The 113519-nt window shown below is 58.9% G+C and carries 111 protein-coding genes, 4 tRNA genes and 1 other RNA gene (2 of these 116 cut by a window edge); 47 read left to right on the top strand and 69 right to left on the bottom strand.

Annotated elements, in window-relative coordinates:
* The 9 genes from rplB to rpsL all read right to left on the bottom strand — a co-directional run.
* Positions 1-257, bottom strand: the start of a protein-coding gene (gene rplB / locus NYR50_RS08215; RefSeq protein WP_003507771.1) for a 50S ribosomal protein L2. The gene continues 580 nt to the left of window position 1, outside the view; 257 of the gene's 837 nt are visible here — the first part of the coding sequence; it begins with the start codon at positions 255-257; its stop codon lies off the left edge, out of view.
* 43 nt (positions 258-300) lie between these two features.
* Complete coding sequence (locus NYR50_RS08220) at positions 301-594, bottom strand: 50S ribosomal protein L23 (protein ID WP_006313971.1); 294 nt, start codon at positions 592-594, stop codon at positions 301-303.
* On the bottom strand, positions 591-1211 hold the full coding sequence (gene rplD / locus NYR50_RS08225) for a 50S ribosomal protein L4 (protein WP_006313970.1): 621 nt from the start codon (positions 1209-1211) through the stop codon (positions 591-593). The genes NYR50_RS08220 and rplD overlap by 4 nt, the downstream gene beginning before the upstream one ends.
* Before the next feature lie 12 nt (positions 1212-1223).
* On the bottom strand, positions 1224-1865 hold the full coding sequence (gene rplC, locus NYR50_RS08230; RefSeq protein ID WP_174008783.1) for a 50S ribosomal protein L3: 642 nt from the start codon (positions 1863-1865) through the stop codon (positions 1224-1226).
* A 168-nt stretch (positions 1866-2033) separates the two neighbouring features.
* Positions 2034-2342, bottom strand: a complete 309-nt coding sequence (gene rpsJ, locus NYR50_RS08235; RefSeq protein WP_003495158.1) for a 30S ribosomal protein S10 — start codon at positions 2340-2342, stop codon at positions 2034-2036.
* A gap of 310 nt (positions 2343-2652) precedes the next feature.
* Entirely contained in the window at positions 2653-3828 is a 1176-nt protein-coding gene (gene tuf / locus NYR50_RS08240) for an elongation factor Tu (protein ID WP_174008784.1), read from the bottom strand.
* A gap of 64 nt (positions 3829-3892) precedes the next feature.
* On the bottom strand, positions 3893-5992 hold the full coding sequence (fusA, locus tag NYR50_RS08245; RefSeq protein ID WP_174008785.1) for an elongation factor G: 2100 nt from the start codon (positions 5990-5992) through the stop codon (positions 3893-3895).
* A gap of 34 nt (positions 5993-6026) precedes the next feature.
* Positions 6027-6497, bottom strand: coding sequence for a 30S ribosomal protein S7 (gene rpsG, locus NYR50_RS08250; protein ID WP_003507761.1), 471 nt, complete (start codon positions 6495-6497; stop codon positions 6027-6029).
* Positions 6498-6574: 77 nt separating this feature from the next.
* Entirely contained in the window at positions 6575-6946 is a 372-nt protein-coding gene (gene rpsL, locus NYR50_RS08255) for a 30S ribosomal protein S12 (RefSeq protein WP_003507760.1), read from the bottom strand.
* Positions 6947-7473: 527 nt separating this feature from the next.
* Between rpsL and NYR50_RS08260 the strand changes: the two genes are divergently transcribed.
* The 3 genes from NYR50_RS08260 to NYR50_RS08270 all read left to right on the top strand — a co-directional run bounded on the left by NYR50_RS08260 (position 7474) and on the right by NYR50_RS08270 (position 9313).
* Positions 7474-7767: a hypothetical protein gene (locus tag NYR50_RS08260; protein ID WP_003523731.1), complete on the top strand. Its 294-nt coding sequence runs from the start codon at positions 7474-7476 to the stop codon at positions 7765-7767.
* 11 nt (positions 7768-7778) lie between these two features.
* Positions 7779-8129, top strand: a complete 351-nt coding sequence (locus tag NYR50_RS08265) for a VOC family protein (protein WP_418135596.1) — start codon at positions 7779-7781, stop codon at positions 8127-8129.
* Positions 8130-8227: 98 nt separating this feature from the next.
* A complete protein-coding gene (locus tag NYR50_RS08270; protein ID WP_418135597.1) occupies positions 8228-9313 on the top strand; it encodes a helix-turn-helix transcriptional regulator in 1086 nt (361 codons plus the stop codon).
* A 118-nt stretch (positions 9314-9431) separates the two neighbouring features.
* Here NYR50_RS08270 and rpoC read toward each other — a convergent pair whose 3' ends face one another.
* The 11 genes from rpoC to tuf (NYR50_RS08325) all read right to left on the bottom strand — a co-directional run bounded on the left by rpoC (position 9432) and on the right by tuf (NYR50_RS08325) (position 24182).
* The gene (gene rpoC, locus NYR50_RS08275) at positions 9432-13640 is read right to left on the bottom strand and encodes a DNA-directed RNA polymerase subunit beta' (protein ID WP_418135598.1); all 4209 of its coding nucleotides are present in this window, start codon (positions 13638-13640) and stop codon (positions 9432-9434) included.
* A gap of 181 nt (positions 13641-13821) precedes the next feature.
* Positions 13822-17958: a DNA-directed RNA polymerase subunit beta gene (gene rpoB / locus NYR50_RS08280; RefSeq protein WP_418135599.1), complete on the bottom strand. Its 4137-nt coding sequence runs from the start codon at positions 17956-17958 to the stop codon at positions 13822-13824.
* A gap of 263 nt (positions 17959-18221) precedes the next feature.
* Entirely contained in the window at positions 18222-18599 is a 378-nt protein-coding gene (gene rplL / locus NYR50_RS08285; RefSeq protein WP_006316437.1) for a 50S ribosomal protein L7/L12, read from the bottom strand.
* 59 nt (positions 18600-18658) lie between these two features.
* Positions 18659-19177, bottom strand: a complete 519-nt coding sequence (gene rplJ / locus NYR50_RS08290; RefSeq protein ID WP_003507705.1) for a 50S ribosomal protein L10 — start codon at positions 19175-19177, stop codon at positions 18659-18661.
* A 356-nt stretch (positions 19178-19533) separates the two neighbouring features.
* On the bottom strand, positions 19534-20229 hold the full coding sequence (rplA, locus tag NYR50_RS08295; RefSeq protein ID WP_010971967.1) for a 50S ribosomal protein L1: 696 nt from the start codon (positions 20227-20229) through the stop codon (positions 19534-19536).
* Between the two features lie 2 nt (positions 20230-20231).
* The gene (gene rplK, locus NYR50_RS08300; RefSeq protein WP_006316435.1) at positions 20232-20663 is read right to left on the bottom strand and encodes a 50S ribosomal protein L11; all 432 of its coding nucleotides are present in this window, start codon (positions 20661-20663) and stop codon (positions 20232-20234) included.
* Between the two features lie 145 nt (positions 20664-20808).
* Complete coding sequence (gene nusG / locus NYR50_RS08305; protein WP_006316434.1) at positions 20809-21339, bottom strand: transcription termination/antitermination protein NusG; 531 nt, start codon at positions 21337-21339, stop codon at positions 20809-20811.
* A gap of 44 nt (positions 21340-21383) precedes the next feature.
* Positions 21384-21584: a preprotein translocase subunit SecE gene (gene secE, locus NYR50_RS08310; RefSeq protein WP_003523719.1), complete on the bottom strand. Its 201-nt coding sequence runs from the start codon at positions 21582-21584 to the stop codon at positions 21384-21386.
* Between the two features lie 182 nt (positions 21585-21766).
* Positions 21767-21842, bottom strand: a tRNA-Trp gene (locus tag NYR50_RS08315).
* A 127-nt stretch (positions 21843-21969) separates the two neighbouring features.
* Positions 21970-22863, bottom strand: a complete 894-nt coding sequence (locus NYR50_RS08320; protein WP_418135600.1) for an NAD-dependent epimerase/dehydratase family protein — start codon at positions 22861-22863, stop codon at positions 21970-21972.
* 143 nt (positions 22864-23006) lie between these two features.
* Positions 23007-24182: an elongation factor Tu gene (gene tuf / locus NYR50_RS08325; protein ID WP_418135601.1), complete on the bottom strand. Its 1176-nt coding sequence runs from the start codon at positions 24180-24182 to the stop codon at positions 23007-23009.
* Positions 24183-24585: 403 nt separating this feature from the next.
* On the opposite strand from tuf (NYR50_RS08325), the gene NYR50_RS08330 reads away from it, so the two are divergent.
* Positions 24586-25218: a TerC family protein gene (locus NYR50_RS08330; RefSeq protein WP_418135602.1), complete on the top strand. Its 633-nt coding sequence runs from the start codon at positions 24586-24588 to the stop codon at positions 25216-25218.
* Between the two features lie 466 nt (positions 25219-25684).
* Here the strand turns inward: NYR50_RS08330 and NYR50_RS08335 are convergent, their stop codons facing one another.
* Both NYR50_RS08335 and NYR50_RS08340 read right to left on the bottom strand, forming a co-directional pair.
* Positions 25685-26053 (bottom strand): MliC family protein, encoded by a 369-nt coding sequence (locus NYR50_RS08335; protein WP_174008789.1) that lies wholly within the window; start codon positions 26051-26053, stop codon positions 25685-25687.
* 622 nt (positions 26054-26675) lie between these two features.
* Positions 26676-27125, bottom strand: a complete 450-nt coding sequence (locus NYR50_RS08340; protein ID WP_174008790.1) for a hypothetical protein — start codon at positions 27123-27125, stop codon at positions 26676-26678.
* Between the two features lie 320 nt (positions 27126-27445).
* Here NYR50_RS08340 and NYR50_RS08345 point away from each other — a divergent pair, with 320 nt between their 5' ends.
* Together NYR50_RS08345 and NYR50_RS08350 are read left to right on the top strand one after the other, a co-directional pair.
* Entirely contained in the window at positions 27446-27772 is a 327-nt protein-coding gene (locus NYR50_RS08345; protein ID WP_418135603.1) for a BA14K family protein, read from the top strand.
* Between the two features lie 130 nt (positions 27773-27902).
* A complete protein-coding gene (locus NYR50_RS08350; RefSeq protein WP_418135604.1) occupies positions 27903-28097 on the top strand; it encodes a hypothetical protein in 195 nt (64 codons plus the stop codon).
* 50 nt (positions 28098-28147) lie between these two features.
* Here the strand turns inward: NYR50_RS08350 and NYR50_RS08355 are convergent, their stop codons facing one another.
* Positions 28148-29173, bottom strand: coding sequence for an SAM-dependent methyltransferase (locus NYR50_RS08355; RefSeq protein WP_418135605.1), 1026 nt, complete (start codon positions 29171-29173; stop codon positions 28148-28150).
* Positions 29170-29958: a DUF1295 domain-containing protein gene (locus NYR50_RS08360; protein WP_418135606.1), complete on the bottom strand. Its 789-nt coding sequence runs from the start codon at positions 29956-29958 to the stop codon at positions 29170-29172. The genes NYR50_RS08355 and NYR50_RS08360 overlap by 4 nt, the downstream gene beginning before the upstream one ends.
* 190 nt (positions 29959-30148) lie before the next feature.
* On the opposite strand from NYR50_RS08360, the gene NYR50_RS08365 reads away from it, so the two are divergent.
* The 7 genes from NYR50_RS08365 (at position 30149) to NYR50_RS08395 (ending at position 35835) form a co-directional block, all read left to right on the top strand.
* A complete protein-coding gene (locus tag NYR50_RS08365) occupies positions 30149-31522 on the top strand; it encodes an NAD(P)/FAD-dependent oxidoreductase (protein ID WP_418135607.1) in 1374 nt (457 codons plus the stop codon).
* Positions 31519-32337 carry a DUF1365 domain-containing protein gene (locus NYR50_RS08370; protein WP_418135608.1) on the top strand — a complete coding sequence of 273 codons (819 nt, stop codon included), beginning with the start codon at positions 31519-31521 and terminating at the stop codon, positions 32335-32337. Before NYR50_RS08365 ends, NYR50_RS08370 begins: the two co-directional genes overlap by 4 nt.
* Positions 32324-33556, top strand: coding sequence for a class I SAM-dependent methyltransferase (locus NYR50_RS08375; protein WP_418135609.1), 1233 nt, complete (start codon positions 32324-32326; stop codon positions 33554-33556). The genes NYR50_RS08370 and NYR50_RS08375 overlap by 14 nt, the downstream gene beginning before the upstream one ends.
* A 26-nt stretch (positions 33557-33582) precedes the next feature.
* Positions 33583-33960, top strand: coding sequence for a DUF2147 domain-containing protein (locus NYR50_RS08380; RefSeq protein WP_174008798.1), 378 nt, complete (start codon positions 33583-33585; stop codon positions 33958-33960).
* A 62-nt stretch (positions 33961-34022) separates the two neighbouring features.
* On the top strand, positions 34023-34454 hold the full coding sequence (locus tag NYR50_RS08385) for a DUF2177 family protein (RefSeq protein ID WP_174008799.1): 432 nt from the start codon (positions 34023-34025) through the stop codon (positions 34452-34454).
* Positions 34455-34585: 131 nt separating this feature from the next.
* On the top strand, positions 34586-35128 hold the full coding sequence (locus tag NYR50_RS08390) for a sigma-70 family RNA polymerase sigma factor (protein WP_174008800.1): 543 nt from the start codon (positions 34586-34588) through the stop codon (positions 35126-35128).
* A complete protein-coding gene (locus NYR50_RS08395) occupies positions 35125-35835 on the top strand; it encodes an anti-sigma factor (protein ID WP_418135610.1) in 711 nt (236 codons plus the stop codon). The genes NYR50_RS08390 and NYR50_RS08395 overlap by 4 nt, the downstream gene beginning before the upstream one ends.
* An 82-nt stretch (positions 35836-35917) precedes the next feature.
* Here NYR50_RS08395 and NYR50_RS08400 read toward each other — a convergent pair whose 3' ends face one another.
* Genes NYR50_RS08400 through NYR50_RS08410 form a run of 3 tightly spaced genes read right to left on the bottom strand, consistent with a single transcriptional unit; the run spans position 35918 to position 38848 of the window.
* A complete protein-coding gene (locus NYR50_RS08400) occupies positions 35918-36958 on the bottom strand; it encodes a sensor histidine kinase (RefSeq protein ID WP_418135611.1) in 1041 nt (346 codons plus the stop codon).
* A 4-nt stretch (positions 36959-36962) separates the two neighbouring features.
* A complete protein-coding gene (locus NYR50_RS08405; RefSeq protein WP_006316407.1) occupies positions 36963-37400 on the bottom strand; it encodes a response regulator in 438 nt (145 codons plus the stop codon).
* Positions 37397-38848, bottom strand: a complete 1452-nt coding sequence (locus NYR50_RS08410) for a sensor histidine kinase (protein ID WP_418135612.1) — start codon at positions 38846-38848, stop codon at positions 37397-37399. Before NYR50_RS08410 ends, NYR50_RS08405 begins: the two co-directional genes overlap by 4 nt.
* 209 nt (positions 38849-39057) lie before the next feature.
* Between NYR50_RS08410 and NYR50_RS08415 the strand changes: the two genes are divergently transcribed.
* Positions 39058-39432, top strand: coding sequence for a response regulator (locus NYR50_RS08415; protein WP_418135613.1), 375 nt, complete (start codon positions 39058-39060; stop codon positions 39430-39432).
* Between the two features lie 67 nt (positions 39433-39499).
* Here NYR50_RS08415 and NYR50_RS08420 read toward each other — a convergent pair whose 3' ends face one another.
* The 5 genes from NYR50_RS08420 to NYR50_RS08440 form a co-directional block, all read right to left on the bottom strand.
* Positions 39500-40516, bottom strand: a complete 1017-nt coding sequence (locus NYR50_RS08420; RefSeq protein ID WP_418135614.1) for a sensor histidine kinase — start codon at positions 40514-40516, stop codon at positions 39500-39502.
* Positions 40506-40961 (bottom strand): response regulator, encoded by a 456-nt coding sequence (locus NYR50_RS08425; RefSeq protein WP_121650967.1) that lies wholly within the window; start codon positions 40959-40961, stop codon positions 40506-40508. Before NYR50_RS08425 ends, NYR50_RS08420 begins: the two co-directional genes overlap by 11 nt.
* A complete protein-coding gene (locus NYR50_RS08430; RefSeq protein WP_418135615.1) occupies positions 40954-43164 on the bottom strand; it encodes an ATP-binding protein in 2211 nt (736 codons plus the stop codon). The genes NYR50_RS08425 and NYR50_RS08430 overlap by 8 nt, the downstream gene beginning before the upstream one ends.
* Before the next feature lie 273 nt (positions 43165-43437).
* Positions 43438-43511, bottom strand: a tRNA-Gly gene (locus tag NYR50_RS08435).
* 25 nt (positions 43512-43536) lie between these two features.
* A tRNA-Tyr gene (locus NYR50_RS08440) sits at positions 43537-43621 on the bottom strand.
* A 209-nt stretch (positions 43622-43830) separates the two neighbouring features.
* On the opposite strand from NYR50_RS08440, the gene rlmB reads away from it, so the two are divergent.
* The 5 genes from rlmB to NYR50_RS08465 all read left to right on the top strand — a co-directional run bounded on the left by rlmB (position 43831) and on the right by NYR50_RS08465 (position 47671).
* On the top strand, positions 43831-44718 hold the full coding sequence (gene rlmB / locus NYR50_RS08445; RefSeq protein WP_418135616.1) for a 23S rRNA (guanosine(2251)-2'-O)-methyltransferase RlmB: 888 nt from the start codon (positions 43831-43833) through the stop codon (positions 44716-44718).
* 76 nt (positions 44719-44794) lie between these two features.
* On the top strand, positions 44795-45187 hold the full coding sequence (locus tag NYR50_RS08450; RefSeq protein ID WP_418135617.1) for an acyl-CoA thioesterase: 393 nt from the start codon (positions 44795-44797) through the stop codon (positions 45185-45187).
* A gap of 5 nt (positions 45188-45192) precedes the next feature.
* The gene (locus tag NYR50_RS08455; RefSeq protein WP_418135618.1) at positions 45193-45786 is read left to right on the top strand and encodes a hypothetical protein; all 594 of its coding nucleotides are present in this window, start codon (positions 45193-45195) and stop codon (positions 45784-45786) included.
* Between the two features lie 70 nt (positions 45787-45856).
* Positions 45857-46261 carry a DUF2946 family protein gene (locus NYR50_RS08460; RefSeq protein WP_418135619.1) on the top strand — a complete coding sequence of 135 codons (405 nt, stop codon included), beginning with the start codon at positions 45857-45859 and terminating at the stop codon, positions 46259-46261.
* A gap of 45 nt (positions 46262-46306) precedes the next feature.
* Complete coding sequence (locus NYR50_RS08465) at positions 46307-47671, top strand: PepSY-associated TM helix domain-containing protein (RefSeq protein ID WP_418135620.1); 1365 nt, start codon at positions 46307-46309, stop codon at positions 47669-47671.
* Between the two features lie 70 nt (positions 47672-47741).
* On the opposite strand, the gene NYR50_RS08470 is transcribed toward NYR50_RS08465, so the two are convergent.
* Positions 47742-48218: a nuclear transport factor 2 family protein gene (locus tag NYR50_RS08470; protein ID WP_080808059.1), complete on the bottom strand. Its 477-nt coding sequence runs from the start codon at positions 48216-48218 to the stop codon at positions 47742-47744.
* 12 nt (positions 48219-48230) lie between these two features.
* Positions 48231-48842, bottom strand: a complete 612-nt coding sequence (locus NYR50_RS08475; RefSeq protein WP_418135621.1) for an NAD(P)-dependent oxidoreductase — start codon at positions 48840-48842, stop codon at positions 48231-48233.
* A gap of 155 nt (positions 48843-48997) precedes the next feature.
* Between NYR50_RS08475 and NYR50_RS08480 the strand changes: the two genes are divergently transcribed.
* The 3 genes from NYR50_RS08480 to NYR50_RS08490 all read left to right on the top strand — a co-directional run bounded on the left by NYR50_RS08480 (position 48998) and on the right by NYR50_RS08490 (position 53533).
* Entirely contained in the window at positions 48998-49381 is a 384-nt protein-coding gene (locus tag NYR50_RS08480; protein ID WP_418135622.1) for a winged helix-turn-helix transcriptional regulator, read from the top strand.
* Between the two features lie 126 nt (positions 49382-49507).
* Positions 49508-52486, top strand: a complete 2979-nt coding sequence (uvrB, locus tag NYR50_RS08485; protein ID WP_418135623.1) for an excinuclease ABC subunit UvrB — start codon at positions 49508-49510, stop codon at positions 52484-52486.
* Positions 52487-52564: 78 nt separating this feature from the next.
* Positions 52565-53533 (top strand): alpha/beta hydrolase, encoded by a 969-nt coding sequence (locus tag NYR50_RS08490; RefSeq protein ID WP_418135624.1) that lies wholly within the window; start codon positions 52565-52567, stop codon positions 53531-53533.
* 26 nt (positions 53534-53559) lie between these two features.
* Here NYR50_RS08490 and NYR50_RS08495 read toward each other — a convergent pair whose 3' ends face one another.
* Entirely contained in the window at positions 53560-53985 is a 426-nt protein-coding gene (locus NYR50_RS08495; protein WP_418135625.1) for a DUF1801 domain-containing protein, read from the bottom strand.
* A gap of 163 nt (positions 53986-54148) precedes the next feature.
* Between NYR50_RS08495 and NYR50_RS08500 the strand changes: the two genes are divergently transcribed.
* Entirely contained in the window at positions 54149-54604 is a 456-nt protein-coding gene (locus NYR50_RS08500) for a PRC-barrel domain-containing protein (protein WP_060723339.1), read from the top strand.
* 174 nt (positions 54605-54778) lie between these two features.
* On the top strand, positions 54779-55387 hold the full coding sequence (locus NYR50_RS08505; protein WP_418135626.1) for a DUF922 domain-containing Zn-dependent protease: 609 nt from the start codon (positions 54779-54781) through the stop codon (positions 55385-55387).
* Positions 55388-55397: 10 nt separating this feature from the next.
* Here NYR50_RS08505 and NYR50_RS08510 read toward each other — a convergent pair whose 3' ends face one another.
* Positions 55398-56000, bottom strand: coding sequence for a J domain-containing protein (locus NYR50_RS08510; protein WP_418135627.1), 603 nt, complete (start codon positions 55998-56000; stop codon positions 55398-55400).
* 166 nt (positions 56001-56166) lie between these two features.
* Between NYR50_RS08510 and NYR50_RS08515 the strand changes: the two genes are divergently transcribed.
* Together NYR50_RS08515 and NYR50_RS08520 are read left to right on the top strand one after the other, a co-directional pair.
* Positions 56167-56352, top strand: a complete 186-nt coding sequence (locus NYR50_RS08515) for a hypothetical protein (protein WP_418135628.1) — start codon at positions 56167-56169, stop codon at positions 56350-56352.
* A gap of 34 nt (positions 56353-56386) precedes the next feature.
* Positions 56387-56740, top strand: coding sequence for a nuclear transport factor 2 family protein (locus NYR50_RS08520; protein WP_006310625.1), 354 nt, complete (start codon positions 56387-56389; stop codon positions 56738-56740).
* A gap of 57 nt (positions 56741-56797) precedes the next feature.
* On the opposite strand, the gene NYR50_RS08525 is transcribed toward NYR50_RS08520, so the two are convergent.
* Positions 56798-56873: transfer RNA gene (locus NYR50_RS08525), tRNA-Thr, on the bottom strand.
* A gap of 215 nt (positions 56874-57088) precedes the next feature.
* On the opposite strand from NYR50_RS08525, the gene NYR50_RS08530 reads away from it, so the two are divergent.
* On the top strand, positions 57089-58828 hold the full coding sequence (locus NYR50_RS08530) for a GGDEF domain-containing protein (RefSeq protein ID WP_418135629.1): 1740 nt from the start codon (positions 57089-57091) through the stop codon (positions 58826-58828).
* A 32-nt stretch (positions 58829-58860) separates the two neighbouring features.
* On the opposite strand, the gene NYR50_RS08535 is transcribed toward NYR50_RS08530, so the two are convergent.
* The 5 genes from NYR50_RS08535 to NYR50_RS08555 form a co-directional block, all read right to left on the bottom strand.
* Positions 58861-59970 carry an endonuclease/exonuclease/phosphatase family protein gene (locus tag NYR50_RS08535; protein ID WP_418135630.1) on the bottom strand — a complete coding sequence of 370 codons (1110 nt, stop codon included), beginning with the start codon at positions 59968-59970 and terminating at the stop codon, positions 58861-58863.
* Between the two features lie 59 nt (positions 59971-60029).
* A complete protein-coding gene (locus NYR50_RS08540; RefSeq protein ID WP_418135631.1) occupies positions 60030-61058 on the bottom strand; it encodes an ABC transporter ATP-binding protein in 1029 nt (342 codons plus the stop codon).
* On the bottom strand, positions 61046-62740 hold the full coding sequence (locus NYR50_RS08545) for an ABC transporter permease (RefSeq protein WP_418135632.1): 1695 nt from the start codon (positions 62738-62740) through the stop codon (positions 61046-61048). The genes NYR50_RS08540 and NYR50_RS08545 overlap by 13 nt, the downstream gene beginning before the upstream one ends.
* Before the next feature lie 9 nt (positions 62741-62749).
* Positions 62750-63733, bottom strand: a complete 984-nt coding sequence (locus NYR50_RS08550) for an ABC transporter substrate-binding protein (protein ID WP_418135633.1) — start codon at positions 63731-63733, stop codon at positions 62750-62752.
* Between the two features lie 380 nt (positions 63734-64113).
* Positions 64114-65358, bottom strand: a complete 1245-nt coding sequence (locus tag NYR50_RS08555; RefSeq protein WP_418135634.1) for a PLP-dependent aminotransferase family protein — start codon at positions 65356-65358, stop codon at positions 64114-64116.
* Positions 65359-65632: 274 nt separating this feature from the next.
* Here NYR50_RS08555 and NYR50_RS08560 point away from each other — a divergent pair, with 274 nt between their 5' ends.
* Positions 65633-66082 (top strand): RbsD/FucU family protein, encoded by a 450-nt coding sequence (locus tag NYR50_RS08560; protein WP_418135635.1) that lies wholly within the window; start codon positions 65633-65635, stop codon positions 66080-66082.
* A gap of 4 nt (positions 66083-66086) precedes the next feature.
* On the opposite strand, the gene NYR50_RS08565 is transcribed toward NYR50_RS08560, so the two are convergent.
* The 5 genes from NYR50_RS08565 to NYR50_RS08585 form a co-directional block, all read right to left on the bottom strand.
* Positions 66087-66356, bottom strand: a complete 270-nt coding sequence (locus NYR50_RS08565; protein ID WP_174008824.1) for a Txe/YoeB family addiction module toxin — start codon at positions 66354-66356, stop codon at positions 66087-66089.
* Positions 66353-66607, bottom strand: coding sequence for a type II toxin-antitoxin system Phd/YefM family antitoxin (locus NYR50_RS08570; protein WP_174008825.1), 255 nt, complete (start codon positions 66605-66607; stop codon positions 66353-66355). Before NYR50_RS08570 ends, NYR50_RS08565 begins: the two co-directional genes overlap by 4 nt.
* Before the next feature lie 137 nt (positions 66608-66744).
* Positions 66745-67764, bottom strand: coding sequence for a ketol-acid reductoisomerase (ilvC, locus tag NYR50_RS08575; RefSeq protein WP_174008826.1), 1020 nt, complete (start codon positions 67762-67764; stop codon positions 66745-66747).
* Positions 67765-67811: 47 nt separating this feature from the next.
* Positions 67812-68465, bottom strand: a complete 654-nt coding sequence (locus NYR50_RS08580; protein ID WP_003513063.1) for a TetR/AcrR family transcriptional regulator — start codon at positions 68463-68465, stop codon at positions 67812-67814.
* Positions 68466-68867: 402 nt separating this feature from the next.
* Positions 68868-69773 carry an AraC family transcriptional regulator gene (locus NYR50_RS08585; protein WP_174008827.1) on the bottom strand — a complete coding sequence of 302 codons (906 nt, stop codon included), beginning with the start codon at positions 69771-69773 and terminating at the stop codon, positions 68868-68870.
* A gap of 189 nt (positions 69774-69962) precedes the next feature.
* On the opposite strand from NYR50_RS08585, the gene NYR50_RS08590 reads away from it, so the two are divergent.
* Positions 69963-71009, top strand: a complete 1047-nt coding sequence (locus NYR50_RS08590) for an NAD(P)-dependent alcohol dehydrogenase (RefSeq protein ID WP_418135636.1) — start codon at positions 69963-69965, stop codon at positions 71007-71009.
* A 68-nt stretch (positions 71010-71077) separates the two neighbouring features.
* On the opposite strand, the gene NYR50_RS08595 is transcribed toward NYR50_RS08590, so the two are convergent.
* Both NYR50_RS08595 and NYR50_RS08600 read right to left on the bottom strand, forming a co-directional pair.
* On the bottom strand, positions 71078-72343 hold the full coding sequence (locus tag NYR50_RS08595) for an NAD(P)/FAD-dependent oxidoreductase (RefSeq protein ID WP_418135637.1): 1266 nt from the start codon (positions 72341-72343) through the stop codon (positions 71078-71080).
* A 72-nt stretch (positions 72344-72415) separates the two neighbouring features.
* Positions 72416-73171, bottom strand: a complete 756-nt coding sequence (locus NYR50_RS08600; RefSeq protein ID WP_418135638.1) for a pyridoxine 5'-phosphate synthase — start codon at positions 73169-73171, stop codon at positions 72416-72418.
* 233 nt (positions 73172-73404) lie between these two features.
* Between NYR50_RS08600 and NYR50_RS08605 the strand changes: the two genes are divergently transcribed.
* On the top strand, positions 73405-74100 hold the full coding sequence (locus NYR50_RS08605; protein WP_418135639.1) for a MerR family transcriptional regulator: 696 nt from the start codon (positions 73405-73407) through the stop codon (positions 74098-74100).
* On the opposite strand, the gene NYR50_RS08610 is transcribed toward NYR50_RS08605, so the two are convergent.
* Positions 74101-75228: an ATP-dependent DNA helicase gene (locus tag NYR50_RS08610; RefSeq protein WP_418135640.1), complete on the bottom strand. Its 1128-nt coding sequence runs from the start codon at positions 75226-75228 to the stop codon at positions 74101-74103.
* Positions 75229-75352: 124 nt separating this feature from the next.
* Between NYR50_RS08610 and NYR50_RS08615 the strand changes: the two genes are divergently transcribed.
* Both NYR50_RS08615 and NYR50_RS08620 read left to right on the top strand, forming a co-directional pair.
* Complete coding sequence (locus NYR50_RS08615; RefSeq protein ID WP_418135641.1) at positions 75353-76639, top strand: SDR family oxidoreductase; 1287 nt, start codon at positions 75353-75355, stop codon at positions 76637-76639.
* On the top strand, positions 76639-77121 hold the full coding sequence (locus NYR50_RS08620) for a DUF2269 family protein (RefSeq protein WP_418135642.1): 483 nt from the start codon (positions 76639-76641) through the stop codon (positions 77119-77121). Before NYR50_RS08615 ends, NYR50_RS08620 begins: the two co-directional genes overlap by 1 nt.
* A 6-nt stretch (positions 77122-77127) precedes the next feature.
* On the opposite strand, the gene NYR50_RS08625 is transcribed toward NYR50_RS08620, so the two are convergent.
* Both NYR50_RS08625 and NYR50_RS08630 read right to left on the bottom strand, forming a co-directional pair.
* The gene (locus tag NYR50_RS08625) at positions 77128-77610 is read right to left on the bottom strand and encodes an SRPBCC family protein (protein WP_418135643.1); all 483 of its coding nucleotides are present in this window, start codon (positions 77608-77610) and stop codon (positions 77128-77130) included.
* Positions 77607-77966, bottom strand: coding sequence for an ArsR/SmtB family transcription factor (locus NYR50_RS08630; RefSeq protein ID WP_418135644.1), 360 nt, complete (start codon positions 77964-77966; stop codon positions 77607-77609). Before NYR50_RS08630 ends, NYR50_RS08625 begins: the two co-directional genes overlap by 4 nt.
* Before the next feature lie 134 nt (positions 77967-78100).
* Here NYR50_RS08630 and NYR50_RS08635 point away from each other — a divergent pair, with 134 nt between their 5' ends.
* The 4 genes from NYR50_RS08635 to NYR50_RS08650 all read left to right on the top strand — a co-directional run bounded on the left by NYR50_RS08635 (position 78101) and on the right by NYR50_RS08650 (position 80831).
* A complete protein-coding gene (locus NYR50_RS08635) occupies positions 78101-78481 on the top strand; it encodes a hypothetical protein (protein ID WP_418135645.1) in 381 nt (126 codons plus the stop codon).
* A complete protein-coding gene (locus tag NYR50_RS08640; RefSeq protein WP_418135646.1) occupies positions 78465-79022 on the top strand; it encodes an RNA polymerase sigma factor in 558 nt (185 codons plus the stop codon). The genes NYR50_RS08635 and NYR50_RS08640 overlap by 17 nt, the downstream gene beginning before the upstream one ends.
* Positions 79019-79807 carry an anti-sigma factor family protein gene (locus NYR50_RS08645; RefSeq protein ID WP_418135647.1) on the top strand — a complete coding sequence of 263 codons (789 nt, stop codon included), beginning with the start codon at positions 79019-79021 and terminating at the stop codon, positions 79805-79807. The genes NYR50_RS08640 and NYR50_RS08645 overlap by 4 nt, the downstream gene beginning before the upstream one ends.
* A gap of 178 nt (positions 79808-79985) precedes the next feature.
* A complete protein-coding gene (locus NYR50_RS08650; protein ID WP_418135648.1) occupies positions 79986-80831 on the top strand; it encodes an aldo/keto reductase in 846 nt (281 codons plus the stop codon).
* Between the two features lie 139 nt (positions 80832-80970).
* Here the strand turns inward: NYR50_RS08650 and NYR50_RS08655 are convergent, their stop codons facing one another.
* The 4 genes from NYR50_RS08655 to NYR50_RS08670 form a co-directional block, all read right to left on the bottom strand.
* Positions 80971-81504 (bottom strand): SRPBCC family protein, encoded by a 534-nt coding sequence (locus tag NYR50_RS08655; protein ID WP_418135649.1) that lies wholly within the window; start codon positions 81502-81504, stop codon positions 80971-80973.
* The gene (locus NYR50_RS08660) at positions 81497-81865 is read right to left on the bottom strand and encodes an ArsR/SmtB family transcription factor (protein WP_418135650.1); all 369 of its coding nucleotides are present in this window, start codon (positions 81863-81865) and stop codon (positions 81497-81499) included. The genes NYR50_RS08655 and NYR50_RS08660 overlap by 8 nt, the downstream gene beginning before the upstream one ends.
* Before the next feature lie 125 nt (positions 81866-81990).
* On the bottom strand, positions 81991-82563 hold the full coding sequence (ilvN, locus tag NYR50_RS08665; protein ID WP_003507555.1) for an acetolactate synthase small subunit: 573 nt from the start codon (positions 82561-82563) through the stop codon (positions 81991-81993).
* 19 nt (positions 82564-82582) lie between these two features.
* Complete coding sequence (locus NYR50_RS08670) at positions 82583-84376, bottom strand: acetolactate synthase 3 large subunit (RefSeq protein ID WP_418135652.1); 1794 nt, start codon at positions 84374-84376, stop codon at positions 82583-82585.
* A gap of 382 nt (positions 84377-84758) precedes the next feature.
* Between NYR50_RS08670 and NYR50_RS08675 the strand changes: the two genes are divergently transcribed.
* Positions 84759-86765 (top strand): ATP-binding protein, encoded by a 2007-nt coding sequence (locus tag NYR50_RS08675; protein WP_418135653.1) that lies wholly within the window; start codon positions 84759-84761, stop codon positions 86763-86765.
* A 7-nt stretch (positions 86766-86772) separates the two neighbouring features.
* Here the strand turns inward: NYR50_RS08675 and miaA are convergent, their stop codons facing one another.
* The gene (gene miaA, locus NYR50_RS08680) at positions 86773-87669 is read right to left on the bottom strand and encodes a tRNA (adenosine(37)-N6)-dimethylallyltransferase MiaA (protein WP_418135654.1); all 897 of its coding nucleotides are present in this window, start codon (positions 87667-87669) and stop codon (positions 86773-86775) included.
* Here miaA and serB point away from each other — a divergent pair.
* Together serB and NYR50_RS08690 are read left to right on the top strand one after the other, a co-directional pair.
* On the top strand, positions 87668-88558 hold the full coding sequence (gene serB / locus NYR50_RS08685; RefSeq protein WP_418135655.1) for a phosphoserine phosphatase SerB: 891 nt from the start codon (positions 87668-87670) through the stop codon (positions 88556-88558). The two genes, miaA and serB, sit on opposite strands and share 2 nt — an antisense overlap.
* A complete protein-coding gene (locus NYR50_RS08690; RefSeq protein WP_418135656.1) occupies positions 88555-89118 on the top strand; it encodes a GNAT family N-acetyltransferase in 564 nt (187 codons plus the stop codon). Before serB ends, NYR50_RS08690 begins: the two co-directional genes overlap by 4 nt.
* A gap of 25 nt (positions 89119-89143) precedes the next feature.
* Here NYR50_RS08690 and NYR50_RS08695 read toward each other — a convergent pair whose 3' ends face one another.
* From NYR50_RS08695 to NYR50_RS08725, 7 genes are all read right to left on the bottom strand, one after another.
* The gene (locus tag NYR50_RS08695) at positions 89144-89893 is read right to left on the bottom strand and encodes an SDR family oxidoreductase (protein WP_418135657.1); all 750 of its coding nucleotides are present in this window, start codon (positions 89891-89893) and stop codon (positions 89144-89146) included.
* An 89-nt stretch (positions 89894-89982) separates the two neighbouring features.
* Positions 89983-91527, bottom strand: coding sequence for a Do family serine endopeptidase (locus NYR50_RS08700; RefSeq protein WP_418135658.1), 1545 nt, complete (start codon positions 91525-91527; stop codon positions 89983-89985).
* Positions 91528-91719: 192 nt separating this feature from the next.
* Positions 91720-92643, bottom strand: a complete 924-nt coding sequence (gene hflC / locus NYR50_RS08705) for a protease modulator HflC (RefSeq protein WP_006311787.1) — start codon at positions 92641-92643, stop codon at positions 91720-91722.
* A gap of 1 nt (position 92644) precedes the next feature.
* Positions 92645-93763, bottom strand: coding sequence for an FtsH protease activity modulator HflK (hflK, locus tag NYR50_RS08710; protein WP_006311785.1), 1119 nt, complete (start codon positions 93761-93763; stop codon positions 92645-92647).
* A 143-nt stretch (positions 93764-93906) separates the two neighbouring features.
* Positions 93907-94434 carry a dihydrofolate reductase gene (locus NYR50_RS08715; RefSeq protein ID WP_010972020.1) on the bottom strand — a complete coding sequence of 176 codons (528 nt, stop codon included), beginning with the start codon at positions 94432-94434 and terminating at the stop codon, positions 93907-93909.
* The gene (locus tag NYR50_RS08720) at positions 94431-95225 is read right to left on the bottom strand and encodes a thymidylate synthase (RefSeq protein WP_006311777.1); all 795 of its coding nucleotides are present in this window, start codon (positions 95223-95225) and stop codon (positions 94431-94433) included. The genes NYR50_RS08715 and NYR50_RS08720 overlap by 4 nt, the downstream gene beginning before the upstream one ends.
* Before the next feature lie 92 nt (positions 95226-95317).
* Positions 95318-95626 (bottom strand): DUF2853 family protein, encoded by a 309-nt coding sequence (locus tag NYR50_RS08725; protein WP_006311776.1) that lies wholly within the window; start codon positions 95624-95626, stop codon positions 95318-95320.
* 141 nt (positions 95627-95767) lie between these two features.
* Between NYR50_RS08725 and ssrA the strand changes: the two genes are divergently transcribed.
* From ssrA to NYR50_RS08745, 4 genes are all read left to right on the top strand, one after another.
* Positions 95768-96138, top strand: a transfer-messenger RNA (tmRNA) gene (gene ssrA, locus NYR50_RS08730).
* Between the two features lie 229 nt (positions 96139-96367).
* Positions 96368-96874, top strand: coding sequence for an SspB family protein (locus NYR50_RS08735; protein WP_006311775.1), 507 nt, complete (start codon positions 96368-96370; stop codon positions 96872-96874).
* Positions 96875-96934: 60 nt separating this feature from the next.
* Complete coding sequence (locus NYR50_RS08740) at positions 96935-97138, top strand: DUF4169 family protein (RefSeq protein WP_006311774.1); 204 nt, start codon at positions 96935-96937, stop codon at positions 97136-97138.
* A gap of 112 nt (positions 97139-97250) precedes the next feature.
* Complete coding sequence (locus tag NYR50_RS08745) at positions 97251-97460, top strand: ribbon-helix-helix domain-containing protein (RefSeq protein WP_174008843.1); 210 nt, start codon at positions 97251-97253, stop codon at positions 97458-97460.
* 491 nt (positions 97461-97951) lie between these two features.
* Here NYR50_RS08745 and NYR50_RS08750 read toward each other — a convergent pair whose 3' ends face one another.
* The 4 genes from NYR50_RS08750 to NYR50_RS08765 all read right to left on the bottom strand — a co-directional run bounded on the left by NYR50_RS08750 (position 97952) and on the right by NYR50_RS08765 (position 107584).
* On the bottom strand, positions 97952-101656 hold the full coding sequence (locus NYR50_RS08750) for an AsmA-like C-terminal region-containing protein (RefSeq protein ID WP_418135659.1): 3705 nt from the start codon (positions 101654-101656) through the stop codon (positions 97952-97954).
* A gap of 91 nt (positions 101657-101747) precedes the next feature.
* On the bottom strand, positions 101748-103160 hold the full coding sequence (locus NYR50_RS08755; RefSeq protein ID WP_418135660.1) for an FAD-binding oxidoreductase: 1413 nt from the start codon (positions 103158-103160) through the stop codon (positions 101748-101750).
* A gap of 129 nt (positions 103161-103289) precedes the next feature.
* A complete protein-coding gene (locus tag NYR50_RS08760; protein ID WP_418135661.1) occupies positions 103290-106436 on the bottom strand; it encodes an efflux RND transporter permease subunit in 3147 nt (1048 codons plus the stop codon).
* The gene (locus tag NYR50_RS08765; protein WP_418135662.1) at positions 106433-107584 is read right to left on the bottom strand and encodes an efflux RND transporter periplasmic adaptor subunit; all 1152 of its coding nucleotides are present in this window, start codon (positions 107582-107584) and stop codon (positions 106433-106435) included. Before NYR50_RS08765 ends, NYR50_RS08760 begins: the two co-directional genes overlap by 4 nt.
* A 224-nt stretch (positions 107585-107808) precedes the next feature.
* On the opposite strand from NYR50_RS08765, the gene NYR50_RS08770 reads away from it, so the two are divergent.
* The 3 genes from NYR50_RS08770 to NYR50_RS08780 all read left to right on the top strand — a co-directional run bounded on the left by NYR50_RS08770 (position 107809) and on the right by NYR50_RS08780 (position 111713).
* Positions 107809-108219, top strand: coding sequence for a carboxymuconolactone decarboxylase family protein (locus tag NYR50_RS08770; RefSeq protein ID WP_010972025.1), 411 nt, complete (start codon positions 107809-107811; stop codon positions 108217-108219).
* Between the two features lie 102 nt (positions 108220-108321).
* Positions 108322-110796, top strand: coding sequence for an ATP-dependent helicase (locus tag NYR50_RS08775; protein WP_418135663.1), 2475 nt, complete (start codon positions 108322-108324; stop codon positions 110794-110796).
* Between the two features lie 104 nt (positions 110797-110900).
* A complete protein-coding gene (locus tag NYR50_RS08780) occupies positions 110901-111713 on the top strand; it encodes a glycosyltransferase family 25 protein (protein WP_418135664.1) in 813 nt (270 codons plus the stop codon).
* Positions 111714-111909: 196 nt separating this feature from the next.
* On the opposite strand, the gene betI is transcribed toward NYR50_RS08780, so the two are convergent.
* Positions 111910-112503 carry a choline-responsive transcriptional repressor BetI gene (gene betI / locus NYR50_RS08785; RefSeq protein WP_418135665.1) on the bottom strand — a complete coding sequence of 198 codons (594 nt, stop codon included), beginning with the start codon at positions 112501-112503 and terminating at the stop codon, positions 111910-111912.
* 98 nt (positions 112504-112601) lie between these two features.
* On the opposite strand from betI, the gene choX reads away from it, so the two are divergent.
* Positions 112602-113519, top strand: the 5' portion of a protein-coding gene (choX, locus tag NYR50_RS08790; protein ID WP_418135666.1) for a choline ABC transporter substrate-binding protein. It continues 21 nt past the right edge of the window; only the first 918 of its 939 coding nucleotides appear in the window; it begins with the start codon at positions 112602-112604; the stop codon falls past the right edge of the window.

The raw sequence follows: 113519 nt of genomic DNA on the forward strand, positions 1-113519 counted from the left end.
TTGGGGTCGTATTCCAGACGTTCAACGGTACCTTCAACGTCAAACTTGCGACGCTTGAAGTCTACCAGACGATAGGTCCGCTTGTGACCGCCACCCTGGAAACGGACGGTGATCCGGCCCTGGTTGTTGCGGCCACCCTTGGAGCTGAGGCCCTGGGTGAGAGCCTTTACCGGCTTGCCCTTGTAGAGCGAAGCGCGGTCCACGATAACCAGCTGACGCTGGCTCGGCGTGGTCGGATTGAAACTTTTCAATGCCATATTCTTGTTCCCTTTTGGGTCTTTGCCCGCTTGGGCCTAACCTTTAGAGTCCGGTGGACACGTCGATGGATTGACCTTCGGCGAGCGTAACGACGGCTTTCTTGACGTCCTTAAGCTTACCGGCGAACCCACGGAAACGACGGGTCTTACCCTTGCGGATAAGCGTGTTCACAGCCGTGACTTTGACACCGAAGAGAGCTTCCACGGCAGCCTTGATTTCAGGCTTGGAAGCAGTCTTGGCGACGTTGAATACGACCTGGTTCTGTTCGGATACCAGCGTCGACTTTTCCGTGATCGAAGGAGATACGATCACATCGTAGTGGCGAAGATCCGTCATTTGAACCGCTCCTCCAGAGCCTCTACAGCAGCCTTGGAAAGCACGAGCTTGCCACGACGCAGGATGTCGTAAACATTGATGCCCTGTACCGGCAGAACGTCCACATTCGGAATGTTCTGGGCTGCGAGCTTGAAGTTGCCATCAAGTTCAGCGCCACCGATAACGAGAGCGTTGGTCAGGCCAAGCGAAGCGAAGCTGCCCAGCAGAGCCTTGGTCTTTGCTTCGGACGCAACGAGCTGATCGATGATGATCAGTTCTTCAGCCTTCAGCTTTGCAGACAAAGCGTGACGCAGAGCGAGCGCACGAACCTTCTTGGGAAGGTCATGGGCGTGGCTGCGAACGACCGGGCCGTGGGCCTTGCCGCCGCCGCGGAACTGCGGTGCGCGAGCCGAATGGTGACGAGCGCGGCCCGTACCCTTCTGCTTGTACATCTTCGCACCGGTGCGGGAAACTTCCGACCGGTTCTTGGTTTTGTGGGTTCCCTGCTGCTTCTTTGCAAGCTGCCAGCGAACCATACGGGCCAGGATGTCCTGGCGGGGGTCGAGGCCGAAGATCTCATCCGACAGAGAAACCTTGCCGGCGTCTTTTCCCTCGAGGGTCTTGACGTTCAATTCCATGATAAGGCTCCCTTACTTCGCAGCCGACTTGACGGCGTCGCGGACGATGATCCAGGCGCCCTTGGAACCGGGAACCGCACCCTTTACCAGGATGAGGCCACGGTCTTCATCAGTCGAAACGACTTCAAGGTTCTGGGTCGTGACGCGTGTCTGGCCCATATGACCAGCCATGCGCTTGCCCTTCCAGACGCGGCCCGGATCCTGGTTGTTACCGGTCGAACCGTGTGCACGGTGCGATACGGAGTTACCGTGCGAAGCGCGGCCACCACCGAAGTTGTGACGCTTCATAGCACCGGCAAAACCTTTACCGATTGTGGTTCCAGTGACGTCGACCAGCTGGCCGGACTGAAAATGATTTGCGGTCAGTGTTGCACCGATGTCGATCAGGTTCTCGGGGGAAACCCGGAACTCGACGAGCTTGGCTTTCGGTTCGACATTGGCAGCGGCAAAATGGCCGCGAAGCGCCTTCGTCGTGTTCTTGACCTTGGACTGGCCGGCACCGAGCTGAACTGCGGTGTAGCCATTCTTGTCTTCCGTGCGCTGGGCAACGACTTGTACGTTATCCAGTCGCAATACTGTTACAGGGATATGTTCACCTGCGTCGTTATAGACGCGTGTCATACCCACTTTCTGTGCAATCACACCTGAACGCATTGGTTCATCCTCTTGCGAGCCTTGAAGGGAAAACCCTCTCTGGCCTTTGTTAAGGAGTGCCCTTCGACATCTCACGATGTTTCCGGTCTCCGATTTGGAAGACGTTGGATTGCTCCACGTACCTTCCTTGTTATTTCAGCCCTCACCTAGGATGGATCGGGCCGGGTCTTAGAGCTTGATTTCCACGTCAACGCCAGCAGCGAGGTCGAGCTTCATCAGAGCATCGACAGTCTGCGGGGTGGGGTCAACGATATCGAGAAGACGCTTGTGCGTCCGCATTTCGAACTGTTCACGGCTTTTCTTGTCAACGTGAGGAGAGCGGTTGACGGTAAACTTTTCGATGCGGGTGGGGAGCGGAACCGGGCCGCGAACGCTGGCGCCGGTGCGCTTTGCGGTCGACACGATTTCACGGGTAGAGGCATCGAGGATCCGGTGATCGAACGCCTTGAGGCGGATACGGATATTCTGGCCGGTCATTCGTCTTGTCCTTGTTCTTTGTTATTCGTTTCCGCACGCGGAAACACATGAACTTCTATTGATCGTGGCGCCGCAGATTTTCAAAAATCGAGAGGAATGCCCCTGCACTCCAATCATTTCAGTAGTCTGTATTGCTAAAACACCGCGCGCCGCAATTGCTTGCGAATCCAGCGGGTGAGTGTGAGTGCGCGTTTACGCGCTTTCACCGAATTTTTCAAGCACTAAAAATGCAACGCCGCCAGGCTTTTTATTAAAAGTCCGGCGGCGGTGTTCTTGACACCGCCGCCGGACTGAATTTTGAAAGTCGAAATTACTCGACGATCGAAGCAACGATGCCGGCGCCGACGGTACGGCCGCCTTCGCGGATAGCGAAGCGCAGCTTTTCTTCCATCGCGATCGGAACGATCAGCTCGACTTCAACAGTCACGTTGTCGCCAGGCATAACCATTTCCGTGCCTTCAGGAAGCGAAACGATACCGGTAACGTCAGTCGTACGGAAGTAGAACTGCGGACGGTAGTTCGTGAAGAACGGCGTATGACGGCCGCCTTCTTCCTTCGTCAGGATGTAGGCTTCTGCCATGAACTTCTTGTGCGGCTTGACCGAACCCGGCTTGCACAGGATCTGACCACGCTCAACGCCGTCACGGGTAACGCCGCGAACGAGTGCACCGATGTTGTCGCCAGCCTGGCCCTGGTCGAGCAGCTTGCGGAACATTTCAACGCCGGTAACAGTCGTCTTCGAGGTCGGACGAATGCCGACGATTTCGACTTCTTCACCAACCTTGACGATACCGCGCTCAACGCGACCCGTCACAACCGTACCACGACCCGAGATCGAGAACACGTCTTCGATCGGCATCAGGAACGGCTGGTCGATCGGACGCTCAGGCGTCGGGATGTAGGCGTCAACAGCAGCCATCAGCTCGCGGATCGCGTCTTCACCGATCTTCTTGTCGGAATCTTCAAGAGCAGCAAGAGCCGAACCCTTGATGATCGGAATGTCGTCGCCCGGGAAGTCGTAGGACGACAGAAGTTCGCGAACTTCCAGTTCGACGAGCTCGAGAAGCTCGGCGTCGTCAACCTGGTCGACCTTGTTGAGGAACACGACGATCGCCGGAACGCCAACCTGACGGGCAAGCAGGATGTGCTCGCGGGTCTGCGGCATCGGGCCGTCGGCAGCCGAGCAAACCAGGATCGCGCCGTCCATCTGGGCAGCACCGGTGATCATGTTCTTCACGTAGTCGGCGTGGCCGGGGCAGTCAACGTGGGCGTAGTGACGGTTTGGCGTCTCATACTCAACGTGGGCCGTCGAAATCGTGATACCACGAGCCTTTTCTTCAGGAGCGGCGTCGATTTGGTCATACGCCTTGAACTCGCCGAAATACTTCGTGATCGCAGCAGTCAACGACGTCTTGCCGTGGTCGACGTGACCGATCGTGCCAATGTTGACGTGCGGCTTATTGCGCTCAAACTTGCTCTTTGCCATTAGTGGCTCTCCATTCTTGTCCCTTGACGGGAATAATCTTCAAATCGTTTGGGGCGTACCCCGATCACTTCTGACCGGAGTACTTTGCCTGGATTTCCTGCGCCACGTTCGACGGAACCGGCGAATAGTGATCGAACGTCATCGAGTACTGCGCGCGACCCTGCGACATGGAGCGCAGGTTGTCGACGTACTTGAACATGTTCGCGAGCGGAACGTGTGCGCTGATCACGATGGTGATGCCACGCGATTCCTGGCCCTGGATCTGACCGCGACGCGAGTTCAGATCGCCGATCACGTCACCGACGTAATCTTCAGGGGTCACAACTTCGACCTTCATCATCGGCTCGAGAAGCTGTGCACCAGCCTTCTTTGCTGCTTCACGGAAGCAGGCACGCGATGCGATTTCGAAGGCGAGAACCGAGGAGTCGACGTCGTGGTATGCGCCGTCGATCAGGGTTGCCTTGACGCCCAGCATCGGGAAGCCAGCGAGCGGACCGGAAGACAGAACGCTTTCGATACCCTTCTGAACGCCCGGGATGTATTCCTTCGGAACAGCACCACCGACGATCTTGGATTCGAACTTGAATTCTTCACCTTCAGGGTTCGGTTCGAAGATGATCTTCACGCGAGCGAACTGACCGGTACCACCGGACTGCTTCTTGTGCGTGTAGTCTTCTTCGTGCTGACGCGTGATGGTTTCGCGGTAGGCAACCTGCGGAGCACCGACGGTTGCTTCAACCTTGAACTCGCGACGCATACGGTCAACGAGAATGTCGAGGTGAAGCTCGCCCATGCCTGCGATGATCGTCTGACCGGATTCTTCATCCGTCTTGACGCGGAACGAAGGATCTTCAGCAGCCAGACGGTTGAGCGCGAGACCCATCTTTTCCTGGTCGCCCTTGGTCTTCGGCTCGATCGCGATCTGGATGACCGGCTCGGGGAATTCCATACGCTCGAGGATAACCGGCTTCAGCGGATCGCAGAGCGTATCGCCAGTGGTGGTTTCCTTGAGGCCAGCCAGAGCAACGATGTCGCCGGCAAAGGCTTCTTCGATGTCTTCACGGCTGTTGGAATGCATCTGCAGCATACGGCCGACGCGCTCGCGCTTGTCCTTGACCGTGTTGATGACAGACGTACCCTTTTCGAGCTTGCCCGAGTAGATACGAGCAAAGGTCAGCGAACCGACGAAGGGGTCGTTCATGATCTTGAACGCGAGCATGGAAAGCGGCTCGCTGTCGTCGGCATGACGTTCGATTTCGGCTTCGGTCTTGAAGTCGATGCCCTTGATCGCCGGGATGTCCAGCGGAGAAGGCAGGTAGTCGACAACAGCGTCGAGAAGCGGCTGAACGCCCTTGTTCTTGAACGCGGTACCGCAGAACATCGGGTGGAACTTCACGTCGATGGTGCCGCGGCGAACGAGCGCACGGATCTTGTCGTTGTCGGGCATGATGCCGTTCAGGTAGTCTTCCATCGCTTCTTCGTCGATCTCGACAACGGTCTCGATCAGCTTTTCGCGATATTCGTCAGCCTTGGCCTTCATGTCATCAGGGATTTCGACGACGTCCCACTGAGCGCCGAGCGATTCGTCGCGCCAGATGAGTGCATTCATCTCGATCAAGTCGATAACGCCCTTGAACTCGGTCTCTGCGCCGATCGGCAGCTGCATGACAACGGCAGTTGCGCCGAGACGGGTCTTGATCATTTCTACCGAGCGGTAGAAGTCAGCACCGGTCTTGTCCATCTTGTTGCAGAAGATCATACGCGGAACGTTGTACTTCTCAGCCTGACGCCAGACGGTTTCCGTCTGCGGCTCTACACCGGCGTTGGCATCGAGAAGAGCAATGGCACCGTCGAGAACGCGCAGCGAACGCTCGACTTCAATGGTGAAGTCAACGTGGCCGGGGGTGTCGATGATGTTGAAGCGGCGCATCTTGCCGTCGCGACCCTTCCAGAAGGTCGTGGTGGCTGCGGAGGTGATGGTGATACCACGCTCCTGCTCCTGCTCCATCCAGTCCATCGTGGCAGCGCCATCATGAACTTCGCCGATCTTGTGCGACTTACCGGTGTAATAAAGAATACGCTCGGTGGTCGTGGTCTTGCCGGCGTCGATATGCGCCATGATACCGAAATTGCGGTAGTCTTCGATTTTATATTCGCGAGCCATAGTGGACTGCCTTTCGATATGCGACCGTTTAAGATTACCAGCGGTAATGCGAGAATGCGCGGTTAGCGTCGGCCATCTTGTGCGTGTCTTCACGCTTCTTGACGGCAGAACCGCGGTTGTTCGCAGCGTCCATGAGTTCGCCGGAAAGGCGATCGACCATGGTCGTTTCGTTACGCTTGCGAGCAGCAGTGATCAGCCAGCGGATGGCGAGAGCCTGACGGCGCTCGGGACGAACGTCGACCGGAACCTGATACGTAGCACCACCAACGCGGCGCGAACGCACTTCAACGTGCGGGGCAACGTTGTCGAGGGCGGAGTGGAACACGCCGAGCGGCTCCTGCTTCGTCTTGCCCTGAACGACGTCGAACGCGCCGTAAACGATGCTTTCTGCGACCGACTTCTTGCCGTGAAGCATGATGGCGTTCATGAACTTGGTGACGACCAGATCGCCGAACTTCGGGTCCGGATTGATCTCACGCTTTTCTGCACTATGGCGACGGGACATATTCTTTGTCTCTCAATGTTATTGACGCTTTACCACGCGGAGAACCTCGCGCAGCGCCGGAATTTGTTAAACCCGAATTACTTCGGACGCTTCGCACCGTACTTGGAGCGGCGCTGCTTGCGGTTCTTGACGCCCTGGGTATCGAGAACGCCACGGATGATGTGGTAACGCACGCCCGGCAAGTCCTTTACGCGGCCGCCGCGGATCATGACCACGGAGTGTTCCTGAAGGTTATGACCTTCGCCAGGAATGTAGCCGATGACTTCGAAGCCGTTGGTGAGGCGGATCTTGGCAACCTTACGCAGAGCCGAGTTCGGCTTCTTCGGGGTCGTCGTGTAAACGCGGGTGCAAACACCACGCTTCTGCGGGTTTTCCTGAAGAGCAGGAACCTTGTTGCGCTTTACCTGTGCCTGGCGAGGCTTGCGGATCAGCTGGTTTACGGTAGGCATATAACCATCCCTTGCAAAAACTACTTTAGCCACCCTCACGGGTGGCGGCTATGCCGTTTCCGGCGACGATGCACGCATATATCCTCATGCGCAAAACGTGGCCCGATCCGTTTTCACGGATGGACCACCAAGAGCAGAGGACGCCGGATGAGGCGTCTTGCGTGCAACATTCGTGTCTTCTACGTGCAATGAAGCTTCATTTGAGATGATGTTCGGGAAAAACGTTTCCGAACGGCCAGCACAGATAGAGGCTCCGATGGCGGGCGTACTACTGTTTTAGCCAGCTTTCGTCAAGGGTGAATCCACATTTTGCGCCGCCACCCATGGCCCCTAGGCCCGCGTCCGGGCCATTTCCAACGCGCTTTAACATAAGTCGGCGCAGAAGGCAGCGATTTTGACCTCCGCGCTTTGGCTTTTCACAAAATCCGTCTATTGATTCCCTCAGGGCGGGCCGGATCGGTTTCGCCGCCCGCGGGACCGATTCCATCGGCCCGCAAGAAAGCAACAAATGATCAAGGAACCGCGCCATGAGCACCCTCCCCGACAACGATAATGGACGCGACGAGCCGATGGTCTTCATCGTCATCGGCAAGGCTTACGAGACCGACAATTCCGAGGGCATCGACATCCACGTCATCCTCCGGGCGCCGGACGACGATACCGCCGTGCGCGAGACGCTGAACGCGCTTTCCGAGGAAGGCTTCATCGAGGCAGATCTCGACCAGATCGGCATGCTCACGGAGATCCCGGATGAAGAGCCGCACGCGTCCGCCTATCAGGGCGCGCTCGAAGGCGAAGTCGCCATCATCCGCTTCGCCTGAGGTAGAGCCCCATGGCGGTCAGACGTGTCGTCGCCAATATCGTAACGCCCGAGCCCGCGCGGGCGCAGGCGTTCTACGGCGATATTCTCGGCATGTCCGTCGCCATGGATCACGGGTGGATCGTCACCCATACCAGCCCGCTCGAAGCACACGCTCAGGTCAGTTTCGCAAGCGACGGCGGGTCCGGCACTGATCTGCCGGATCTCTCCATCGAGGTCGACAACTTCGAAGAGGTCCATGCCAGGATTCTGAAAGCCGGTTTGCCGATCGAATACGGCCCGGTGACCGAGGCGTGGGGCGTGCAACGGCTGTTTCTGCGCGACCCCTTCGGCAAGCTGATTAATATATTAAGTCACGCATAGATTATATACTTTGAATACAGTAGTATTATTACTTTATCCATTGAACAATACCGCAGGATGAGCTTTAGATAATCCCGACACAATATTCCGGTGACGGGTTGAATACTATATCGTCGGCAGACATTATCGATGACATTTACGAGGCAGCGCTTTTCCCCGATCGTTGGGCGAAAGTGATTGCCACCATCGGCCACCGGCTGGATTTCTGGGGTGGCGCCCTCACCTGGGGCAAGGGTGAGGAGGAATGCTGGCTTTATACGCCCAATCTTCAGGAGCTGATGCAGGCCTTCATGGAAGGCGGCTGGAACCGCCGCAATGAGCGCCTCACCCGCGCGATCCGTGAGGGACAATTTTCCTTCGTGCAGGATTTCGACGTTTTCACCCATGATGAATGGGCCGGGTTGCCGATCGTGCGTGATTTCCTGATGCCGCGCGGATTGGGATATGGTGTTGCCACCCAGATTGCGCCGCCCGACCATCCGGAAATGACGGTGCTTTTTGAACGCAAGCTGGAGAGCGGAGTCATCGGGCCGGAAACCATGGCGGCGCTCGCCGGGTTGAGGCCGCACATCGCCCGCAGCCTCACGCTCGCAACCCGGCTGCAACGGCAGAAGGCCGATGCCATGACACTCGGCCTCAACGTCATCGGTGCACCGGCCGCGGTGCTACAGGCAAGTGGCCGCATTCTCTCCGCCAACGACCTGTTTCTGTCGCTTCAGAAATCCATTTCCACCCGCGCCCGTGACAGGATCATCATATCCGACGAAAGAACAAACCGGCTGCTCTATAAGGCGCTCGCCGGGCACGCTGTCGGGTCTTTCCCCCTCCCCAGCGGTGAGGACGGGGCCTGCATCCTCCACGTCATCCCCCTGCGCAGGAATGCGCTGGACCTGTCACCCAATGGCAGCGCCATCGTGCTGATATCGCAGCCCATGGGCACCATCGCCGACGCAGGCACGCTGCTGAAAGGCCTCTACGACCTCACGAAGGGCGAAGCCCGCGTCGCGCTGGAAATCATGAAGGGGCTTTCGCTTCCCGCCGTTGCCAGGCAATTGCAAATCTCCCACGAAACGGTTCGCAGCAACGCCAAGTCGATCTATGCGAAAACCGGCAGCACCGGCCAGGCCGATCTCGTTCGACGGCTTTCCGTTCTGACACGCTACAACATCCGCGAACAGGGTTGACCCGCAGTACACCAAAAGGCACCGGCCGGTTTCTGCACAAACAAAAACGCCCGGATTGCTCGGGGCGTTTTTACTGAACCATGGCGGGGCTTCGTAAAGTCCCTGCCCTTGCCTGACCTTATTCGGCGGCAGGAACCTGGTCCGTCATGTCCTGCAGCATCTGGTTCGCAGAGCTTGCACCCGTACCCTTGCGGCGTTCCTCGAGAATGAGGTCGTCGCGCGAGGTGGCGATGCGGCGGATCTGCGTCATAGTGCCACCAGTACCGGCCGGGATGAGACGGCCGACGATGACGTTTTCCTTGAGGCCCTGCAGCGTGTCCGTCTTGCCGGCGATTGCAGCTTCCGTGAGAACCTTGGTGGTTTCCTGGAAGGATGCGGCCGAGATGAAGGACGGCGTCTGCAACGAAGCCTTGGTGATGCCGAGCAGAACCGGCTCGCCATAAGCAGGCTTCTTGCCCTCTTCGATGAGACGGTCGTTCATGTCTTCCATCTCGATGCGATCGACATTGTCGCCAACGATGTACTGGCTGTCACCAGCATCGGTGATCTCGACCTTCTGCAGCATCTGGCGAACGATCACCTCGATGTGCTTGTCGTTGATCACAACGCCCTGCAATCGGTAGACTTCCTGGATTTCGTTCACGAGGTAGGAAGCCAGAGCCTCTACACCCTTGATCGCCAGAATGTCGTGCGGTGCCGGGTTGCCGTCGAGAATGTATTCGCCCTTCTCGATGTAGTCGCCTTCCTGAAGATGGAAGGGCTTGCCCTTCGGGATCAGGTATTCGACCGGCTCGACACCGTCTTCCGCAGGCTCGATCTGAACGCGACGCTTGTTCTTGTAGTCGCGACCCAGCCGGATGGTACCGTCGATCTCTGCGATGACGGCGTGATCCTTCGGACGACGCGCTTCGAACAGTTCGGCAACGCGCGGCAGACCACCGGTGATGTCCTTCGTCTTGGCGCTTTCCAGCGGCGAACGTGCAAGCACATCACCCTGGGAGACCTTCGAACCAGGTTCGACCGAGAGGATCGCATCCACGGACAGATGGAAGCGGGCTTCGCCACCACGGGAAAGCTTCGCGACTGCGCCGGAAGCATCCTTGATGATGATAGCAGGCTTCAAATCCGAACCGCGCGGCGTCGAGCGCCAGTCAATGACCTGACGCTTGGTGATGCCGGTGGATTCGTCGGTGGCTTCCAGAACGGAGAGACCGTCGACGAGGTCCTCGAAGTGAACGGTACCTTCCACTTCCGTCATCATCGGACGGGTGTAAGGATCCCACTCTGCAAGACGCTGACCGCGCTTAACCTTGTCGCCATCGTCCACGAAGATCTTCGAACCGTAAGCGACACGCTGCGAGGAACGTTCGACGCCACGCTCATCAAGGATCGTAACCGACATGTTACGGCCCATGGCGATGAGAACGCCTTCGGAGTTCCGCAGGATGTTGCGGTTCTTGATCTGGATCGTACCTTCATACGACGCTTCCAGGAACGACTGGTCGACCACGTTTGCTGTACCGCCAAGGTGGAAGGTACGCATGGTGAGCTGCGTGCCCGGTTCACCGATCGACTGTGCGGCGATGACGCCAACGGCTTCGCCCATGTTCACGGGTGTGCCGCGTGCAAGGTCACGACCGTAGCAGACGCCGCAGACGCCGATCTGCACTTCGCAGGTCAGAGCCGAACGGATGCGAACGGACTGGATGCCAGCCTTCTCGATGATGGCAACGTCGGCTTCGTCGATCAGCGTGCCGGCCTTGACGATGTTCTCGCCAGTCACCGGGTTGTCGATGTCGTCGAGCGCCGTGCGGCCGAGGATACGGGCGCCAATCGAGGCCACGATCTGACCGGCATCGACGATGGCGGTCATGGTGAGGCCCTTGTCGGTGCCGCAATCCACGGAGTTGACGATGCAATCCTGCGCCACGTCGACGAGGCGACGGGTCAGGTAACCCGAGTTTGCGGTCTTCAGGGCGGTGTCTGCAAGACCCTTACGGGCACCGTGGGTCGAGTTGAAGTACTCGTTAACGGTCAGACCTTCCTTGAAGTTCGAGATGATCGGCGTCTCGATGATTTCGCCCGAAGGCTTGGCCATCAGGCCGCGCATGCCGCCCAGCTGACGCATCTGGTTCGGAGAACCACGAGCACCCGAGTGGGACATCATGTAGATGGAGTTCATCGGCTTCTGGCGGCCCGTTTCCGGATCGAACTCGACAGCCTTGATGCGCGCCATCATTTCTTCAGCGACCTTTTCGGTAGCCTTGCCCCAGGCGTCGACAACCTTGTTGTACTTTTCGCCCTGGGTGATGAGACCATCATTGTACTGCTGTTCGTATTCCTTCACCAAGGCTTCGGTGTCACCGACGATCTTCACCTTGCTGTCCGGAATGACCATGTCGTCCTTGCCGAACGAAATGCCGGCGCGGCAGGCATGGCTGAAGCCGAGCTGCATGATGCGGTCGCAGAAGATGACCGTGTCTTTCTGGCCGCAATGACGGTAGACCGTGTCGATCATCTTGGAGATGTTCTTCTTGGTCATTTCCTGGTTGCAGGTGTCGAAAGGCACGTTGACGTTCTTCGGCAGAAGTTCGCCGATAAGCATACGGCCAGGCGTCGTTTCATGGATCTTGGAAACCGGCTTGCCGTCGGCATCCACAGTCTTGAAGCGGCCACGGATCTTGGCATGCAGCGTCACGACCTTGTTTTCAAGCGCGTGATGCAATTCGCCGATATCCGAGAAAGCCATGCCTTCGCCGGGCTCGTTCTGGTTCATGATCGACAGGTAATACAGGCCGAGAACCATGTCCTGCGAAGGAACGATGATCGGGTGGCCGTTTGCCGGATGCAGGATGTTGTTGGTCGACATCATCAGCACGCGCGCTTCCAGCTGGGCTTCCAGCGAGAGCGGAACGTGAACAGCCATCTGGTCGCCGTCGAAGTCGGCGTTGAAGGCCGTGCAGACGAGCGGATGCAGCTGGATGGCCTTGCCTTCGACCAGCATGGGTTCGAAAGCCTGGATACCCAGACGGTGCAGCGTCGGTGCGCGGTTCAGAAGAACCGGATGTTCGCGGATAACCTCGTCGAGGATATCCCAGACCTCAGGCTTTTCCTTTTCAACCAGCTTCTTGGCCTGCTTGACGGTCGAGGAGTAACCCTTGGCGTCGAGACGGGCATAGATGAACGGCTTGAACAGTTCGAGCGCCATCTTCTTCGGCAGGCCGCACTGGTGCAGTTTCAGTTCCGGACCGGTCACGATAACCGAACGGCCGGAATAGTCGACGCGCTTGCCGAGAAGGTTCTGGCGGAAGCGGCCCTGCTTGCCCTTGAGCATGTCGGAGAGCGACTTCAGCGGACGCTTGTTGGCACCCGTGATGACGCGGCCGCGACGGCCGTTGTCGAACAGCGCATCGACGGATTCCTGCAACATACGCTTTTCATTGCGGATGATGATGCCAGGCGCACGAAGCTCGATCAGGCGCTTCAGACGGTTGTTACGGTTGATGACGCGGCGATAGAGATCGTTGAGGTCGGACGTCGCAAAACGGCCGCCATCCAGCGGAACCAGCGGACGCAGGTCCGGCGGAATGACCGGAACGACCTTCATGATCATCCATTCCGGACGGTTGCCGCTCTCCATGAAGTTCTCGACGATCTTCAGGCGCTTCATGAACTTCTTCTGCTTGAGGTCAGAAGTCGTTTCAGCAAGCTCGGCGCGCAGGTCGCCAGCGATCTTTTCGAGGTTCATCGAAGCCAGCATCTCATAGATGGCTTCAGCGCCGATCATGGCGGTGAACTGGTCTTCGCCGAACTCGTCGACGGCGATCATGTACTCTTCTTCAGACAGAAGCTGGTTCTGCTTGAGCGATGTGAGGCCAGGCTCGGTGACGATGTAGTTCTCGAAATAGAGAACGCGTTCGACATCCTTCAGCGTCATGTCGAGCAAGGTCGAGATACGCGAGGGAAGCGACTTCAGGAACCAGATATGGGCAACCGGCGCTGCGAGCTCGATATGGCCCATGCGCTCACGGCGAACGCGCGACAGCGTCACTTCGACGCCGCACTTTTCGCAGATGATGCCCTTGTACTTCATGCGCTTGTACTTGCCGCACAGGCATTCGTAGTCCTTGATCGGTCCAAAGATGCGCGCGCAGAAGAGACCGTCACGCTCAGGCTTGAACGTACGGTAGTTGATGGTTTCCGGCTTCTTGATCTCGCCGTAGGACCACGACAGGATTTTTTCCGGCGAAGCGATCGAAATCCGGATGGAATCGAAATGCTGCGCAGGCACCTGAGGATTGAAAAGATTCATGACCTCTTGGTTCATGCCTTGTCTCCTTGAGAGGCTAGCTGCTGCCCCTGTTTGCATCTGGACCGGCTTCTTCCCGGGTCACCGTCCAGAGCTTTAAATACGGATTTAACCGCACAATGCGGCGAAAGTGTCCCACGCCAGCCGGGCTGACGGGGAAACCGGCAGGCGCCCTGGAAGGCGCCCGCCTCTATCGTGTTTATTCCGCCGCGTCGGGCAGCTGGTCCTCGGACTGGTTCTCGATCTTCGAGTTCTCCAGTTCGACCGACAGACCGAGCGACCGCATTTCCTTGACGAGAACGTTGAAGCTCTCAGGGATACCGGCCTCGAAGGTGTCGTCGCCACGGACGATCGCTTCGTAGACCTTGGTGCGGCCGGCAACGTCGTCCGACTTGACGGTGAGCATTTCCTGCAGCGTGTAAGCCGCGCCGTATGCTTCCAGAGCCCAGACTTCCATTTCCCCGAAGCGCTGTCCGCCGAACTGCGCCTTGCCGCCCAGCGGCTGCTGGGTAACGAGCGAGTAAGGACCGATCGAGCGAGCGTGGATCTTGTCGTCGACAAGGTGGTTCAGCTTGATCATGTACATGTAGCCGACGGTGACCTTGCGGTCGAACGGCTCACCGGTACGGCCGTCATAAAGGACGGACTGACCGGATTCATGCAGACCTGCCTTCTTCAGCATCGCGGCGACGTCAGGCTCATGCGCACCGTCGAAAACCGGGGTCGCGATGGAAACACCGCGCTTGGCTTCTTCGGCAAGCTTCACCAGCGAGTCGTCATCGAAACGCTGAACCTCATCATTGGCTTCGGACGCGTAGATTTCCGTCAGCTCGCTGCGAAGCTCGCTGATGTCCATCGTCTTGCGATACTCTTCGAGCATCTCGCCGATCTTCTTGCCCATGCCTGCGCATGCCCATGCGAGGTGGGTTTCGAGGATCTGGCCGACGTTCATGCGCGAAGGCACGCCGAGCGGGTTCAAGCAGATGTCGACATGCGTGCCGTCTTCGAGGAACGGCATGTCCTCGACCGGAACGATACGCGAGACGACGCCCTTGTTACCGTGACGGCCGGCCATCTTGTCGCCCGGCTGGATCTTGCGCTTCACAGCGACGAAGACCTTGACCATCTTCATGACACCAGGAGGCATTTCATCGCCGCGCTGGACCTTTTCGACCTTGTCCATGAAGCGCTGTTCAAGACGCGACTTGGATTCGTCGTACTGGCCGCGAAGTGCTTCCAGTTCGGACTGGGCTTTCTCGTCCTCGACCGCGAACATCCACCACTGCGAGCGGGGATATTCGGAGACGACGGCGTTGGAAAGCTCGACGCCCTTCTTGAAGCCCTTCGGACCGGCGATGGAAACGTGGCCACGCAGCATGTCGATCAGGCGGCCGTAGACGTTACGGTCGAGAATTGCCTGTTCGTCGTCGCGGTCCTTCGCCAAGCGCTCGATCTCTTCGCGCTCGATAGCCATCGCGCGCTCGTCCTTCTCCACACCGTGACGGTTGAAGACGCGGACTTCCACGATCGTGCCGAACGTGCCCGGAGGCATGCGCATGGACGTGTCGCGGACGTCGGAAGCCTTTTCACCGAAGATGGCGCGCAGAAGTTTTTCTTCCGGCGTCATCGGGCTTTCGCCCTTCGGCGTGATCTTGCCGACGAGGATGTCGCCCGGCTGAACTTCCGCACCGATGTAGACGATGCCGGCTTCGTCGAGGTTCTTCAGTGCTTCTTCCGAAACGTTCGGAATGTCGCGCGTGATTTCTTCCGGACCAAGCTTCGTGTCACGCGCCATCACTTCGAATTCTTCGATATGGATGGAGGTGAACACGTCGTCGGAAACGATACGCTCCGACATCAGGATCGAGTCTTCGTAGTTGTAGCCGTTCCAGGGCATGAACGCGACGAGCGCGTTACGGCCAAGTGCCAGATCGCCGAGGTCGGTCGACGGACCGTCCGCGATGATGTCACCCTTGGAGATGGCGTCACCGACGGAAACCAGCGGACGCTGGTTGACGCAGGTGTTCTGGTTCGAACGCTGGAACTTCTGCAGACGGTAGATATCAACACCGGATTTGCCGGCATCGAGGTCTTCCGTAGCGCGGATAACGATACGGGTCGCATCCACCTGATCGACCACACCGCCACGACGGGCTGCAATGGCAGCGCCGGAGTCACGGGCAACGATCGGCTCCATGCCGGTACCGACGAACGGTGCCTCGGCGCGCAGAAGCGGAACGGCCTGACGCTGCATGTTCGAGCCCATGAGAGCGCGGTTGGCGTCGTCGTTTTCCAGGAACGGAATGAGAGCCGCTGCGACCGAAACGAGCTGCTTCGGCGAAACGTCCATCAGGTTGATGTTGTCGCGCGGTGCGAGCATAACTTCGCCCGAGTGACGGCAGACGACGAACTCTTCAGTGAAGGCGCCTTCGGCGTCAAGTTCGGCATTGGCCTGTGCAACGTAGTACTTGGCCTCTTCCATGGCGGAGAGGTAGATCACGTCGGTTGTCACCTTGCCGTCAATGATCTTGCGGTACGGGCTTTCGATAAAGCCGTACTTGTTCACACGGGCAAAGGTTGCAAGCGAGTTGATCAGACCGATGTTCGGGCCTTCAGGCGTTTCGATCGGGCAAATACGGCCGTAATGGGTCGGGTGAACGTCGCGGACTTCGAAGCCGGCGCGCTCACGGGTCAGACCACCCGGTCCAAGAGCCGAAAGACGACGCTTGTGGGTGATTTCCGAAAGCGGGTTCACCTGGTCCATGAACTGCGACAGCTGCGAGGAACCGAAGAATTCGCGAACGGCGGCAGCTGCCGGCTTCGCGTTGATCAGGTCCTGCGGCATCACGGTGTCGATTTCGATCGAGGACATACGTTCCTTGATCGCACGTTCCATGCGCAGAAGGCCCAGACGATACTGGTTTTCCATCAGCTCGCCGACAGAACGGACACGGCGGTTGCCGAGGTTGTCGATGTCGTCGATTTCGCCCTTGCCGTCACGCAGTTCGACCAGCATCTTCACGACCGCGAGGATGTCTTCCTTGCGCAGCGTGCGCACGGTGTCTTCCGCGTCGAGGTCGAGACGCATGTTCATCTTCACGCGGCCAACAGCCGAGAGATCGTAACGTTCGGCATCGAAGAACAGCGAGTTGAACATCGCTTCGGCCGAATCCATGGTCGGCGGCTCACCCGGACGCATGACGCGGTAGATGTCGAACAGCGCTTCCTGGCGGTTCTGGTTCTTGTCCGCAGACAGCGTGTTGCGGATATAGGCGCCAACATTGACGTGGTCGATGTTGAGAACCGGAATCTCGTCAAAGCCGGACTGCAGAATGAGGCCGAGCGTCTTCTCGTCGATTTCGTCGCCGGCTTCGAGATAGATCTCGCCCGTCGAGTAATTGACGATGTCTTCGGCCAGGTAGTTGCCGTAGAGATCTTCGTCGGTCGCCTTCAGTGCCTTCAGGCCCTTGTCGACGAGCTGGCGGATGAGGCGCGGGGTCAGCTTCTTGCCACCTTCGACAACGACTTCGCCGGTGTCGGCGTCGATCATGTCGGTGATGACCTTGGCATTCTTCAGCGCTTCAGGCTGGAACGGAATGCGCCAGCCATCGCCGGAGCGCTCATAGGTCGCCTTGGTGTAGAAGGTCGACAGGATTTCTTCGCCATCCATGCCAAGCGCCATCAGGAGCGAGGTCACGGGCAGCTTGCGGCGACGGTCGATACGCGCATAGACGATGTCCTTGGCGTCGAACTCGATGTCGAGCCAGGAACCGCGATACGGAATCACGCGGGCAGCGAAAAGCAGCTTGCCGGAAGAATGGCTCTTGCCCTTGTCGTGGTCGAAGAACACGCCCGGCGAACGGTGCATCTGCGAAACGATGACGCGCTCGGTGCCGTTGACGATGAACGTGCCGTTATTGGTCATGAGCGGCATGTCGCCCATGTAGACGGACTGTTCCTTGATGTCCTTGATGGACTTCGCGCCTGTATCCTCGTCGATATCGAACACGATGAGGCGCAGCGTCACCTTGAGCGGCGCTGCGTAGGTCAGATCGCGCTGACGGCATTCCTCGACGTCGAACTTCGGCGCTTCGAATTCGTAGGACACGAATTCGAGCATGGAGGCGCCGGAAAAATCGGTGATCGGGAATACGGATTTGAATACGGCATTCAATCCCTCGTCGGGACGGCCACCCTTGGGCTCGTCAACCATGAGAAACTGGTCATACGAAGCCTTCTGAACCTCGATGAGGTTCGGCATTTCCGCTACTTCTGGAATTTTGCCGAAAAACTTGCGTACGCGCCTGCGACCGTTAAACGAAAGGGTCTGAGCCATCGTCGCTCCTTTAAAAATTGCATCCGGGCCTGCAACGGACGGGAACCGATGGCCAGTCGATCCCGTCAAGCAATGGGTGTCATCAATCTCGTTCCACATCCCGGATCGATCAGGCCGGATTGCCTAGATGAGCCGGTTCGGAACCATTCTCTTGAAGAACCCATTACCCAAAAGCCATTTTCACGCGGCTTTTGGGTAATGAGTTTTAAAAACGATAACGACGGAAAGGGGCGTTAAGCCCCTTCCCGCCAGCAATCGCAAGATTACTTAACGTCGACCTTGGCGCCAGCGTCTTCAAGCTTCTTCTTGAGGTCAGCAGCTTCAGCCTTGGAAACAGCTTCCTTGACAGCCTTCGGAGCGCCTTCAACGAGGTCCTTGGCTTCCTTCAGGCCGAGACCCGTGATAGCGCGGACTTCCTTGATGACGTTGATCTTGTTGGCGCCAGCGTCAACCAGAACGACGTCGAATTCGGTCTTTTCTTCTTCAACAGCAGCAGCAGCGCCAGCACCGCCAGCAGCAGCAACAGCTACCGGAGCAGCAGCGGAAACGCCCCACTTTTCTTCAAGAAGCTTCGACAGTTCTGCAGCTTCCAGAACGGTCAGGGTGGAGAGGTCTTCTACGATCTTTGCGAGATCAGCCATTTTGATAGTTCCTTTTGTTCAGTTCGAACCAGTTTGAATAATTACAGCGAAAAACCGCCTTAAGCGGCTTCGTCCTTCTTGGCGTAAGCCGAGAACACGCGTGCAAGCTGGCTTGCAGGTGCTGCGACAACCGTAGCGACGCGAGTTGCCGGGGCGTTGAGTAGGCCCAGCAGCTTTGCGCGCAGCTCGTCCAGCGAAGGCAGGGTCGCAAGCGACTTGACTGCTTCGGCGTTGAGCGTGGTTGCGCCCATGGAACCGCCGAGAACAACGACTTTATCGTTGGTCTTTGCGAAGTCCATGACGACTTTCGGAGCGATCATCGGGTCGACGCTGTATGCAATCAGCGTCTGGCCCTTGAAGAGATTTGTCATCCCTTCCGACTCCGTGCCCTGAAGAGCGATCTTGGCCAGGCGGTTCTTCGCGACCTTGACGGTGCCTCCGGCAGCGCGCATCTTCGAACGGAAGTCGTTCATCTGCGCAACGGTGACACCAGCATAGTGGGCCACGACAACCGAACCGGAAGCCTTGAAGACTTCGTTCAGCTCCGTGACGAATTCGCGTTTTTCCGCTCTTTCCACTGTCTGTCTCCAGTAGACGGGACCACATTATGTGAACCCGTCGGGTTTGCCTTTGCCCCAAGGGACCTTTTTGCAAAGATCCCGAGCGACGCTCGAGGATCCTGTCCCCCGCTCTGTCGCCGCAAACGGCTTCAGGCACAGGCACACTAGGTTCGAACCGGACAGTCAGGCATCCTAAGATGCCTCAAATCCAGCCTCACCCGTCTCATGCAGGTTGAATGATTAAGGCCAAATCCCGAAAGACAAGGCCACCCACAATCTCGGACAGGAGTTCCGGGTTTCCCCGGAAATCTCCGGCTCCCTGAGAGCCGGAAATTCTTTTAGTCACGCTCCCCGATAGGAAGCGCGAGAATTGATTAAGCCGTAACCGACGACGGTTCGATCTTGACGCCCGGACCCATGGTCGAGGAAATCGCGACGCGCTTGACGTAGTTGCCCTTGGCACCCGTCGGCTTTGCCTTGATGACGGCGTCGGCGAAAGCCTTGATGTTTTCTTCAAGAGCCTTGGCGTCGAACGAAGCCTTGCCAATACCAGCGTGTACGATACCGGCCTTTTCGACGCGGAACTCGACAGCGCCGCCCTTGGACGCCTTGACGGCGCCGGCAACATCCATCGTCACGGTACCGACCTTCGGGTTCGGCATCATGCCACGCGGGCCGAGTACCTTGCCGAGACGGCCGACGAGCGGCATCATGTCCGGGGTCGCGATGCAACGATCGAAATCGATCTTGCCGCCCTGAACGATTTCAACCAGTTCTTCCGCGCCAACAACGTCAGCGCCGGCAGCCGTGGCTTCATCAGCCTTGACGCCACGGGCGAAAACGGCGACGCGAACGTCACGGCCGGTGCCGTTCGGCAGGTTGACAACGCCACGAACCATCTGGTCCGCATGGCGCGGGTCAACGCCGAGGTTCATCGAAACTTCAACGGTTTCGTCGAACTTGGCGACAGCACGTTCCTTGACCATCGAAATGGCGTCGGTGAGAACGTAAAGCTTGTTGGGATCCACGCCTTCGCGGATCTTCTGAATGCGCTTTGCTACCTTGGCCATGATCAACCTACCACTTCCAGGCCCATGGCGCGGGCGGAGCCCTCAACCATTGCCATTGCGCCTTCGATGTCGGCTGCGTTCAGATCCTTCATCTTGGCTTCTGCGATCGTCTTGACCTGAGCCTTGGTGATGGAGCCGACCTTGGCGCCCTTGCCAGGCGTCTTGGAACCGGAGGTGATCTTCGCTTCCTTCTTCAGCCAATAGGTCATCGGCGGCTGCTTCATCGCGAAGGTGAAGGACTTGTCCTGGTAATAGGTGATGACGACCGGGATCGGCATACCCTTTTCCATTTCCTGCGTGGCGGCATTGAACGCCTTGCAGAATTCCATGATGTTAATGCCACGCTGACCAAGTGCGGGACCGATCGGCGGGGACGGATTGGCCGACCCAGCCTTTACCTGCAACTTGAGCTGGCCTGCAACTTTCTTAGCCATATCTCTCTGCCTTTCAATTCAAACCGGTTACCCGGCTTCTCTTCGAGCCGGATCGCTCCGGCGGCTGCGGTTGCGTGGTGCGGCGCCCTGCCCCGGCTTAAAGAGCCAGTTAGCCTTCCACGCGTTCGGGGCTTCGCCCCTCCAATCAGACCTTCTCGACCTGATTGTATTCCAGCTCGACCGGCGTAGCGCGGCCGAAAATCGAAACTTCCACCTTCAGGCGCGAACGCTCTTCGTCGACATCCTGAACCACGCCGTTGAACGACGCGAACGGACCGTCGGAGACGCGAACCTGCTCGCCGATCTCGAACGAAACCGAAGACTTCGGACGCTCGACACCTTCCTGAACCTGACCGAGGATGCGGTCGGCTTCATAATCCGGGATCGGAACAGGCTTGCTGTCCGAACCGAGGAAACCGGTGACCTTCGGCGTATTCTTGATGAGGTGATAGGCCTCATCCGTCAGGTTGGCGCGCACCAGCACGTAACCCGGAAAGAACTTGCGCTCGCTATCGACCTTGCGGCCACGACGCACCTCGACCACCTTTTCGGTCGGCACGAGGATTTTCTCGAAAAGATGACTCAGACCCTTCTGACGGGCCTTTTCCTCGATCGACTCAGCGACCTTCTTTTCGAAATTCGAATATGCGTGAACGATGTACCAGCGCGCTGCCATTTTATTCTCCGTTCGATCCTTCTACCGGGCCTTTGACCGTGCCGTTACCGGCCGACGTTCAACACCAGGCTAAGCAGCCAGCCAATGAGCTGGTCCGCAGCAAAGAAGAACAGAGCCGCAAAAATGACCATCACCAGCACCATAGCCGTCGAAATCATGGTCTCGCGGCGCGACGGCCAAGTGATCTTTGACGCTTCGGCGCGAACCTGCTGCAGAAACGTAAACGGATTAGTTTTGGATGCCATTGACTGCCCACGCAATTACGGCGCGTAAAGCCGAACTAATCAGCCCCACGCACCGCGTGTCTGTTTTGACCTACATAAACACCGATTCCACTTTTAACAAGAGGAAATCGACATTCGGCGAAATTCGCCGGAAATCCGGCCCCATCTGCCATGCAGCGAAAACCGCGCTTGCGAATGGAAAGTGGCAGGGGCAGTAAGGCTCGAACTTACGACCTGCGGTTTTGGAGACCGCCGCTCTACCAACTGAGCTATACCCCTTAAACACCGGAACCGGCCGCGAAAATCGCTTGGCCAATTCGGTATGCGCTCCTTTAAGACGCCGGGAAAAGAATGGCAAGTGTGTTTTTTGTTTTTTCCACTCTGGTCCCCAAAAAGCCCTCACTTCTCAGGGTTTGACGTATTTGCGCCAGTCGTGCTCTTCCCTGAAACCCAGCACGTCGCGGATCTTGCGGTTCGAAATCAATCCCTCATGGCCTTCGATCTCGCGCCGGAAAACCACATTGGGGAAATAGGTCTGAGCAAGCACGCGTGTGGGAACAGTCGCCGTAGCCGTATCATTGACCGCGTTGAAGACCTGATAGCCCAGGCCGTTCTTTTCGATGCACAGATGGCAGATCTGGCCGAGGTCGCGTGCGTCGATGTAACCCCAGGCGTTGCGTTTGCGCGTCTCGGGACGGGCGAAAAAGCCCGGAAATTTCTCATATTCATGAGGTTCGATGACATTGCCGATTCGAAGCGCGTAAATGTCGCATCCGCTTCGTTCGGCAAACGCCCGCGCCGTCTTTTCATTCACCACCTTGGAGAGGCCGTAGGAATCCATCGGATCGACATCATAGTCCTCCTCAAGCGGGAAATGATGGAAATCCTTCTCACCCTCGGCAAAACAAACGCCGTAGGTGGTCTCGCTCGATGCAATCACGATCTTACGTATGCCAAGCTTCACCGCAGCCTCGATGACATTATAGGTGCCCATCGTATTGATGCGGAACGTCTCGTTGTCTGGCTTGATCAGGATGCGCGGAACCGCGGCAAAATGGATCACCGCATCGTAAGGCAACACACCCTTCCCGCTTTCAAGTTCCGAGAAGTCGCGATGCATGGACAGGGCGTTAAAGACCTGCCCGCTATCGGTGATATCGACGATGAGATTGGTAACGCCCGGCTTGTCGAGCGGGACAAGATCGATGTTGTGGACCTCGTAACCCTTGTCGATGAGCCACGGGATCACATGCCTGCCAGCCTTGCCGGAACCGCCGGTAAATAGAATGCGCTTTTTCATGATACTCCTCGTCATCTCCCCAGCCATGAAGTAGCAGCCCGGGCCGGAGAGCGAAAGTCACCCCCTCTCCCAAGACCCAATACAAAACAAAAAACCCCGCTGTTTCCAGCGGGGTTTCCTTCAAGCCTTTTCAGGCCCGAAAATTACTCGACGATCGAAGCAACGATGCCAGCGCCGACGGTACGGCCGCCTTCGCGGATAGCGAAGCGCAGCTTTTCTTCCATCGCGATCGGAACGATCAGCTCGACTTCAACAGTCACGTTGTCGCCAGGCATAACCATTTCCGTGCCTTCAGGAAGCGAAACGATACCGGTAACGTCAGTCGTACGGAAGTAGAACTGCGGACGGTAGTTCGTGAAGAACGGCGTATGACGGCCGCCTTCTTCCTTCGTCAGGATGTAGGCTTCTGCCATGAACTTCTTGTGCGGCTTGACCGAACCCGGCTTGCACAGGATCTGACCACGCTCAACGCCGTCACGGGTAACGCCGCGAACGAGTGCACCGATGTTGTCGCCAGCCTGGCCCTGGTCGAGCAGCTTGCGGAACATTTCAACGCCGGTAACAGTCGTCTTAGACGTTGGCTTGATACCGACGATCTCGACTTCTTCACCAACCTTGACGATACCGCGCTCAACGCGACCCGTCACAACCGTACCACGGCCAGAGATCGAGAACACGTCTTCGATCGGCATCAGGAACGGCTGGTCGATCGGACGCTCAGGCGTCGGGATGTAGGTGTCAACAGCGGCCATCAGCTCGCGGATCGCGTCTTCACCGATCTTCTTGTTCGAATCTTCAAGAGCGGCAAGAGCCGAACCCTTGATGACAGGAACATCGTCGCCCGGGAAGTCGTAGGACGACAGAAGTTCGCGAACTTCAAGCTCGACGAGCTCGAGAAGCTCTTCGTCGTCAACCTGGTCCACCTTGTTGAGGAACACGACCAGAGCCGGGACGCCAACCTGACGGGCAAGCAGGATGTGCTCGCGGGTCTGCGGCATCGGGCCGTCGGCAGCCGAGCAAACCAGGATCGCGCCGTCCATCTGGGCAGCACCGGTGATCATGTTCTTCACGTAGTCGGCGTGGCCGGGGCAGTCGACGTGTGCGTAGTGACGCGCAGGCGTCTCATACTCAACGTGTGCCGTCGAAATCGTGATACCACGAGCCTTTTCTTCAGGCGCGGCGTCGATCTGGTCATACGCCTTGTATTCGCCGAAATACTTCGTGATCGCAGCAGTCAACGACGTCTTGCCGTGGTCGACGTGACCGATCGTGCCAATGTTGACGTGCGGCTTATTGCGCTCAAACTTGCTCTTTGCCATGTGAATTGCTTCCTGTGAACGTGAAGTCGATTTCCCGGCGAACCGGTTTGGTGTCGCCGTTTAAGGCTTTGTAAGCGAATGCGCAAGACTTAATTGTGAAAGCGTCTTCGCGCGCGCTCCAAGCGTGCCCCGAGCCGCTTATATGGTATATGTTTAGCGACATTTAAACCCCTCAAGAGGGAGTGCCGGGGCAGGCCCGACGAGCCCTCTCCTCCTCCATTGCCGATCACTAATTGAGATATTTGCATCACAACTTCTTTACCGGCACCGGCATGATGGCTTAAGGACATTCCATCGCCGGGGGAGACAGGCGATTGGAACGAGACGCAGGTCACGCCGGCCGCGCTCTATATCGATCCTTCGCTTTCCCCCGTGTCCTTATTATCCGTTTCAGGACCATTCCATGGAAATCTTCACAGCCGCCGGTTTCACGGCATTCTTACAGGTCATTGCGATCGATCTCGTTCTGGCGGGCGACAATGCCATCGTCATCGGCCTTGCCGCCGCGGGTCTTCCCGCCCATCTTCGCCGCAAGGCCATTCTGGTCGGTATCATTGCCGCCACGGTTCTGCGCATCGGTTTTGCCGCAGTCACCGTGCAACTCCTCGCCATCGTCGGCCTGCAACTGTTCGGCGGCCTGTTGCTCGCCTGGGTGTGCTGGAAGATGTGGACGGAACTGCGCGAGGCCGCCGGTTCCATCGAAGATGAGGTGACGGACGACGAGGCCGATCTGACCAAGGGTCACAAGACTTTCTTCCAGGCCGCGACCCAGATCGTCATCGCCGACGTCTCGATGTCGCTGGACAATGTGCTTGCTGTCGCCGGCGCCGCGCAGGAACATGTGACGGTGCTGATCATCGGCCTCATCGTTTCGATTGCGCTGATGGGTCTCGCCGCCAACTTCGTCGCCAAGCTGCTGCACCGTTATCGCTGGATTTCCTATCTCGGCCTCATCGTCATTATCTATGTGGCGCTCAACATGCTGTATCACGGCACGCTTGAGGTTCTGCCCTATATCCAGGCCTATCTCGGCTGAGACAGACGGCAACAATTGGTTCTGACCAGGCCCGGAAACACCAGTTTCCGGGCCTTTTTTTTGCCGTGCACCCATCGCATCCGCACGTCCCGCCGCTGCGCTCACAAACGGCGGGAATCAATCGCAGCACGTGCTGCAACATCATGATCAGACAGGGAAATCGTGATTTCTCGCCGATGGATTCTGGCAATTGAGGTCAGCCACGAGCAAGCCTAGGGAGCTAGCAATAAGTCATAATAATAAAAAGAAAGGTAAAGCTGCCAATGGCTTATGACTGGAGCGGCGGTCGTACCCGCCGCCTTCGCAGGATGAAGCTGGGCTTCGTCGCCAGCTCTCTCATCCTGCTGGCGCTTCTAGCTTCGCTCGTTCTTGGCTGAACGCGCCCTACCCCCACGCTGACCGGCGGCATGGCAAGGTTTTCAGAAACCGCCCTGCCGCCGCTCCTCCAAGGGGATATCTCCGGCGATCAGGACTTCTTGACATCCACGCAGTGAACCGGCTTCTTCATGTCAGGATCTGCCATCAGATCATAAAGATCGGCTTCGTCACCCTTCGACCACCAGACATAAACGCCACCCTGATATTTGGCGCCCGACCCGGAAATGACATTTGCAGCGACGGTAACGCCATCCTTCAGCTCCAGCCGCACGAGGCTGACATCGCCGGCATTAAAATAGACAGCTTCCACCCGGTCGGCAGCACATTGGTAAGTGGTTTCCACCTTCTCAACCGCCGTGTCTTTCGGAAGCGGAATCACCAGATCTTCCGCGAGAGCGCCGGTAGCAATCGATAAAGCAAAGACTGCAAGGCATGGTGCGGCAACGGATTTTTTCATGACGGCCCTTTCCTGATTACACCCAATTATAAGGCATGGGTGCAGAGCCGAAATGAGGCGGCCGCCCGTCACAGGTCAAATTTTTGAGGATACGCGGCGGAGGTATTGTCCGGGCTCGTTACGGCATCCGTATCGCAGCAGTTTCAGCGCGGCCCGCACGCTGCGGCGCAATTATCGAAACAGCCAATAGACAACGCCGAGTATCACCATCCACATCAGCAGCGATATGGCCAGCACGGTGAGATAGTTTCGAAATCGTCTGGTCATCCGCCCACATTGCCGACCAGCCGCGATCGGACAGCCGCTGTCGTTTAAATTGCTGGATGCGGATCGAGCCGCAGGATCAACTCTTTCTATCAAGAGACTGAATCCTAAGCCATTCGCAGATTTTACCCGCCCGAAAACGGGGTTGCCCATGCCGTGATTTCCGGCACGCGAGAAACCCGCTCATCCGCGATCAGCCCCTGATTACGGATGAGCAAGATATCCTCATGCTCCGGCTATGCCGGCAAAGGCTCATGCGTGAATAATCGCAGCCGAATCGGCATATGCGTTAGCCAAGGCCGTTTCGGAAACGCAACGATGCCGGAGCAGCGAACATTGCTCGCCGCTCCCGCCCGTCTCAGCTCTTGAGAGCGGTATTGCAGAGGCTCCAGTAGCCGCCGCCCTTCTGGATCCATTTCAGATCACCGAGCGTGCCGTCATTCTTGTTCTTGTGATAGGAGTCGACGCAGGTTTTCAGGCGGGCCTTTCCGGGCGTCTCGCTTGAATATTTCTTATCGACAGCACTCGGAAAAGCGACGCCCTTCGGGGCCTTTATCGTCGCTTTTTCGGGTTCTTTTTCGGTGGTGGCCGCGACCTGCTTGTCATCGGCGGCATCTTCAGCGGCTGCGTCGCTGCCACAGAACTTCGCACGATAGTCGTTCCACTTGATATCCTTGGCAGACCCGTCGGTTTTCGCGGCCTGATATTTCACGCTGCACTCCTTCATGGTGAGTGCGGCTGCGGGGGAGACAAACGCCGCCGATGCCAGCAGCGCAAATGATGAGAGAATGACAACCCTGTTAAACATTGAAGACTCCCGGTTGCATGATTGCCGGCCGACTATCCGACCGGATTTTCCACTTGTCAACGAGCAGTGCGGTAAGGAAAAAGTCCGATTGATGGCAGACGACATGCGCTCATCTGGCGCGTCAGATTTATCAAGACGACGCCATCGCGCCGTCGCCATCAGCGCCGTGTGTCAGCCACCTGTGACAACACGCGTTCTGTCGTCGCGAGCACGATAGGCGCTCGCCTCGAGAATCACGTATTCGTGTGCGGTCAACCCTTCTTCGGAACGAATTTCCTAAGTTTTCGTTAGCATCTCGAACGATTAACGAGGATTTACCGATGTTGAGGATGCCGAAGACCATCTCCGCGCTCGCTCTTGGCGTCGCAATATCTACCGCCGCTACCGTGCCCGCCCATGCATTGAGCCTCATACAACCGGCCTATCAGCAGCAGGAACAGGCACCGGACACAAATGGCCGCGGTAACTCCGCATCCGCCTTTGCTGCGGGTAAAGGTGAAGAAGCCACCGCCAACGGTTATGCCCTGTCGCAGACAGAAATCAACCACGTCAAGTGGTGTGCAGCGCAGTACGCCTCATACCATCCCACCGATAATAGTTATATGGCAGCGGCAGGCGCGCGGGAGCAGTGTCGCTCCCCCCATTAATCGATTTGCCAAAAAACCGGTCGCGGCGTGCAGTGTCGCAGTCGATAGGATAAAATTTACCTTAAATTCTACTGAGTTGAACCTTTTTCCGCGAAGGCCGTTGAGAAGCATGCCAATGGGACATGCGAACATGCTGTGGAATATTGAAAAAATTGAACAGGAGCGCATCGATCTGATCGAGGTCATCGCAGCCCTGCGTCATCTGGAACGTGTGGCGACAGAGGATCGCTCGTCAATCTTCGAGAAGATCACGGCGCATATGGTGCGGCTGAGTGAACTCGATGCGGAAAAGCAACGGATACACTCAGCGCTCGAGATGGGCTGAAGCAGGTCGGAAACCCGGCCTGTTGGCGAGCCGTCCGTTCCCTTCACGGTTCAGGTTGGCGCGAGAAGGTAGTGCCCTACACCCCAGACCTCGCCACCCTGATGCCCAAACAGCCCGGCGGTTGCGAGGAAGAAAAGTCGCCAGCGACGTTCCCACAGTCGCGCGTCATTCCCATAAACGCGCTTCAAGATCGGCCGGATACGGTCAATCTCCCGGTCAAAATTCGCCAGCCAATCAAGAGCTGTCCGTCGGTAATGTAGACCGGACCATCGCCAGTCCTGTTCCACGGTGAAAATCTCCCCAAAACGATGAGGCAGATCGAAAGCGGGCATGATGCCGCCGGTAAAGAAATGCTGGGCGATCCAGTCGGCCGGATTATTGTGGTCAAAGCGGTAGGATCGGTCGCGGTGATTGAAGACGTGCAGGAAGAACCTGCCTTCCGGCTGCAGCCAGGAACGGACGCGCTCAAACAGGCTCTGCCAGTTCGACATGTGCTCGAACATTTCCACCGAGACAACACGATCGAAACGATTGCCGGTCGTGAAATCATTCATGTCGACGGTCACCACCGAAAGATTGGAGAAACCTCGCTCCCGGGCGCAGCCCATGATGTAGTCGCGCTGCGATGCGGAATTCGAAACCGACGTGATCCGCGCGTTGGGAAAACGGCCTGCCATATAGAGTGAGAGTGAACCCCACCCACAACCGAGTTCGAGAATATCCATGCCATCGAGCAGCCCGGCATGGGCCACGGTCTCGGAAAGCGCCGCGGTCTCGGCTTCATCGAGCGTCGTCGTGGCATCGGGATAATAACAGCAGGAATATTTGCGCTGCGCGCCGAGAGCCAGCGAAAAGAATTCGGCTGGGACTTCGTAGTGTTGTCTGTTTGCCTCGTCCGTATGGCTGGCGATGGGAAACTGCGCCATATCCTTCACAAAGGCCAATTCCGCATCAGGAGGGATAGTTGCAAGCCGCCGTTTCGTTCGTGCGCAGAGCATATCTATACCAGCCAGTGTGACCGCGTCATTGAGCGGTGCGCGTTCTGCGGCATTGATGGCGAAGGCAAGCATGTTCATGGCGTTTCCTCGTTCTTGCGCGGCCCCGGAAAGAAGGCGTTGACGCGGCGTTGCAGGGCGCGGAATTTCTCTCCGCGCGATTTCAGCATGTGCTCTTCAAGCGGCGGAATGCCGGAGACATGGACGAGCAGCCAGTACATCATCATAGGTGCGGCAAGCGACGCCCAGGACAAGACCTGTTCCTGAATGGCGAGCAGCGGGAAACTGCACCAGAAAAGCCATTCGAAGAAATAATTGGGGTGGCGGGAATAACGCCAGAGGCCGGTTTCACAGACGCCGGTTTTAGCCTCCGGCGTGTTTCGGAATTTTGAAAGCTGGGCATCCGAGAGCGCTTCACCGGCCAGCGCGGTCAAAGCGACCACCGTGGCGAAGACATCGATGATACGCGGAAAATCCTGACCGTTACTGGCAGCGAGATAAACCGCAAGAACGAGCACGAAAGCGGCAATGGCCTGTATCTGGAGGAAGATAAAAAGCCTGAGAGAGGCCGCGCTCCCCCACTCCTCGATCAGCTTGGCATAACGGGGATCCTCTCCGCCGCCTCGCGTGCGCATGCCGATGTGACCGGCAAGCCGCAACGACCAGACCACGACAAGGAAAAATACGACCGCACGCCGCCAGCCGTCTCCTTCCGCGAATAAAACAGCCAGAACGCCGCCTAGCCCGACACTAGCCGACCAGACGGTGTCGATCCAGCCGCTCGAACCAGTTGCTCTCTGCAGCGCCCACGCGCCTGCCATCAGGAGCGACATGAGAATGGCAAGCGTCAGGATCACAGACAACATCACTACTTCGCTCACCGTTTGAACAGATGGAGACCGGGTTTCGTGATGGCAAATACGACCGAACCGGCAAAAGAGTTTCAGGTTTCGGAAAAGATTCCAAAAAAACACCTGCCCCCTGAAACTTATCCGCCCCCTGCTTCGTATCTGCGCTGTCCCACGACAAATTTCTGTAATGCGATAGCGAGGATAGATGACCGACACGGAAGCGAGACAAAAAGATAGCCGGCGCCGCATCGCAATTGTCGGCACGGGCATTTCCGGTCTGTCGGCAGCCTGGCTTTTGTCGAAACGGCACGATGTGACGGTCTTCGAAGCGGCCGATCGCGTCGGCGGTCACAGCAACACGGTGTCATTCGATACGGATAATGGACCGGTTCCTGTCGATACCGGGTTTATCGTCTATAATGAGTGGACCTATCCCAATCTCACCGCGCTTTTCAAAACGCTCGACGTACCGACCGCGGCCTCGAACATGTCTTTCGCCGTCTCACTTGATAATGGCGGCTTTGAATATTCCGGCGGCACCGGTCTTGGCCTGCTGGCACAGAAGAGAAATCTGCTCAGACCACGTTTCTGGGCGATGCTGGCGGACCTCCTTCGGTTTTACCGCAATGCCCCCCGCGATCTGCATTTGATGGGCGACATATCGCTTGACGAATATCTCACGCGCAACGGGTATGGGGCGGCGTTCCGGGACGATCATCTTTACCCCATGGCGGCAGCCATATGGTCCACGCCGGCGATGGAGGTCGGTCGTTATCCGGCAGCACATTTCATCAAATTCTGCCGCAATCACGGTCTGCTATTGCTGCGCGACCGGCCGGTCTGGCGCACCGTCGCCGGGGGCTCGCGCGAATATGTCAAACGCATCACGGTGCCCTTTGCCGACCGAATTCGGCTGTCGACGCCGGTGACACGCATTCGCCGCCTGCCGGGCGGCGTCGAAATCACCACCGCTGACGACAACACTGCCCACTTCGATGACGTGGTGATCGCAACCCATGCCGATCAGTCGCTCAACATGCTGGTAGATGCCTCGCGCGCTGAACAGCGCATTCTGGGCGCATTCAGCTACACGAAAAACCGCGCCGTGCTTCACACCGACAGCAGTTTCATGCCGCATCGCCGCGCCGCCTGGTCAAGTTGGAACTATGTGGCCGACACAGGCATTGAAGCGGGTCAGCCCAGCATCACCTACTGGATGAACAGACTTCAGCCGCTGGGAAAAACCCCGGACACGTTCGTAACATTGAACCCTGTCCGGCAACCGGACGAAGGAACGATCATCGCCGAGGAAACCTATCACCATCCCGTTTTTGACGCCGGCACCGAACAGATGCGTCGGGAACTATGGGCTTTGCAGGGTCTGCGAAACACCTGGTTCTGCGGCGCTTATTTCGGATCAGGTTTTCACGAGGATGGACTTCAGGCGGGCCTTGCCGTCGCCGAGGATCTCGGCGGCGTGAAAAGGCCATGGAAGGTCGCCGACGATAGCGGCCGCATTGTTCGCCTGGATTTGCAAACCATTGCGACGGACGCTGAACTCATGGAGGCGACAGCATGACGCCTCCCCTCACCTCAGCGCTTTTTCCGGGTCATGTGACCCATGCGCGCTTGAAGCCCAAGACCCATAAACTTGCCTACCGGATCTATTCGCTGCTTCTCGATCTCGATGAGCTGGAGATGCTCGACCGGAAATTGCGGTTTTTCTCCGTGGACCGGTTCAACCTGTTTTCATTTCATCGCAGGGACCGCGGCGACGGCAGCGCGATTGGCTTGCGCCGGCAGATAGAGACGGCAATGGCCGCGGCGGGTATCGCCGTGGATGGAGGGCCCATTCGCCTGCTCACCATGCCGCGCCTGCTCGGCTGGGCTTTCAACCCTCTCAGCGTGTTCTTTTGTCATGGGCGCGACATGTCGCTGAAAGCCATCCTCTGGGAGGTGGATAACACCTTCGGGCAACGACATGCCTATCTGATCCCGGTTGAGGCCGGCGAAGGTCCGGAAATCGTCCAGCGTTGCGACAAAGCCTTTTATGTCTCGCCCTTCATGGACATGAATCTGCGCTATGTTTTCCGGGTCATCCCTCCAGGTGACAGACTGAAGATCGTCATCGATACGTTCGACGATGACGGTATCGTCCTCACCGCCCGGCACCTTGGCCGGCGTGTCGAACTGACCGATGGCGCGCTTTTGAAAGCCTTCGCCACGATCCCCTTCCTGACGCTGAAAGTCGTTCTCGGCATTCACTGGGAGGCCCTTAAAATCTGGCTGAAGGGCGTGCGGCTCAAAAAACGTCCGCTACCGCCTGCCGAGCCTGTCTCCTTCGTTCATCCTTCATCGTCGCAAATCGAGGCCAGAATTCATGACCCCGTTTGAAAATCTCTCGGAACTACCTGCGCAGAATACGAGCCTCAAGGGCCGCCGCGGCATCGGCCTGTGGCTGATTAACCGGCTGCTCAACAATATCGACCGTGGTCGGCTGCGCATCATTCTTCCCGACGGCGGAACGATCGAAAAAGCCGGCAGATCGGACGGTATCGAAGTCGTTCTGGTGCTGCATAACTGGCGCGCGATCCGCCGGGTGCTCGTTAACGGCGATATCGGCTTCGCCGAAGGTTTCATCGAGGAGGACTGGTCCACACCGGACCTGACGGCGCTCATCCGTTTCGCTGCGCAAAATCGTGAGGCATTTGACCGCTCCGTGCGCGGCAGCAAGCCGATGCGCCTGATCAACCGCATGGCGCATCTTCTGAACGCCAATACCAGACGCGGCAGTCGCCGAAACATCGAAGCGCATTACGATCTCGGCAATGAGTTTTATCGGCAGTGGCTTGATCCCTCCATGCTCTACTCCTCGGCAATTTTTGACGAGACGACCCCGACCCTCGAGGCCGCGCAGCTGAAAAAACTCGAGCGCATTACCGAAAAACTGCAATTGGGTGAAAATCGCGATGTGTTGGAGATCGGTTGCGGCTGGGGCGCACTCGCCGTCCACCTTGCCACACGGCAGAATGCCAAGGTGACCGGCATCACCCTGTCCCCCTCACAGCTGCGCTGGGCAAAAAATGCCGCTGAAAAGGAAGGCAAGGCCGACCGGATCGATCTGCGTCTGCAGGATTACCGCGACGTCAAAGGGCAATTCGACAGCATCGTTTCCGTGGAAATGTTCGAAGCGGTGGGCGAAGCCTATTGGCCGAGCTATTTCGAAACGCTGAAACGCTGCCTGAAACCCGGTGGCCGCGCGGTGCTGCAAATCATCTCCATCGAGGAAAGCCGCTTCGACACCTATAGGCGCAACGCGGACTTCATTCAGAAATACGTCTTTCCCGGCGGTTTTCTGCCGTCCAATTCTGCCCTCGAACAATCGGTTGGACGTGCTGGGCTGAAAGTGACCGAGACGGACCTATTCGGTCAGTCCTACGCGCTCACCCTCGCAGAATGGCGCCAGCGTTTCCATGCAAAATGGCAGACGATCTCCCTGCTCGGTTTCGATGACCGCTTCCGGCGGCTGTGGGACTATTACCTCTGCTATTGCGAAGCAGGTTTTGCCGAGGGAGCGATCAATGTCGGCCTGTACACGATAGAACACCGATAAGGCGGGACCAACAGTGGAGAAAAACCATGAAAGTCAATGCATTGGCAATCTCATCCGCCCTCTTCCCGATGCTGGTTGGGCTCAGCGCGACAGCAGCCGAGATCGACGGCAACTGGGCGCGTGGCGATGGTAACGCGAAAGTGGTGATCGCCCCCTGTGGTGAGAAAATATGCGCCACCAACACATGGATCAAACCCGGCACGCCGAAAGAAAAAACCGGCGATCGCCTGATCATGGATATCAAGCAAAGCGATGCAGGCAGCTATTCGGGTACAGCCTTCGACCCACAGCGGGATAAGTCATACAAGATAACGGTGACCGTGAACGGCGACAACATGACCACAAAAGGCTGCATCGTGGCCGGCCTGCTGTGCAAGGGCATTAGCTGGACCCGGCTCGACTAACGCATGAACGCGGCCATTGCAGCAGCACTCGCCATCTCTCCATGCCCATAAAGGAAATATCGATGAAGACCTATCTTGCCGCTTATTTCTTGACCCTCGTCGCCTTCCTGGTGATTGATTTTATCTGGTTGAGCACCATGGCGTCGCGTCTTTATCGGCCGGCCATCGGCGATCTTCTCGCGGACAATTTCCGACTGGCCCCGGCGATCATTTTTTATCTCATCTACGCGGCTGGTCTCACCTTTCTCGCGGTCCGTCCGGCTCTGATGTCAGGGGAATGGACAACGGCGCTGTTCTACGGCGCGGTTGTCGGTTTCATGGCCTACGCCACTTACGATCTGACCAATCAGGCAACCTTGAAAAACTGGTCCACCACCTTGACCGTTGCCGATCTTCTGTGGGGAACATTCGTCTCCGCGACAGCGGCCACCATCGGTTATCTCATAACGGTACGCCTCCTCGGCCCGCTTGAAAATTCGGCAGGTGCGCCATGACAACGCTTGTTTTTGCTGACGGCCTAAGTCCGAACCCCTTATCACTCGTATGGCGTGAACTTCCTCTCCTGCATGTCTTGTCTTCCTGCGAGAGACAACCCTATAAAGGAGGAAAAGCAAGGAAGGTTCGAATGCAGGGAACAGAGATCGCAACGCTTATCAACCGCGTCGGCATGGGTGATCGTTCAGCATTCGTCTCGCTTTATCAGGCGACAAGCCCGAAGCTTTTTGCGATCTGCCTGAAGATCCTGCGGGACAGGACGGAAGCCGAAGAGGCGCTGCAGGAAATCTATATCAAGGTCTGGCAGCGCGCCCGGACATTTGCGGTCAATGCCGGCAAACCGGCGACATGGCTCGCCACCATCGCCCGCAACCACGCGATAGACACGATCCGTGCGCGTAAACCCGCAGGCGATGACATCGACGAAGCTTATGATCTCACCGACGAGAATATTCGTGATCCCGAACAACAGGTCGTTCTGGCCGATGAAGGCCGCAGGATCGATAACTGCATGCGCGAACTGGAGACCGTGCATGCACAGGCCGTACGCCGTGCCTATGTCGAGGGTCTGAGCTATCTCGAACTCGCCGATGAATTGCGTGTGCCATTGAACACGGTCAGAACCTGGCTGCGGCGCAGTCTTCTCAAACTCAGAGAGTGCATGCAGCGATGACAACGGGCGACCACAGCGGCGGAATGTACTCGCGCGATGAAATCCTCGCCGGCGAATATGTGCTGGGCGTCCTGTCGCTTGAAAAGCGCCGTGATGTGGAACGACGCATCCAGGACGACAGGGCTTTCGCACTGTTGGTGCAGCGCTGGGAATCCGAGTTTTCCGACTTCAACGCCGATTATGAAGAGCAGACGCCGAGCGCCGTCGTGCTTGCCCGGATCGAAGAGCGCCTGTTCGGCGGCAAGGCGCTCAATACGAATGGCAGCCTGTGGAACTCCGCATCTTTCTGGCGCTGGATATCAGTGGCCACCAGCGCCGCCGCCGTCGCAGCCGTCGTTTATGCTGCCTTCCCAGACCAGAGGCAAGGCACCCCTCCGCTCGTGGCCGAACTCGCAACAACCGACAGCCAAGTCAATCTTCTTGCTTCCTATGATACGGAATCGGGGAGAATGCATATCGTGCCCGTCGCAACTGGAAAGACAGACGAAAAATCACTGGAATTGTGGCTCGTCATGGATGGCGGCAAGACACGCTCGCTTGGCGTTTTCCAGCCGGGCACGAATGGCGACCTCATCATTCCGGCCGACATGCGCGGCAACATATCGGATGGCACGACCTTCGCAATCAGCGTGGAACCCTTCGGGGGCTCGCCGACCGGTCAGGCAACCGGCCCGGTCATCGCTGTCGGCACTGCACGGCATCTGTGAGGTTTCACACCGGTTTTAGCACCGCTTGAGAGAAGCTTCTGCGCCGCTCATCCTGGCGCTGGTAAAGGCGGATAATCGCTCCTTACCGCTTCTCATGCCATATCATTGCAAAACGCGTTCCCTGCCTCAGCTCGGGATGTGTATGCGTCTGCTCGACACGGGCACCGATATTCTGCGCCATGGCCATGATCAGCTTGGTACCAAGGCCGGTGCCGCGGGGCGCCGACTCCGGCTGCACGCCCACGCCGTCATCCTCGACGACGAGGACAAATTGCCCGTTTTCTTCAGAGAGATTGACGCGAACCACGCCGGTCTGGTCGGGATAGGCATATTTCAGCGCATTGGTCAGAAGCTCGGTAATGATGACTCCAAGCGCAACGGCATGATCAGCCTTGAGATCGATTTCGCAAAGGGAAGTCTCAACCGTGACGGAAGAAGAGCCGGGCACCGCCTGAAACAGGTCGCTGATAATGGAGGTCAGATAGGAATTCAGAGATACGAGACCGACATTGGCAGTATTATAAAGACTGCGATGCACGCCGGCGATGGCCGAAATCCTGCTTTGCGTTTCCAACAAAGCGGTTTCTGCTTCCTGCGATTTCACGGTGTTTATTTGCAGACGGATCATGGCCGACACCAGCGACAGGCTGTTCGCGACACGATGGTTCATCTCCTTGACCATCATTTCCGCGTGCTCTTTGGCCTTTATCAGCAAGCGGTCGGCCTCTTCCTTGGTCTGGCGCAGGCGATGGTTTTCCAATGCCTGCTCGATGGCCGTGAGCAGAAGCGGAAAGAAGTCGTCCCCGACATTCTTGATGACGTAGTCGGCAGCACCCGCTTTCAGCGCGTCTATGGCGATCTGGGCCTCGTTGGACCCCGTCACATAGAGAACCGGCGCCCTTGCCGGTATCGTCTGGATCGCGGCGAGAAATTCCATGCCCGTCGCCGTCTGGAAATAATGGTCGAGAACGACGACATCGAACTGCCCGTTTTGAAAAAGCTCGAGGCCGGAAGCTACGGAGGTGGCGTGAACCACCTCCATACCGTGACGACCAAGAACGCGGCTGGAAAGCCGCGCCAGAGCCGGGTCGTCGTCGACATACAAAACGCGCAAAGCCATCATGCCTTCAAGGTATCTGAATTACGGAAAAGAACAGGCCGAGATTTTTGATGGCATTGGCAAAGCCCTCATAATCGACCGGCTTGGTTATATAAACATTCGCGCCGAGATCATAGCATTTCTGAATCTCAGTCTCATCATCGGTGGTTGTGAGAACAACCACGGGCAAACGGCGGGTATATTCATTGCTCTTGATCTGCTCGAGAATATTGAGGCCCGACATATCCGGGAGATTGAGATCGAGCAGGACGAGAAGATAACGGTCCTTGCTGACAAGCCCATCCCGACTTTCGCCTAATATAAAGTCCAGCGCCTTGGCGCCGAGCGTAAAAGGCACGATCTCGTTGTTCACGCCGGCACGCCGCACGTTTTTCTCGATCAGCCGGGCATGGCCTTCGTCGTCTTCGATCATCACGATCGTTACTTCCTGACCGGTCGCTTTCATTTGTCGCTTTCCTTCGTCACGCGTCTGAGGTCACTCGGCATCAGCAGGATAAATGTGCTGCCTTCGCCAAGTTTAGACTCGACTTTAATGTCACCTCCTAAATTTCTGATTAGCGAACGAACATGCGCGAGACCGATGCCCTCACCCGGCTGATCCTGACTGCCCGCCCGGCGGAAGAGCTCGAAAACCCGTTCAAGATCCTGTTCGCCGATACCGCGCCCGTTATCGGCGACTTCGATACAAATCGCACCCCGTCCGGCCGGATAGGCCCGGGCCTTCAGCCTCAGCGGACGACCAGGCATCTGGTATTTCACCGCATTGTCGAAGAGATTTCCGAGTATCTGATCCAGAGATATCCGGTCGGTCACGATCGTCAGCTTCGGCGTTTCGACTTCGATCTCGCCGCCATTGGCGTTGATCTGGTGGCGTACCGTCTCAGACAGCGACGAAAGCAACGTTTCGATATCGACCTTCTCCGGCTGCAGCTTTCGCTGGCCGTCACGGGATATTTTCAGGATGGCGTTGATCAGCTGATCCATTTTGCGGGTGGACGAGCGGATGAAGCCTATGGCCTCGGGAATATCCTCTTCAACCGCCAGCCGCGCCTCACGGATAACATCCTCCGGCAGCGATTGGCCATCTGAGAGAACATAACGCGTCACCGGCTTCAGCGACGTATCGAATTCGGACAGGAAGCCCATGATATTGACGAGCGGCGCGCGCAGGTCATGCGTCACGATATATGCGAAGCGCTGGATTTCCTGATTGGCGCTGCGAAGATCGCGCGTTCTTTCCTCGACACGTTCTTCAAGATGACGATTGAGTTCATCGACATCCTCCCGCGACCTTGTCAGGGCACGGATATAGGTGAAGACGAGGAAAATCGAGCCACCGACCACAATGAGGATGGCAAGCGCACCGCCGACAGTGACCCAGCGGAGTGTGTTGGCGGCCTCCAGTTGATCCGCAACGATGATGCGCAGCCGATCGTCGGTGTCCGATTGCAGATCAGACAGAATGGTCCTGATCTCGTTCATGAAGCGTTTGCCGTCATTGTTGCGAACGACTTCAACCGCCTCCGTTATACGGCCAGCGCGCTGCAAATCGATGGTTTCGCGCGTCTCCGCCAGCTTCGCGTCGATTGCCTGCCTCAAGCCCGAAAGGGACTGTTTGTATTGTTCGCCTTTCAGAAGATCGAAAAGTCTCGACTGACGTTGGGGCAAACCACGCATGGCGTCTTCGTAAGGCACCAGATAATCGTTATTATTGGTGAGCAGATATCCTCTCTGGCCGGTCTCGATGTCCTGCATCGTCGTCAGCACATCCAAAACAGCGGCACGAAAACGTCGGAGTTCCGCCGTTTCCTGGGAATAGCGGTTATTCACCTGCACCAGCCACAACGACATGGAGACCATGCCAATCAAAATCGCAACACCCACGGCAAGCATCAAAAGGCTTCGTTGGGCAAACGGTGAAAAACCAGTCACAGAACCAAATTCCCGGTAGGCACGAATTAATTGTGCAAACTAGAGTAGGACGACACCGGAGGCGACTGTTTTCTTTTTGTTTATGGAGGGAACCAGGAGGAGACTTAAGGGTTGTGCAAGGTTGACTGGACGTATCTGGGCTGAGCCAAAATGACGAGAATGCGGTAACGATGAGCTATAATTTTCAGGGAAAACAAATCCTCGTCTTGGAGGACGATGCGCTTCTGGCGATGGATATGGAGGATTTTCTTTCCGATCTGGGAGTTAACGTCGTCGGGCCGGTTTCGCACATTGGTGCGGCCCTGGAGAAAATAAACGCCACCGATCTGGATGGTGCCGTCATCGATCTGAATTTGCGAGGCGAATTGTCCTTACCCGTCATTGAGGAGCTCAAGGCGGCAAACATACCCTTCGTCATCTGCAGCGGATATGCGGAGATACCCGGGGTCCGCGCGAAACTCGACGGGCTGACAGTTGTCTCCAAACCCTGCGATTTCGACAATCTGTCGCGTATTCTGGCGAATGAGTTTTCACTGACCAATTAGGTCGGGACCAACCAGGACGGGGCCAATCTCGGTCTGGTGCCCCACCCGCTTCTTTCCGTCTCTCGACTTAGTCCAGGGGAAAGATAACCCGATATTGCAGGCCGTCGGGATCATAGCGAATTTCGCTTTCCGCCTGCAATTCGTATTGCACACCCCTTGTTATAAGGGTTGTTCCAAATCCGGTATCCTGCGGCAAGGAAACAGGGGGGCCGCCGCTCTCCTGCCACCGCAGGTCGATGCAGTCGTTGCCGTCTCCGTTGAGAATCTTTTTCCAGAAAACCTCGACCTTTCCGTTTGCACCGGAAAGAGAACCGTATTTCTGGGCGTTCGTTGCCAGCTCATGCAGGATCATTCCGAGCGCCAGCGCCGATTTTGGCGACACATTCACGCCGTCCGGACCATCGAGCTCAACCCTGCTCGCAAAGGTATTATGCGGCTCGATCGCACGCTTCACGACATCCCGCAGGTTCGTCTCGCCCCAGTTGCTCTGAAAAAGCAGGGCGTGGCTCTCCGCAAGAGCACTCACACGGGCAACCAGCCGTTCTTGGTAATCCTTGATGGAAGTGCTGCCTTTTGCCGTTCTGCGAATGATGGAAACGACCATTGCCATCGTGTTCTTGACACGGTGGCTGAGCTCGCGGACGAGCAGCTCCTTGTGCAGCTCCGCCCGTTTTCGCTCCTGTTTCTCACGAGCTTCCGCCAGTGCGCGCTCGACAGCGGATGGCAATCTCACAAGCCGCTGCTTGAGGACATAATCCGTCGCACCACGCCGGAATGCATCGATCGCCGCATCCTCACCCAAAATGCCGGACACGAAAATGAACGGCGTATCAGGTCTGGTCTGCATGACGAGATCAAGCGCCGACATGCCATCGAAGTCCGGCAAGGAGAAATCCGCAAGAACGATATCGAACTGCTGTTTTTCCAGCGCCTCGATGAACGATGCCTTGCCGACCGCCCTCGTCACCGCAGGCGGCGGCGACAGTCGTGAAAGCTGTTCCTCGATCAGTTCCGCATCCACCGAGCTGTCTTCGAGGAGAAGAAGCCTGCTTGCCTCCATTCGCAACACCGTCTCATCCGCCATTGCGATGTGCACCCGGTGGCGGTTCGTTCAGGAGGGCCCAGAAGACGCCAAGATCCTGTATCGCCTTGAAGAACTGGTTGAATTCCACAGGCTTGACGACAAATGCGTTCACGCCGAGTTCGTAGCTTTTGACGAGATCCTGCTCTTCTCGGGACGACGTCAGCATGACGACGGGAATGTGCCGCAAGTGATCGCTGCCCTTGACCGTCTGCAAAACTTCAAGCCCATCCACTTTCGGGAGTTTGAGATCGAGAAGGACCACGGCCGGATCACCACCTGGCCGGTTGTGATGGCTGCCGGTGACATTCAGATAGTCGAGTGCCTCGGTGCCGTCACGCGCCACGACCACCTCATTTGCCAGCTGGCATTTCTCAAGAGCGGTCAGCGTTAGTTCCAGATCGCGTGGATTATCTTCCACGAGCAGAATGGGTCTGAGTTCAGGCAATTTTTTCCTCTTCAACTTTCGTAACCGGCAATGTGAAGGAGAACGTGGCTCCCTCACCGACAGTTCCCTCGGCACCCACCAAACCGTGATGGCGCTCGACAATTCGTCGCACCAGCGCAAGTCCAATGCCCGTTCCCTCGAAATCCTCTACCCGCTGCAGCCTCTGGAACACGCCAAAAAGCTTGCTGTAATAGGCCATATCGAAGCCAACCCCGTTGTCTTCGACCAAGTAAGTGACATCATCCTCGGTTTCAACCGCAGAAATGGTGATGATCGACACCGGCTCCCGGGACGAATATTTGATGGCGTTTTCAATGAGATTGTACCAGACCTGCCGCAGCAGGGTCGGATCCCCGAATATCACCGGCAATTCTCCAATCCGCCACTCGATCTTGCGATCGGAAACCGCGTGTGAAAGAGAGCGGCGAACTTCGCTCACCACCTTTTGCATGTCCACCGGTTTCAGGGTGAGTTGCGTTCGGCCAAGCTGTGAAAAATTCAGGAGATCATCCACCAATCTGCCGGCACCCAGCGCCGCCTCCGATATCATTTGCAGATAATGCACGGATTTCTCGTCCAGGGCATCGCTGCGCTCCCGCAACAACTGCGCAAACCCGACAATATGACGGAACGGCGCGCGCAGGTCGTGCGAAACGGAATAGGAAAAAGCCTCCAGCTCCTTGTTGGTGCGCTGCAATTCCCGTGTCAGATCCGCCATTTCCTCGGCCTTGCGCAATACAATGCCGATGATCGCGCCGCGAAGCTCCCTCGCTGCCGCAAGTTCTGGCTCCGACCAGGCCGACGACGTGTTGCGCAATTGCTCCTTCCAGATTTCAAAGGACTTGCGCGGATGAATGCGCCCGCTCTCCTGCACCGTCTTATGCGGATCACCGCCCCAGCGCACCGTTTTTATGACTTCCGACCGAAACCAGATGAGCCATCTGCCGTGCAACTCCGAAACCCGCATCGCAATAATGCCGCTGGCAACGGAAGCATAAGCCGCGGCGGCGGGGTAGTCGCCGGCAAGATTGTCGGTCGCGAAGACATCGGCGATCTCCCGTTCGCCAAGCCACAGAATCAATTCTTCAACCTGCTGGCGTGAGGGCGTCTTGCCAACCAGCTCGTAGTCGTCGCCCAGGACAAGCGCTGCGCCATCCGCGCCCACCTGTTTCAGCAGGTCTTCTCTTTCATTTTCGCCTCCCAGCAAGCCATCAACCCATTTTTCGGCGGCGGCCATGCCTTTCAAGAGCCGCGCCTGAATGTGGCCAAGCTCCACCCGGCGGGATGCATCCTGGGAACTCTGCTCCATCGCAATCCGCATCGACAGGAGTTGCGCTGCAAAATCACAGGCTTCACGCACGGCAAGGGATACTGAATGGGGTGTCGCGTGGTGGCAGGCAATCAAGCCCCAGAGAGTGCCATTGACGATGATGGACACCGACATCGAAGCGGCCGTGCCCATATTGCGCATATATTCGAGATGAACCGGCGACACGCTGCGAAGCTGTGAAAAGCTCATATCGAGCACCGCTCCCGTTTCCGCATTCACCTGCGGTCTGATCGCCACGGGCTTGTAATCGACATCGGGAATCATCCGCAGGCGATTGATGGTATAGAGCTGCCGCGCCTGCGGTGGGATATCGCCCGCCGGAAAGCGAAGTCCGAGGTAAGACGGCAAAGCCCCGCTTCCGGCCTCCGCCACGACATGGCCGCTCCAGTCCAGTCCGAAATCATAGATCAGAGTACGATCATGACCGCTGATCGAGGACACCAGTTGCGCCGTCCGAAAAAGCGCGTCCTCCAGCGACGGCGCGCTGTTCAGATATTTCGCCAGACTGGTGAGTTCACCCATCAGCCTTTCAGCCGAATCGCCCTCTCCTGCCTTTTCCACTTCAAGAATAACCAAGGTCCCGGATCGATGCGCCGAAACATCGAGTTTCCTTTCGGCCCAGGCATATCGGAAATTGCTCTCCTCGCCGGAGTACCAGGCGGACAGTGAGGAGATGAACGGCAAGATTGCGTCGGTGACAACCGCCCCGATTGGCAGGTCCACACCAATATAGTCGGCGAGATTATCGCTCGCCTGCACCACTGATAATTCCCGCGCGGACAGAACCACCAGGGCTCCATGTTCCTGAACAGCACCGGGAATGTGGATGGGCTCTGCGCCGCAACTATCCAGTTTCGGCGTATGTGAACTCATAACTTTCTCCAGCCGCTCTCTTTGCAAGAACGTTCGACCTGCTCAAAAGATGCGGCCAACCTATTGATTATTACAGGGATGTAAACGCTGGTTCCAGCAAAAAGCCAAATGACACAAATCAAGGCGAGGGTGCGATTTCTGGTGTGGGCACAGCCATGCGTGATCAGCGCCGCCCTTTCGGACGATGCGGCGATAGGAGCCACAACGCGCAAAACAAAACACCGGGAAACCGGCGTTTGATGAGCGTGATTTATTTTTTGGAAGGACGATCGCTGGAGCGGGTAGCGGGAATCGAACCCGCGTATTCAGCTTGGAAGGCTGCTGCTCTACCATTGAGCTATACCCGCGGTGGTGATTTCGATCCGTGCAGAATGGTGGAGGGAGTTGGATTTGAACCAACGTAGGCGTAGCCAACGGATTTACAGTCCGTCCCCTTTAACCACTCGGGCATCCCTCCAGCTTTCTGCTAGGATCGAGCGACCAAGCTCTACAGATTTCGCTGCGGCGAAGCGCCGTTGCGTCGTCTGTGGCGCGTATATGACGGCCTCGTTCGTTTCTGTCAACACGCCGTTTCACGAATTTTCGGGAAAAAATTCAATCCGCTTTGCAGCCCTGTGGATTATCGCGGGGGCTGGTGTGCGTCGCGTCGCAGAGATATAAGGCGCCATGAGCAAAGACGATCCAAACGACAAATCCACCCGCGATACGCACTACGCCACCCTGCGCCGTGCCGTGCGCGATGCCAAACGCGAGCGCGGCGAAATTCCGACCCCGCAGCAGCCGAAGCGCCGCAACCGTGGCGCCGAAGACTGGAAGCCGCCGCAGCTTGCGCCGGATCAGGTCCATCTTTACGGCCTGCACACCGTGCGCGCGGCGCTTTCCAATCCCGAACGGCGGCTCATCAAGCTGTCGGTTACCCTCAATGCCTTTGCGCGGCTGGATATCGGCGAAGCCGAAGCCCAGCCCTTCCCGGTCGAGATTGTCTCGCCGCAGGAGATCGACAAGGTGCTCGGCCCCGAGGCGATCCATCAGGGCGTGATGCTGGAAACCAGGCCGCTTCCGGTCAAGAAGCTCGACGCCTTGAAGAAAAGCCCGCTGATCCTGGTGCTCGATCAGGTGACCGATCCCCACAATGTCGGCGCCATCATGCGCTCGGCGGTCGCGTTCAATGCCGGCGCCGTCATCACCACCATCCGCCACAGCCCGACGGAGTCAGGCGTGCTGGCGAAGTCCGCATCCGGCGCGCTGGAACTCATCCCCTATATCCAGATCACCAATCTGGCCGATACGCTGGGCGAGTTGCACAAGCTCGGCTTCTTCTCGGTCGGTCTGGATTCGGAAGGCCCTGCCCCCATCGAGCAAACCTTCGCCGGCGCAAAGATCGCGCTGGTCCTGGGAGCCGAAGGCAAGGGCTTGCGGCAGAAGACCCGCGAAACCGTCTCGGCGCTCGCCCGTCTCGACATGCCGGGCGAGATCAAATCGCTCAACGTGTCGAATGCGGCGGCCATCGCCCTTTATGCAACGCAGCAATTTCTGGGCAAAGCGTCGTCCTGACGCTTGCCCTTCCTTGCGAAATAACAAAGCGCAACGCATGCTGCGTCTTTAACATTCGCAAGGAGCAAATCCCGACATGACCGACCTGCCCATCAAACCGACTGGCGAGTTGACGCTGAGGACACTCGCCATGCCGGCCGACGCCAACCCGGCCGGTGATATTTTCGGTGGCTGGGTCATGTCCCAGATGGACTTGGCAAGCGGCATCCGCGCTGCGGAACGGTCCCGCTGTCGCGTCGTCACGGCAGCGGTCAAGGAGATGGCCTTCGAACTGCCGGTGAAGATCGGCGACACGCTGTCGATCTATACCGATATCGCCCGTCTCGGCCGCACCTCGATCACGCTGACGGTCGAAGCCTGGGCGCAGCGCTCGCGTTACAACAAGCTGGAAAAGGTCACCGCCGGCACCTTCATCATGGTGGCGATGGACGAAAACGGGCAGCCGACGCCCATTCCTCCGGCGGAGTGAACACGATGGAGGCCGCCGTCAACGCCGCAGAAGCCTATTCGCACATCCGTGCGGTCATGGGCATGGTGGTCGGCCTCAGCCTTGCGCGTCTGCTGACCGGCCTTGCCGGTTTCGTGCAGCATCCGAAGAAGGAGCGCATCTACCCGCTGCATATCGGCTGGGTGGCGTTCCTGTTTCTGATGCTGGTGCATTTCTGGTGGTGGGAGCATCGGCTTTCCGCCACTGGTCATGTGCTGGATTTCGGCGCCTTCCTTTTCCTCATCCTGTTCTGCTCGCTGTTCTATTTCCTCTGCGTGCTGCTGTTTCCCACTGATATGAAGGAATACAAGGGATACGAGGACTATTTCTTTTCCCGAAAAAGCTGGTTTTTCGGGTTTCTGGCCGCGCTTTTCGTCACTGACGTCGGCGACACGCTGCTGAAGGGACATGACTACCTCGCCTCGCTCGGGCCTGAATATCTCATCCGCACTGCTATTTACGTTGTCCTGTTCATAGCGGCCGCCTTCATCGACAATCGCCGCTTTCACAGGTTTCTGGTGATCTTCGCGCTGGTCTACCAGATCGCGTGGATTTTCCGCACCTACGACCTGCTGGCCTGAAGAACGCCCCCACCGTGTATCGTCATTGTGTCGCGGTGACATTTCGCCGCGAATATGACATTGCGATTGCATGGGATTCATTCGCAGGATCATGCAGGACAGGAGTTCGGCGGGCGCCATCGCCACGCTGGCGATTCTGCTTTTCCTGTTGCAGGGTCTCGCCAGTGGCCTGACCACCGGTAACATGGCAATGGCCGCGCTGGCGGCGGATGAAATCATCTGCTCCAGCCACATGCCGGAAGGCGGCGCGGGCAAGCAGGATCCGGCGGGCAAGATCGTCGGCGACTGCTGCGGCACGCTCTGCCGACTGGCATCGGCCACGATCGCTACTCTTCCGGTCACGCCCGTAGAACGCGCGGATCGGGTCATTGCGAGCGGTGAAGTCGCCTTTGTGAACTTCGACGCCGCATTGCCGCCTTCGCCACCCAATCTGGAATCGCGTCCACGCGCACCACCCACCTCTCCGCACGCTTGAGACCTCCCCGGCCCGCCGGAAATCCAATCTTTTGCGGAGACATTCATGTCCGTCACGACCTCTTTCGAGGGCGAGCGCGCACCTGCGCAGTCCTCATCCATCAATCTTTACCGCGCCGTTTGGCGCTGGCATTTTTATGCCGGTCTACTCGTCCTGCCCTTCATGATATCGCTTGCCGTCACCGGCGCGCTTTATCTCTTCCGGGACGAATTCGACAATCTCATCCATTCCGATCTGAAGCGGGTGGAGGTGGTGCAGAACGCACCGAAAGCGCTACCTTCCGAAATCGTCGCTGCGGCGTTGGCAGCCGTGCCCGGTACCGCCGTCAAATATACGACATCAGCCGATCCGGGTGCTTCCACGGAAATCACCGTCAATACGGACGACGGCAAGCGAGCGGTTTACGTCAATCCCTATACGGCTGAGGTTGCCGGTTCACTGCCCGATCGCGGTACTGTCATGTGGACAATCCGTTATCTCCACAGCCTGAAATATTTCGGCACTTATGCCCGTTATCTGATCGAGATCGCCGCGGGCTGGTCCATCCTTCTTGTTGCCACCGGCATCTATCTCTGGTGGCCGCGCAAGCAGACGGGCGGTGTCGTCACCGTGCGCGGCACGCCGAAGAAGCGCGTGTTCTGGCGCGATACCCATGCCGTCACCGGCATTTTCGTGGGCTTTTTCATCGTCCTCCTTGCGGTCACCGGCATGCCCTGGTCGGGCGTCTGGGGCGCGAAGGTCAATGAATGGGCGAATGGCAGCAATTTCGGATACCCGGCCGGCGTGCGCACCGATGTTCCGATGTCCGGCGAACATCTCGATCACATAGCCAAGACCAGCTGGTCGCTGGAACAGGCGAAGGTGCCGGAATCCACCGCATCCGCCACCGGGCAACCAATCGGAATAAATGCGGCCATCGCACGTTTCGACGGACTTGGTCTTGCCGCCGGTTATACCGTCGCGCTACCGACTAAACCCACCGGCGTCTATAGCGGCTCGGTCTATCCCGACGACCTTTCAAAGCAGCGTGTCGTCCATCTCGATCAATATAGCGGCGAGCCGCTGATCGACATGAGCTACACCGATTACGGTCCGCTTGGAAAGGCGCTGGAATGGGGGATCAACGTCCATATGGGCCAGCAATTCGGCGTCGCCAACCAGATCGTACTGCTGGCAGCGTGTTTCGGCATCGTCCTGCTTGCCGTTTCCGCCGGCATCATGTGGTGGAAACGCCGCCCCAGAGGTTCGCTCGGTGTGCCACCCTTGCCGCAGGATAAACGCGTCCTGCGCGGCCTACTCGCCATGCTTGCCATCGGCGGCATCCTGTTCCCCCTGGTTGGCGCAAGCCTGCTGATCATGCTTGTTCTGGATCAGATCGTACAGTCCCGCCAGAAGCAACGCGCAGCCTGAAAGAATACGGCCGGGAGAGTTTCCCCCGGCCGTATACTTCTGAATTGCGGGCGGTTTGGCAGAAGCTGGCCTAGAACATCGTATTGTTGTTTGCAGCCTTTTCCGGCACCGGCTGGATGACGTCCCAATGTTCCGTGATCTTGCCGTCGGTCACCCTGAAAATATCGACGATGGCGGCTCCGCGAGCACCCTCTTTATCCGTGGAATGGATATGCAGGTAAACCAGATCGCCATCCGTGGCGCTGCGCACGATCCGGGATTTTGCCTGCGGGTTTTCCTTGAAAAAGCCGGTGAAATAATCGACGAACGGCTTCTTGCCATCGGGTACCATGGGATTGTGCTGCTTGTAGCTGTCGACGATGACGGCGGCGCCCTTTGCGACTTCATGCTTGTTGAAGACGGTGTCGTAAAACTCGATCACCAGCTTGCGGTTGGCTTCTTCCTGGGCCAGATCGCGTTTGGCGGTTTCGGCCAGAACCGGAGCGGCCATCAGCGCGGGTGCGAGCGCAAGCGTGGCGATGGCGAGACGGCGTGTCACGAAATTCATGGCTGATACCTCTCAATAACCGACGGTGAAACGCTGGCGGGAATGCTGCGGCTTTTCGATTTCATCGACAAGGGCGATGGCGTAGTCCTCGAAAGAAATACGGCTGCCCTGGTCATTGCTGAGAAGGTTGTCCTTGCCGATCCGGAATTTCCCGGTTCTCTCGCCCGGCACGAATTCGGCTGATGGCGACAGGAAAGTCCAGTCGAGCTGCTTTTCCTGTTTCAGCTTGTCCAGGAATTCCGCACCCTTCGTTGCTTCGGCCTTATAGGCGGCGGGGAAATCCGGCAGGTCGACCACACGCTGGCCCGGCGCGATTTCAAGGCTGCCGGCGCCGCCGACCACGAGATAACGCTGAACGCCGGAGGCGCGCACCGCCTCGATCAGCGTTGCGGGATCGCTGGCGGTAAAGTGAACCGAACTGATCACGGCATCGTGACCCTTCAGCAGTTCCGAAAGCGCCGCCGGATCGAAAACATCGCCCTTCTTCGCCACCACATTTGGCAGGGCGGCGATCTTTTCGGGGTTGCGGGCGATCGCCGTGACCTGGTGTCCGCGATCGGAAAGTTCCTTCAGGATACGGGATCCGGCATTGCCGGAAGCGCCGATGAGTGCGATTTTAGCCATGGCTTGTTTCCTCTGCTGTTATCGTCATTAGTCTAAATAATAGACCGTAAAGCAAAGCTATGGTATCGCGAGGCTGGCCGCAAGAAGTCAGCCGCCGGTGATCTGGTCACATGGCGATGACCTTGAGGCGCTAAAATGGGCAAGGGGTAAGGACAATGCCGGATACACAGACCAATGAAATCTTCGCTTTCGAGCAGCCCTGCCCCATCCGCGACGTGCTGGACCGCATCGGCGATCAATGGAGCCTGCTGGTTCTCGAAGCCCTTCAGGGCGGAGTTCTGCGCTTCAACGAGCTGAACCGCAGGATCGACGATATTTCCAAGCAGATGTTGTCGCGCACGCTGAAACGGCTGGAAGAGGACGGCTTCATTCGCCGCACGCTTTATGCCGAGGTGCCGCCGCGCGTGGAATATGAGCTGACCAATCTCGGCCGTTCTTTTCTGGTGCCTATGCAATTGCTGGTGCAATGGGCCGATGAGAACCATGTCCGCATCTGCAAGGCACGCGTGGAATATTCGGAAAACGACAATCGCGGCTGAGGCACCTCTCCAGCCGCCGCGCAACGCATCCATCCGAATTTCGTTCCGCCGCTTCGTTTCCTTTTTGTACTCATTTTTTCACCGCCTCCCCTTTTCTTTGCGCGTGACTCCCTCCATATTTCGCCGATGGCCAGATCACCGAAAAACACCACCTCCTCGCGTCAGGGCTTCGAGGAAGCTCCGCAATCGTCATTCGAAGGCGCGCCGCTGAGCGGCAGCGTTGCCGACTGGGTAAAGCAGCTTGAGGCGGAAGCCGAGGCGGGCTCGGTGGAAACCCAGCGCGAAATCGCCTCGAAAGCCGGCAAGCACCGCAAGAAGATCGAGATCGAGGCGCGCAAGGAAGCGGAAAAAGCGGCCCCGAAGACGGCGAAGAACACCACAGCGTCCAAGACAGCGCGCGGCGTCTCCATCGGCGCGTCGAGCGATCCGAAAACCCGCGCCGCCGCCGGTCTCAATCCGGTAGCTGGGATGGACGTCTCTCTGGAGGAGGCGGCCAACCTCGCACCGGGTGCAGTCACCGCCACCGTCGAGGCGCTATCGGCGCTGATCGAGAGCGGCAATCCGCTGTTCAAGGACGGCAAGATGTGGACGCCGCATCGGCCGGCCCGTCCGCCCAAATCCGAAGGCGGCGTTACCATCCGCATGGACTCGGAGTACCAGCCGGCCGGCGACCAGCCGACGGCGATTGCCGATCTCGTGGAAGGCATCAATTCCGGCGAGCGCAGCCAGGTGCTGCTCGGCGTCACCGGTTCGGGCAAGACCTTCACCATGGCCAAGGTGATCGAGGCGACGCAACGCCCGGCCGTCATCCTTGCGCCGAACAAGACGCTGGCGGCGCAGCTCTATTCCGAATTCAAAAACTTCTTCCCCGACAATGCGGTGGAATATTTCGTCTCCTATTACGATTATTACCAGCCGGAAGCCTATGTGCCGCGCTCCGACACCTTCATCGAGAAGGAATCGTCGATCAACGAACAGATCGACCGGATGCGCCACTCCGCCACCCGCTCGCTGCTGGAACGCGATGACTGCATCATCGTCGCTTCGGTTTCCTGCATCTACGGTATCGGCTCGGTGGAAACCTACACCGCCATGACCTTCCAGATGCAGGTGGGCGACCGGCTGGACCAGCGCCAGCTACTGGCCGACCTCGTGGCCCAGCAATACAAACGCCGTGACATGGATTTTCAGCGCGGTTCGTTCCGCGTGCGCGGCGACACGATCGAAATCTTCCCCGCCCACCTTGAGGATGCCGCCTGGCGCATCTCGATGTTCGGCGACGAGATCGATTCCATCACCGAATTCGACCCGCTGACCGGCCAGAAGACCGGCGATCTGCAATCCGTCAAGATTTACGCCAATTCTCACTATGTCACCCCGCGCCCGACGCTGAATGGCGCGATCAAGTCGATCAAGGAAGAGCTGCGGGTCCGCCTCGCCGAACTGGAAAAGGCCGGACGCCTGCTGGAAGCCCAGCGGCTGGAGCAGCGCACCCGTTACGATATCGAAATGCTGGAAGCGACCGGCTCCTGCGCCGGCATCGAGAATTATTCGCGTTATCTCACCGGCCGCAATCCCGGCGAACCGCCGCCGACTTTGTTCGAATATATCCCTGACAACGCCCTGCTGTTCATCGACGAAAGCCACGTCTCCGTCAGCCAGATCGGCGGCATGTATCGTGGCGACTTCAGGCGCAAGGCGACGCTGGCGGAATACGGCTTCCGCCTGCCCTCCTGCATGGACAACCGCCCGCTGCGCTTCGAGGAATGGGACGCGATGCGCCCGCTCACCGTCGCGGTTTCGGCCACCCCCGGATCGTGGGAAATGGAACAGTCCGGCGGTGTCTTCGCCGAACAGGTCATCCGCCCCACCGGCCTCATCGATCCGCCGGTGGAGGTGCGTTCCGCCCGCAGCCAGGTGGACGACGTTCTCGGTGAAATCCGCGAGACCGCCGCCAAGGGTTATCGCACGCTCTGCACCGTACTGACAAAGCGCATGGCCGAGGACCTGACCGAATATCTGCATGAACAGGGCGTGCGCGTCCGTTACATGCACTCTGATATCGACACGCTGGAACGCATCGAGATCATCCGCGACCTGCGCCTTGGCGCCTTCGACGTGCTTGTTGGTATCAACCTGCTGCGCGAAGGTCTCGATATTCCCGAATGCGGTTTCGTGGCCATTCTCGATGCCGACAAGGAAGGTTTCCTCCGTTCGGAAACCTCGCTGATCCAGACCATCGGCCGCGCCGCCCGTAACGTCGACGGCAAGGTCATCCTTTATGCCGACAACATCACCGGCTCGATGAAGCGGGCGATGGAGGAAACCTCCCGCCGCCGCGAAAAGCAGATGGCCTACAACGCCGAACACGGCATCACGCCGGAATCGGTCAAGGCGAAGATTTCCGATATTCTTGATTCTGTTTATGAGCGCGACCACGTAAGGGCCGATATTTCAGGCGTTTCCGGCAAGGGCTTCGCCGATGGCGGCCATCTGGTCGGCAACAATCTGCAGGCCCATCTCAACGCACTCGAAAAATCCATGCGCGACGCCGCAGCCGACCTCGACTTCGAAAAAGCCGCCCGCCTGCGCGACGAGATCAAACGCCTCAAAGCCGCCGAACTCGCCACCATGGACGACCCCATGGCCAAGGAAGAGGCCAAATCGCTCGAGGGTGGCGGCAAGTCCCGGAAAAGCGGAACGAGCGCCCGCCACGCGTCGATCTCCCCCCTTGAGGGCGAGATGTCCGGCAGGACAGAGGGGGGTAACGCCGCGAACGAAAGCAGCAACTCCCTCTTCGCCAAACCCTCTCTGGACGAAATGGGCCCCGGCTCGGACGCCGGAAAGCCGCTATTCCGCAGAAACTCGCTGGACGAAATGACGGTGGGAAGAACCGAGAAGCCCGTGCGCGGCGCGGTGCCCGACAAGCCCGAAACAGAAGCCGGCAAACGGTTCTCACCGCTACTGGAAGGCCAGCCCGAGCGTGCCGCCGATGATCCGAGACCGCTGGTCCGCGGCAAGATCGGTGCGGGTTCCTACGAGGATGCGGGGGAGCAGAAGCGAAAAAGCCGGACGAAGGGCAAGACGGGACGGCCGGGGCGATAAGCCACTGGCTCCGGTCCCAACTCACCATCGCTGCGACCGTCGCTTGCATTTATAAAATGGCCAACAGGGAAACACGGCATGGTTCGAAAAAATCTGGCGGCCCTGTGTCTCTTCCTATCCTGCAAAGCAGCGCTTGCCGGGCAGATCGAAGACGCTACCTTCCACAGCCCAGCGCTGAACGCGCCGCTTCCCGTCAACATCTACCGCCCGGATGGCGCACCGCCCGAAAACGGCTGGCCGGTGCTTTATCTTCTGCACGGCCATGATGGAGACCAGAACAGCTGGCGCGATCTCGGCAATATCGAAAAGACGCTCGATACGCTCATCGCAGCCGGCGCCATCCGGCCGCTGGTTGTCGTCATGCCCGGTGTCAAGAATAGCTGGTACGTGGATTCCGCCGCTGTCGGCGGCCCCGGCGATTACGAAACCGCCTTGACCGGCGACCTGCGCCACCAGATCGAAAAAACCCTGCCGGTGCGCAAGGATCGTCAAGGCCGCGCCATCGCCGGCCTCTCCATGGGCGGTTTCGGCGCATTGCATCTGGCCTACGGTCACGAAGACCTCTATGGCGCCGTCGCCAGCCTGTCCGGCGCCATCTGGCAGAACGTCCCCGCCTCCGATCTCGACAAGACGCCCGCCGAACTGAAACTCATCCAGGACAGCGCCTTTTTCCATCAGGTCGACCGTACCACGATCACCAGCGGTATCGTGCTGCCTTCAACCGGCGATCATTTTTCCGGCGCCTTCGGCACGCCATTCGACGCCAGGCTCTTTAACGAAAAGAACGTCTTTACGCTCGTCGCCCAGCACGTCGCCGAAAGCGAGGACCTTCCCGCCACCTATCTGACCGTCGGCGACGATGATGGCTTCTTCCTCTGGCGCGGTGCCATCGCCCTGCACGAGACGCTGCAGGCCGACAAACGCAAATCCGAATTGCGGGTGACCGATGGTGATCATGTCTGGTCGGTATGGAAGGTTTCGATCATCGATGCGTTGAAGTTTGTGGATGGGGAATGGGATAAGGCAGTCGACATCGCCGGCGATTGAGGCATGGACCTCCCCAGACACACCGATCATTTTCCGGTTCCTTTCTTTGCGCTCTTTCCCGCAAGGTTCAACGCCACCGCAGCCCGGATCAGTGCCACCAGCGCCTCCTCATCCACGACATCCCCCTCGTGAAAATCAATCGCCCGCCGCGTATTGCCTTCCAGGCTGGAATTGAACAGGCCCATCGGGTCATCAAGCGAAGCGCCCTTCGCAAATGTCATCTTCACGGCGTTCTTGTAGGTTTCACCCGTGCAAAGGATACCGGCATGCGACCAGACCGGCACGCCGCGCCACTTCACCTCTTCAATCACCTCGGGATCGGCTTTCAGGATCACCGCGCGGATGCGTGCGAGCATATCACCGCGCCAATCGTCCAGCTCCGCGATTTTACGGTCGATGACCTCAGATGCTGCGGTCTCCTGCGCATCTTTTTCCGTAACCGTTTTTGCCATGATGCCCTCCCGATTTCGCCGCGCCGCCATTCCCGGCCTGCTGCGCATCTGTTCCTTCTTTCAGCATAGACCAAATTTTCCTCCCCTCCCATGCGGAACCAAATCCGCCTCCCGCCGTTTCCTCCCCGAACGCAATGTTCAGCATACAAAGGGAAGAAACATCATGAAAATCAATGTCATCGCTCTCGCTGCCGCAGCAGCGCTCTCCTCTTCCGTGGCCTTTGCCCAGACGGCAACCACGGCCCCTGCTGCCGGCGCGGACGCCACATTGTCGGGCCCCGGCATCACCATGGGCACCAAGGCCAGCGGCCCGCTGAAGTTCGTCAATGTCCAGAAGACCGATCTCACCGCCTCCCAGCTTGACGGCATGGACATCTATAACGCCCAGAACGAGAACATCGGCGAGATAGAGGATGTGGTGATTGGCGACGGCAAGTCGGTGATCGGTCTCGTCGCCAGCGTTGGCGGCTTCCTCGGCATCGACAAGAGCTATGTGGTGCTCGACCCGGCATCCGTAGCGGTTCACAACGACAACGGCACCTGGAAGGCCTATGTCGACACCACCAAGGACGCGCTGCAGAACGCCCCCAAGCTCGACTACGACAAGCTGGACGACTGATTACCCCTGTGGTTGTTCACTTGTTTCCCCCGCGCCGAGGCGCGGGGGTTTTCATATTGACCATTCCGCGCAGCAACCGGTTATTCTCTCCCGGCATCCCCTTGCCTGACAGACACTTGCCTAGGAGCCCGGCCCTCGCCTATCTTCGGCGCGCAAATCACCAAGGATCGATGCGTGCCCGCCCATAGTCTCTTTTCCCTTTCCGTCAGCGCCGCCCTGTTGCTGAGCGCCCTTCCGCTGTCAGCCCAGTCCACGGGCTGGAAACCCGCCGAACAGATCAAAACCTATGCCATCAGCGGCAATAGCGGCGGCGGGCTCTACCAGTCCATTGGCGAACGTGGCCCGACGGCCGGTGTGCAGGCGATTGCCCACACCACCTTCAAGCTGACATGGCGACGGGATTATCGTCCGCAGCCGGATGGCGCCTGCGTGCTGGCCACCGCAAAGCCCAATCTCACCATCATCTACACCTGGCCGAAAGCGCCGGCCAACCTGCCGCCCGCTGTCGCCGCCAGCTGGAAGACCTTCATTTCCGGCGTCGAAACCCATGAGCGCGTCCATGGCGAGCATATTCTCGATATGGTGAAGAAGATCGAAGCCTTCAGCACCGGGCTGAGAGCGGAGAACGATCCCAAATGCCAGAAGGTGCGTGTGGTTCTGCAGCAGCGTCTGGGCGAGCTTTCCAATGAGCAGCGCCAGCGCGGCCGCGATTTCGACCGCGACGAGCTTTCGCCGGGCGGGCGGGTGCACCAGCTCATCCTCGCGCTGGCCAACGGCCCCTGAGCGGCCGGGTTTATTCCGCCGCTTCGCCTTTCAAAAGAGGTTCGGTGAGCGTCACGGTCTCCAGCTCGTAGGAATAACCTTCCAGCATCGTATAGGCCTGCTCGATCGCCTCGATCTGGGTTTCGGCGTTGCGGATGGCTTCGGCTATGGACTGGCTGCGGGCACGCAGCATGGAGCTCAGCACATCCGTTTCCGGCTTGCGACCCAGACGATCCATGTGTTTGCGCACCCGCGTGCGGTGCCGCTCCAGCTCGAGAATATGGAAACGGCTTTTCAAAATATCGTCCGTCAGCTTGCGGCGCATGGCCGCGACGGGATCGAAACTGCCGGGTTCACGCTCATCCAGAATGAATTCATTGACCAGCGTTTCCAGCATCAGCAGGCCCTTGAGGTCCTTGGCGTCGGCAAGCTGCGGATCGTAACCCGTATCGTCGAACACCCTGCGGCGCACCGGATCCTTCAGAAGCTCATAAGCCGTTTGCAGGCGCGCAAATTGCTCGCCATCACCGCCGCTGTCGGGATGCGCGGCCTTGGCCACCTTGCGGTAGGCCGTCTTGATCGCCGCCTCGTCGGCATCGCGCTCCACGCCAAGCAAAACATAGGGATCGATCACAAAAACACCTTCAAACGCAAACTGTTACCCGCATGCCCGATGCCACGCTCCTGAGGCCTGCCGGCGGATCATAGGCCAATTCCACCCCGTGCGGCACCCCGTCCCGGCTTTTAAACCGGCAAAGCCCACACAAAGCTGCGCGGCACAACGCACGGGAAAGCCCTTGATGCCCAAATTTGTCGGACAGAAGGCGACTATAATGACGGGCGGGACAAAATTGTGGAAAGCGATGGCAAAACATGCCGCGTCATTCGGCACCCTCTCTGCCGCTGCCCACTGGAAAATATCTTTCAAGGGAGCATATCAGGCGCATTTTCAGGGCCTTATGGTGGAAAGCCGCCAACAGGTGTAAGCTCGGCTTTTGGATCTGAAGGGAGGACGATCCGATGCCGCAAACCATTACCCAGACCGTCACGGACTACGTCCATGCCATGGCCTATGCGGATGAGGGCCTGATGCGGGATGTATTCGATCCTCGCGCCAGCATCGTCGGCACCTTCGAAGGTGAAATCGAATGGCTGTCGCTTGAAGATTTCGTCGGCCAGATGCGCAAGAGCGAACGCGGGCTGCCCGGCCACGATCCCGCCTTCGAAATCATGGGCATCGACAAGGAGGGTGACAGTGCCTCGGTAAAGCTCACAACCCGCTTCGACGGCATGGATTTTTACGAATATCTGTCCCTGCTGGAACGCGACGGCAGCTGGTCGATCGTGCACAAGCTTTATCACATAAAGCCATAGGATCATCAAAACAGAGGTGAAAACGGGGAAAAGAAAAGGCTAAGCCTTTGAAAATACTGGTGCCCCCGACAAGGTTCGAACTCGTGACCCCCTGATTACAAATCAGGTGCTCTACCAACTGAGCTACAAGGGCAAGCCAGTGCCTTGCCAACTATCAGATTCTGACTTGGTGTAAAGCAAAAATTATCTGCGGCTCGTCGCGCAGGCCTCTTTTTTACACCGTAATCTCACGGACGTATCCGCCTGATCGCTATTAAAGCAAAAGGCTCATAAAATAAGCGAAGTATTTACGCGGCGAAGCTAACATGGCGACAGACCATAACCTTTCCAGCGAGAATAACGCACCCGATGCGCGCGAGCATACAGAAAATCCAGCTGACAGGCACAATCGTTATTGCCGTAAGCGCCGTCCTGCTGGCTACACTTGCCGCGCTGCCCAGCGTTTCCAACTATCTTCGTTATCGAACGAACGCACAGCAACTGAACCGCTTTGAAACCGCGCTGCAATCCGCATGGCTGGTCTCGGCCGAGCGCGGCCCGGCCAATAACCTGATGGCGGCCACTTCTGCGGATGCAAGCCTGATCGAGCGCCTGGCCGTTGCGCGCAAGGCGACAGACGACAAGCTGTCTCAGGTCGAGTCCTCCTTCGCCGAAGAAATCAAAACGCAACCCGGCTTGGCGAAGTCACTTGCGGAAACCCGTCAGAAACTCGCACAATCGCGAGAGGCGGTGGACGCGGTTGCCGCCCTTTCCCCGGAAGCGCGCAGCTACAGCGCCATGGCCAACGCCATTCAATCGATGTTCAAGGCGGCCGATAGCGTCAACCTGCTCCGCGGCAAGGCGGCGCGCGCCATCATCACGAAAACGCCCGATGTCGCGATCGATATCGCAATGACCGGCACCGCCGGTGTCATGCGCGACAGAATCGGTCGCCTCGGCTCTTACGTGGTGATGAGCCTGCAGGCAAACAGGCAGGACAGATTAAGTTATCGCGCGAAGTTCGACACCGAGATGCAGAGCGTCATGCTGGTGAAATCCTCGCTGTGGAACTACACCGCCGCCTATCTGTCGACACCGCGTCTCGACGCCGCGTTTCGCGATTTCGACACCTACTATTTCGGCCAGTCGCTTCGCTACGCGCAGAATACGATTGCCATCGTCGTACCCTCAGCACTTCCAAGCATCCGCGATTTTTCCGAAAACTACATTCAGGGCATGCGGTCATCAGATCAGCTGCGTGACCTTATCCTCGCCGAAACCCGCGCGCGAATCGAAAAGAACAAGCAACAGGCGCTTATCTATGGCCTGGCGTCGCTCTTTCTCGCCTTGATCGCCGTTCTGGTCCTGCTGCGCCTCACGTCGGTCTATAAAACGGCGCTGTTCCAGCCCATGCAGTCTGTCCTGGCGCAAATCTCCGCGATAGCGGCTGGCGATCTTTCGGAGGCTCAGCGCCAGACCGGCGTTGCCCCGGAAGTGACGAAGATGTTCAGGGAATTGGATTTCCTGCGCGAGCAGCTTCGGCAGAAGGGGGAAATGGAGGAACAGCAGCGCGCACTGTCAGAACAGCTCCGCACGCTTTCCGAAACCGATGCGCTGACCGGCGTCTTCAATCGCCGCGCGCTGGAAAAGTCCGTTCGGGCCATTTTGAGTGGTGATGAGCAATATCAGTCGCTTAGTGTCATGATTATCGATATCGATCACTTCAAGTCGATCAACGACCGCTATGGCCACGCCATGGGCGACCTTGCGCTGCAAAAGACGGCAAGCCTTTTAAAGGGCGCCTTGCGCAAGACCGATATTCTGGCCCGCTACGGCGGCGAGGAATTCGTCGTCGTATTGCAGGATGTCAGCCACGCCACGGCGACCGCCACCGCCGACCGCCTTCGCCGCCTGATAGAAGTTCAGACTTTCGATGAACAGACCGGCTTGTCACTGACGGCAAGTTTCGGCGTCGTCTGGCAGGAGGCGCGCGCCATCAACAGCTGGGACGAGTTGATCGCCATCGCCGACGATCGGCTTTACGAAGCCAAGCGTGCGGGCCGAAACCGGGTATGGGCAACCTATTTCCCGAAGGTTGCGAACGGCTAGGCGGCATCGCCGGTGACAAGTTCCACCGCGACCTAGATCAGATCCAGCGTCATCACAACGGGGCAATGGTCGGACGCCTTCGGGCGATCCCAGCCGGTGCGGGGGTAACGCTCCACCTCCTGCCCCGGTGGAAAAACCGTGCGGAAAGGTTGCCCGTTGCGGATGATTTCAGGAACATGGGTGGCGCTCATTTCCGCCAGGCGCGGGGAAAGCCAGACATAATCGAGCTGGCACAGATGCTGTTCCTGCGGCCCGCGCGAATGGTAGAGCGTCCAGCGATCCATGACGTCGCGGCGCGTCATCGGATTGACCACGAAACCATCAGCCGTGAAGATATCGAGCGCACTGCGCTCCTCCTTGACGGGCGTGAAACCGTAGCCGCTGCGCCTGTCGCCGGAAATCGCAACGCGCTCCTGATAGTCGTTCATATCGCCGCAGATCGCGAAATTCTTGTTGCGGGTATTGCCCACACCCCAGCGGTTTTCGATGATGCGGCGAACCGCCATGGCTTCCGCCTCGCGGATCGGCATGGTCGCGATCCGCGCATCCACCGCATCGCGGGCATTGGTCATGGATTTGAAATGTGTGACGTAAAGCGTCAGCGGCTTGCCGCCGATCCGGAGGTCAAGTTCCAGGCAATCCCGTTTGAAAATCTTGTCATCGATCTGGTTGGTCGCGGCGAGTGCGGGATTGAAGAGATCGAGGTTGCGATAGGTCAGCGCCGCATGGCTCTTGATGTCGACCACCTCGATCTTGTCACCGTCGCGCGTCTCTTCGCGCATGACGACGGCGACATCGATACCGCGGCTGTCATTGCCCTCGACCAGATATTTCTGCAGATAGCCATTGCCGACCATGCGATAGAGATAACCATATTCGAAGGCCTGCAGCGCCGCCATGTTGTCGACCTCCTGCAGGCAGAGAATATCGGCATCCGCATCGGCGATGGCGAGTGCCGAAAGCTGGCGGGTATCATCGGTGGAAGACACCATCCGCGCGCTTTCCAGCGCCTGATAGGTGGCCTCATCCCTGATATCGAAAAGCTGGATCGCCCTGTCGCGCCGCGTCTGGTTGCGAAAGCCGGTGAAATCGAAACGGGTAAGAAGATTTTCGATATTGAAGGTGGCGAGCCGAAGCGACATGTTTCATTCCTGTTGCTGGACGGAAAGCTTAGCCGCTCAAACCCTGCCTCGCCAATAGCCTAAAGCCGCCATGCCGCACGAATTGCAACCGGCAACCGATCGCCTATGGCCACGGCTTCCCGTGAATAGGCCCGGAGCGCCTGTCCATCCGGCAGATCGAGACGAAGGGCATACCGCTCCCCCTCATAAAGAACCGAGGTGACGGTGCAATCGATACCATCCGCATCCCGCACCACATCCTGCGGCCGCACGAGGATATCCGCCAGCGGTAATTGCGCGCCGCTCTCCATCACTAACCGAAGCCCGGCCCAGTCGAGATCGCGCGACGCCCCATCCGGCACCGGTAGGCGGAGGATAGCACCCTGCCCCACCAGCGAACCAACCAGCCTGCCCTCCGGGCGCGCATAGAGCTCCGCCGGCGCCGCGACCTGCAACAGCCTGCCCTGCGACATGACAGCGACATCGGTTGCCAGCGCCATGGCCTCGGCCTGATCGTGGGTGACATAGATCATCGTGGCGCCAGAACGGGCGTGGAAGTCGCGAAACGTCTCCTCCATCTCCTGCCGCAGATGCCGGTCGAGATTGGCGAGCGGCTCATCGAGCAGTACCACGTCAGGCTCGGTGACGAGGCAGCGGGCGAGCGCCACGCGCTGTCGCTGGCCACCGGAGAGTTCGGCGGGACGGCGATCTGCGAAGCTTTCGAGACGGACGGCGGCAAGCGCCTGACGGACCTTCTCGCGGTATTTCTCGCCGGAGATGCCGCGCACTTTGAGAGGATATCCAGCATTGTCGGCCACCGACATGTGTGGCCACAGCGCATAGGACTGGAAGACCATCGCCATGTTGCGCCGCTCCGGCGGCACCATGCTGCCGGCATCGGCCAGCACCCGCTCGCCAAGCACGATCGAACCATCGGTCGGCTGTTCGAAACCGGCGATCATGCGCAGCACCGTCGTCTTGCCGCAGCCGGAAGGCCCGAGCAGCGCCAGAAACCCGCCGTCACGCACCGTCAGCGATACGTCGTCCACGGCAGGTTTGGAACCGGCACCAAAGTTTTTCGACAGGCGGTTGAGGATCAGTTTCGCCAAGGGACGACTCCTTTCGGCAGATAGCGCCCCAGAATTTCGAGCAGCAGCATGAGGATAATGACCATGATGACGACAAGCACCGAAAGTGCGGAGGCAAGATCGAAACTGCCGCTGTCATCGAGATTGTAGATGAGAACGCCGAGCGTCTGCGTGCCGGCGGACCACAGGAGCGCCGAGACCGTCAACTCATTGCAGGCAATAAGGAAAACGAGAATGACGGAAGCGCCAGCCGCCGGCCCGACCAGCGGCAGGATGATATCCTTCAGCCGCCGCCAGAAACCGGCGCCGGAGAGCCGTGCGGCCTCTTCCAGCGATGGATCGAATTGCAGGAAGGCACTGACCATGGGTTTCAGGCTGACAGCGAAGAAGGAGGAGAAATAGGCGAGCAGAATGATCCAGATCGTGCCGTAGAGCGTCACTCCGAGCAGCGGAATGGGCGCCGCAAACAGCAGCACGAAGGAGACTGAAATCACCACACCCGGCAGAGCATAGGGAATATCCACCAGCGCCGAGAGCAGAAACATGAAACGGCTCTTGCCGCGCACCAGAAAGTAAGCCGTCAGCACCGTCACCGCCAGCAGGCAAAGCGAGGTCGCAGTCGCCAGAAACAGCGAATTGCGGAAGGCCGTGCGGGTGACGCTCTGCCGGTAAAGCAGTTCCTCATAGGCATGCAGCGTTGCGGTCTTGAGGCTGAGCGGCACGCCATAAGCGGGGGCGAGCGAACTTGCCACCAGTGCCGTCAGCGGCGCGACCAGCATGAAGAGCAGCACGAGCCAGAGGGCAAGCTCCGCCGGCACGCGCCACCGCCCCAGCCCGAAAGTCGCCGCCTTGCCGGAAAGTCCGATGATGCGATAATCCCTGCCCTTCATCGCCCGTTCCTGCAGTGCAAGCCCAGCCACGGAAATGATGGCAATCATGGTCGAGAGTATGGCGATATCGCCGAAGGTGCTGGTGCCGAAACTGGCGAAGCGGCTGTAGATCAGCGTCGGCAGGGTAAAGATCGAGGCCGGGATGCCGAGGATTGCCGGAATGCCGAAATTCCCGACATTGGACACGAAGGAGATCGCCGCACCCGCGATCAATCCAGGCGTGGAAAGCGGCAGGATGATATCGAACAGCACGCGGCGCGGCGAAGCGCCTGAAAGCTTGGCAGCCTCGATACCATCCTGCGGCAGCGCAAGCAGACCGGCGCGCAGCGACAGATAGACAAGCGGCGCATGCTGCACGCCGAGCAGCAGCGCGATGCCCACAATCGAATAAAGCGGCTGCGGCGATCCCATCGCTGGTGCAAGGCCGATCGCCTTCAGCAGCGTGCTCGACGGGCCGGTCATGCCGATCCACGACAGCGCCGTCACCTGCGGCGGGATCATCATCGGCAGCATGAACAGGAAGCTCAAAATCGACTTGCCACGAATGTCACAAAGCGTCAGCGAAAGCGCGAAGGCGCCGCCGATGCCGAGTGAAATCAGCATGCCAAAAAACGAGGTGGAGAGCGTGTTCAGCGCCGCATCCCAGAGAGCGGGATCGGCCAGAAGCCGCCATATGTCACCATTCAGTGACGAGACGATGCCGGTATAGGCCAGCCGCCCGAGCGGCAGGGCGCTCAGCGCAAAAACGACACTCACCACAAAAGGAAACAGCCAGCGCGGCTGGCTGCTTCCATAAGCCTTGGAACGGGTCATTCCCCTATATCAGCCCTTGGAGCCGAAGATATCGGAGAAGGTCTTCAGGTCCTGTTCGGAGTTCTTCAGCGCGTCAGCGGCGCTGAGCGGCAGAACCTTGATCTTGTCGCGAGCCGGAAAACCTTCCGGCATGCCGGCATCGGCGCGCACGGGGATGTAGCCGAGCTTGACGAAGCCCTGCTGGCCCTTTTCCGAAAGCACGTAGTCAACGAACTTCTTGGCCGCTTCCTCGTGCTTGGTACCCTTGATGATCGCGACCGGCTCGGTGACGGCTGAAACGCCTTCTTCCGGGAAGACGAACTCGACCGGTGCACCCTTGGCCTTTTCGCGGATCGGCATGTAATCAACGACGACGCCATAAGCCTTTTCGCCCGAAGCGACGGACTTCAGAACCGCACCGTTGCCGCCGCCGGCAATGGCTTCATTGGCCTTCAACTGCTTGTAATAATCCCAGCCGAGGTCGTTGGCAGCGGCGAGCGTCTGCGCGTGGATCAGCGCCGCACCCGAGGTGAGCGGGCTCGGCATGGTCACGAGACCCTTGGCTTCGGCCTTGGCCAGATCCTTCCAGCTCGTCGGCTTCATCGCGGCAGCGGTATTGTACATGATGCCGGTCGTGATGAGCTTGGTGGAGTAATAGAAGCCGTCCGCGTCATAAAGGGAGGCATCGATATTCTTGGCTTCGGCAGACTTGTGGGCCAGAAGCTGGCCAGCCTGCTTCATGCGCTCCAGCGTCACGGTGTCGGCGATCAACAGCACGTCGGCAACCGGATTGCCGGCGCTGATCTCGGCCATCAGCTTGGCCATGATCTTCGGCGTTCCGTCACGCACCCATTCGACTTCGATACCGGGATTGGCAGCCTTGAAGCCATCAACGGTCGCCTGCGCGTCCTCATTCGGCTGGCTGGTATAAAGCACCAGATCGGCGGCATTGGCGGCGGTGGCGATGAAGCCGAGCGATACGATGGCGGTGAAAGCGGAAAGCAGCGTTTTCATGGGTCCAGTCCCTGTTGTTCGGTGGGACCGCTAAAACATGATTGCATAACATGTATGTGACAGGCAGGATTTTAGGGGTGTGATCTTCCGCAGCGTAGGGCTGCAGGTGGACGAAGCTCTCCTTGGGTAGCGGCGTTAACCCACTGCGCCTGGTTCGTTCAATTTTTTGCGTTGCGGCGCGTGGTTTACCCCCCTCTGCCCTGCCGGGCATCTCCCCCACAAGGAGGGAGATCGGCAAGAAGCGCTACAGCCACTTCATTCTCTAACGTCGAGATGGGCGAAACCTCACCGCGTATCGATCTCCCTCCTTGTGGGGGAGATGCCCGGCAGGGCAGAGGGGGGTAAGCCACACCCTCCCATGCTGCAGTAACTTGTCTAAATCAAATCGCCGGCAGCACCTCACTCGTCTCCGCCTGCGCCGTCGCGATCAACCGGCCAAGCCGCTTCATACCCTCCTCGATCATCGCCTCGTTGGCGCAGGAGAAGCTGATGCGCAGCGTGTTCGTGCCAGAACCATCCGCAAAGAAAGCTCGACCCGGAACGAACGCCACCTTTTCCGTGGCGATGGATTTTGCCAGCAGTGCGGCACCATCCATGCCCTCAGGCAACGTCACCCAGATGAACATGCCGCCTTCCGGCTTCGTCCAGCTGGTGGTCTTCGGCATGTATTTCTCGAGCGCGGAGAGCATCGCGTCACGCCGTGCGCTATAGGCCGCCTTGATCTTGGCGACTTGGCTGTCGAAACCACGCGCGGCGACACGTTCGATGGCGATCTGGTTGATGGTCGAGGAATGCAGGTCTGCGGCCTGCTTCATCAGCACCAGCTTGCGGATGACAGGCGCGGAGGCGACGATGTAACCGACGCGAAGACCCGGCGCCAACGTCTTGGAGAAGCTGCCGCAATAAATGGTGCGGGTGTTTTCGATGCCACCCGAGCGGGCGATATCAAGCGCCATGATCGGCGGAACAGCCTCGCCATCGTAACGCAGCGACTGGTAGGCCGCATCTTCGATGACGGCGATGTCAAGCTCGTCAGCCAGCGCCAGAACCTTCTCGCGGCCGGCCAGATCGACGGTTTCACCGGTCGGATTGGAGAAATCGGCCGAGAGATAAGCGAACTTCACCGCGCCGCCGAGCTTGGCGGCCGTTTCGCGATAGGCCTCGGGCGTGCGGTTGCCACCGGGGTTCAGCTGGTCGTAATTCGGCTCATAGGCGTTGAAGGCGGAAAGCGCGCCGAGATAGGTCGGCCAGGTGACCAGCGCCGTATCCTTCGGCGACAGGAACAGCTTACCGAGATAATCGAGACCCTGCTGCGAACCGGAAACGATGAAGACATTGTCGGCCGTGCATTCGATGCCGATCTTGTCCATTTCGCCCGCCAGCCATTCGCGCAGCGGCTTGTAACCCTCGCTGACAGAATATTGCAGGGCGGCATTGACCTGCGCGCCGGAAAAAATTTCTGCGTAGGCCTGCTGGAACTCCTCTGCGGGGAAAAGAGCCGGATCCGGAATACCGCCGGCAAAGGAGATGATATCAGGCTGTTCGAGCAGCTTCAGCAGCTCGCGGATTTCAGACGCTTTCATGCGCGAAGAGCGCGTGGCGAAAATTTGTTCCCAATCAAGCATGGGTACGTTTCCTCTTGTGTCGTTTTTATGCGTGCATCTTTACAGAAATGTCGATATGTCAGCAATACTGACTTATCAGTTTTTCGAATTATTTCTGCCTCCCTGCACGGTGTCCGCCACAGCCCCGCACTCGCGGCCGTTTTTCCGGACAAAGCCAGATACACCCTCCGAGAAGGCTTAACAATCTTCCGTTTGCGATTGACGCCGCACGCTTTTCCGGCTGGATTGCGCGCCGGTGCCGCAGACGGCATGACCATGATGGGAGTTCGAAGACATGTTGAAAAATATCGACCCGGCGCTGAATGCCGATGTTCTGCACGCGCTGCGCGCCATGGGTCACGGCGATACGCTGGTGATATCGGACACCAACTTCCCGTCCGATTCGGTTGCCCGGCACACGACGGTCGGCAAGGTGCTGCATATCGACAATGTCTCGGCCGCCCGTGCCATGAAGGCCATCCTGTCAGTGCTGCCGCTCGACACGCCACTGCAGCCTTCGGTCGGCCGTATGGAAGTGATGGGCGCGCCCGATCAGCTGGAACCGGTGCAACTCGAAGTGCAGCAGGAAATCGACGCGGCCGAGGGAAAGTCCGCTCCCATGTATGGCATCGAACGTTTTGCCTTCTACGAAAAAGCCAAGCAGGCCTATTGCGTCATCACCACAGGCGAGACGCGGTTTTATGGATGCTTTCTGCTGACGAAGGGTGTCATCCCGCCAAAGTGAGCGGTTATTGGTAATGGAAGCGGCACTGAATGATTTCCAGCCGTTGCTCGCTTCCGGACCCGGATACACGGTAGACAAACCGATGCTCGGCGGTAATCCGCCGAGACCAATATCCTGCCATATCGCCCTTCAGAGGCTCCGGTTTCCCAAGCCCCGCAAAGGGCGTGCGTTTGGCATTTCGGATAAGATCGTTTATTTTCTCGACCATGCGAGCATCGGTTCTTTGCCAGAACTCATAGTCGTCCCATGAACTCAGCGTCCAGACCAGCTTCATTCTTCGGTCGGATCCCGCTCGATGGTGTCACCGCGCTCAAGTTCGCCCATGGACACGCGAAGCCGTGAGGCATTTGCCGGGTTGGACAGGAGATGCAGCGTTTCCTGCATGCTCTCATATTCCCCTTCGGCAAGCACCACGACCGCCTCTTTGCCTTGCCGCGTGACGAGCAATGGCGCGCGGGTTTCCAGAACCCGGTCGAAATGGGTCGCGAAGTTCTGCCTGAACTCGGTAAATCGCACATTCGCCATGAGAATTGCCCTTCCGCAATATGTACAGATTTATGTACGCTCCGAATGCCGAAAGTCAAGATACATCGGTGCGACCGATAACAAGAAAGGCCGGAGCTTTCGCCCCGGCCTCCATATCTTCCACCAAGCAATGAAGCTTAGTTGACGGCCTTGTCGACCAGCTTGTTCTTGCCGATCCAGGGCATCATGCCGCGCAGCTTGGCGCCGACTTCTTCGATCTGGTGGCTGTCGTTGTTGCGACGGATACCCTTGAAGCGAGCGCCGCCGGCCTTCCATTCCTGCATCCACTCGGTGGTGAACTTGCCGGTCTGGATGTCGTGCAGGACGCGCTTCATTTCAGCCTTCGTTTCGGCGGTGATGATGCGCGGACCGGTGACGTATTCGCCCCACTCTGCCGTGTTGGAGATCGAGTAGTTCATGTTGGCGATGCCGCCTTCATAAATCAGGTCGACGATCAGCTTCACTTCGTGCAGGCACTCGAAATAGGCCATTTCAGGCGCATAACCGCCTTCGACCAGCGTTTCGAAACCGGCGCGGATGAGTTCGACGAGACCGCCGCACAGAACGACCTGTTCGCCGAAGAGGTCGGTTTCGCACTCTTCCTTGAAGTTGGTTTCGATGATGCCCGAACGGCCGCCGCCAACGCCGCAGGCGTAGGAGAGAGCGAGTTCAAGCGCGTTGCCGGAAGCGTTCTGGTGAACGGCAACGAGGCAGGGAACGCCGCCGCCCTTCTGGTATTCGCCGCGAACCGTGTGGCCGGGGCCCTTCGGTGCGATCATGACGACGTCGAGCGATGCTTTCGGCTCGATGAGGCCGAAGTGAACGTTGAGGCCGTGTGCGAAAGCGATGGCTGCGCCATCACGGATGTTGCCGGCGATGTCGGCCTTGTAGATGTCGGCCTGCAATTCGTCAGGCGTCGCCATCATCAGGAGGTCGCCCCACTTGGCGGCTTCGGCAACGGTCATAACCTTGAAGCCGTCGGCTTCGGCCTTCTTGACGGTCGGCGAACCGGCCTTCAGGGCGATGACGACGTTCTTGGCGCCGGAATCCTTGAGGTTCAGCGCATGGGCGCGGCCCTGGGAGCCGTAACCGACGATGACGACATTCTTGGACTTGATGAGATTGAGATCCGCATCACGATCATAATAAACGCGCATTTTATGGTCCTTCCCTAATGCTTGTCTCTGTTGTCTTAACCGGAACCTTAAGCGACCTTGCCGCCCAGTTCCGAATGTACCTTTTCCGTGCCGTAGAGCGTCAGAAAGGCGACGACCGCCTTCTTTGCCCGGGCGGAAAAATCCTTGTCCGGCGCCTCGCCCAGCAGCATGCGCACATGCAGATCCGAAACGATGAGGCCGTAAAAACTGCGATACGCCTCTTCGGCGTCATCGAAACGCAGGTAGCCGGAACGGCGACCCGCTTCGATCAATCCACGGGCGCGGCGATCGATCTGGCGGCGGCCGCGTTCCAGCAACAGATCGCCGAGCTTCGACCCGTCCCGGCTCGCCTGGCCGATGGCAAGACGGTTGAGCGCCAGCGACACGTCGCCTGCCAGAACATCCAGCAGATCATGCGCGAAAACCTCGAGGTGATCGGCAAGCTGCGGCGCGGAAACACGGTCGCCCGCTTTCTCGAAGGTGCGAACCTTGCTCTGCTGGAAGGTAATCATCGCCGCCAGCAGACCGTCACGATCGCCGAACCACTTGTAGAGGCTTTCCTTCGAACAGTTGGCGGCGCGCGCCAGCCCGGATGTGGTGAGCGCTTTCTCGCCGCCCTCGACCAATAGACGCAATGCCTGGTCCAGAACGGCGTTCTGGCGCGGCGAAAATTCCTGCGCTGTGATCGGGTCGGAAGCCAAGTCTTTCCACTCCAGGGGCTCGATTAATGTACCGTACGGTACGGTTCGAGCGCCATTTAAGCGGAGGTGGCGACGGGGTCAAGCGGATTCTTTGGAGGGAGATAAGAATTGGTGCGGTGCGGCGTGAGATGAGTGTGGGTGTGCTAAGAGGTTGTGCGTCAGTAGTGGGTCGATGGTGCGTGGGGCTTACCCCCCTCTGCCCTGCTGGGCATCTCTCCCTCAAGGGGGGAGATCGGCAAGCGGCGCTACCGCCACTTCATTCGCGAAGGTTGAGATATGCGAGACCTCGCCGCATATCGATCTCCCCCCTTGAGGGGGAGATGCCCGGCAGGGCAGAGGGGGGGTAAAGCCGCACCCACCTGTGGTTAGCTCACCAACGCACAACCTTCCCAACGAACCAATCTACCCCGCCGCTATCTCACGCGAGGCATCAACATCCCGCGACGGCGACAATCCATAAAACCGGCTATATTCGCGACTGAACTGCGACGGGCTCTGATAACCGACGCGATGGCCGGCGGTGCCGGCATCCAGCCGCTCCAGCAGCATCAGCCGACGCGCCTCGTGCAGGCGAAGCTGCTTCTGATACTGCACCGGCGTCATGGCCGTGATCGTCTTGAAATGATGGTGGAAGGACGAAACGCTCATGCCGATCTGTTCGGCCAGTTCTTCGATCCGTAGCTGGCGCGCGAAATTCTCGCGCAGCCATGCGATGGCGCGGGCGATGCGATTGCCGTGGCTGCCGGCCGCGATGACGTTCATCAATTGCCCGCCGGCCGGTCCAGTCAGGATGCGATAGAGGATCTCCTGCTCGATCAGCGGCGCCATGGCGGCGATGTCGGCTGGACGATCGAGCAAGCGCAGAAGCCGTATGGCCGCATCGAGAAGCTCCGGTGTGGCCCTGTTGACGACGATGCCGCGCTGCGCATTCGCCGGCTCCGAAGATGGATCGATCGGTATGCGGCGCATGAGATCGAGCAGCTTTTCACTGTCGATGGCAAGGGCGATACAGAAATGCGGCACCTCCCTGCTCGCCTCCACTACCCGCCATGCAACAGGCAGATCGAGCGAAGTCAGAAGATAATCACCGGCACCGTAATTTATGGTGTCCGTACCCAGCTGAAGGCTTTTCGACCCCTGGACCACCAATGCGAGAGAGGGGCGGTAGCTGCCGTGGCATGGCGCGCTGGGGATCGTGCGGCGACTGATGCCGAGGGATTCGATCGCCGTCCGCACCTCACCGTCCTGGGTGGCGTGCCGCGCGGCGATGGCGGCGATCTCCTGATAGACATTGAACGGCAAGGACATGGGGGAAATCCCTTAACTGAAAGAAGAGATGTATTGGATGTTGCTTATCTAGAAAGCCGCCCGCCATCCGCAAAGAGCATGCGGGGTATTTTTTGCAGGATCGTGCAAAAAGCTCGGAGGATCGCTCTAACGCCCGCTTGCACTTCCATCGCATATTCCACCGTCCCCAACTCCCGAAAGGATATTCAGATGGCTATTGCAAGAGGTTATGCTGCGACCGACGCGTCGAAGCCGCTTACCCCGTTCACCTTCGAACGCCGCGAGCCGAATGATGACGACGTCGTCATCGATATCAAATATGCCGGCATCTGCCACTCGGACATCCACACCGTCCGCAACGAATGGAAGAACGCCGTCTATCCGATCGTTCCCGGCCACGAAATCGCCGGCGTCGTCCGCGCCGTCGGCTCCAAGGTCACGAAGTTCAAGGTCGGCGACCACGTCGGCGTCGGCTGTTTCGTCGATTCCTGCGTCGGCTGCGCCACGCGCGATCTCGACAACGAGCAATATATGCCCGGTCTCGTCGGAACCTATAACTCCGTCGATAGAGACGGCAAGACCGCGACCCAAGGCGGCTATTCCGACCATATCGTCGTCCGGGAAGACTACGTCCTGTCCATCCCGGAAAACCTTCCGCTGGATGCCTCCGCGCCGCTTCTCTGCGCCGGCATCACGCTCTATTCGCCGCTGCATCACTGGAATGCCGGCCCCGGCAAAAAGGTCGCCATCGTCGGCATGGGTGGTCTTGGCCATATGGGCGTGAAGATCGGTTCGGCCATGGGCGCTGATATCACCGTTCTCTCCCAGACGCTGTCGAAGAAGGAAGACGGCCTCAAGCTCGGCGCGAAGGAATATTACGCCACCAGCGACGCCTCGACCTTTGAGAAACTCGCCGGCACTTTCGACCTGATCCTGTGCACAGTCTCGGCCGAAATCGACTGGAACGCCTATCTCAACCTGCTCAAGGTCAATGGCACGATGGTTCTGCTCGGCGTGCCGGAAAATGCCATCCCGGTCCACGCATTCTCGGTCATTCCCGCCCGTCGTTCGCTCGCCGGCTCGATGATCGGCTCGATCAAGGAAACCCAGGAAATGCTGGACTTCTGCGGCAAGCACAACATTGTTTCCGAAATCGAAAAGATCGACATCAAAGACGTCAACGAAGCCTATGAGCGCGTGCTGAAAAGCGACGTGCGTTACCGCTTCGTCATCGACATGGCCTCGCTCGACGCTTGATACGCGTAGAGACGACCAAATAAACAAGGGCGGGAAGTCATACTTCCCGCCCTTGTTGTTTTTAGGCTTCAGGCCTCGTCTTTCAGCGTCTCTTTCTGGGTAATCAGCCGCGCACTGTGTTGGCCGCTCAGATAAATCCACAGCCAGCTCCAGGCCACGGCCAGCCGCGACCGCGTTCCGATCAGGAAGTAGATATGGGCAAGCCCCCATATCCACCATGCCAATACGCCCTTCAGCTTGAACCGACCGAAATCGATCACCGCCGCGCGTTTGCCGATGGTGGCGAGATTGCCCTGATGGCTGTAGCGGAAGGGTGCCGGCACCGGCTTGCCATCCAGCCGCGCCTTGATTACCTTTGCGACATAAGCGCCCTGCTGTTTTGCCGCGGGCGCGATGCCCGGCACCGGCTTGCCGTTTTCCTGATTGACCGCGGCCGTATCGCCGATAACGAAGATATCGGCATCATCTTGCAGATTGAGATGAGGTCCGACAATGGCCCGCCCCGCCCTGTCGGCCGCCGCCCCTAGCCACTTCGCGGCGGGAGACGCCTGCACGCCGGCGGCCCAGACAACCGTGCGGCAGGGATAATAGGTCTCACCCACCGTCACGCCCTCATCCGTGCAGGCCGTCACCGGCGTGCCGAGCAGAACCTCGACCCCGAGCTTCTCAAGCGCTTGCCTCGCATAGGTCGAAAGGTTTTCCGTAAAGACCGGCAGGACGCGCGGGCCGGCCTCGACAAGCAGAACACGGGCCTTCGTTGTATCGACATTGCGGAATTCCGCCGGCAGCGCCCTGTGGGCGAGTTCTGCGATCATGCCCGCCATTTCCACGCCGGTCGGGCCGGCCCCGATGATGACGAAGGTCAGCAGCGCCTGCCGTTCCTCTTCACTGGTGGCAAGTTCGGCCCTTTCGAAGGCCAGAAGCAGGCGGCGGCGGATTGTCGTTGCATCTTCCAGCGTCTTGAGGCCGGGGGCGGAACGCTCCCATTCATCGTGGCCGAAATAGGCGTGACGCGCGCCGGTGGCCAGCACCAGCGTATCAAAGCCTATGATCTGGCCCGAATTCAGCTGCACGGCGCGTGCCGCCCGGTCTACGCCCGTCACCTCCGCAAGCAGGGTCGTCACCTCCTTGCGGTCGCGGTAAAGATGGCGGATGGGCCAGGCGATTTCGGACGTCGCCAGCGCCGTCGTCGCAACCTGATACAGCAGGGGCTGGAACAGGTGGTGATTGCGACGGTCGATCAATGTAATGCGGACAGGGGCCCCCTCCAGCCCATGCACCAGTTGTAAACCGCCGAAGCCTCCACCCACGACGACAACATGATGTTCTTGCATATGTCTTTGCCTTCCAAAGCTCGCGCACGGAGCATGCGCAAGCCAAAGCATAGGCGAAAAAATTGACTTTGGTTATGAATTAGGCTGACCGCAGGCCTGACAAAAACGCCGGACTGTTTCCGCCATGCCATATTCCATGGCATCTGCCGTCAGCCCGTGGCCAATCGAAACCTCGGCGAGATTGGGGATGCGTTTCATCAGCTTGGGCAGGTTCGCAACCGTCAGATCATGGCCGGCATTGACGGCTAGCCCGAGTGCGGCGGCATGATCCGCCGTCTGCCCGAGCTTCTCGACAAGCGTGTCGGCCTTTTGCGGATCGTCAAAACAACCGCCATAAGGGCCGGTGTAAAGCTCGATGCGGGCAGCCCCCGTCTCGGCCGCCAGTTCCACGGGCTCGCGTTCCCCGTCACCATCGGCAAACAGCGAAACGCGCATGCCGCCGGCCTTCAGGCGCCCGACGACATCCTTCAGGAAAACGGCATGTTTGCGGAAATCCCAGCCATGGTCTGAGGTCGCCTGCGACGGGTCGTCGGGCACCAGCGTCACCTGTTCCGGCTGGGTCTTTTCACACAGAACGAGAAAATCCTCCGTCGGATACCCTTCGATGTTGAATTCGGCGCCGGGGAAGCGATCATCGATCAGCGCCCGCAGCACCGGCAGGTCCGAAAAGCGGATATGGCGCTGGTCGGGCCGCGGGTGTACAGTCAGCCCGCTTGCACCCGCCGAGAGCGCAATCTGCCCGAAATGCGCGACGTCAGGCCAGGGAAGATCGCGGCGGTTGCGTAACATCGCAATTGCGTTCAGATTAACGGAAAGTTTTGCAGGCATGACATCGGGCTCCGGTTCGGAATTGATACCTTGTTTCGCAGGTTGACGCCGACCGCAAGAAGGCTGGTTAAATTTTTTTAAAGGTGCGGGAACGAAAGCAGGCAATACACGTTATGGTTTTTTTGCTGCGTTTGGCATGATGTCTTGATCAGAAGACAAGCCCGCGACGGGGGAACGAATAACGGATGCCATAAAAAGCAGGCACACTGTCAAAAAGCGTGAAGGGGGAGACGATGCAGGATGGCAGGATGCCGTTTGAACACGGCGACGAGGACAAACCCAATCTCAGGATCAGCAGCTTTCTACCGGATGTGAGCCTGCCTTCCTCCCTGCCCGCCGAACCGGTTCCCATCGCCGACATGGCCAATATCTTCGGAGTGACCCACAGGACACTGCATTTTTACGAGGAAAAGGCACTGTTGACCTCGAAGCGCATCGGCCAGATGCGCGTTTATACCCACCGCAACGTTCAGCGCATGGCCGTCATCAATGTCTGTCGCGAAGTGGGCATCTCCGTTGCCGCGATTACCGAAATCATGGAAAAACTCGTCCGGTCGCTCTCGCAGGAAGAGGCGGACGACATATTCCACGCCGCATTGCGGCAGCGGAAGAGGGAATTGACCTCCGAGCTTTCCACCCTCCAGCGTCAGGCCCAGCAGATCGAGGAATTGCTGGTGACGGAGACGGATGCGGAGGGCATGGATGGCACTGAGCGCGCACCGGCAAAGGACATCGCCCTCACCGACACCGAACGCAAATGCCTGGAACTGATGGCGGAGGGCTATGCGCCGGTGCGGCTTGCCCGCGCCCTCGGCCTTTCAGGCAGCGATCTCAACACGCTGGAGGCGAAGATCATCGGCAAGTTCAGTGCCAGCAACCGCTTTCAGGCGGTCGCCAAGGCTGTCCTGCTTGGTGTCATCCGCGCCTGATCAACGAACGATCGTCAGGGTTTCGGCCGCGCGGGTGATGGCGGTGTAGAGCCACCTTTCGCGGGAATCCCGGAAGGCATAGCTCTCGTCGAAGAGAACCACATTGTTCCATTGCGAACCCTGTGCCTTGTGCACGGTCAGCGCATAACCGAAATCGAACTCGTCGTACCGCTTGCGGGTCGACCAGGGAATTTCGGTCTCCACATCCTCGAAGGCCGCCTTCAGCAATTTGATCTTCGCCGCGCCGCGATCCATATCGTCGTCTTCCGGCCGGATCATCAGGTTGATGCCGGGCTTCACCGTCTCGCGCGATGAACTCATCACCTGCCAGAGTGAGCCGTTGAGCAGGCCCTTGGCCGGATCGTTGCGAAGGCAGACCAGCTTGTCGCCGGACTGCGGATAATCGGCGGAAAAACCCTTCAGTTCGCGAAGCCGCTGATTATAGCGGCGGCGGGTGCGATTGGTGCCGACCAGCACCTGATCGGCGTCCAGCACCAGTGACTGTGTCACTTCGGACTTGGAAATCACCTGCGCGGAGCCATAATCGCCACGCATGATCTCGCGACCCTCCCGCACGTCCATGGCAAGATGGATGATCGGGTTGTCCTTTGCCTGGCGGTGGATTTCCGACAGCAGAAAGTCCGGTTCCTGCTCGGTGAAGAAGCCCCCGCCCGATACCGGCGGCAGCTGGCCCGGATCACCCAGCACGAGGATCGGCGTGCCAAAACTCATCAGATCCTTGCCAAGCTGTTCATCCACCATCGAACATTCATCGATGATGATCAACGCCGCCTTGGCGAGCGGGCTCTGGCGATTGATCGAAAACATCGGTGCGACGGAAGTCTTGCCGGTTTCCTCGTCTTCGACAGTTTCTTCGCCGCGCGGGCGGTAGATCAGCGAATGGATGGTGCGGGCATTGGTTGCGCCGCGCGAACGCAGCACCTGCGCCGCTTTGCCGGTGAAGGCCGCAAACAGCACCTCGCCATCGACATTTTCCGCAAAATGCTTGGCAAGCGTCGTCTTGCCCGTTCCGGCATAACCGAACAGCCGGAAAACCGGCGTCCGGCCTTCCTTCAGCCAGCGGGAAACAGCCTTGAGCGCTTCGTCCTGTTGCGGTGAAAATAACATGCGTCCTCATCGCAGGATTCGAGCCTGATGCGCAACAGAAAAAGAACGAAAGATGAATCGCGCAATGAGAATGCGGCAATAAAACACGGCTGGTTTTTAAATCACGGCCGCTATCATGCCGCGCATGAAGATATTGATTCTCGGCGCGACAGGTTTCATCGGCTCGGAGGTGGTGCGTGGCCTTCACGGCAGAGGCCACGCCATCACTGGCCTGGGACGTTCCGTAACACGCGCCACGGACAAATGGCCTTTTGCGACCTGGATTTCCGCCGATCTGGCCCGCATGATACGGGCATCGGACTGGGACACGCTGGTCAGCGATCACGACGTCATCGTCAACTGCGCCGGCGCGCTTCAGGACGGCCTATCGGACGATCTGGCGGCGACACAGGAAAAAGCCATGCTGGCGCTCTACGAGGCGGCGGCGCAGGCGGGCGGCAGGCTGTTGGTCCAGATATCGGCCCGCACGGTTGGCGCCGCAGCCGACCTGCCATTCCTCGCCACCAAACGCCACGCCGATGAGGCGCTCATCGCAAGCGGCTTACCCCACGTCATTCTGCGCCCCGCCCTTGTTGTCGGTCGTAATGCCCATGGCGGTACGGCGCTGGTGCGCGCGCTTGCCGGCTTTCCGCTCGTGCTGCCGCTCGTCAATCGTGCGATGCCGGTTCGAACGGTCGCGGTCGATGATGTGGCGGCAGTAGTTTGCTCGGCCATCGATGGTGAAATCCCGCCAGGCAGCGATCTCGAACTCGCCGCAGAGGAAACGCTGACATTGCAGGACGTGGTCACCACCCACCGGCAATGGCTCGGCCTGCCCGCCGCTCCCGTCTTCAACCTTCCGGCTGTCCTCACGCGCCCCGTCAGCCTGATGGCGGATGCCGCAGGCGCACTCGGCTGGCGCTCGCCGCTGCGTTCAACCGCCATGACGGTCATGTCGGAAGGCATCGTCACGGAGCGCGAGGCCCAACGGAGGATCAAGTCGCTCCAGACCCTGAAACAGACACTGACCGCTCACCCTTCCGGCGTGCAGGACCTGTGGTTTGCCAGATCCTATCTCCTGAAACCGCTGGTCATCATCTGCCTGTCGTTATTCTGGCTGTTATCCGGCCTCGTGCCGTTGCTGAACATCAATGGAGCAGCGGCGCATTTTGTGCCCTTCATGCCGCAGGCGCCGGCAATCGCCCTTACACTCGCCACCTGCCTCATCGATATCACCCTCGGCGTCACTGTCCTGTGGCGGCCGCTAGCCAGAAAGGCGCTCATCGGGATGCTGCTGGTCAGCGCAGCCTATCTGACGGGCGGCAGCCTGCTGGAGCCGGGCCTGTGGCTCGAGCCACTTGGTCCCCTCGTCAAGGTCCTGCCTTCCATCGCCCTGACGCTCGTTGCCCTCGCCACACTGGATGAACGCTGATGACGCTTGAGGAATTGCTGCGGCTTGCCCATGTCATCGGCGCAACGGTGCTGTTCGGCACCGGAGCCGGCATCGCCTTTTTCATGCTCATGGCGCGGCGAACGGCAAACCCGGCGCTGATCGCGCATGTGGCCGGCACGGTCGTCATTGCCGATACGATCTTCACCGCCACCGCCGCGATCATCCAGCCGGTGACCGGCTATTTTCTCGCCCGCATCATCGGCTGGCCGCTCACCGAAGGCTGGATCGCCCTTTCGCTTGGCCTCTACGTCTTCACCGGCATTTTCTGGCTGCCTGTGGTGTGGATCCAGATCAGGCTGCGCAATATCGCCCGGGACTGCGCCGCCAGGGAAGAGGCCCTGCCGGCGCAATGGTTCCGTCTTTACCGCATCTGGTTCGCCTGTGGTTTTCCCGCCTTCTTTGCGGTCCTCGGCATCATCTGGCTGATGCTCAACAAGCCGGATATTCCCCTGTTCGGCTGATGCGGCTCAATGCGCCGTCTGCTTCTCGACAAGCTGCGCCAGTTGCTCCGCAACCGTGGTCCAGCCGTCGAAGAACCCCATTTCCGCGTGTCTGTCGCGGTCGGCGAGGTTGTTGTGCATGGCATAGGCCTCATATTCCATGCCATCAGGGTGATCGCGAAACGTCATCACGGCGGTGAGGAACGGCTGGGCGGAGGGCCGGAAACCTGCCGTCAGCGCATCGGTGAAAATGAGACGCTGCTCATGATCCACCGCCAGGAAACAGCCGCTGACATGCTGGCCAAATTCCTTGCCGTCTTCGCTGTAGCGTGTCTCGAAAGCACCGCCGGGGTGAAGCTCCATTTTGTCCACCCGGCACTGGCCGGGATGCGGTACCCACCATTGTTCCAGGCTGGTCTTGTCCGTCCAGGCATTCCAGACCAGCCGGCGCGGCGCCTTGATGATGCGTGAAATCTTCAGGTCGAGATCGGGATTAAAAGTCTCGGTCATTGGTCATTCTCCCCTTTGCTGGACATCCTGTCCTTTTGTGCCATGACGAATTGCTCGAGCCGGTCGGTGCGGCCCTCCCAGACGGCACGCTGTTGCGAAAGCCAGCCATCGAGCATGGAAAACCTCTGTTTCTCCAGCGAGCAGAACCGGACACGCCCCTGCTTGCGCGTCACGATCAGCCCCGCCTCCTCCAGCTGGCGGATATGTTTCATGAAGGATGGCAGGGCCATATCGAAGGGTTCGGCCAACGTTCCTATGCTCGCCTCCCCGCCGCCCAGCCGCAGGATCACCGCCCTGCGGGTCGGATCGGCGAGAGACTGGAAGATATCGTCGAGCGCGTCTGAATAGTTTTCCATAAGGCTAACTATCACGGTAAAACACTTAGCTCAATGGATAAGTTTAAAAAATATTTCGCAATGGGGAATAAACCGGCGGGCGACGGTGTCTCTTGATGTGCTGGCGGCTTGAGCCCGCCCGAACCAAGGAGGATATGTCCATGAAAATCCGCTTTATCGTTCCCGCCCTCGTTCTGGCTTTTGCCGGAACGGCCTATGCCGCGCCGGCGGTCGAAACGGTCAAGACCGACAAAGGCAATGTGCTTGCCGGGGAAAAAGGCATGACGCTCTACACTTTCAAGAACGACAAGAAGGGCGTATCCAATTGTTACGACAAATGCGCGGTGAACTGGCCGCCATTTTTCGCAGCCGCCAGTGACAAGGCCGAGGGCGCCTATTCCCTCTTGAAGCGCAAGGACGGCAAGATGCAGTGGGCAAAGGACGGCATGCCGCTTTATTACTGGGTCAAGGACATGAAAAAGGGCGATGCCACCGGCGACGGTATGAACGGTGTATGGGATGCCGCAAAACCCTGATGGCCTGAATGGTGAAAAGCGGGGGAGCCACTCCCCCGCAGCTGGCAGCTTCGAGATGGAGATGCTGGCGCTGATACCCATGCTGCGCCGTTATTCCCGCAGCCTTTCCCGTTCCGACGCCGATGGCGAGGATCTGTTGCAGGACTGCGTGGAAAAGGCACTCGCCAACAAAAGGCAATGGCGCGGAACAGGTTTGAAAACATGGGCTTACACGATAATGACGAATCTTTATCGCAACCGCCACCGCGCCGAGAAACGTCATCCGTCCGAAAGCCTCGACGGTCATGAGATCATAGCGGGCGCGGACACGCTCTCCGACACGCTGGAGAACGACCGGCTGCATGGCGCGCTGGCACTTCTCTCACCGGATATGCGGGCGGTGCTGATGCTGGTGACGGTGGAAGGCTACAGCTATCACGAGGCGGCAGAGACCTTGGCGATCCCGCTCGGCACCGTCATGTCCAGACTGTCCCGCGCCCGCGAAACCCTGCGCCAGCATCTGGCGGCGGATAATATCATACCCCTGCGGAGACCACGATGAAACGGCCCGATGCCATAACCGAAGACGATCTGCACGCCTATGTCGACGGGCTTCTTTCCGACGACGACCGCGCGGCTGTCGAGAGCTGGCTGGCTGAAAGACCGGAAGACCAGAGCCGCGTGCAGGCATGGAAAAAACAGGCCGACATTCTGCGCAACGCCTTCGCCTCCTATGCCGCTGCACATCCACATGACGCCTCGATGCTCGGCCCGCAAAAGCGGGATCGCACATGGCGGCCGAAACCGGCCCTCCTGCGGACGGCAGCAGCCCTGCTGATCTTCGTTGCGGGCGCGGCAGCCGGCAGGCTGCTGCCCTCATCCTTTTCGACGCCGCAGGACGTGACCCTGGCATCGCTGACGACGGATATTCCGGCACAGGCGAAATCCGCCTATCTCATCTATGCGAGCGAGGTGCGCCACCCCGTGGAGGTCGGCGCCGGCGAGCAGCAGCATCTTGCGACTTGGCTTGGCAAGCGGCTCGGTTACCCCTTCGCCATCCCCGATCTGTCGAAGATCGGATATGACCTCGTCGGCGGGCGTCTCATTCCCGTCAGCGGCAAGCCGGGCGCGATGCTGATGTATCAGGACAAGACCGGCCGCCGGGTGACGGTGCTGGTCGGCCACAACGAGGAAAACCGCACCACCAGCTTCCGTATGGCCAGCGCCGATGGTGTCGAAACCTTCTACTGGATCGACAACGAGCTGGGTTACGCCGTTTCCGCCGAACTGTCGCGGGACGAGGTGCAGGCAATCGCCGAGGAATGTTACCGGCAGTTTCCGACGTGAGGCCAGCAGTGGCGGCGGAACGCGAGCAATGACGTCAGCATCTGCGTGATGGAAGGCAAACAGCACCAGCTACCGAAGGACGAGGTCAATTTTTTTGATGGATCGATCATGTCAGCCATGGGTTTGAGAAGTCGATACAAAAGACTATTGTCCAATCGACAACCGCTGGAGCAAAACCATGCATGAGGATATTCCTGCCGTCACCCTGCCCTCTGGAAAAGAGGTTCCAGCCCTCGGCCTTGGCACCTGGAATATGGGCGAGACGAAGTCATCGGCAAACGACGAGATTGAAAGCATCCGCAAGGCGATCGATCTCGGCATGACGTTGGTCGACACCGCGGAAATGTATGCCGACGGCCGTTCGGAAGAAGTGGTCGGCACGGCAATCGCCGGTCGCCGCGACGAGGTGTTTCTGGTCAGCAAGGTCTATCCGTGGAATGCCAGTGCAAGAGGCACTGCGGAAGCCTGCGAGCGCAGCCTCGCGAGGCTCGGCACCGACCACATCGATCTCTATCTGCTGCACTGGCGTGGCGAGCACCCGCTTGGCGAAACCGTGGCCGCGTTCGAAAGGCTAAAGAGCGACGGCAAGATCGGCGCCTGGGGCGTCTCCAATTTCGATACCGACGATATGGAGGAGCTTTTCGCCGTTCCCGAGGGTAAAAACTGCGCCGCCAATCAGGTGCTCTATAACCTTTCCAGGCGCGGACCGGAGTTTTCCCTTCTGCCGTGGTGCCAGGAGCACGGCGTGCCGCTGATGGCCTATTCCCCCATCGAGCAGGGCCGTATCTTGAAGAACCACGAACTCATTCGCATCGCCAAGGCCTATCAGGCAACCCCGGCGCAGCTCGCTCTAGCGTTTCTTTTGGACAGGGACGGTGTCATTGCCATTCCCAAATCCGCCAGCGTGTCCCGTGTCGTGGAAAATCGCGGCGCCACCGATCTTGAACTAACCGAGGAAGACTGGACCGCCCTCGACGCCGCCTTCCCGCCACCGACGCGCAAGACGTCCCTGGAAATGCTCTGACATAACAGAGCGTTAGCGGACATTTCGGAATCAGCTGCTGAAGGGGTTGAATCGGAATGTGAGAGCTGGAACTGCCCGCAATAGAGATTGCAGTAACGGCGCGGCAAGCCGCGCCGTTGGTCATATAGCCCGCAAGGCGTTAGGACGGTATGCGGGGCTCGTATTCCTCTTTCAGCGCCAGCCACGTATCCCAGAAGGGTCCCGGTTCCTTGTCCTGAAGACGGGCAGCAAGAATATCGAGATGCACATGCCAGCCGGCGCTGACATTGAGCCTGGTCGTGCGATCCGCCAGCCGGCGGTGAACCAGTGTCAGCAGCACGTCCTTGCCCAGAGCCTGAAGCTCGATCGACACCTCTGCGCTCTCACCCCAGCTGAAAACGAGGCGATGCGGCGGAACCACGGTGATGATGCGTGAGGCCATCCTGTTTTCTTCGGAAAAACCTTCCGGGCGGCGGCCCGGCGGATCGGAAAGCTCGTCGTTGCGCCAGACCAGTTCGAAGGGCGCATCCGGCGCAAGCCGCATTTCACCGGATGCCAGCCAGCGGCGGCGAAGCTCGCTTTGGGTCAGATAAGCCCAGACCCGATCAATCGGTCCCGGCAAGAGCCTTTCTATCTTCAGGGTCGTCGGCTCGACCAGCCGGCCATAGGCGTCAGGCATTGCAATATCAGCCATTGTCATTTCCTCCATCTGCAGGGGATTTTCCCTGATCTTCCTCCCTGAGCATCTGCTCAAGAATATCGAGGCGATTGCTCCAGAACCGCTGGTAGAAATCCAGCCACTCATGTGCTTCCGCCAGGGGTTCCGGCGCAAGGCGGCAGACATGGATACGCCCCCTCACCTCGCGGCGGATAAGCCCCGCATTCTCCAGCGCCTTGATGTGCTTCGAGGCTGCCGCGAGCGATATGTCGAAGGGTTGAGCCAACTGGCTCACCGTTCGCTCGCCACGGGAAAGATCACGCAGCATCGTGCGTCGCGTTGCGTCGCCAAGGGCATGAAAGACGGTATCGAGATGTGAAGCAGATAATTCAACCATGTTGTTGAATATAGCTGGCCGCCTCGGAATGTCAACCATATGGTTGAATATTGTTCCCAAGCGGATTCCATAAAAAAACCCGCGGCGAACCGCGGGCTTTATGGAAGATTTCGCTTAGAGACGAATTACATGCCCTGCGAACCGCGGTTCATGGCGGCAATGCCCGTGCGGCAGATTTCGATCAGGCCGAGCGGCTTGATGATGGCCACGAACTGGTCGATCTTGGATGACTTGCCGGTGATCTCGAAGATGAAATGCTCCACCGTCGCATCCACCACCTTGGCCTGAAATGCATCGGCAAGCCGCAGCGCCTCGGCGCGGACTTCGCCCGTGCCTGCAACCTTGATGAGCGCCACCTCGCGCTCGATCGGCCGTTCTTGCCCCAGTTCACGGGCGCGGACGGTAAGGTCCAGAACCCGGTGCACTGGAACGATACGTTCCAGCTGCGCCTTGATCTGCTCCAGCACGATGGGCGTGCCGCGCGTCACGATGGTGATGCGCGACAGATGCGCCTCATGTTCCGTTTCCGAAACCGTCAGGCTTTCGATGTTGTAGCCCCGGCCGGAAAACAGGCCGATGACCCGGGCGAGAACGCCCGGCTCGTTGCTGACGAGAACCGACAGCGTGTGATTTTCAACGGCAGCCGTTTCCTTCTGGATGAAATAGGCGGAGCCGGTGGGTTGTAGGTGTGCGTTCATGTCCTTTTCCTCTCCCGGCTCAGACTAGCTGACGGCCCTTGGCATCGATGGCGTTGGCAACAGCTTCATCCGTCGCCTCATCCGGCAACAGCATCTCGTTATGGGCTTTACCAGATGGGATCATCGGGAAGCAATTGGCGAGATTGGCAACGCGGCAATCGAAGATGACCGGCCTGTTGACCGCAATCATCTCGGCGATCTTGTCGTCCAGTTCCTTTGGATCGTCGCAATACATGCCGACGGCACCATAGGCTTCCGCCAGCTTGACGAAGTCGGGCATGGCTTCGGTATAGGAGTTGGACAGACGGTTGCCATGCAGCAACTGCTGCCATTGGCGCACCATGCCCATATACTGGTTGTTGAGGATGAAAATCTTCACCGGCAGGCCGTATTGGATGGCGCAGGACATTTCCTGAATACACATCTGGATCGAGGCATCACCGGCGATATCGATGACCAGCGCCTCGGGGTGCGCAACCTGCACGCCGATAGCCGCAGGCAGACCATAACCCATGGTGCCGAGGCCGCCCGAGGTCATCCAGTGGTTCGGCTCCTCAAAGCCGAAGAACTGCGCCGCCCACATCTGGTGCTGGCCGACTTCTGTGGTGATGTAGGTGTCGCGTCCCTTCGACGCCTCATAAAGCCGCTGCAATGCATATTGCGGCATGATGACATCTTTGGAGTTCTTGTAGGCGAAGGAATTACGGGCACGCCAGCGCTCGATCTGCGACCACCAGTCGGCCGTCTGCGCTTTTTCCGGTTTCGTCGGCAAGGCGCGCCAAAGGCGAACCATGTCTTCCAGAACATGCCCGACATCGCCGATAACGGGCACGTCGACGCGAACGGTCTTGTTGATCGAGGAAGGGTCGATGTCGATATGGATCTTCTTGGAATTCGGCGAAAACGCATTGATACGACCGGTAATACGGTCATCGAAACGCGCGCCGATGCAGACCATGACATCGCAATCATGCATCGTCATATTGGCTTCGTAAGAGCCGTGCATGCCCAGCATGCCGAGCCAGTTCTTGCCGGAAGCCGGATAGGCACCGAGACCCATCAGCGTCGAGGTGATCGGGAAACCGGTCAGCTCGACCAGTTCACGCAGCAGCCTTGTCGCCTCCGGACCGGAATTGATGACGCCGCCGCCAGTATAGAAGATAGGCTTTTTCGCCTTGGACATCAGGTCGATGGCGGCGTGAATGGCGTTGAGATCGCCCTGAACCTTCGGCTTGTAGCTCTTCTGCTGGATGGCGGCGGAAGGCGGCGTATAGGTGCCGGTGGCGAACTGGATATCCTTCGGAATATCGACGACGACAGGGCCCGGACGGCCAGTCTGCGCGATGCGGAAGGCCTCGTGGATGATGCCGGCCAGCTCGTTGACGTCCTTGACCAGCCAGTTGTGCTTGGTGCAGGGGCGCGTGATGCCGACGGTATCGCATTCCTGAAACGCATCGGAACCGATCAGCGATGTCGGAACCTGGCCGGAAAGGCAGACGAGCGGAATGGAATCCATCAGCGCATCCTGCAGCGGCGTCACCGCATTGGTGGCGCCAGGACCTGACGTGACGAGCATGACGCCGACCTTGCCGGTGGAGCGGGCATACCCTTCAGCGGCATGGCCGGCGCCCTGCTCGTGGCGCACGAGAATGTGTTGAATGTCTTCCCGCTGGAAAATCTCGTCATAGATCGGAAGAACGGCACCGCCGGGATAACCGAAGATGTGCTCGACGCCGTTATCCTTCAGCGCCTGCAGAACAATCTCCGCACCTGTCATGCGATTGCTGTTTTCCGTATTGTCCTTATCCGTCATTGCCTGTTTCCATCCCGCTTTGGCTTTGGATATCGAGGAGCCCGAGGGCCTGTTTGAAGACATAAAAAAAGGCCCCTAGAGGAGCCTCGTTCAGCGCATGGGTGCTTTCGCCGGATGGTTACACCATCCTGCCCATGCGCCGTCCCACCACGATAAGTACGTTAAGATTTTTCATGGGCCGGAGTGTTAGCCACAAACGCCCCAGCCGTCAACGCATATTGCGGGAAAAAATCACCGCCGCCTTCTTTTATTACCCCGCAGGGCGCTTTGGCGAAATTTTCGAACGCGGCTGATACACCTGTTGTTAAGCATAATCTTTTAATCTCGAGAGCGCAGATGCTGCCCGAACCACCGCGATCATCCGCATGTACCGGGAAAAAATGTGAATAACGACACGTCTCATAACGCGTCCCGCATGGACGAAAACGAACGGCGATCCGGCGAGCAACCGGCTAACCGCATGCTGGGCCGCGTCATCGCCTGTAACGGCGCCAACGCCACCATTGCCGCCGAAACGGAACCCGGCTCCACCGATGTGTCGCAGCTCTGGTCCGTCGGACGCCTGATTTCCATCGAAATGGGCACCAGTCGTGTCACTGCGCTGGTCTTTTCCATGCGCACCGGCGACGACCATTGGGCAGCGGACACGCCAAACAGGCTGCTGATCGACGTGGAACTGGTGGGTGAAGTTTATCGCACCGAAGACGGCAGCGAACGTTTTTCCACCGGTATCTCCCGTTACCCTTATCTCGGCGCGGTGGCGCACCGCATCCGCACCAGCGATCTTGCAAAGATTTACGACAGCGGCAAACGCGATGCCTGCGTCATCGGCAAGCTGACGCAGGACGACACGATCAACGCTGCCATCAGCATTCCGCAGATGCTTGCCAAACATTTCGCCGTCGTCGGATCGACGGGCGTGGGCAAGACCACCGCCGTTTCGCTGCTTCTAAACAAGGCGATCGAGACCGACCCGAAACTGCGCGTCCTCATTCTCGATCCGCATAATGAATTCGCGGCCGCTTTTCCCGATCATTCCGTCGTCATCGATACCGACACGCTGGACCTTCCCTTCTGGCTGATGCGGCTCGAGGAATTTGCCGAGGTGATTTTCCGCGGCCGCAAGCCCGTGCCGGAAGAGATGGATTTCCTCCGGGACCTCATTCCCGAAGCAAAAAAGGCATTTCGCGGCACCGAAGGGTCAGCCGTCCGCCGCACATCCGACAAGAGCGCGATCACGCCGGATACGCCGGTGCCATACCGCATCGCCGATCTTCTCGCCCTCATCGATGAGCGCATCGGAAGGCTGGAAGGACGCGGCGAAAAACCCGCCCTGCGCACGCTGAAGGGCCGCATCCTCTCGGCCGTCAACGATACGCGCTATAATTTCATGTTCTCGAGCAATACGATCAACGACAACATTCTCGAGACCGTCGCGCATATCTTCCGCATCCCCGGAGAAGGCAAGCCGATTTCGGTTTTCCAATTGTCAGGCATCCCCTCCGAAGTGGTGAATTCGGTGGTCTCGGTGCTCTGCCGCATGTCCTTCGAACTGGCAGTGCTGGCGCGCGGTTCGCTGCATATGCTTATCGTCTGCGAAGAAGCGCACCGTTATGTTCCGGCTGATCCCGAGCGCGGCTTTTTCCCCACCCGGCAATCCATCGCCCAGATCGCCAAGGAAGGCCGCAAATACGGCATCTCACTCGGCGTCATCAGCCAGCGGCCAAGCGAACTGGACCAGACCATCCTGTCGCAATGCTCGACCGTATTCGCCATGCGGCTGTCGAACGAGATCGACCAGAAGATCATTCTCTCCGCCGTGCCGAACGCCTCGACCTCGACCACGAGCTTTCTCTCCTCCATCGGCAATGGCGAAGCCATCGCCTTCGGTGAGGCCGTGAATGTGCCGATGCGCATGCGCTTCGACCGTGTCACCACGGCCAAGCTGCCGAAGGCGAGCGGCACGACCAGCCATATGAACCATGAAACCCCCGACACGGTCGACCTGAACAGCATCGTCACCCGCATGCGCGCCACGGCCAAGCCCGTTATCACCGGCTTCCAGCAAAGCGTGGAAGCGGCTTTTTCCGACCAGCCGGAACCGTCCGTATTCCAGTCGGCAGACGATATCGACCGCTGGAAGCGCGAATTGGGGACGCCCGCAGCGGAGGGATATGAACCCTACCGCCCGGATATGCTGCCGGGACGCACGCCGACTGCGCCACCCAATGCGGCCTCAACGGACCCCACCGCCGGCGCCGTCAACGATCTGCGCAAGGCGGGTTTCCAGATGCAGGCGCAGAATGGCCCGCCACCCGGTGAGACGCGCCCTTCGCTGCGCGAAAGCCTGTTGAAAAAACCGCTCGGCAGCCTCTACCGCAAGGATTAGGCCCCTTTCACGGCTGGATGCGCGTCCAGTCATCCCCCATCTGGTTGCGGAACCAGGTCATCTGCCGTTTGGCATATTGGCGGGTCGCAGCCGCCGATTTTTCTATCACCTCCGCCGCACCCATGCGCCCAGTCAGCATATCGGCGATCTGAGCGACGCCGATCGCCTTCATCGCCGTTGCATCGGGCGTTAGATTGAGCGCAAGAAGCGCCTGCACCTCCTCCACCGCACCACTGTCCATCATCGCCTCAAAACGGCGGTTGATACGGTCATGCAGCACCGGCCTCTCCGGCAGGACGACGAATTTCTGCGCCCGTTCGGGATCGATAATCATCGGGCCGCTGGCGCGCTGGAAATCGCGGATCGATTTTCCCGTCGCCTCGAGCACTTCCAGCGCCCGGACGATACGCTGCCCGTCTCCCGGCTGCAGCATCTGCGCCATGGGCGGATCGCGGCTGACCAATGCGGCGTGCAGCTTTGCCGCCCCCTCTTCGATCAGCCGGGCGCGCAGCCCCTCGCGAATGTCATCGGGAATGGCGGGCATATCGGAAAGACCCCCGGTCAGCGCCTTGAAATAGAGCCCCGTACCACCGACGATAACTGGAAAACGCCCCTCACCGCGCAGATCCGAAAGCAGGCCGGAAATATCCCGCAGCCATTCGCCGGTCGAATACGCGCTGCTAGCAGGCACATGGCCGTAGAGATGATGCGGCACGCCCTCCATTTCATCATTGGAAGGCCGGGCGGTTAGCACCCGCAGCGTGTCGTAAACCTGCATGCTGTCGGCGTTGATGACCACACCGTTCCGCTCCCGCGCTAAGCGAAGCGCAAGCGCGGACTTGCCGCTTGCCGTCGGGCCGGTTATCAGGATCGCATCAAAATTCTGATCAAGGTTTTTCATCATGGCTCTGGTTGCCACGCTTATCGCCAATCCGTCAAATCCTGTTCTGACCCCGGCCCTCGGCGAAGCCGCGGCAAAGGCGGTCAATGCATCGGGCCTTTATTGGCTGGCCGATGGCATCGCCTGCGATATCGCCCTACCCCTGGGCACCGCAGCCGAACAGGCGCGCAGCGCGATTGCAGCCGCGCTTATCGGGAAACCGATCGATATCGTCATCCAGGAGCAGGACCAGCGGCGCAAGAAGCTGCTGATCGCCGACATGGATTCGACCATGATCGGTCAGGAATGCATCGACGAGCTGGCCGCCGAAGTCGGGCTGAAGGACAAGGTCTCCGCCATCACCGCCCGTGCGATGAATGGCGAGATCGCCTTTGAGCCGGCTCTGCGTGAGCGCGTCGCATTGCTGAAGGGCCTGCCGGTCTCTGTCATCGATGACGTCATCGAAAAGCGCATCACGCTGACATCAGGCGGCAAGGAGCTGATCGCCACCATGAAGGCGAAGGGTTATTACACGGCCCTCGTTTCCGGCGGCTTCACCGTCTTCACCAACCGCGTCGCTGCGATGCTTGGTTTTGATGAGAACCGCGCCAATCTGCTCGGCGAAGCCAATGGCGAGCTTGATGGCACCGTTGCCGAACCCATCCTCGGCAAACAGGCCAAGGTGGACGCGCTGAACGACATTGCCGCAAGGCTCGGCATTTCGTCTGAAGAGGCGATGGCGGTCGGCGATGGCGCCAATGATCTCGGCATGCTGCATGTGGCTGGCGCAGGCGTTGCCCTGCACGCCAAGCCCGCCGTGGCCGCCGAAGCGCAGATGCGCATCGACCATGGCGACCTGACCGCGCTTCTCTACATCCAGGGCTATCGCAAGACGGATTTTGTCACTCCATGATCATTCGTGAGACAGAAAGACTCATTCTGCGCGAATGGAAGGAGAGCGACCGCGACCTGTTCCGCGAAATCAACGCGGACGAGAAGGTCATGGAATTTTTCCCCTTCCGCCGCAGCCATGCGGAAGCGGACGCGGTGCTGGAAACCATCAACGGCATGATCCGCGGCAGCGGTTATGGCTTTTATGCCATGGAACTGCGCGAGAGCGGCGAGGTTATGGGCTTCTGCGGCATATCGCCGGTCATGAACCTCGATCCGCCCTTCCCGATCGGCACCATGGAAATCGGCTGGCGGCTCGCCACCCGCTTCTGGGGGCACGGTTATGTCACCGAAGCCGCGCAATCGCTGCTTGTCATGGCTTTCGATGAAAAAGAGACGCCGGAAATCGTCTCCTTCGCCGTCCACGACAACCATCGTTCGACGGCGGTCATGGAACGCATCGGCTTGAGGCGTGATCCTTCCCGCGATTTCGACCATCCGCGTGTGCCGGAAGAAACGCACCCGCATCTGCGGCCGCACGTCACCTATGCGCTGACGCTGGAGGAATGGCGGGCAAGATAAGACGCCTGCCCGCCAGTTCCGAAGGTCATTTCACCGCAGCATTGCCGCCATCGGCAAACAGCGCCGCCCCGGCGACGAAGCTTGCCATGGGGCTTGCGAGAAATAGTGCGGCTTGCGCAATTTCTTCAGGTTCTGCAATGCGCTTCATCGCATGTAGGCCGGCAGCCCATTCCTTCTGCGCCGTGTCTCCAGCCATCGGCGTATCGACACCGCCGGGTAGAAGAGCATTCGCGCGGATACCGCTGACGGCATAATCGGCGGTAATGCCTTTCACCAGCCCCATCAACGCGGCCTTCGCCGTTCCATAAGCCGCCATACCGGGTATGCCGACACTGGTGCCAACGAAGCTTGACGTAAAGACGATCGAACCACGACCCCGCTTCAACATCGGCGGAATCTGGTAACGAGCGCCAAGGAAGGCAGAGGTGAGATTGACGTTGAGCACATGATCCCATTCTTCGGGCGAAATCTCCGCCAGCGGCTTCATGGCCCCCACCCCACCCGTATTGTTGACCGCGATATCGAGGCCACCGAAAACGCCCACGGCCGCATCCGCCAACCGGGAATGGGTTTCCGCAACGCCGGCGTCGCCCGCAACCGCATGGACACGGCCGCCGGTATCACGAATGTCGGCTGCAACCTCCTGCAGCGCCTTTTCACCGCGCGCATTGATGACGACTGCCGCGCCTTGCGTGGCAAACAGCATCGCCGTCGCCCGGCCGATGCCGGATGACGCGCCGGTGATGATGGCAACCTTGTTTTCGAGTAATTTCATATCCTTGGCCTCCGTTTGATGGAGACCAAGGGATAAGGACCCGACGGGGCCGCAACCACCCGATTCCTGACGGATCGGGCGAAAAGCGTTTATTCCATCGGCAACGCCACCACGCGCAGATTGCCCTGAGCATCCGCCACCATCATATGCGCATTCTTGCGGCCTTCGGACTTCAGGCCGTTCACACGCACCAGCACATCGCCAGGAACTTCCATGAAATCCTGTCCGACCTCGACAATAACGTCGCCGGCCTTCATGCCCTTCTGTTCGGCGGGAGAACCGGGATCGACGCTTGCGACAAGCACGCCTTCCACGCTTTCCGCAATGCCCTTTTCCGTGCGCAATTCATTGCTCAGCACCACCAGATTCATGCCGAGCACGGTCTGCGGTGCTTCGCGCACTTCAGGTGTCTGGTCCTGCGCCTGATCGTCGCCACCGTCTTTATCGTCGGGGGCAACCATGCTGCCATCACCGTCTTCACCCTGCGGGTCGTCGGTCGAGGCCTTCTCGTCGGTCGTATCCTGCAATTGCCCGAGCTTGACCTTAACGGTCTCCTCCTTGCCGTCGCGATAGACGACAACATCGACTTCCTTGCCGACAGGGCTTTCCGCCACGATGCGCAGGAGGTCGCGCATTTCATTGATATCCTTGCCGTCGAATTTCAGGACGACATCACCGGCCTGGATCGGGCCGTTCTCCACCGGGCCGCCCTTGGCCACGCCTGATATCAGCGCGCCCTTGGCGCTTTCCATGCCGAGGCTCGCCGCCACGTCATCAGTAACAGGCTGAACGCGAACGCCGAGCCAGCCGCGGCGGGTCTCGCCGAATTCGATGAGCTGCTGCACGATATTCTGGGCGAGCTCCGTCGGCACGGCAAAACCGATACCGATAGAACCGCCGCTCGGGGAAATGATCGCCGTATTGATGCCGATCACCTCACCCTTCATGTTGAAGAGCGGGCCACCGGAATTGCCCTTGTTGATGGCCGCATCCGTCTGGATGAAATTGTCATAGGGGCCGGCATTGATATTGCGGCCGCGCGCGGAAATGACGCCCACGGTCAGCGATCCGCCAAGCCCGAACGGGTTGCCGACAGCCATCACCCAGTCGCCGATGCGCATGCTGCGCGAATCGCCGAACTTCACGGCCTTCAGCGGCGTTTTCGGCTCCACCTTCAGGACCGAAAGGTCGGTCTTGGTATCGGTGCCGACCAGCGTCGCCTTGAGCTTCGAGCCATTCGGGAAAATCACCTCGATGGCATCAGCACCCTCGATGACGTGGTTGTTGGTAACGACATAGCCAGCCGGATCGATCACGAAACCCGACCCGAGCGAATTGACCTTTTCGCCGCCCTCCGGCTTCTGGCTGTCGAAATAATCCTTGAAGAACTCCTGGAAGGGCGAACCTTCCGGCAGCTTCGGCGGAACTGGACCCTTGCCCTCGGTCTTGACGTTCTGGGACGTCGAAATATTCACCACCGCATCGAGCAGTGGCTCGGCAAGATCAGCCACCGATTCCGGCCCATGGCTCTGCGCTCTTGCCGCAACCGGCGCCGAAAGGCTGCCCGCCACAAGCGCGATACCCGCAACTGCGGCAATGCTGTTGCGAAAAGGCGAAAGAAGGGTCACGGCCATAAGCGTCCTCGCGTTTCAAATCGTCATGCCCTGCTTATATCGTCAAAGCATAAGGCGGAATGATGAAGTGTAAAAATACCTTTTCGTGAACAGGCGGGGATGTCCTGCCCGTAGCCACAGCATTGGCACGAAAACGGAGTAAAAAGAAAGGGCCGGTAAAAACCGGCCCCTCCAAAATCAGTTGATCCGCTATCAGTTCGCCGGCGCTGGCGCAGGTGCGGCGGGAGCCGCAGGTGGCGCACCGTTGATATTGTTGAAATAACGGAAGAAGGTCGAATCCGGGGACAGGACCAGCGTCGTGCCATTACCGTTCAACGCATTGGCGTAAGCAGACATGGAGCGATAGAACTCGAAGAAATCAGGATCGCGCTGGAAAGCCACACCGAAGACCTTGTTGCGTTCGGCATCGCCTTCACCGCGCAGCACTTCGGACTGCCGCTGGGCCGTGGACTCGAGTTCCACCACCTCACGGTCGGCAACGGCCCGGCGACGCTGCGCCGCCTCATTACCACGTGCGCGGATAAGTTCGGCTTCGGCAAGACGTTCCGACTTCATGCGCTCGAAGGTCTGCTGCGACACTTCCTGCGTCAGATCGGTGCGACGGATGCGGACATCCACGATGCTGATACCGAGCGATTCCGCATCGGGACGCAGATCGTCACGCACTTCCTGCATCATCGATGCACGTGCATCCGAAAGTGCGGATTCAAAGCCGCGCAGACCGTAGACCCGACGCAACGATGCGTCGAGACGGGTGCGCAGGCGCGATTCCGCCGACATCTGGTCACCCGAGACCGTCTGCCGGAAGCGGCGCGCATCCGTGATGCGATAAACCACGAAGGCATCGACCTCATAGAACTTGCCGCCGGAGACCTGAACACGGATATTGTCGTGATCGAAGCGCAGCGCGCGGTTCTCGACATATTGCACGCGGTCGGCATCCATGAAGGCGAAGGGCAGCTTGAAATAGAGGCCCGGCGCCGTTTTCACATCCTGGATCTGACCGAAGCGGACGACGATGGCCTGCTGGCGCTCGTTGACGACGAAGATCGACGAGTAACCGAGGAAAAGCAGGACGGCGAGACCGACAAGAACGGCCGTAAGACGGTTACCCATATCAGTTGCCTCCCTGCTGTGCTGCGCCCGGATTGTTGCGCATGATCTCGTTCAGAGGCAGATAAGGCACCACGCCCTGTTTCTCGTCGATGATGATCTTGTTGGAACCCTTCAGGACCTGCTCCATCGTTTCCAGGAACATGCGCTGACGGGTGACCTCAGGCGCCGTGCGATACTGGTCATAGATGGAAATGAAGCGTTGCGCCTCACCTTCCGCCTCGTTGACGACACGCGACTTGTAGGCGTTCGCCTCTTCGACGATCTGCGCGGCCTGACCGCGTGCGGCACCGAGCTTCTGGTTGGCGTATTGATTGGCTTCCTGAACGAAGCGGTCTTCATCCTGTTCGGCACGCTGCACTTCGTCGAAGGCATCGGCCACTTCGCGCGGCGGAGCCGCATCTTCGATGGCCACGGCGTTGATGGAGATGCCCGCGCCATAACCGTCCATGGTGGACTGGATGATGCTGCGCACATCCGCCGCAATCGCCTGACGGTTATCGCGGAAGATATCCTGCGCCGGACGACGGCCAACGACTTCGCGCATGGCGCTTTCGGAAACCTGCTGCAGCGTTTCCGCCGGGGCGTCGACGTTGAAGAGATAGGACTTCGGATCGGAGACCGTATAGAGCACCGAGAACTGAACGTTGACGATGTTCTGGTCGCCGGTCAGCATCACGCCGCTCGACGAAGACGACGAGGCGCGCGAACCGATATTCTGCTGCTGCTCGGTCACCTTGACGATTTCCACCGTCTCGATCGGCCACAGATGGAAATGCAGGCCAGGCATCGAGATTTCGTCCTTCGGACGGCCGAAACGCAGCTCGACGCCGCGCTCGTCCGGCTGGACGGTGTAGATGGACTGGATGCCGAGGAACACCAGAACGACGAGAACCACGATGGCGACCACGCCGCCATTGAAGCCGCCGGGCAGCACATTCTTGAAACGGTCCTGGCTGCGCCGGATGATCTCTTCCAGATCGGGCGGGCCGCCATTGCCGCCGCCACCGCCGCGAGGCCGGTTAGGCCCCTGCCCCCATGGGCCGCCACCGCCGCCCTGGTTGTTTCCTCCACCGCCGCCGCCCCATGGGCCGCCGCCGCCATTCTGATTGCTCCAGGGCATCAATACCTCTTTATAAAAGCCTCTCCCGGTTCCGTTCGTAAGCGATTGCTCGCGTGCGGCGGGAATATCGACCCGTTATAGGAAGGAGAAGCGCCTGTTTCAACGCAGAGGTGGTAACTAAATACCCAATCGAGGTAAATAGTTCACTTTGCCGCGGCTCGTCGCACATAAGTGGTAAACAGAACCGGATAATTGTCCTTTTCCCCTGCGGACGCGGCCTTTTCTTCGGTTTTCTCAAAAACGGCGGGATCAATTTCCGGAAAAAAAGTGTCGCCATCGAGTTTTACCGCCACATGGGTGACGGAAAGTTGATCGGCAAAGGGCATGGCCTGACGGTAAATCTCGCCACCGCCGGCGACAAAAACCTCGTCCACGCCCAGTTCCACAGCCTTCGTTTTTGCAAGCTTCACGGCCTCGTCCAGCGACGAAACGACGTCGACGCCTTCAGGCCGGTAATCGGCATTTCGGCTGACGATGATATGCGGACGGCCCGGGAGGGGACGTTCGCCGACAGACAGAAACGTCTTGCGGCCCATGATGAGCGGCTTGCCCATCGTCATCGCCTTGAAGCGCTTCAGATCGGTCGACAGCTTCCATGGCATGTCGAGATCGCGGCCGATGACGCCGTTCTCGGAGACCGCAACGATGATGGTGACGCGCGGCTCACTCATACCGCGATCGGTGCCTTGATGCTTGAATCGGCCTCGTAATTCTCCAGCGTAAAGTCCTCGAACTTAAAGCCGAAAAGGTCTTTCACGTCAGGGTTGAGGCGCATGGTCGGCAAGGCCTTCGGCGTACGCGTCATCTGCAGCTGCGCCTGTTCGAAATGGTTGGCATAGATATGCGCATCACCAAGCGTATGAACGAAATCGCCGGGCTTGAGGCCCACGACCTGCGCGACCATCAGCGTCAGCAGCGCATAGGACGCGATATTGAAGGGCACGCCGAGGAAAATATCGGCCGAGCGCTGGTAAAGCTGGCAGGAGAGCTTTCCATCAGACACATAGAACTGGAACAGGCAATGGCAGGGCGGCAGCGCCATCTCATCCACCAACGCCGGGTTCCAGGCCGAAACGATATGGCGGCGGGAATTGGGATTGGTTTTAAGCGCCTCGATCAGAAGCGCGATCTGGTCGATATGGCGGCCATCAGGCGCCGGCCAGGATCGCCATTGCGCGCCATAGACCGGACCGAGATCGCCGTTCTCATCGGCCCATTCATCCCAGATGGAAACACCATTTTCCTTGAGATAGGCAATATTGGTATCGCCGTTCAGGAACCACAGCAGCTCATGGATGATGGAGCGCAGATGCAGTTTCTTGGTGGTGAGAACCGGAAAACCTTCGGAAAGGTCGAAACGCATCTGGTAACCGAATACCGAACGCGTGCCGGTGCCGGTGCGGTCTCCGCGGTCGGAGCCGGTTTCCATCACATGCCGGAGAAGATCGAGATATTGTTTCATGCGTTCTGCCGCCGATTCCCTGATATCAAGGGAATATAATAGCACAGGGCGGCAGAACCAATCACCTAATGCGGGTTTATCCCCGGCTCAGATCAAAGCGACTGAAGCTTGCCCAGTTCCTTGGCCACCAGATAATAGAAGGTCACGCGAGACTTGGAGCGATCCGCAGCCATGGCTTTTGCGACAGTGGCGATTGCCTTGTCGGCGCTGTCGTCGGTGACCCCGAGCTTCTTGCCGCACCAGCTAGCCTTCACGCGCGCAAGCTCTTCCGGATCGGAAGCGGACACCAGAGACGAATCCCGGTTGCGCAGGGCAATGCCGAGATGTTTGACGATCTTGCCGACCACGGCTTCGTCGGCTGCTGCGTCGTATTTCTTCACATCTGCGAGATAGTCGGTCATATCAACTCCTTCGTGTGTCCCCGGCGCAACGTTACTTCTGGTGACCGGTTGCAGGAGAATGGGACAGCAATCTCCCGTCGTCAAGAATAGTCTAAATTACGGACCACAATGACGAAACCTTTTCATGGAATTGTCATCACCCCCCTTTTCTAAGGCCGGCGAAACGCCTATATGAGCCTTGCCGGGGCAACCCGGCTATGGCGATAAACGGTCGGTGTAATAAACCTATTGGACCCGGGGGCGGTACCCGGCGCCTCCACCAAAAACCGGCGGGATCTCAAGATGAGGCCGGCTTTTGATGGGGGCGAAATAGGATCGACAAGGGCGTAAAGATCGAACTTTTGCTCGGCATGATACCGCCGTTATCGGGTCACAAGTGTAGTTGCAAATGACAACAACGCTAAGGAATACGCTCTCGCTGCCTAATGGCGGTGCGGGAATTCCGCTCTAAGTCCTTACGGTTAGCCCCGTAAGGCGGGGTTCGGAGGTACCTGGCAACAGAAACCTCCACCTTCTCCATTTTGCCTGAATTGATTATATGATAGCTGACTTGCAAACGGCGTCGGCTTTTCCGTTGCTGCCGTTCGGGACATTGCGTATACTTGGGCAAAGCGCAGCCGTCAGGATCGGGAATGATCCCGGCTCAAGGATTGCGCGAAGATTCAAAGTGTTACAGCGTCCCGGGCGCGCAAGCCGCGCCACGCATGAAAAGACGTTCGAATAAGGGAAAGACAGGACCGCATGGGGCAGGATCATATCCGTTACGACATTCTCGCACAGGATGCCCTTCGCGGCGTTATTCGTAAGGTTTTGGGTGAAGTGGCCGCTACCGGCCGCCTGCCCGGCGACCATCACTTCTTCATCACCTTCCTGACCGGCGCGCCGGGAGTGCGGATTTCCCAGCACCTCAAGTCGAAATACGCCGAACAGATGACCATCGTCATCCAGCACCAGTTCTGGGATATGAAGGTGACGGAAACCGGATTCGAAATCGGCCTCTCCTTCTCCGATACGCCGGAAAAGCTTGTTATTCCCTACAATGCCATCAGAGGCTTCTACGATCCTTCCGTCAATTTCGAGCTTGAGTTCGATGTGCCTCTGGCCGAAGAGGAAGAAATGGAAGAAGCGGAAATCACCGCTTACCCCGTTTCCCACGAGGCGAAGCCCGCTTCCGAAACACCCAAATCGGGTGAGGAAAAGAAGGAAGGCTCCGTCGTTTCGCTGGATGCTTTCCGCAAGAAGCAATAACGGCTTCTGCCCCAAGCCTTTTGAAACCCAGCCTCGTGAAACTCAAGGAGACATATCCCCATGGCGGCCGATATCGTCAATCTGCGTCAGTTTCGCAAACAAAAGGCGCGTAGCGAAAAAGAAAAACAGGCGGAGCAGAACCGCCTGTCTCACGGCCGCACCAAGACGGAAAAGAACCTCACCTCGGCCCTGAACGACAAAGCCGAAAAGGCGCTGGATCAGGGGCGGCTCGAAAAAGGCGATGACGGGGCCGGTAAAGACTGACGGACCAACTCACCGCAGCGGATTTCGGGATTCGAAAAAAGAATCGCAAAACAGGGACTTGCCGGCGAGACATGATCGAGATTTCCAACCGGATCCGCCGGAGACCGATCTGATGATCCGCAAACACTCCGCGACCTTGCATGGCCACCGCACCAGCATCTCGCTTGAGGATGCCTTCTGGGACGAACTGAAAATCATCGCCGAAAGACGCAAGATCAGTTTCGCCGCCCTGCTTGCCGAAATAGACGACAGCCGCCCGACCGACAGCAATCTGTCGTCATCGCTACGGGTTTACGTGTTGAACTGGCTGAAAACCCGCTGATCCAGACCGGCGCGGCCTTCATGTCACATCGATCGCAGACTGCCATACCGTGCGCCAGCAGCCGACTATAAAAATTCCCGTCGAAAACTCATAACGCCGTGAAAGCATTCATTAAACATTGGCGGCCTAGTCTGCGCTGCAAGGCATTCCCGTATTGCGTAGCCTTGCCTCCGACTAGTGTTCTCAGACTGTCCATTCCCCGCCTCTCCCCCGAGGCGACAGACGGCTTCTGCCGTCTCCGGAAACGAGGATTGCCATCAATCCGTAGGCAAAGCCACTGCTATCAGGTTTAAATTTTGATTGAGGCCTGAAGCCGGTTGGGAAGGGCGACCATCCCCTCGGCGTCATCCTCGGCCCTGTGCCGAGGATCTAATCACGTCGAATAAAATCAATCGGTTGCAGATAATAGCGACAAGATCGAGGATGACGTTGGAGCGTTTGGCGCGATCTTCACGAAATTGAAGAGCGACCGGCTTTCCTGTCCTTGGAGCTTACGGCGTGGCGGGCGCATTTTCCGGTGCCAGTTGCCGGATGGCGTCTTCCGTCGGCGGCACCACCAGAGCCGGTGCAGACTGTCGCTCGGGTGCCGGCGGCTGTTGCTGTTGCTGCTGCAACCGCTCCTGCTGTTCCTTTTCCTGGCGCAGGCGTTCTTCGGCCGCGGCTTTTAAGCGTGCCTCTTCTTCGGCCTTGGCCTTGGCTTCCGCCTCAGCCCGTTCCTTCTCGGCCTGCCGTTCTGCCGCCTGGGAGCGGTAGAGCGCCACTTCGCGGCGCAGGCGCTGCTTCTCGAGAACGCTGGCCTGCATGGCTTCCACCCGGCGCCGTTCCTTTTCGAAGGCCCGAAGAGAGAGGTAATTGCTGAGCGCGGAGACATCGGTCGTCAAGGCAGGCGCGGCAAGCGGGCCGTTATAGTTGAGACGCACGGACGGTTCAGCACCGGCGACCGTTTCGGTGCCGGGATTGAACACGAGATCGAGGTCACCATTCACGGTCGAAGCGGCAATGTCGACGGTCGCATCGGCGCTCAGCGTCACCGGATCGATGCCGGCACGCAAATTCTTGAAATGAAGCGCGCCGCCATTCAGCGAAAATGGCAGGGCAACATCACCGAGCGCGATTTCACCCTGCCACAGGCTCTGATCCACCAGCGGCCGCACCTTTGGCGCATCGATCGGCTGCTGCAAACCATCGGCCGCCTGCAGGATCGGTGGCAGGGCACCGGGATTAAGTCCCTTCAGCACAAGCCCTCCGGCACGGACTTCACCTGATCCACCAGCCGATTTCAATATTTCGCCGACACTTTTGCCGGTCGATTCCGCCGTGAGATCAATCGCAACCCGGCCTGTCGCAACAGGCCCGTTGGCATTGGCCCACAGGATCGGCTCCGGATTGGCGTCGGTCACCGCGATCTTGCTGCGGAAAATGCCCGCACCCTCGCCCGTGGACATGGCAAGCCGTCCGGCGAGCTTGCCGCCCATGAAGGTGCCGGCAACGTCGTCAAGCGAGAGACTGCCCGCATCATGCGTGAGCTTGGCCGAAACGCCCGTGACCGTGCCGAAGGGGCCAGCCTCGAAGCTTTCCGCCTTCAAAGCAAGCGACGCCTTGAGTTGCGGGAATGCAGGCATGGCAAGCGGCTTTGCATTCAGCGCGCCGGTTTCCGGGTCGATCACCGGCCCGTAGATCGCATCTCCCAGCCAGGCGAGATCGGCCGTTCTGACCGAAAGATCGCCCGTGACCGGATGAGGCGCGGCGCGCTGGACCGTGATATTGCCCGAGAAAGGATTGCCACCCGCCTGCCCGCCGATTGAGGAAAAAGCGATCTTCTGCCCATCCACCGCCACCTTGGCATTGGCTTTCAGCGCCATGCCGCCACCGAGCTGCGGCAGGCCGACAGCATTCATGATCATATAGGGTTCGATGTCAGCGCTTTCGAGCGCCACATCCGCGCTGCCCTCACCGAAATTGGCGGCCGCAACGGCAAAGGAACCATTCATCGAAAAATGCGTGCGTTCCGTCGAAAAACGCAGTTCGGTCTGGGCGGGCGAGCCGAGCGTACCATTGAGCTTGACGGAAAGGAGCCCCTCCCCATCCGCATCGAAGGGCAGCGGATCAAGCCCCGCCTGTCCGAACAGGATCGCCGTCGACTGGTTCTTCAGCACCGCTTCCAGCGACATGGCCGTATCGTCCGTGATCGACAGGAAATCCGGCATCTTGGCGACAGCCGACAGACGGCTGCCATTGACGGTGCCGGAAACGGCGACGTTGGCGCCGCCATTATCACTGTTGACCGATACATCCAGGGCAAGATCAGAATTGGCGTACCAGGGTGCGCTCGCCGCCAGGCGGGTCAGGAAGGGATGGTTCGGCAGCTTCTGCTGCAGCATGGTGAGGAACGGCTGCATATCGGTTGCATGCAAGTTCACCGTGCCTTTGCCGGCATATTTCAGCAGCGACCCCTGCAACTGGCCCTTTGCCTTCACCTCCGCGCCGGCAATATCACCGGCCGTCATGTTCTCAAGCGAGAGAACCCCGCCCGCCATGGTGAAGGCGGTCTCGACATGATTGGCGGTCACACCGGCCATGTTGAACCGGTCGGCCTTGAATTTCGCGGTGATGCGATGGTCGAGAACCGAGCTTCCGACCTGATCGCCAAGGGCGAGACTACCGAGCGCGCGCAGGGCATCGAGATCGATTTCATTGCCGGCAAGATCGATGGAAAGATTGGAGGTCTTGCCGTCGGAACGCCGCTCCAGCTCGCCTTTCAGAGACGCATCACCAATCGCCAGTTCCAGATTGTTAAAACGCTGGTTGAGCGTCGTCAGCGAGACATCGGCGGAGAAACCGGCGGCGTTAAGTTGGCGGATCGCGGGATCGACCGAACCGGAAAGCCAGTTCGCCAGCCCCGAGGGCTGGTTGGAGGCGAGCAGCAGATTGCCGTTGAAGGCGGGGCCGCCGAGCAGCGTCAGCGATCCCTTGGCTTCGAGCTGCGTCCGGCCCGGCAGCGTCGCCACGGCATTCACCACCTGCCAGCCGCTGCCATCCGGGCGCACATCCAGCCTGATGTCGCGGATCGTCGTATCGTCGGAAACGAGCGCGGGAAGGCTGATGCTCGCCTTGCCCGGCACCGGCGGCACCGGAATGCGGGCCACCATGGCGGCAAAGGCTTCGATGCGCTGCCGCACCGAGACGGTTGGCTGGCGCGAAGTCTTGCCCGTCTGCACCACGGGGGGCGCAAAGCGGGCGACGTCGATCTGCTGGCCATCTGCGGTGAGCAGGAATTCCGGCTTGGCGCCGGTATCCAGCGTCGCTTCACCGGTCACGACATAGGGGTTTTCAGTGGCGCCAAGCTCCATGCGGTAGCTCGGGATACGAACGCTTTCATTGGTCAGTTCGAAACTGCCGCGCGTGCGTGGTGAGGAAAAGAGAGATTGCCCCGCCTGCTGTTTCTGCTTTTCATCTTCCCGGAAGCTGAAGGAGAATGAGCCGCTATAGGCGGGTTTCCCCGCCGTCGCCGCAATCGCGCCGTCGAGATCAACTTCGACAGGATGTTCATCGGGCACGAGACGGAGCCTCAGCCCCATGCGGCCATTGGCGTAATCCGGCTCGCTGCTCGAAAGCGAGAACGAGCCCGGATGCCCGTCGAGGGCGGCGCGTCCTTCGGCTTTCCAGGGTCCGGCCAGCGAATTGGCGGACATGTCGGCATTGAGGCCGGTCACGACACGGTTCCGCCCGGACTGCTCATCGATGAATTCGATCTGCCCGCCTTCGATCTGCACGCTTTCCAGAACCACGGTGCGGGCGGGAATTTCCGCCCGGCTGCCGCGCATCCAGTCCAGCGTGCCGTCCTTCAACAGCCGGATCTTCGCCTTGGGTTCCTCGATACGCATGTCGAAGATGCGCGCTTCGCCGGAAAGGAACGGCGCCAACTCGGCATCCATGGAAAACCGCGCGACCTGGATCAGCGGCGATCCATCCGCATCCGTTCCGGCGCGCACGTCATGCAGCGTTACCGAAGGGAAAGGCAGAAGCCGGGCTTCGACCCGGCCGTGCACCACCACCTTCTTGCCCAGAATGCGGCTTGCCTGGTCTTCGAAGTCGCGGCGGAAATCCGTCCAGTCGACGAAATAGGGAATGAGCAGCGCTGAAAACAGCACCAAGACCAGCAGTCCGCCCAGAAAAACCAGAATACGCCCGAGCACTGACCTGCATCTCCCTTCGCGAACGCTGCAAACCTATTCTTTTCTGCCTTAACGGCAAGCAGCCTTTTGTACCAATCAAATATAAGAACGATCAGACAAGCCGAAACAATTTGCCCGGATTGAAGATGTCATCGGGGTCGAGCGACGTTTTGATGGCGCGCATGAGATCCAGTGCATTTCCTGCCTCTTCGGCAAGAAAACTCATCTTGCCCTGGCCAATGCCATGTTCGCCCGTGCACGTGCCATCCATGGCTAAGGCGCGGCGATTAAGGCGGGCGACAAAGGCCTCCGTCTTCGCAACACTCTCGGCATCCTTGCCATCAAACAGAATAAGCACATGGAAGTTCCCGTCGCCGGCATGGCCGACGATCGGCGCCAGAAAGCCATTCTCGGCAATATCCCGCTGCGTCTCCACCACGCAATCGGCCAGCCGTGAAATCGGAACGCAGACATCGGTGGAAAGCCCGTCGAGATGTGGTGCCAGCGCCCGCGACGCCCAATAGGCGTCGTGGCGTGCCTTCCACAGCTTGTTGCGCTCCGCCGCATCGCCCGTCCAGCGGAAATCGACGCTGCCGCATTCGGCCGCGATCTCGGCGAACTGCTGCGATTGCAGCGCCGCCGTCTCCTCGGTGCCGTGGAACTCCACGAAGAGCGTCGGCTTCTCCGTATAGTTCAGGCCGGAATAGGCGTTGCAGGCGCGCACCTGCACCTCATCAAGCAATTCGATGCGGGCAACCGGAACGCCCATCTGGATCGTCATGATGACGGCATCGCAGGCCGCCTTGATACTGTCGAAGGTGCAGACCCCGCCGGTGATCTTTTCCGGAATGCCCTGCAGCCGTAGCGTGACCGAGGTGATGACGCCGAGCGTGCCTTCGGCCCCCACAAAAAGCCGCGTCAGGTCGTAACCGGCGGAGGACTTGCGGGCGCGGCGGGCCGTGCGGATTTCCTCACCATTGGCGACGACAGCGGTGACGGCCAGAACATTGTCCTTCATCGTGCCGTAACGCACGGCATTGGTGCCGGAAGCGCGCGTCGAGGCCATGCCGCCAATCGAGGCATTGGCGCCGGGATCGATCGGAAAGAACAGGCCGGTATCGCGCAGATAGACATTAAGGTCCTCGCGCGTGACGCCCGGCTCCACCGTCACGTCAAGATCTTCGGCATTCACCTCAATGATGCGATTCATCCGGCTGAAATCGATGCATATTCCACCATTGGGCGCGTTGACCTGCCCTTCCAGCGAAGACCCTGTGCCGAAGGGAATGACTGGCACCTTGTATTGCGCGCAGGCCTTTACCACGGCCTTCACATCATCGGCGCTTTCGGCAAAAACGACGCCATCGGGCGCCTGCAGGGTCAGGTAGGTGGTGGTATGGCCATGCTGCTCCCGAAACGCCTGGCCCGTCTGGAGCTTGTCGCCAAGCTGCTGCTTCAGCACCGCAAGCACCGAGGCGATGCCCTCTTCGTTCCGCTTGCCCGCCACCACATCCTTCAGCGCCATCGTCTATCTCCACCGCAACATCTGCCCGTAACGGATTCGATCCGTTACGAAATTTCGTCAGGTGGTATGGGATAAGGTTAACGCTTTGTCCAGCATCGCAATTGCACCGGATGCGGTTTGGCACCCACCCTATTCCGCTGCGAGCAACGGCTTGTCTTCCTCCAGCGCCTTGCGGCGGGCGGCAAGTTCGAGTTCGCGGTGAAGGCGAATTTCCTCATCCGCCTGCGGTTTGGCGAAGCGGGCAATCAGCAGGTAAGACACCGGGGTGATGTAAAGCGTCACCAGCGTCGCAAAACCGAGACCGCCGACAATGACCCAGCCGAGTGCGATGCGCGCTTCCGCACCAGCCCCTTGCGCCAGCACCAGCGGCACGCCGCCGAGAATGGTGGCGATCATCGTCATCATGACGGGGCGCAGGCGCATACTGGTGGCCTCTTCAATCGCCTCCCGCACGGTCGCGCCCTGATCGCGCAGATGATTGGCGAACTCAACAATGAGAATGCCGTTTTTGGCCATGACGCCGACAAGCAGCACAAGCCCGATCTGGCTGTAGACGTTGAGGCTCGAGCCCGTCACCAGCAGCGCGATGACGGCGCAGGCGAGGCCGAGCGGCACCGTCGACATGATGATGACCGAACTCAGCACGCTTTCGAACTGCGCGGCCAGCACAAGGAAGATGATGGCGATGGCGAAACCGAAGGTCAGCAACATGCCGCTCGAATTTTCCTCCAGCGTCGCGGCCTCCCCCAGCGGCAGCAGACGCGCACCTGATGGCATCACGGATTGCGCCAGTTCGTTCACCTTCTCCATGGCCTGACCGAGCGACACACCGTCTTTCAGGTTGGCCGTGAAGCCGACGGAAGGAAGCTGCTGTTCGCGGTTCAACTGCGGCGCAACCGCATTTTCCTTGAGCGTGGCGATGACCGACATCGGTACGATCTTACCGTCACCCGTTTTCAGGAAGACATTTTCCAGATCGGTCGGATCGTTGATCGGCCGGGTGGAAGACAGGAGCCTGACCGGTATCGCATCGCCATCCACGAAGACATCAACGATCGAGCGACCTTCCAGCAGCGACTGCATCGAACGCGAGAGACCGGTGATGTCGATGCCCAGATCGGAGGCGCGCTCGCGGTCGATGGAGACGGAAAGTTGGGCCTGATTGGGCTCGTTGTCCAAACGCGGCGTATCGAACAGGCCGCTTTCCTCCATGGAAAGCAGCAGTTTCTGCGTCGCCTCTGTGAGCGCCGGATAGTTGCTGCCGACCATCGCCATCTGCAGGCCGTTGCCGGCGCCGCGAATGCGCAGACTGTTCGGCTGCATGGCATTGCCGCGCAAAGCCGGAACCTTGTTGGCAGCGGAGGTGACGTCCGCGGCGATCTGGTTCTGGGTGCGTTCGCGATCCGCCCAAGGTGCGAGCGTCAGCACCATGAAGCCGGTATTGGAAGAACCGTTCATGCCGGTGATGGAATAGACATTGCGGATTTCGCCACTATCGCGCAGCGGCTGCAGATTTTCCTCGATCCGTTGCAACTGGTCACGCGTATATTCAAGGCTGACGCCCTGCGGCGCGGTGACCCGCATCATGACCGAGGCGCGGTCCTCGCGCGGCGTCAGCTCGTTCTGGATCATGCCGAAGGCGATCCAGGACAGGCCCGAGAAGATCAGCGCAACAACTATGACGATCAGCGGATTGTTGAGGCAGGCGGCAAGCGTCGTCTTGTAGGTGGAGGCAAAGACATTGCCGAACCACACGAGCGGCCCCGTCGGTTCCTTCAGCCCCTGTTTCAGCATGCGCGAGGCCAGCATCGGGCACAGCGTCAGCGCCGTTATTGACGACAGGCCGACGGCGAAGGCCAGCACGAAGCCGAATTCACGGAACAGGCCGCCAAGCTGGCCCGGCAGGAACGACAGCGGAATGAACACGGCGGCAAGCGTCGCCGTCGTTGCGATGACGGCGAAGAACACTTCCTGCGTGCCGAGAACGGCGGCGGCGCGCGGTCCCATGCCTTCCGCCCGGCGGCGCACGATGTTTTCCAGCACCACGATGGCGTCATCGACAACGAGACCCGTCGCCAGAACGATGGCAAGCAGCGTCAGGATATTGACCGAGAAGCCGACCATATAGATGGCGACGATGGTGCCGATCAGCGCCACCGGCATGGTGATCGCCGGAATGAGGGTCGCCCGCCAGTCGCGGAAAAAGAGATAGAGCACAACGACCACGATGAGCGCGGAGAGCCCGAGCGCCAGTTCGACCTCGTGCAGCGCACCTTGGATGAAGACGGCGTCATCGCTGGTGACGACGATACGTGTGCCCTCAGGCAGATTGGCGGACATGGCTTCAACGGCTGCCTTCACACCCGTTGAAATATTGAGCGTGTTGGACTGCGCCTGACGGATGACACCGAGACCGACGCCCTGCACCCCATTCGAGCGCAGCGAGGTGGATTGATCGTCAGCGCCGAGCATGACGGTCGCCACATCCCGCAGGCGGATATTGTCCTTGATGAGAAGGTTGGAAAAATCCGCCGGCTTTGTCAGACTGGCCGTAGCGCGTACGACAATGTCCTGCGTCGTGCTTTTCAGCGATCCCGCCGGCACGTCGAGTGCGGCGCTGGCAAGCGCATCGGAAACATCGGTGACGGTTAGCCCGCGACTAGCGAGAGCAGCCTGATTGAGATCGACGCGAAAAATCTTTTCCTGATCGCCGTAAAGCTCCACATCCGCCACACCATCGACAGCGGCCAGACGGTCGATGATCTCGTCATCCACCAGCTTGGTCAGATCTTCCATGCTGAGCGTGGAGGATGTGACGGCAAGGCGCATGATCGGCTGGCTGTCGGAATCCGCCTTGATGATCTGCGGTTCGTCTGCATCGTCAGGCAGCTGGTTGGTGACGCGGCCGATGGCGTCGCGCACGTCATTGGCGGCAACGGCCATGTCGACATTGTCGCTGAACTCCATCGTCACGCGGCTGGTTCCGAACTGCGAGCTGGAAGCGATGGATTTGATGCCGCTGACACGCGCCACGGCGCCTTCGATGGTCTGCGTTACTTCCTGGTCAATCGTCTCCGGCGCCGCCCCCTCATAGGTGGTCCTGACGCTGATCGACGGACGGTCGACATCGGGCAATTCGCGCACTTCGACGCCAACCAGCGCCGCAAGGCCGGCGACGACCAGCAGCGTGTTGAGAACCGCCGCCAGAATAGGCCTGCGCACGAAGAGCGCGGTAAAGGCGAGTTTGGAATCCTGACCGGAAGACGGTTGCGTCATTGGCTGGCGACCTCCTCGGGCTTCGTCTGATTGCCGACACGAACAGCACCACCTTCTCTGACGCGCTGCAGACCCTCGATCACGACAGGCTCGCCCTCGGCCAGCTCGGCCTTCACGAGAACGGCATCCGGGTTGCGCTGCACGATCTGCACCCGCACCTTGTTCGATTTATTGTCGGTGACACGCCAGACATAGGAGCCTTCCGCATCCCATTGCACGGCGAGCGGATCGACCGAGGTATAGGCCTCGCCGGCAAAACGCATGGTGACGCCGAAGGACATGCCGGCCCTCAGCTCGTCCTTCTCGTTGCCGAACTTCGCCCGGATGCGGATGGTGCGGCTGGCCTCGTCGACACGGTTGTCGACGGCCTCGATCTCGCCGGTAAATGTCTCGCCGGGGCGGGAAATGGATGTCGCTTCCACCGGCATGCCGACCTTTATCGCGGTTGCGAAACGCTCAGGCGCCCAGAAATTGACGAGAATTTCAGAACGATCATCGATGCTGACGATGGTCGATTGCGTGGTGACGTTGTCGCCGACATTGGCAGCGACGATACCGGCCACGCCTTCGATGGGGGCGACGATATCGCGCCGCTTCAAATTCAGTTCGGCCGTGCTGAGCGCCAGCTTGGCGGCCTCTTCGGCGATCTGCGCATCCATCACGTCAAGGCGGGAGAAAGATTTCAGGTTCTTGTAGGAACTGGATTTTTCAATGGCGCTGCGCAGCGCGACCTGCGCCTTGTCGCGCTCGATCACCTGCTCTTCGTCATCGAGCCGGGCAAGTACCTGTCCCTTCACGACGCGCGCGCCGGCAGCCGTGCGGATTTCCGAAAGCGTGCCGGAGACCTGCGGCATGACCACAACCGACTGGATCGCCTGACCGTTGCCGATGGCGTTCAGCCGGTCATTGACGATGCCTTTTTTCACCGGAGCCGTCACAACAAGGGTGGCGTTGCCATTGCGGCGGTTGCCACCGGCGTTCTGACCCGCGGACGGACCAGCCGCCGCGACTTCGATCGCACCTGCCGGCACCTTGCCTATCCCGATGCTGGCAAGCACATTGCGGGCGTCAGGCGAATAAAAACCCCAGAGACAGAGCCCTGTCCCCACCACGGCCAGACTGACACCCACCTGTTTCCAGACCCGCATATAGTTCTCCGGTTAATCATCACAGCATAAAAGAGCCCCTGAAGCGCAGGCTTCCGGGCATGAACAGTATTCCCGCTCGTCTGAAACGAGGCAACGCACAAATACGTTTCTTACGTAATTGTAATTTGTGATGAATTCTCGTCGGACGCACGAAGAAGGCCATTTTTATCGCAAATATTCCGAAGCGCGGTAATCTGCCGGCAGGAAACGAGCCGGAGGAAGCCATGAGCACCGTCACGAAAACACAAAATCCCGAAGCCGATCCGCGCGTAAAAGCGGTGTTCGATGACATCCGCGCCACCCGCAAATCGGATTTCATCAACAATATGTGGCTTTACCTCGCCTTCGACCCCGATCTCCTGGAAAAGACCTGGGCGGAGGTGAAGGCGGTGATGGCGACACCCTCGGCGCTCGATCCACTGGTCAAAGAGATGCTCTATATTGCGGTGTCGGTGACCAATGGCTGCTCTTATTGCGCTCATTCCCACACGGCGGCGGCAAAAGCCAAGGGCATGACGAATGAACAGCATGCCGATCTGATGCGGGTGATCGCGCTCGCCGCCAAGACCAATCAGCTCGCAGTGGCGCTGCAAGTACCGGTGGATACCGCTTTTGATGCCGACAGGCAGGCGTGAACCCAAAAAAATGCCTTGGAATAGGCGTTTTGACTGACGTTACCGGAATAAAAGCAGAACACGGTTCTGGCCTTTATATCCCGAATCACTACATTGGGCCGCATGAGCAACAGTTTCGACGATATGCCGTTCTTCGATGAAGAACCCGTGGCACCGCGCAGGGCAACCAACTCTGCCCCTTCGGAAAACGGCGGCGGGCTTGGCATTGCCGCCCGCGCCATGGCGGCGCGCGACCAGGCGCGGCCGGCACACGATTATCTTTCCGGCCTCAACCCGGAACAGCGCGAGGCCGTGGAAACGCTTGACGGACCGGTTCTCGTTCTTGCCGGCGCCGGCACCGGCAAGACCCGCGTTCTGACGACCCGCATCGCCCATATTCTCGCCACCGGCCGCGCCTATCCGAGCCAGATCCTTGCCGTGACCTTCACCAACAAGGCGGCCCGCGAGATGAAGGAACGTATCGGCGTCCTCGTCGGCGGCGCTGTCGAGGGCATGCCGTGGCTCGGCACATTCCACTCCATCGGCGTCAAGCTTCTGCGCCGCCATGCCGAGCTCATCGGCCTGAAGTCGGATTTTACCATTCTCGATACGGATGATGTGGTGCGGCTGATCAAGCAGCTCATTCAGGCCGAAGGGTTGGACGACAAGCGCTGGCCGGCAAAACAGTTTGCCGGCATGATCGACGGCTGGAAGAACAAGGGGCTGACACCACCGGACATTCCCGAGGGCGACAGCCGCGCTTTCGCCAACGGCAAGGGCCGCGAACTTTACGCCGCCTATCAGGCCCGGCTGAAAACGCTGAACGCCTGCGATTTCGGCGATCTCTTGCTGCACCCGATCAGCATCTTCCGCCGCCACACGGATATTCTGAAAGAGTATCACCAGAAGTTCCGTTATATTCTGGTGGACGAATATCAGGACACCAACACGGCGCAATATATGTGGCTGCGGCTGCTTGCCCAGCGCGCCAAGGACGAGCCGCAGAATGTCTGCTGCGTCGGTGACGACGACCAGTCGATCTATGGCTGGCGCGGCGCGGAAGTGGACAATATCCTGCGCTTCGACAAGGATTTCCCCGGCGCCAAGGTCATCAAGCTAGAGCGCAACTACCGTTCCACCGAGCATATTCTCGGCGCAGCCGGCCATCTGATCGCCCACAACGAGGGCCGTCTCGGCAAGACGTTGTTTACCGAACGCAGCAGTCCGGACGACGAGAAGGTAGTGGTGCACGCCGCCTGGGATTCGGAAGAAGAGGCCCGCGCGGTCGGAGAGGAAATCGAGCAACTCCAGCGCAAGGACCACAAGCTGAACGACATGGCCATCCTCGTTCGCGCTTCCTTCCAGATGCGCGAATTCGAAGACCGCTTCGTGACGCTTGGCCTCAATTACCGCGTCATAGGCGGCCCACGCTTTTATGAGCGCCTCGAAATCCGCGATGCCATGGCCTATTTCCGGCTGGTCTGCCAACCGGCCGACGATCTCGCCTTCGAGCGGATCGTCAATACGCCGAAGCGCGGCCTTGGCGATACCACGATCCGTAACCTGCATGACTATGCCCGCGCCCGCGACATTCCGATGCTCGCGGCAGCCGCCGACATCATCGAGACCGATGAGCTGAAGCCCAAGGCCCGCAAGGCGTTGTTCGACGTGGTGCAGGATTTCCGCCGCTGGCAGGGCCTGTTGGAAAACACCGAACACACCACGCTCGCCGAGCAAATTCTCGACGAAAGCGGCTATACCGCCATGTGGCAGGCCGACAAGACGGCCGAAGCGCCCGGACGGCTTGAGAACCTCAAGGAACTCATCCGCTCGATGGAATCCTTCGAAAGCATGCGCGGATTTCTGGAACACGTCGCGCTCGTCATGGATGCCGAACAGAATGCCGAGCTTGATGCGGTGTCCATCATGACGCTGCATTCCGCCAAAGGTCTGGAATTCGACACCGTCTTCCTGCCCGGCTGGGAAGAAGGCCTGTTTCCGCATCAGCGGGCGCTGGACGAAGGCGGTCGCTCCGGTCTGGAGGAAGAACGTCGTCTGGCTTATGTCGGCATCACCCGCGCCAAGAAGCTTTGCCATATCTGGTTCGTCTCCAACCGGCGCATTCATGGGCTGTGGCAATCCACCCTGCCCTCGCGTTTCCTCGATGAACTGCCGCCCGCCCATGTGGATGTTGCGGCTTCCGACAGCAATTATGGCGGTTATGGCGGGCGCGGCGGTTACGGCCAGTCCCGTTTCGACAAGGCCGATCCCTTCACCAACAACTACTCCACCCCCGGCTGGAAACGCGCCCAGCAGAACCGCAGCGATGCTACCCGCGACAATTGGGGCACACGCTCCGGCCATGCGGTGGAACGCATCGGTTACGGCGAAAGCGGCCCGCGCACCCGCACCATCGACGGCGAACTGGTGGCGAAATCCGTGGCCGACAAGCCCTCGAAGTTCTTTGTCGGCGACCGTGTTTTCCATCTCAAATTCGGCAATGGCAATATTTCCGCTATCGAAGGCAACAAATTGACGATCAACTTCGACCGTGCCGGTGAAAAGCGCGTGCTGGATGGATTTGTGGAAAAGGTTTGATCCGACAACGATGAGTGCCTGAAGACCGCTTTTCCCATAGCCGATGTCACGCCATTGCAATAAAGGAGTTGCAAAGGCGAACTGAAAACCGGGACGGGACTGCTTTGCACATATTGCCGAAAAGCCAGCGCAAGCTGGCCATTTTCCTGATCAACATGGACAGCGCCACAAAGCGTCTGACCGACATGAACGCCCGCCTCGATGCGATGGGGCTGAAGGCGGAGCGCGTTGCCGGCGTCAATGGCCGGGAGCTGCAATATCCGATCCCGGAATTCAGCGAAATTTCCTATATGCTCATGCATGGCCGCCGCACCTCGCCGCCGGAAATCGGCTGTTACCTCAGCCATGTCACCTGCGCCAATAAATTCATGACAGGTGATGCCGATATCGCACTCATCCTTGAGGACGACGTGGTCTTCGAGGATGATTTTCTTGATGCCATCGATGAAGCGGTTCTAAACGGCAGCGACTGGGATATCCTGCGGCTGACGACGGTCAGCAACGGCCGCAAATTTGCATTCCGCCCCCTGTCCAATGGCAGATCGCTCGCAGTGGCGCTCACCCGTGAAAAAGGATCGGGCGCCTATCTCGTCAACCGCCGCGCCGGAAAATGGATATCGAAACTCATTCCCATGCGGCTCGCCTACGACATCGCCTTTGATCTGGAATATCTCTCCGGCCTGAAGGCGGCTTTCATCTATCCGCTCTGCGCCACACAGGACGCGGATGGTGAAAGCCAGATCCAGAACAATCTGCGTATCTACCGCCTGCCGCGCTGGCGGTACTTCACCGTTCTGCCCTATCGTGCCTATCTGGAAACCAGCCGGTTTCTGCTGCGCGGCCTGCGCTTCCTGGTGGCAAAGGCGAAAGTGGCTGTGGAACGCGGCAAGCCCAAAGCTGTTCAGGCCGGCAGATGAACGTCCGGCTCACACCTCGCCGGGCGTGAAGCCGACGAGATAGACGGCCGCGATCACGGCGGCGAGAATGAAAATCGAAATGACGAAAATCGTCATCCTGTTCAATGGTTTGCGGGTCGTTTTCTTCATGATGGAATAATGCGGCAGGACGAACCTGGTTCCATGGTTCACCGCTGTCGTCACCGGCCCAAATACATCAGGTGGCAGCATCCGGATTTGGCAATCGGTGTGACAGGTAGTCGCGCATTTGCGCCATCGCCTCTTCCCTCGACAGACCTCCCGATTGCAGCCCCGACCGCAGCCATAGCCCGTCGATCAATGTGGTAATGCCCAGTGCAATGGGTTCACAGTCCGCCTTCGGCACAAGATGCCGCAATGCAGAGAGCAGATTAGAGCGCATGCGCGCATGGATCACCTTCTGGATCCGCGCAAGCTGCGGCTCACGCGGAACCTCCGCGCATAGCGAAAGCCAGGCATGACAGATGGATGGCTGGAAGAAGCTCTCATCGAAATTACCCTCGATGATTGCGTCCAATCTCTCCCTGGGGCTGGCGGCACGATTGAGGCGCGCCACGACAACCTCCGCCAGCTTGACGTTGGCTTCACGCATCGCGTGCTCGAACAGTTCCTGCTTGCTCGCAAAATAATGCAGCACGATGCCTTTGGAGGCGCCCGCCTGCGCGGCCACTCTTTCGAGCGTTGCCCCGGCCATACCCTCTCTCTGCAACACTTCGAATGCCGCACGTCTCAGCTCAGCCCGACGAATATCGCTTATTTTAGTGAGTCGCATTTCAGTCTCCTTGCAGAGACACATTGACAAACTTTCCCGAAAGATCAATTATTGTCCCATGGGTCAATTTAGTAACCAGTAAGATAAAAGGCTGCCTGATGGGAAAATGGGTGGGAGTTGTTTCAGCAGCAGCATTTGTCATGGTGGGAGGAAGCGCCGCCTTCGCTGCCGATGCGGAAGCGTGCAAGATCGTCAGAATGGCAGAACCGGGCTGGAACGACCTCGCATTCACAACCGGCATCGCGACGACGCTTCTGAAAGCGCTGCACTATGAACCGCAGAGCCAGCTGCTCGGGATCGACGTCATCTACACCAGCCTGAAGAGCAAGGACCTGGACGTCTTCATGGGCTACTGGGACCCGGCGATGGTGAACTACTACAAGCCCTATAAGGAGGATGGCTCGGTCGAAAAGGTCCGGACCAACCTCGTGGGCGCCAAATACACCTTCGCCGTACCGACCTACGTCTGGGAGGCCGGCGTGAAGGACTTTTCCGACCTTCAGAAATTCGCCGACAAGTTCGACAGAAAACTCTATGGCATCGAACCCGGCTCGAACCAGCTGATGCTGGACGCTGTCAACGATCCGGCGCTTGGGCTGAAGGACTGGGAAGTCGTCGAATCCAGCGAACAGGGCATGCTTTCCCAGGTCGCGCGCTTTAACCGCAACAAGACGTTCATCGTCTTCCAGGGATGGGCGCCGCATCCCATGAACGCCAAATTCGACATCAAATATCTGACGGGCGGCGATAAATTTTATGGACCCGATTTCGGCGCGGCCACCGTCGATACCCAAGTCCGTCGAGGCTACCTGCAGGAATGCCCGAACGTCGCAAAACTGCTCCAGAACCTTGAATTCGATGTGGAATTCGAAAATAAGGGCATGGATCTCATCATGAATGGCGGCCTGTCACCGGAAGATGCGGCGGCACAGGCGATCAAGGCCGAGCCAAGCCGGCTTGGAACATGGTTGAAGGACGTCTCCGCACTGGATGGCCAGAATGGTCTTGCGGCGGTC

Source organism: Agrobacterium sp. El2ro-1b (genome assembly GCF_048298475.1).
In the GTDB taxonomy this organism is placed as follows: Bacteria; Pseudomonadota; Alphaproteobacteria; order Rhizobiales; family Rhizobiaceae; genus Agrobacterium; species Agrobacterium fabrum.

Bases quoted from the DNA above. Each gene is read 5' to 3' on its own strand.
- NYR50_RS08480 (WP_418135622.1), top strand. From the start codon at position 48,998: ATGCCGGATACACAGACCAATGAAATCTTCGCTTTCGAGCAGCCCTGC.
- NYR50_RS08600 (WP_418135638.1), bottom strand. From the start codon at position 73,171: ATGCCTGCAAAACTTTCCGTTAATCTGAACGCAATTGCGATGTTACGC.
- rpoB (WP_418135599.1), bottom strand. From the start codon at position 17,958: ATGGCTCAGACCCTTTCGTTTAACGGTCGCAGGCGCGTACGCAAGTTT.
- NYR50_RS08405 (WP_006316407.1), bottom strand. From the start codon at position 37,400: ATGAAAGCGACCGGTCAGGAAGTAACGATCGTGATGATCGAAGACGAC.
- NYR50_RS08490 (WP_418135624.1), top strand. From the start codon at position 52,565: ATGGTTCGAAAAAATCTGGCGGCCCTGTGTCTCTTCCTATCCTGCAAA.
- NYR50_RS08725 (WP_006311776.1), bottom strand. From the start codon at position 95,626: ATGACCGACTATCTCGCAGATGTGAAGAAATACGACGCAGCAGCCGAC.
- betI (WP_418135665.1), bottom strand. From the start codon at position 112,503: ATGCGACTCACTAAAATAAGCGATATTCGTCGGGCTGAGCTGAGACGT.
- NYR50_RS08700 (WP_418135658.1), bottom strand. From the start codon at position 91,527: ATGGCCGTGACCCTTCTTTCGCCTTTTCGCAACAGCATTGCCGCAGTT.
- NYR50_RS08515 (WP_418135628.1), top strand. From the start codon at position 56,167: ATGCCCAAATTTGTCGGACAGAAGGCGACTATAATGACGGGCGGGACA.
- rplL (WP_006316437.1), bottom strand. From the start codon at position 18,599: ATGGCTGATCTCGCAAAGATCGTAGAAGACCTCTCCACCCTGACCGTT.
- NYR50_RS08595 (WP_418135637.1), bottom strand. From the start codon at position 72,343: ATGCAAGAACATCATGTTGTCGTCGTGGGTGGAGGCTTCGGCGGTTTA.
- NYR50_RS08735 (WP_006311775.1), top strand. From the start codon at position 96,368: ATGGGGCAGGATCATATCCGTTACGACATTCTCGCACAGGATGCCCTT.
- NYR50_RS08430 (WP_418135615.1), bottom strand. From the start codon at position 43,164: ATGAGTTCACATACGCCGAAACTGGATAGTTGCGGCGCAGAGCCCATC.
- uvrB (WP_418135623.1), top strand. From the start codon at position 49,508: ATGGCCAGATCACCGAAAAACACCACCTCCTCGCGTCAGGGCTTCGAG.
- NYR50_RS08335 (WP_174008789.1), bottom strand. From the start codon at position 26,053: ATGAAAAAATCCGTTGCCGCACCATGCCTTGCAGTCTTTGCTTTATCG.
- NYR50_RS08415 (WP_418135613.1), top strand. From the start codon at position 39,058: ATGAGCTATAATTTTCAGGGAAAACAAATCCTCGTCTTGGAGGACGAT.
- NYR50_RS08500 (WP_060723339.1), top strand. From the start codon at position 54,149: ATGAAAATCAATGTCATCGCTCTCGCTGCCGCAGCAGCGCTCTCCTCT.
- NYR50_RS08470 (WP_080808059.1), bottom strand. From the start codon at position 48,218: ATGAATTTCGTGACACGCCGTCTCGCCATCGCCACGCTTGCGCTCGCA.
- serB (WP_418135655.1), top strand. From the start codon at position 87,668: ATGGCTCTGGTTGCCACGCTTATCGCCAATCCGTCAAATCCTGTTCTG.
- NYR50_RS08615 (WP_418135641.1), top strand. From the start codon at position 75,353: ATGAAGATATTGATTCTCGGCGCGACAGGTTTCATCGGCTCGGAGGTG.
- NYR50_RS08390 (WP_174008800.1), top strand. From the start codon at position 34,586: ATGCAGGGAACAGAGATCGCAACGCTTATCAACCGCGTCGGCATGGGT.
- NYR50_RS08375 (WP_418135609.1), top strand. From the start codon at position 32,324: ATGACCCCGTTTGAAAATCTCTCGGAACTACCTGCGCAGAATACGAGC.
- NYR50_RS08695 (WP_418135657.1), bottom strand. From the start codon at position 89,893: ATGAAATTACTCGAAAACAAGGTTGCCATCATCACCGGCGCGTCATCC.
- NYR50_RS08370 (WP_418135608.1), top strand. From the start codon at position 31,519: ATGACGCCTCCCCTCACCTCAGCGCTTTTTCCGGGTCATGTGACCCAT.
- NYR50_RS08495 (WP_418135625.1), bottom strand. From the start codon at position 53,985: ATGGCAAAAACGGTTACGGAAAAAGATGCGCAGGAGACCGCAGCATCT.
- NYR50_RS08610 (WP_418135640.1), bottom strand. From the start codon at position 75,228: ATGTTATTTTCACCGCAACAGGACGAAGCGCTCAAGGCTGTTTCCCGC.
- tuf (WP_174008784.1), bottom strand. From the start codon at position 3,828: ATGGCAAAGAGCAAGTTTGAGCGCAATAAGCCGCACGTCAACATTGGC.
- ilvC (WP_174008826.1), bottom strand. From the start codon at position 67,764: ATGCGCGTTTATTATGATCGTGATGCGGATCTCAATCTCATCAAGTCC.
- NYR50_RS08395 (WP_418135610.1), top strand. From the start codon at position 35,125: ATGACAACGGGCGACCACAGCGGCGGAATGTACTCGCGCGATGAAATC.
- rpsJ (WP_003495158.1), bottom strand. From the start codon at position 2,342: ATGACCGGCCAGAATATCCGTATCCGCCTCAAGGCGTTCGATCACCGG.
- NYR50_RS08720 (WP_006311777.1), bottom strand. From the start codon at position 95,225: ATGAAACAATATCTCGATCTTCTCCGGCATGTGATGGAAACCGGCTCC.
- miaA (WP_418135654.1), bottom strand. From the start codon at position 87,669: ATGATGAAAAACCTTGATCAGAATTTTGATGCGATCCTGATAACCGGC.
- ilvN (WP_003507555.1), bottom strand. From the start codon at position 82,563: ATGAACGCACACCTACAACCCACCGGCTCCGCCTATTTCATCCAGAAG.
- NYR50_RS08655 (WP_418135649.1), bottom strand. From the start codon at position 81,504: ATGGCTGATATTGCAATGCCTGACGCCTATGGCCGGCTGGTCGAGCCG.
- NYR50_RS08555 (WP_418135634.1), bottom strand. From the start codon at position 65,358: ATGCTTGATTGGGAACAAATTTTCGCCACGCGCTCTTCGCGCATGAAA.
- NYR50_RS08650 (WP_418135648.1), top strand. From the start codon at position 79,986: ATGCATGAGGATATTCCTGCCGTCACCCTGCCCTCTGGAAAAGAGGTT.
- NYR50_RS08350 (WP_418135604.1), top strand. From the start codon at position 27,903: ATGCTGTGGAATATTGAAAAAATTGAACAGGAGCGCATCGATCTGATC.
- NYR50_RS08400 (WP_418135611.1), bottom strand. From the start codon at position 36,958: ATGATGGCTTTGCGCGTTTTGTATGTCGACGACGACCCGGCTCTGGCG.
- NYR50_RS08765 (WP_418135662.1), bottom strand. From the start codon at position 107,584: ATGCGGGTCTGGAAACAGGTGGGTGTCAGTCTGGCCGTGGTGGGGACA.
- hflC (WP_006311787.1), bottom strand. From the start codon at position 92,643: ATGGGTAACCGTCTTACGGCCGTTCTTGTCGGTCTCGCCGTCCTGCTT.
- NYR50_RS08645 (WP_418135647.1), top strand. From the start codon at position 79,019: ATGAAACGGCCCGATGCCATAACCGAAGACGATCTGCACGCCTATGTC.
- NYR50_RS08560 (WP_418135635.1), top strand. From the start codon at position 65,633: ATGTTGAAAAATATCGACCCGGCGCTGAATGCCGATGTTCTGCACGCG.
- rplD (WP_006313970.1), bottom strand. From the start codon at position 1,211: ATGGAATTGAACGTCAAGACCCTCGAGGGAAAAGACGCCGGCAAGGTT.
- tuf (WP_418135601.1), bottom strand. From the start codon at position 24,182: ATGGCAAAGAGCAAGTTTGAGCGCAATAAGCCGCACGTCAACATTGGC.
- rplK (WP_006316435.1), bottom strand. From the start codon at position 20,663: ATGGCTAAGAAAGTTGCAGGCCAGCTCAAGTTGCAGGTAAAGGCTGGG.
- nusG (WP_006316434.1), bottom strand. From the start codon at position 21,339: ATGGCAGCGCGCTGGTACATCGTTCACGCATATTCGAATTTCGAAAAG.
- NYR50_RS08410 (WP_418135612.1), bottom strand. From the start codon at position 38,848: ATGCTTGCCGTGGGTGTTGCGATTTTGATTGGCATGGTCTCCATGTCG.
- NYR50_RS08760 (WP_418135661.1), bottom strand. From the start codon at position 106,436: ATGACGCAACCGTCTTCCGGTCAGGATTCCAAACTCGCCTTTACCGCG.
- NYR50_RS08545 (WP_418135632.1), bottom strand. From the start codon at position 62,740: ATGACCCGTTCCAAGGCTTATGGAAGCAGCCAGCCGCGCTGGCTGTTT.
- rpsG (WP_003507761.1), bottom strand. From the start codon at position 6,497: ATGTCCCGTCGCCATAGTGCAGAAAAGCGTGAGATCAATCCGGACCCG.
- NYR50_RS08420 (WP_418135614.1), bottom strand. From the start codon at position 40,516: ATGGCGGATGAGACGGTGTTGCGAATGGAGGCAAGCAGGCTTCTTCTC.
- NYR50_RS08625 (WP_418135643.1), bottom strand. From the start codon at position 77,610: ATGACCGAGACTTTTAATCCCGATCTCGACCTGAAGATTTCACGCATC.
- NYR50_RS08365 (WP_418135607.1), top strand. From the start codon at position 30,149: ATGACCGACACGGAAGCGAGACAAAAAGATAGCCGGCGCCGCATCGCA.
- fusA (WP_174008785.1), bottom strand. From the start codon at position 5,992: ATGGCTCGCGAATATAAAATCGAAGACTACCGCAATTTCGGTATCATG.
- NYR50_RS08460 (WP_418135619.1), top strand. From the start codon at position 45,857: ATGGGATTCATTCGCAGGATCATGCAGGACAGGAGTTCGGCGGGCGCC.
- secE (WP_003523719.1), bottom strand. From the start codon at position 21,584: ATGGCATCCAAAACTAATCCGTTTACGTTTCTGCAGCAGGTTCGCGCC.
- NYR50_RS08330 (WP_418135602.1), top strand. From the start codon at position 24,586: ATGGAAATCTTCACAGCCGCCGGTTTCACGGCATTCTTACAGGTCATT.
- NYR50_RS08715 (WP_010972020.1), bottom strand. From the start codon at position 94,434: ATGAGTGAGCCGCGCGTCACCATCATCGTTGCGGTCTCCGAGAACGGC.
- NYR50_RS08535 (WP_418135630.1), bottom strand. From the start codon at position 59,970: ATGTCGCTTCGGCTCGCCACCTTCAATATCGAAAATCTTCTTACCCGT.
- NYR50_RS08550 (WP_418135633.1), bottom strand. From the start codon at position 63,733: ATGAAAACGCTGCTTTCCGCTTTCACCGCCATCGTATCGCTCGGCTTC.
- rplA (WP_010971967.1), bottom strand. From the start codon at position 20,229: ATGGCCAAGGTAGCAAAGCGCATTCAGAAGATCCGCGAAGGCGTGGAT.
- NYR50_RS08385 (WP_174008799.1), top strand. From the start codon at position 34,023: ATGAAGACCTATCTTGCCGCTTATTTCTTGACCCTCGTCGCCTTCCTG.
- NYR50_RS08775 (WP_418135663.1), top strand. From the start codon at position 108,322: ATGAGCAACAGTTTCGACGATATGCCGTTCTTCGATGAAGAACCCGTG.
- NYR50_RS08320 (WP_418135600.1), bottom strand. From the start codon at position 22,863: ATGAAAAAGCGCATTCTATTTACCGGCGGTTCCGGCAAGGCTGGCAGG.
- NYR50_RS08605 (WP_418135639.1), top strand. From the start codon at position 73,405: ATGCAGGATGGCAGGATGCCGTTTGAACACGGCGACGAGGACAAACCC.
- NYR50_RS08620 (WP_418135642.1), top strand. From the start codon at position 76,639: ATGACGCTTGAGGAATTGCTGCGGCTTGCCCATGTCATCGGCGCAACG.
- NYR50_RS08565 (WP_174008824.1), bottom strand. From the start codon at position 66,356: ATGAAGCTGGTCTGGACGCTGAGTTCATGGGACGACTATGAGTTCTGG.
- NYR50_RS08475 (WP_418135621.1), bottom strand. From the start codon at position 48,842: ATGGCTAAAATCGCACTCATCGGCGCTTCCGGCAATGCCGGATCCCGT.
- NYR50_RS08345 (WP_418135603.1), top strand. From the start codon at position 27,446: ATGTTGAGGATGCCGAAGACCATCTCCGCGCTCGCTCTTGGCGTCGCA.
- NYR50_RS08570 (WP_174008825.1), bottom strand. From the start codon at position 66,607: ATGGCGAATGTGCGATTTACCGAGTTCAGGCAGAACTTCGCGACCCAT.
- NYR50_RS08740 (WP_006311774.1), top strand. From the start codon at position 96,935: ATGGCGGCCGATATCGTCAATCTGCGTCAGTTTCGCAAACAAAAGGCG.
- NYR50_RS08530 (WP_418135629.1), top strand. From the start codon at position 57,089: ATGCGCGCGAGCATACAGAAAATCCAGCTGACAGGCACAATCGTTATT.
- NYR50_RS08590 (WP_418135636.1), top strand. From the start codon at position 69,963: ATGGCTATTGCAAGAGGTTATGCTGCGACCGACGCGTCGAAGCCGCTT.
- NYR50_RS08450 (WP_418135617.1), top strand. From the start codon at position 44,795: ATGACCGACCTGCCCATCAAACCGACTGGCGAGTTGACGCTGAGGACA.
- NYR50_RS08630 (WP_418135644.1), bottom strand. From the start codon at position 77,966: ATGGAAAACTATTCAGACGCGCTCGACGATATCTTCCAGTCTCTCGCC.
- NYR50_RS08340 (WP_174008790.1), bottom strand. From the start codon at position 27,125: ATGTTTAACAGGGTTGTCATTCTCTCATCATTTGCGCTGCTGGCATCG.
- NYR50_RS08380 (WP_174008798.1), top strand. From the start codon at position 33,583: ATGAAAGTCAATGCATTGGCAATCTCATCCGCCCTCTTCCCGATGCTG.
- NYR50_RS08260 (WP_003523731.1), top strand. From the start codon at position 7,474: ATGAGCACCCTCCCCGACAACGATAATGGACGCGACGAGCCGATGGTC.
- NYR50_RS08520 (WP_006310625.1), top strand. From the start codon at position 56,387: ATGCCGCAAACCATTACCCAGACCGTCACGGACTACGTCCATGCCATG.
- NYR50_RS08265 (WP_418135596.1), top strand. From the start codon at position 7,779: ATGGCGGTCAGACGTGTCGTCGCCAATATCGTAACGCCCGAGCCCGCG.
- rpsL (WP_003507760.1), bottom strand. From the start codon at position 6,946: ATGCCTACCGTAAACCAGCTGATCCGCAAGCCTCGCCAGGCACAGGTA.
- NYR50_RS08360 (WP_418135606.1), bottom strand. From the start codon at position 29,958: ATGTTGTCTGTGATCCTGACGCTTGCCATTCTCATGTCGCTCCTGATG.
- rlmB (WP_418135616.1), top strand. From the start codon at position 43,831: ATGAGCAAAGACGATCCAAACGACAAATCCACCCGCGATACGCACTAC.
- NYR50_RS08670 (WP_418135652.1), bottom strand. From the start codon at position 84,376: ATGACGGATAAGGACAATACGGAAAACAGCAATCGCATGACAGGTGCG.
- NYR50_RS08635 (WP_418135645.1), top strand. From the start codon at position 78,101: ATGTCCATGAAAATCCGCTTTATCGTTCCCGCCCTCGTTCTGGCTTTT.
- NYR50_RS08745 (WP_174008843.1), top strand. From the start codon at position 97,251: ATGATCCGCAAACACTCCGCGACCTTGCATGGCCACCGCACCAGCATC.
- NYR50_RS08585 (WP_174008827.1), bottom strand. From the start codon at position 69,773: ATGTCCTTGCCGTTCAATGTCTATCAGGAGATCGCCGCCATCGCCGCG.
- NYR50_RS08465 (WP_418135620.1), top strand. From the start codon at position 46,307: ATGTCCGTCACGACCTCTTTCGAGGGCGAGCGCGCACCTGCGCAGTCC.
- rpoC (WP_418135598.1), bottom strand. From the start codon at position 13,640: ATGAACCAAGAGGTCATGAATCTTTTCAATCCTCAGGTGCCTGCGCAG.
- NYR50_RS08690 (WP_418135656.1), top strand. From the start codon at position 88,555: ATGATCATTCGTGAGACAGAAAGACTCATTCTGCGCGAATGGAAGGAG.
- NYR50_RS08640 (WP_418135646.1), top strand. From the start codon at position 78,465: ATGCCGCAAAACCCTGATGGCCTGAATGGTGAAAAGCGGGGGAGCCAC.
- NYR50_RS08355 (WP_418135605.1), bottom strand. From the start codon at position 29,173: ATGAACATGCTTGCCTTCGCCATCAATGCCGCAGAACGCGCACCGCTC.
- hflK (WP_006311785.1), bottom strand. From the start codon at position 93,763: ATGCCCTGGAGCAATCAGAATGGCGGCGGCGGCCCATGGGGCGGCGGC.
- rplC (WP_174008783.1), bottom strand. From the start codon at position 1,865: ATGCGTTCAGGTGTGATTGCACAGAAAGTGGGTATGACACGCGTCTAT.
- NYR50_RS08755 (WP_418135660.1), bottom strand. From the start codon at position 103,160: ATGGCGCTGAAGGATGTGGTGGCGGGCAAGCGGAACGAAGAGGGCATC.
- NYR50_RS08220 (WP_006313971.1), bottom strand. From the start codon at position 594: ATGACGGATCTTCGCCACTACGATGTGATCGTATCTCCTTCGATCACG.
- NYR50_RS08455 (WP_418135618.1), top strand. From the start codon at position 45,193: ATGGAGGCCGCCGTCAACGCCGCAGAAGCCTATTCGCACATCCGTGCG.
- NYR50_RS08770 (WP_010972025.1), top strand. From the start codon at position 107,809: ATGAGCACCGTCACGAAAACACAAAATCCCGAAGCCGATCCGCGCGTA.
- NYR50_RS08660 (WP_418135650.1), bottom strand. From the start codon at position 81,865: ATGGTTGAATTATCTGCTTCACATCTCGATACCGTCTTTCATGCCCTT.